General features: G+C 69.4%; 105 protein-coding genes, 1 tRNA gene, 1 pseudogene and 1 riboswitch (2 of these 108 only partly in view). Of the genes and pseudogenes, 54 read left to right on the top strand and 53 right to left on the bottom strand.

The annotated features are described in order from the left end of the window. Positions 1-541 carry the 3' portion of a c-type cytochrome gene (locus tag AC2EBS_RS11015; RefSeq protein ID WP_484728466.1) on the top strand. It extends 11 nt beyond the left edge of the window, so 541 of the gene's 552 nt are visible here — the last part of the coding sequence; the start codon falls outside the window, past its left edge; it ends in the stop codon at positions 539-541. A 19-nt stretch (positions 542-560) separates the two neighbouring features. Here AC2EBS_RS11015 and AC2EBS_RS11010 read toward each other — a convergent pair whose 3' ends face one another. From AC2EBS_RS11010 to AC2EBS_RS11000, 3 genes are all read right to left on the bottom strand, one after another. Next, complete coding sequence (locus AC2EBS_RS11010) at positions 561-1,142, bottom strand: TMEM165/GDT1 family protein (protein ID WP_484728465.1); 582 nt, start codon at positions 1,140-1,142, stop codon at positions 561-563. A gap of 18 nt (positions 1,143-1,160) precedes the next feature. After that, positions 1,161-1,354, bottom strand: a riboswitch (yybP-ykoY riboswitch). Between the two features lie 4 nt (positions 1,355-1,358). After that, a complete protein-coding gene (locus tag AC2EBS_RS11005; protein WP_484728464.1) occupies positions 1,359-2,831 on the bottom strand; it encodes a M16 family metallopeptidase in 1,473 nt (490 codons plus the stop codon). Continuing rightward, positions 2,828-4,276 carry a M16 family metallopeptidase gene (locus tag AC2EBS_RS11000; RefSeq protein ID WP_484728463.1) on the bottom strand — a complete coding sequence of 483 codons (1,449 nt, stop codon included), beginning with the start codon at positions 4,274-4,276 and terminating at the stop codon, positions 2,828-2,830. Before AC2EBS_RS11000 ends, AC2EBS_RS11005 begins: the two co-directional genes overlap by 4 nt. 161 nt (positions 4,277-4,437) lie before the next feature. Between AC2EBS_RS11000 and AC2EBS_RS10995 the strand changes: the two genes are divergently transcribed. From AC2EBS_RS10995 to AC2EBS_RS10985, 3 genes are all read left to right on the top strand, one after another. Then, positions 4,438-5,043, top strand: coding sequence for a DinB family protein (locus AC2EBS_RS10995; protein WP_484728462.1), 606 nt, complete (start codon positions 4,438-4,440; stop codon positions 5,041-5,043). Positions 5,044-5,059: 16 nt separating this feature from the next. Then, on the top strand, positions 5,060-5,449 hold the full coding sequence (locus tag AC2EBS_RS10990) for a VOC family protein (RefSeq protein WP_484728461.1): 390 nt from the start codon (positions 5,060-5,062) through the stop codon (positions 5,447-5,449). A gap of 144 nt (positions 5,450-5,593) precedes the next feature. After that, a complete protein-coding gene (locus AC2EBS_RS10985; protein WP_484728460.1) occupies positions 5,594-5,746 on the top strand; it encodes a DUF3149 domain-containing protein in 153 nt (50 codons plus the stop codon). 1 nt (position 5,747) lies between these two features. On the opposite strand, the gene AC2EBS_RS10980 is transcribed toward AC2EBS_RS10985, so the two are convergent. After that, the gene (locus AC2EBS_RS10980; RefSeq protein WP_484728459.1) at positions 5,748-6,308 is read right to left on the bottom strand and encodes a GNAT family N-acetyltransferase; all 561 of its coding nucleotides are present in this window, start codon (positions 6,306-6,308) and stop codon (positions 5,748-5,750) included. Positions 6,309-6,351: 43 nt separating this feature from the next. On the opposite strand from AC2EBS_RS10980, the gene AC2EBS_RS10975 reads away from it, so the two are divergent. From AC2EBS_RS10975 to AC2EBS_RS10965, 3 genes are all read left to right on the top strand, one after another. Continuing rightward, positions 6,352-7,077 (top strand): helix-turn-helix transcriptional regulator, encoded by a 726-nt coding sequence (locus tag AC2EBS_RS10975; protein ID WP_484728458.1) that lies wholly within the window; start codon positions 6,352-6,354, stop codon positions 7,075-7,077. A gap of 29 nt (positions 7,078-7,106) precedes the next feature. After that, a complete protein-coding gene (locus tag AC2EBS_RS10970) occupies positions 7,107-7,790 on the top strand; it encodes a Crp/Fnr family transcriptional regulator (RefSeq protein WP_484728457.1) in 684 nt (227 codons plus the stop codon). A 129-nt stretch (positions 7,791-7,919) separates the two neighbouring features. After that, positions 7,920-8,114 (top strand): YgaP family membrane protein, encoded by a 195-nt coding sequence (locus tag AC2EBS_RS10965; RefSeq protein ID WP_484728456.1) that lies wholly within the window; start codon positions 7,920-7,922, stop codon positions 8,112-8,114. Between the two features lie 25 nt (positions 8,115-8,139). Here AC2EBS_RS10965 and AC2EBS_RS10960 read toward each other — a convergent pair whose 3' ends face one another. Beyond that, a complete protein-coding gene (locus AC2EBS_RS10960) occupies positions 8,140-9,237 on the bottom strand; it encodes an acyltransferase family protein (protein ID WP_484728455.1) in 1,098 nt (365 codons plus the stop codon). Positions 9,238-9,426: 189 nt separating this feature from the next. Here AC2EBS_RS10960 and AC2EBS_RS10955 point away from each other — a divergent pair, with 189 nt between their 5' ends. Further along, complete coding sequence (locus AC2EBS_RS10955) at positions 9,427-10,176, top strand: SDR family oxidoreductase (protein ID WP_484728746.1); 750 nt, start codon at positions 9,427-9,429, stop codon at positions 10,174-10,176. Positions 10,177-10,320: 144 nt separating this feature from the next. On the opposite strand, the gene AC2EBS_RS10950 is transcribed toward AC2EBS_RS10955, so the two are convergent. The 6 genes from AC2EBS_RS10950 to AC2EBS_RS10925 all read right to left on the bottom strand — a co-directional run bounded on the left by AC2EBS_RS10950 (position 10,321) and on the right by AC2EBS_RS10925 (position 16,570). Further along, entirely contained in the window at positions 10,321-11,541 is a 1,221-nt protein-coding gene (locus AC2EBS_RS10950) for a vWA domain-containing protein (RefSeq protein WP_484728454.1), read from the bottom strand. Between the two features lie 7 nt (positions 11,542-11,548). Continuing rightward, a complete protein-coding gene (locus AC2EBS_RS10945; protein ID WP_484728453.1) occupies positions 11,549-12,481 on the bottom strand; it encodes an AAA family ATPase in 933 nt (310 codons plus the stop codon). 30 nt (positions 12,482-12,511) lie between these two features. Continuing rightward, positions 12,512-12,844 (bottom strand): hypothetical protein, encoded by a 333-nt coding sequence (locus AC2EBS_RS10940; RefSeq protein WP_484728452.1) that lies wholly within the window; start codon positions 12,842-12,844, stop codon positions 12,512-12,514. Positions 12,845-12,916: 72 nt separating this feature from the next. After that, the gene (locus AC2EBS_RS10935) at positions 12,917-13,714 is read right to left on the bottom strand and encodes an FAD binding domain-containing protein (protein ID WP_484728451.1); all 798 of its coding nucleotides are present in this window, start codon (positions 13,712-13,714) and stop codon (positions 12,917-12,919) included. A gap of 14 nt (positions 13,715-13,728) precedes the next feature. Then, positions 13,729-16,086, bottom strand: a complete 2,358-nt coding sequence (locus AC2EBS_RS10930; protein WP_484728450.1) for a xanthine dehydrogenase family protein molybdopterin-binding subunit — start codon at positions 16,084-16,086, stop codon at positions 13,729-13,731. Between the two features lie 13 nt (positions 16,087-16,099). Next, positions 16,100-16,570 carry a (2Fe-2S)-binding protein gene (locus tag AC2EBS_RS10925; RefSeq protein ID WP_484728449.1) on the bottom strand — a complete coding sequence of 157 codons (471 nt, stop codon included), beginning with the start codon at positions 16,568-16,570 and terminating at the stop codon, positions 16,100-16,102. 236 nt (positions 16,571-16,806) lie between these two features. Here AC2EBS_RS10925 and AC2EBS_RS10920 point away from each other — a divergent pair, with 236 nt between their 5' ends. From AC2EBS_RS10920 to AC2EBS_RS10910, 3 genes are all read left to right on the top strand, one after another. Next, a complete protein-coding gene (locus tag AC2EBS_RS10920; RefSeq protein ID WP_484728448.1) occupies positions 16,807-17,805 on the top strand; it encodes an XdhC family protein in 999 nt (332 codons plus the stop codon). 22 nt (positions 17,806-17,827) lie between these two features. Then, positions 17,828-18,475: a glutathione S-transferase family protein gene (locus tag AC2EBS_RS10915; protein ID WP_484728447.1), complete on the top strand. Its 648-nt coding sequence runs from the start codon at positions 17,828-17,830 to the stop codon at positions 18,473-18,475. Positions 18,476-18,573: 98 nt separating this feature from the next. Further along, complete coding sequence (locus AC2EBS_RS10910) at positions 18,574-19,203, top strand: histidine phosphatase family protein (protein ID WP_484728446.1); 630 nt, start codon at positions 18,574-18,576, stop codon at positions 19,201-19,203. A 234-nt stretch (positions 19,204-19,437) separates the two neighbouring features. Here the strand turns inward: AC2EBS_RS10910 and AC2EBS_RS10905 are convergent, their stop codons facing one another. Together AC2EBS_RS10905 and AC2EBS_RS10900 are read right to left on the bottom strand one after the other, a co-directional pair. Next, positions 19,438-20,913, bottom strand: a complete 1,476-nt coding sequence (locus tag AC2EBS_RS10905; RefSeq protein WP_484728445.1) for a ComEC/Rec2 family competence protein — start codon at positions 20,911-20,913, stop codon at positions 19,438-19,440. Positions 20,914-20,978: 65 nt separating this feature from the next. Beyond that, positions 20,979-23,366 (bottom strand): penicillin acylase family protein, encoded by a 2,388-nt coding sequence (locus AC2EBS_RS10900; RefSeq protein WP_484728444.1) that lies wholly within the window; start codon positions 23,364-23,366, stop codon positions 20,979-20,981. A 167-nt stretch (positions 23,367-23,533) separates the two neighbouring features. On the opposite strand from AC2EBS_RS10900, the gene AC2EBS_RS10895 reads away from it, so the two are divergent. Continuing rightward, the gene (locus AC2EBS_RS10895) at positions 23,534-23,908 is read left to right on the top strand and encodes a hypothetical protein (protein WP_484728443.1); all 375 of its coding nucleotides are present in this window, start codon (positions 23,534-23,536) and stop codon (positions 23,906-23,908) included. Between the two features lie 19 nt (positions 23,909-23,927). On the opposite strand, the gene AC2EBS_RS10890 is transcribed toward AC2EBS_RS10895, so the two are convergent. Beyond that, the gene (locus tag AC2EBS_RS10890; RefSeq protein WP_484728442.1) at positions 23,928-24,503 is read right to left on the bottom strand and encodes a response regulator; all 576 of its coding nucleotides are present in this window, start codon (positions 24,501-24,503) and stop codon (positions 23,928-23,930) included. 194 nt (positions 24,504-24,697) lie between these two features. Here AC2EBS_RS10890 and AC2EBS_RS10885 point away from each other — a divergent pair, with 194 nt between their 5' ends. Next, on the top strand, positions 24,698-25,513 hold the full coding sequence (locus AC2EBS_RS10885) for a TPR end-of-group domain-containing protein (RefSeq protein WP_484728441.1): 816 nt from the start codon (positions 24,698-24,700) through the stop codon (positions 25,511-25,513). A 19-nt stretch (positions 25,514-25,532) separates the two neighbouring features. On the opposite strand, the gene AC2EBS_RS10880 is transcribed toward AC2EBS_RS10885, so the two are convergent. Next, positions 25,533-26,984, bottom strand: coding sequence for an amidase (locus AC2EBS_RS10880; protein WP_484728440.1), 1,452 nt, complete (start codon positions 26,982-26,984; stop codon positions 25,533-25,535). A gap of 325 nt (positions 26,985-27,309) precedes the next feature. On the opposite strand from AC2EBS_RS10880, the gene AC2EBS_RS10875 reads away from it, so the two are divergent. Then, positions 27,310-28,017, top strand: coding sequence for a PEP-CTERM sorting domain-containing protein (locus tag AC2EBS_RS10875; RefSeq protein ID WP_484728439.1), 708 nt, complete (start codon positions 27,310-27,312; stop codon positions 28,015-28,017). A 179-nt stretch (positions 28,018-28,196) separates the two neighbouring features. On the opposite strand, the gene AC2EBS_RS10870 is transcribed toward AC2EBS_RS10875, so the two are convergent. The 3 genes from AC2EBS_RS10870 to AC2EBS_RS10860 form a co-directional block, all read right to left on the bottom strand. Further along, positions 28,197-30,311, bottom strand: a complete 2,115-nt coding sequence (locus AC2EBS_RS10870; RefSeq protein ID WP_484728438.1) for a S8 family serine peptidase — start codon at positions 30,309-30,311, stop codon at positions 28,197-28,199. Positions 30,312-30,579: 268 nt separating this feature from the next. After that, positions 30,580-31,311: a phosphatase PAP2 family protein gene (locus AC2EBS_RS10865; RefSeq protein ID WP_484728437.1), complete on the bottom strand. Its 732-nt coding sequence runs from the start codon at positions 31,309-31,311 to the stop codon at positions 30,580-30,582. Then, on the bottom strand, positions 31,293-32,969 hold the full coding sequence (locus AC2EBS_RS10860) for a phosphoethanolamine transferase (protein ID WP_484728436.1): 1,677 nt from the start codon (positions 32,967-32,969) through the stop codon (positions 31,293-31,295). Before AC2EBS_RS10860 ends, AC2EBS_RS10865 begins: the two co-directional genes overlap by 19 nt. Before the next feature lie 116 nt (positions 32,970-33,085). Here AC2EBS_RS10860 and AC2EBS_RS10855 point away from each other — a divergent pair, with 116 nt between their 5' ends. From AC2EBS_RS10855 to AC2EBS_RS10830, 6 genes are all read left to right on the top strand, one after another. Further along, the gene (locus AC2EBS_RS10855; RefSeq protein ID WP_484728435.1) at positions 33,086-34,396 is read left to right on the top strand and encodes a sensor histidine kinase; all 1,311 of its coding nucleotides are present in this window, start codon (positions 33,086-33,088) and stop codon (positions 34,394-34,396) included. A gap of 78 nt (positions 34,397-34,474) precedes the next feature. Continuing rightward, the gene (locus AC2EBS_RS10850) at positions 34,475-35,773 is read left to right on the top strand and encodes an AmpG family muropeptide MFS transporter (protein WP_484728434.1); all 1,299 of its coding nucleotides are present in this window, start codon (positions 34,475-34,477) and stop codon (positions 35,771-35,773) included. Continuing rightward, positions 35,770-37,323 carry a glycoside hydrolase family 10-like protein gene (locus tag AC2EBS_RS10845; RefSeq protein ID WP_484728433.1) on the top strand — a complete coding sequence of 518 codons (1,554 nt, stop codon included), beginning with the start codon at positions 35,770-35,772 and terminating at the stop codon, positions 37,321-37,323. Before AC2EBS_RS10850 ends, AC2EBS_RS10845 begins: the two co-directional genes overlap by 4 nt. A gap of 37 nt (positions 37,324-37,360) precedes the next feature. Continuing rightward, on the top strand, positions 37,361-38,224 hold the full coding sequence (locus AC2EBS_RS10840; RefSeq protein ID WP_484728432.1) for an N-acetylmuramoyl-L-alanine amidase: 864 nt from the start codon (positions 37,361-37,363) through the stop codon (positions 38,222-38,224). Between the two features lie 26 nt (positions 38,225-38,250). After that, on the top strand, positions 38,251-39,192 hold the full coding sequence (gene speB, locus AC2EBS_RS10835; protein ID WP_484728431.1) for an agmatinase: 942 nt from the start codon (positions 38,251-38,253) through the stop codon (positions 39,190-39,192). 83 nt (positions 39,193-39,275) lie between these two features. Further along, positions 39,276-40,043 (top strand): class II aldolase/adducin family protein, encoded by a 768-nt coding sequence (locus tag AC2EBS_RS10830; protein WP_484728430.1) that lies wholly within the window; start codon positions 39,276-39,278, stop codon positions 40,041-40,043. A gap of 27 nt (positions 40,044-40,070) precedes the next feature. On the opposite strand, the gene AC2EBS_RS10825 is transcribed toward AC2EBS_RS10830, so the two are convergent. The 6 genes from AC2EBS_RS10825 to AC2EBS_RS10800 form a co-directional block, all read right to left on the bottom strand. Next, a complete protein-coding gene (locus AC2EBS_RS10825; protein ID WP_484728429.1) occupies positions 40,071-40,880 on the bottom strand; it encodes a substrate-binding periplasmic protein in 810 nt (269 codons plus the stop codon). Between the two features lie 157 nt (positions 40,881-41,037). Further along, positions 41,038-42,231, bottom strand: a complete 1,194-nt coding sequence (locus tag AC2EBS_RS10820; RefSeq protein WP_484728428.1) for an amino acid aminotransferase — start codon at positions 42,229-42,231, stop codon at positions 41,038-41,040. Positions 42,232-42,301: 70 nt separating this feature from the next. Further along, positions 42,302-43,045 carry a substrate-binding periplasmic protein gene (locus tag AC2EBS_RS10815; RefSeq protein ID WP_484728427.1) on the bottom strand — a complete coding sequence of 248 codons (744 nt, stop codon included), beginning with the start codon at positions 43,043-43,045 and terminating at the stop codon, positions 42,302-42,304. Positions 43,046-43,153: 108 nt separating this feature from the next. Beyond that, positions 43,154-44,497, bottom strand: a complete 1,344-nt coding sequence (locus AC2EBS_RS10810; RefSeq protein ID WP_484728426.1) for a glutamate carboxypeptidase — start codon at positions 44,495-44,497, stop codon at positions 43,154-43,156. A 75-nt stretch (positions 44,498-44,572) separates the two neighbouring features. Then, positions 44,573-45,694 carry a DUF2332 domain-containing protein gene (locus tag AC2EBS_RS10805; RefSeq protein WP_484728425.1) on the bottom strand — a complete coding sequence of 374 codons (1,122 nt, stop codon included), beginning with the start codon at positions 45,692-45,694 and terminating at the stop codon, positions 44,573-44,575. Positions 45,695-45,704: 10 nt separating this feature from the next. Further along, on the bottom strand, positions 45,705-46,199 hold the full coding sequence (locus AC2EBS_RS10800) for a glutathione peroxidase (RefSeq protein ID WP_484728424.1): 495 nt from the start codon (positions 46,197-46,199) through the stop codon (positions 45,705-45,707). Positions 46,200-46,511: 312 nt separating this feature from the next. On the opposite strand from AC2EBS_RS10800, the gene AC2EBS_RS10795 reads away from it, so the two are divergent. After that, positions 46,512-47,402: a hypothetical protein gene (locus tag AC2EBS_RS10795; protein WP_484728423.1), complete on the top strand. Its 891-nt coding sequence runs from the start codon at positions 46,512-46,514 to the stop codon at positions 47,400-47,402. A gap of 102 nt (positions 47,403-47,504) precedes the next feature. On the opposite strand, the gene lplT is transcribed toward AC2EBS_RS10795, so the two are convergent. Further along, positions 47,505-48,785 carry a lysophospholipid transporter LplT gene (gene lplT / locus AC2EBS_RS10790; RefSeq protein ID WP_484728422.1) on the bottom strand — a complete coding sequence of 427 codons (1,281 nt, stop codon included), beginning with the start codon at positions 48,783-48,785 and terminating at the stop codon, positions 47,505-47,507. A gap of 199 nt (positions 48,786-48,984) precedes the next feature. Between lplT and alr the strand changes: the two genes are divergently transcribed. Together alr and arfB are read left to right on the top strand one after the other, a co-directional pair. Beyond that, the gene (gene alr, locus AC2EBS_RS10785) at positions 48,985-50,088 is read left to right on the top strand and encodes an alanine racemase (protein WP_484728421.1); all 1,104 of its coding nucleotides are present in this window, start codon (positions 48,985-48,987) and stop codon (positions 50,086-50,088) included. Between the two features lie 4 nt (positions 50,089-50,092). Beyond that, positions 50,093-50,500 carry an alternative ribosome rescue aminoacyl-tRNA hydrolase ArfB gene (gene arfB, locus AC2EBS_RS10780; RefSeq protein WP_484728745.1) on the top strand — a complete coding sequence of 136 codons (408 nt, stop codon included), beginning with the start codon at positions 50,093-50,095 and terminating at the stop codon, positions 50,498-50,500. On the opposite strand, the gene AC2EBS_RS10775 is transcribed toward arfB, so the two are convergent. Genes AC2EBS_RS10775 through rhtB form a run of 3 tightly spaced genes read right to left on the bottom strand, consistent with a single transcriptional unit; the run spans position 50,466 to position 52,682 of the window. Continuing rightward, complete coding sequence (locus AC2EBS_RS10775) at positions 50,466-51,452, bottom strand: DMT family transporter (RefSeq protein ID WP_484728420.1); 987 nt, start codon at positions 51,450-51,452, stop codon at positions 50,466-50,468. The genes arfB and AC2EBS_RS10775 overlap by 35 nt on opposite strands. Before the next feature lie 17 nt (positions 51,453-51,469). Next, positions 51,470-52,063, bottom strand: a complete 594-nt coding sequence (locus AC2EBS_RS10770; protein ID WP_484728419.1) for a nucleotidyltransferase family protein — start codon at positions 52,061-52,063, stop codon at positions 51,470-51,472. Continuing rightward, positions 52,053-52,682 carry a homoserine/homoserine lactone efflux protein gene (gene rhtB, locus AC2EBS_RS10765; protein WP_484728418.1) on the bottom strand — a complete coding sequence of 210 codons (630 nt, stop codon included), beginning with the start codon at positions 52,680-52,682 and terminating at the stop codon, positions 52,053-52,055. The genes AC2EBS_RS10770 and rhtB overlap by 11 nt, the downstream gene beginning before the upstream one ends. A gap of 193 nt (positions 52,683-52,875) precedes the next feature. Between rhtB and AC2EBS_RS10760 the strand changes: the two genes are divergently transcribed. Together AC2EBS_RS10760 and radA are read left to right on the top strand one after the other, a co-directional pair. Continuing rightward, positions 52,876-54,105 (top strand): GGDEF domain-containing protein, encoded by a 1,230-nt coding sequence (locus tag AC2EBS_RS10760; RefSeq protein WP_484728417.1) that lies wholly within the window; start codon positions 52,876-52,878, stop codon positions 54,103-54,105. A 32-nt stretch (positions 54,106-54,137) separates the two neighbouring features. After that, positions 54,138-55,499: a DNA repair protein RadA gene (gene radA / locus AC2EBS_RS10755; RefSeq protein ID WP_484728416.1), complete on the top strand. Its 1,362-nt coding sequence runs from the start codon at positions 54,138-54,140 to the stop codon at positions 55,497-55,499. On the opposite strand, the gene AC2EBS_RS10750 is transcribed toward radA, so the two are convergent. Both AC2EBS_RS10750 and AC2EBS_RS10745 read right to left on the bottom strand, forming a co-directional pair. Further along, the gene (locus AC2EBS_RS10750; protein ID WP_484728415.1) at positions 55,486-57,393 is read right to left on the bottom strand and encodes a sensor domain-containing diguanylate cyclase; all 1,908 of its coding nucleotides are present in this window, start codon (positions 57,391-57,393) and stop codon (positions 55,486-55,488) included. The genes radA and AC2EBS_RS10750 overlap by 14 nt on opposite strands. Positions 57,394-57,403: 10 nt before the next feature. After that, positions 57,404-58,216, bottom strand: coding sequence for a substrate-binding periplasmic protein (locus AC2EBS_RS10745; protein WP_484728414.1), 813 nt, complete (start codon positions 58,214-58,216; stop codon positions 57,404-57,406). A 105-nt stretch (positions 58,217-58,321) separates the two neighbouring features. Here AC2EBS_RS10745 and AC2EBS_RS10740 point away from each other — a divergent pair, with 105 nt between their 5' ends. Genes AC2EBS_RS10740 through AC2EBS_RS10710 form a run of 7 tightly spaced genes read left to right on the top strand, consistent with a single transcriptional unit; the run spans position 58,322 to position 62,345 of the window. Beyond that, positions 58,322-58,714 (top strand): antibiotic biosynthesis monooxygenase family protein, encoded by a 393-nt coding sequence (locus AC2EBS_RS10740; RefSeq protein WP_484728413.1) that lies wholly within the window; start codon positions 58,322-58,324, stop codon positions 58,712-58,714. Continuing rightward, a complete protein-coding gene (locus AC2EBS_RS10735) occupies positions 58,711-59,124 on the top strand; it encodes a hypothetical protein (RefSeq protein ID WP_484728412.1) in 414 nt (137 codons plus the stop codon). The genes AC2EBS_RS10740 and AC2EBS_RS10735 overlap by 4 nt, the downstream gene beginning before the upstream one ends. A gap of 39 nt (positions 59,125-59,163) precedes the next feature. Then, on the top strand, positions 59,164-60,087 hold the full coding sequence (locus AC2EBS_RS10730; RefSeq protein WP_484728411.1) for a branched-chain amino acid transaminase: 924 nt from the start codon (positions 59,164-59,166) through the stop codon (positions 60,085-60,087). A gap of 24 nt (positions 60,088-60,111) precedes the next feature. Then, a complete protein-coding gene (locus AC2EBS_RS10725; RefSeq protein ID WP_484728410.1) occupies positions 60,112-60,324 on the top strand; it encodes a zinc-finger domain-containing protein in 213 nt (70 codons plus the stop codon). Positions 60,325-60,336: 12 nt separating this feature from the next. Further along, entirely contained in the window at positions 60,337-60,795 is a 459-nt protein-coding gene (locus tag AC2EBS_RS10720) for a YybH family protein (protein WP_484728409.1), read from the top strand. Between the two features lie 13 nt (positions 60,796-60,808). Next, positions 60,809-61,801, top strand: a complete 993-nt coding sequence (locus AC2EBS_RS10715) for a YheT family hydrolase (RefSeq protein ID WP_484728408.1) — start codon at positions 60,809-60,811, stop codon at positions 61,799-61,801. A gap of 7 nt (positions 61,802-61,808) precedes the next feature. After that, positions 61,809-62,345 (top strand): DUF2946 family protein, encoded by a 537-nt coding sequence (locus tag AC2EBS_RS10710; RefSeq protein WP_484728407.1) that lies wholly within the window; start codon positions 61,809-61,811, stop codon positions 62,343-62,345. 74 nt (positions 62,346-62,419) lie between these two features. On the opposite strand, the gene AC2EBS_RS10705 is transcribed toward AC2EBS_RS10710, so the two are convergent. Then, a complete protein-coding gene (locus tag AC2EBS_RS10705) occupies positions 62,420-62,959 on the bottom strand; it encodes a c-type cytochrome (RefSeq protein WP_484728406.1) in 540 nt (179 codons plus the stop codon). 145 nt (positions 62,960-63,104) lie between these two features. On the opposite strand from AC2EBS_RS10705, the gene AC2EBS_RS10700 reads away from it, so the two are divergent. Then, positions 63,105-63,180 (top strand) — tRNA-Arg (locus AC2EBS_RS10700). Between the two features lie 63 nt (positions 63,181-63,243). On the opposite strand, the gene AC2EBS_RS10695 is transcribed toward AC2EBS_RS10700, so the two are convergent. The 4 genes from AC2EBS_RS10695 to AC2EBS_RS10680 form a co-directional block, all read right to left on the bottom strand. Next, positions 63,244-65,187 (bottom strand): M3 family oligoendopeptidase, encoded by a 1,944-nt coding sequence (locus AC2EBS_RS10695; protein WP_484728405.1) that lies wholly within the window; start codon positions 65,185-65,187, stop codon positions 63,244-63,246. 103 nt (positions 65,188-65,290) lie between these two features. Next, entirely contained in the window at positions 65,291-68,488 is a 3,198-nt protein-coding gene (locus AC2EBS_RS10690) for an EAL domain-containing protein (protein WP_484728404.1), read from the bottom strand. A gap of 135 nt (positions 68,489-68,623) precedes the next feature. Then, positions 68,624-69,499 (bottom strand): carboxylating nicotinate-nucleotide diphosphorylase, encoded by an 876-nt coding sequence (gene nadC / locus AC2EBS_RS10685; RefSeq protein WP_484728403.1) that lies wholly within the window; start codon positions 69,497-69,499, stop codon positions 68,624-68,626. Positions 69,500-69,536: 37 nt separating this feature from the next. Beyond that, positions 69,537-70,241 carry a fumarylacetoacetate hydrolase family protein gene (locus AC2EBS_RS10680; RefSeq protein WP_484728402.1) on the bottom strand — a complete coding sequence of 235 codons (705 nt, stop codon included), beginning with the start codon at positions 70,239-70,241 and terminating at the stop codon, positions 69,537-69,539. 146 nt (positions 70,242-70,387) lie between these two features. Between AC2EBS_RS10680 and AC2EBS_RS10675 the strand changes: the two genes are divergently transcribed. Both AC2EBS_RS10675 and AC2EBS_RS10670 read left to right on the top strand, forming a co-directional pair. Next, the gene (locus AC2EBS_RS10675; RefSeq protein WP_484728401.1) at positions 70,388-71,533 is read left to right on the top strand and encodes a septal ring lytic transglycosylase RlpA family protein; all 1,146 of its coding nucleotides are present in this window, start codon (positions 70,388-70,390) and stop codon (positions 71,531-71,533) included. Beyond that, positions 71,530-72,006 (top strand): GrpB family protein, encoded by a 477-nt coding sequence (locus AC2EBS_RS10670; protein ID WP_484728400.1) that lies wholly within the window; start codon positions 71,530-71,532, stop codon positions 72,004-72,006. The genes AC2EBS_RS10675 and AC2EBS_RS10670 overlap by 4 nt, the downstream gene beginning before the upstream one ends. 50 nt (positions 72,007-72,056) lie before the next feature. Here the strand turns inward: AC2EBS_RS10670 and AC2EBS_RS10665 are convergent, their stop codons facing one another. Then, the gene (locus tag AC2EBS_RS10665; RefSeq protein WP_484728744.1) at positions 72,057-73,226 is read right to left on the bottom strand and encodes a CaiB/BaiF CoA transferase family protein; all 1,170 of its coding nucleotides are present in this window, start codon (positions 73,224-73,226) and stop codon (positions 72,057-72,059) included. 14 nt (positions 73,227-73,240) lie between these two features. After that, positions 73,241-74,098: a 23S rRNA (adenine(2030)-N(6))-methyltransferase RlmJ gene (locus AC2EBS_RS10660; protein WP_484728399.1), complete on the bottom strand. Its 858-nt coding sequence runs from the start codon at positions 74,096-74,098 to the stop codon at positions 73,241-73,243. 113 nt (positions 74,099-74,211) lie between these two features. Here AC2EBS_RS10660 and AC2EBS_RS10655 point away from each other — a divergent pair, with 113 nt between their 5' ends. After that, complete coding sequence (locus tag AC2EBS_RS10655; RefSeq protein WP_484728398.1) at positions 74,212-75,285, top strand: alkene reductase; 1,074 nt, start codon at positions 74,212-74,214, stop codon at positions 75,283-75,285. Between the two features lie 23 nt (positions 75,286-75,308). On the opposite strand, the gene AC2EBS_RS10650 is transcribed toward AC2EBS_RS10655, so the two are convergent. Genes AC2EBS_RS10650 through AC2EBS_RS10625 form a run of 6 tightly spaced genes read right to left on the bottom strand, consistent with a single transcriptional unit; the run spans position 75,309 to position 82,628 of the window. Continuing rightward, the gene (locus AC2EBS_RS10650; RefSeq protein WP_484728397.1) at positions 75,309-76,466 is read right to left on the bottom strand and encodes a right-handed parallel beta-helix repeat-containing protein; all 1,158 of its coding nucleotides are present in this window, start codon (positions 76,464-76,466) and stop codon (positions 75,309-75,311) included. A 38-nt stretch (positions 76,467-76,504) separates the two neighbouring features. Continuing rightward, complete coding sequence (locus tag AC2EBS_RS10645) at positions 76,505-77,077, bottom strand: MOSC domain-containing protein (RefSeq protein ID WP_484728743.1); 573 nt, start codon at positions 77,075-77,077, stop codon at positions 76,505-76,507. A gap of 49 nt (positions 77,078-77,126) precedes the next feature. Beyond that, positions 77,127-78,725, bottom strand: a complete 1,599-nt coding sequence (locus tag AC2EBS_RS10640) for a Na/Pi cotransporter family protein (RefSeq protein WP_484728396.1) — start codon at positions 78,723-78,725, stop codon at positions 77,127-77,129. Then, positions 78,725-80,071, bottom strand: a complete 1,347-nt coding sequence (locus AC2EBS_RS10635) for an SLC13 family permease (protein WP_484728395.1) — start codon at positions 80,069-80,071, stop codon at positions 78,725-78,727. The genes AC2EBS_RS10640 and AC2EBS_RS10635 overlap by 1 nt, the downstream gene beginning before the upstream one ends. Beyond that, complete coding sequence (locus AC2EBS_RS10630) at positions 80,068-80,961, bottom strand: universal stress protein (protein ID WP_484728394.1); 894 nt, start codon at positions 80,959-80,961, stop codon at positions 80,068-80,070. The genes AC2EBS_RS10635 and AC2EBS_RS10630 overlap by 4 nt, the downstream gene beginning before the upstream one ends. Further along, on the bottom strand, positions 80,958-82,628 hold the full coding sequence (locus AC2EBS_RS10625) for a cation:proton antiporter (protein ID WP_484728393.1): 1,671 nt from the start codon (positions 82,626-82,628) through the stop codon (positions 80,958-80,960). The genes AC2EBS_RS10630 and AC2EBS_RS10625 overlap by 4 nt, the downstream gene beginning before the upstream one ends. 384 nt (positions 82,629-83,012) lie before the next feature. Here AC2EBS_RS10625 and AC2EBS_RS10620 point away from each other — a divergent pair, with 384 nt between their 5' ends. Then, positions 83,013-84,893, top strand: coding sequence for a phosphoenolpyruvate carboxykinase (GTP) (locus tag AC2EBS_RS10620; protein WP_484728392.1), 1,881 nt, complete (start codon positions 83,013-83,015; stop codon positions 84,891-84,893). A 142-nt stretch (positions 84,894-85,035) separates the two neighbouring features. Here AC2EBS_RS10620 and AC2EBS_RS10615 read toward each other — a convergent pair whose 3' ends face one another. After that, on the bottom strand, positions 85,036-85,278 hold the full coding sequence (locus AC2EBS_RS10615) for a hypothetical protein (RefSeq protein WP_484728391.1): 243 nt from the start codon (positions 85,276-85,278) through the stop codon (positions 85,036-85,038). 126 nt (positions 85,279-85,404) lie between these two features. Between AC2EBS_RS10615 and AC2EBS_RS10610 the strand changes: the two genes are divergently transcribed. From AC2EBS_RS10610 to AC2EBS_RS10595, 4 genes are all read left to right on the top strand, one after another. Further along, positions 85,405-86,367 (top strand): LysR family transcriptional regulator, encoded by a 963-nt coding sequence (locus tag AC2EBS_RS10610; protein ID WP_484728390.1) that lies wholly within the window; start codon positions 85,405-85,407, stop codon positions 86,365-86,367. Next, the gene (locus AC2EBS_RS10605) at positions 86,364-87,113 is read left to right on the top strand and encodes a UPF0149 family protein (protein WP_484728389.1); all 750 of its coding nucleotides are present in this window, start codon (positions 86,364-86,366) and stop codon (positions 87,111-87,113) included. The genes AC2EBS_RS10610 and AC2EBS_RS10605 overlap by 4 nt, the downstream gene beginning before the upstream one ends. A gap of 10 nt (positions 87,114-87,123) precedes the next feature. Next, positions 87,124-87,894 carry a metallophosphoesterase gene (locus AC2EBS_RS10600; RefSeq protein ID WP_484728388.1) on the top strand — a complete coding sequence of 257 codons (771 nt, stop codon included), beginning with the start codon at positions 87,124-87,126 and terminating at the stop codon, positions 87,892-87,894. 84 nt (positions 87,895-87,978) lie between these two features. Further along, positions 87,979-88,401, top strand: coding sequence for a universal stress protein (locus AC2EBS_RS10595; RefSeq protein WP_484728387.1), 423 nt, complete (start codon positions 87,979-87,981; stop codon positions 88,399-88,401). Between the two features lie 72 nt (positions 88,402-88,473). Here AC2EBS_RS10595 and AC2EBS_RS10590 read toward each other — a convergent pair whose 3' ends face one another. Together AC2EBS_RS10590 and AC2EBS_RS10585 are read right to left on the bottom strand one after the other, a co-directional pair. Further along, positions 88,474-88,695 (bottom strand): hypothetical protein, encoded by a 222-nt coding sequence (locus AC2EBS_RS10590; RefSeq protein ID WP_484728386.1) that lies wholly within the window; start codon positions 88,693-88,695, stop codon positions 88,474-88,476. 176 nt (positions 88,696-88,871) lie between these two features. Next, positions 88,872-89,810: a LysR family transcriptional regulator ArgP gene (locus AC2EBS_RS10585; RefSeq protein WP_484728385.1), complete on the bottom strand. Its 939-nt coding sequence runs from the start codon at positions 89,808-89,810 to the stop codon at positions 88,872-88,874. Positions 89,811-89,901: 91 nt separating this feature from the next. Here AC2EBS_RS10585 and AC2EBS_RS10580 point away from each other — a divergent pair, with 91 nt between their 5' ends. From AC2EBS_RS10580 to AC2EBS_RS10570, 3 genes are all read left to right on the top strand, one after another. Beyond that, the gene (locus tag AC2EBS_RS10580; RefSeq protein WP_484728384.1) at positions 89,902-90,543 is read left to right on the top strand and encodes a LysE/ArgO family amino acid transporter; all 642 of its coding nucleotides are present in this window, start codon (positions 89,902-89,904) and stop codon (positions 90,541-90,543) included. A 31-nt stretch (positions 90,544-90,574) separates the two neighbouring features. Beyond that, positions 90,575-91,906 (top strand): D-amino acid dehydrogenase, encoded by a 1,332-nt coding sequence (locus tag AC2EBS_RS10575; protein ID WP_484728383.1) that lies wholly within the window; start codon positions 90,575-90,577, stop codon positions 91,904-91,906. Between the two features lie 95 nt (positions 91,907-92,001). Beyond that, the gene (locus AC2EBS_RS10570; RefSeq protein ID WP_484728382.1) at positions 92,002-93,312 is read left to right on the top strand and encodes an Hsp70 family protein; all 1,311 of its coding nucleotides are present in this window, start codon (positions 92,002-92,004) and stop codon (positions 93,310-93,312) included. 12 nt (positions 93,313-93,324) lie between these two features. Here AC2EBS_RS10570 and AC2EBS_RS10565 read toward each other — a convergent pair whose 3' ends face one another. Both AC2EBS_RS10565 and AC2EBS_RS10560 read right to left on the bottom strand, forming a co-directional pair. After that, on the bottom strand, positions 93,325-93,990 hold the full coding sequence (locus AC2EBS_RS10565; protein WP_484728742.1) for a YecA/YgfB family protein: 666 nt from the start codon (positions 93,988-93,990) through the stop codon (positions 93,325-93,327). 389 nt (positions 93,991-94,379) lie between these two features. Further along, the gene (locus AC2EBS_RS10560; protein WP_484728381.1) at positions 94,380-95,333 is read right to left on the bottom strand and encodes a LysR substrate-binding domain-containing protein; all 954 of its coding nucleotides are present in this window, start codon (positions 95,331-95,333) and stop codon (positions 94,380-94,382) included. A 103-nt stretch (positions 95,334-95,436) separates the two neighbouring features. On the opposite strand from AC2EBS_RS10560, the gene AC2EBS_RS10555 reads away from it, so the two are divergent. The 6 genes and pseudogenes from AC2EBS_RS10555 to AC2EBS_RS10530 all read left to right on the top strand — a co-directional run bounded on the left by AC2EBS_RS10555 (position 95,437) and on the right by AC2EBS_RS10530 (position 102,364). After that, the gene (locus AC2EBS_RS10555) at positions 95,437-96,963 is read left to right on the top strand and encodes a CoA-acylating methylmalonate-semialdehyde dehydrogenase (RefSeq protein WP_484728380.1); all 1,527 of its coding nucleotides are present in this window, start codon (positions 95,437-95,439) and stop codon (positions 96,961-96,963) included. Between the two features lie 249 nt (positions 96,964-97,212). Then, positions 97,213-98,853 (top strand): GGDEF domain-containing protein, encoded by a 1,641-nt coding sequence (locus tag AC2EBS_RS10550; protein ID WP_484728379.1) that lies wholly within the window; start codon positions 97,213-97,215, stop codon positions 98,851-98,853. Beyond that, positions 98,850-99,602, top strand: coding sequence for an SDR family oxidoreductase (locus AC2EBS_RS10545; protein WP_484728378.1), 753 nt, complete (start codon positions 98,850-98,852; stop codon positions 99,600-99,602). Before AC2EBS_RS10550 ends, AC2EBS_RS10545 begins: the two co-directional genes overlap by 4 nt. Positions 99,603-99,611: 9 nt before the next feature. Next, the gene (locus AC2EBS_RS10540; protein ID WP_484728377.1) at positions 99,612-100,286 is read left to right on the top strand and encodes a CAAX prenyl protease-related protein; all 675 of its coding nucleotides are present in this window, start codon (positions 99,612-99,614) and stop codon (positions 100,284-100,286) included. A gap of 37 nt (positions 100,287-100,323) precedes the next feature. After that, positions 100,324-101,643: pseudogene (locus AC2EBS_RS10535) on the top strand (MFS transporter); the annotation flags it as partial. A gap of 127 nt (positions 101,644-101,770) precedes the next feature. Then, positions 101,771-102,364 (top strand): malonic semialdehyde reductase, encoded by a 594-nt coding sequence (locus tag AC2EBS_RS10530; RefSeq protein ID WP_484728376.1) that lies wholly within the window; start codon positions 101,771-101,773, stop codon positions 102,362-102,364. A 40-nt stretch (positions 102,365-102,404) separates the two neighbouring features. Here the strand turns inward: AC2EBS_RS10530 and tgt are convergent, their stop codons facing one another. Next, on the bottom strand, positions 102,405-103,532 hold the full coding sequence (tgt, locus tag AC2EBS_RS10525) for a tRNA guanosine(34) transglycosylase Tgt (RefSeq protein ID WP_484728375.1): 1,128 nt from the start codon (positions 103,530-103,532) through the stop codon (positions 102,405-102,407). 162 nt (positions 103,533-103,694) lie between these two features. Between tgt and AC2EBS_RS10520 the strand changes: the two genes are divergently transcribed. Next, positions 103,695-104,474, top strand: a complete 780-nt coding sequence (locus AC2EBS_RS10520; RefSeq protein ID WP_484728374.1) for a substrate-binding periplasmic protein — start codon at positions 103,695-103,697, stop codon at positions 104,472-104,474. A gap of 21 nt (positions 104,475-104,495) precedes the next feature. After that, positions 104,496-105,086, top strand: a complete 591-nt coding sequence (locus tag AC2EBS_RS10515; protein ID WP_484728373.1) for an IMPACT family protein — start codon at positions 104,496-104,498, stop codon at positions 105,084-105,086. A gap of 78 nt (positions 105,087-105,164) precedes the next feature. Here the strand turns inward: AC2EBS_RS10515 and AC2EBS_RS10510 are convergent, their stop codons facing one another. Together AC2EBS_RS10510 and queA are read right to left on the bottom strand one after the other, a co-directional pair. Continuing rightward, the gene (locus AC2EBS_RS10510) at positions 105,165-105,521 is read right to left on the bottom strand and encodes a DUF1304 domain-containing protein (RefSeq protein WP_484728741.1); all 357 of its coding nucleotides are present in this window, start codon (positions 105,519-105,521) and stop codon (positions 105,165-105,167) included. 43 nt (positions 105,522-105,564) lie between these two features. Continuing rightward, entirely contained in the window at positions 105,565-106,626 is a 1,062-nt protein-coding gene (gene queA, locus AC2EBS_RS10505) for a tRNA preQ1(34) S-adenosylmethionine ribosyltransferase-isomerase QueA (RefSeq protein ID WP_484728372.1), read from the bottom strand. 184 nt (positions 106,627-106,810) lie between these two features. Between queA and AC2EBS_RS10500 the strand changes: the two genes are divergently transcribed. Together AC2EBS_RS10500 and AC2EBS_RS10495 are read left to right on the top strand one after the other, a co-directional pair. Further along, positions 106,811-107,209, top strand: coding sequence for a TraR/DksA family transcriptional regulator (locus AC2EBS_RS10500; RefSeq protein ID WP_484728371.1), 399 nt, complete (start codon positions 106,811-106,813; stop codon positions 107,207-107,209). A gap of 79 nt (positions 107,210-107,288) precedes the next feature. Beyond that, positions 107,289-107,672 carry a hypothetical protein gene (locus tag AC2EBS_RS10495; protein ID WP_484728370.1) on the top strand — a complete coding sequence of 128 codons (384 nt, stop codon included), beginning with the start codon at positions 107,289-107,291 and terminating at the stop codon, positions 107,670-107,672. Between the two features lie 63 nt (positions 107,673-107,735). Here AC2EBS_RS10495 and AC2EBS_RS10490 read toward each other — a convergent pair whose 3' ends face one another. Together AC2EBS_RS10490 and AC2EBS_RS10485 are read right to left on the bottom strand one after the other, a co-directional pair. After that, positions 107,736-108,305 carry a DUF2799 domain-containing protein gene (locus AC2EBS_RS10490; protein WP_484728369.1) on the bottom strand — a complete coding sequence of 190 codons (570 nt, stop codon included), beginning with the start codon at positions 108,303-108,305 and terminating at the stop codon, positions 107,736-107,738. A gap of 151 nt (positions 108,306-108,456) precedes the next feature. Continuing rightward, positions 108,457-108,757, bottom strand: the end of a protein-coding gene (locus AC2EBS_RS10485; protein ID WP_484728368.1) for a transglutaminase family protein. Its footprint extends 662 nt past the window's final position; the window shows 301 of its 963 coding nt (coding positions 663-963); the start codon falls outside the window, past its right edge; its stop codon occupies positions 108,457-108,459.

The raw sequence follows: 108,757 nt of genomic DNA, 5'->3' as shown, positions 1-108,757 counted from the left end.
AGGTCTGACCCCGCTGCGCTGCCGTGCGATCCTGCCAGCCGTGCTCCTGCTGTTGCCCATGCTGGCGCCTGCCTCGCCCGCGGACCAGATCGCGCGTGGCGGCTATCTGGTGCGAGCCATGGGCTGCGCCGACTGCCACACACCGATGACGATGGGGCCGCAAGGGCCGGTGCCTGATTTCGCACGCGGCCTGTCCGGCCATCCACAAGGCATGGCGCTGCCGCCGGCGCCGGCAGCGCAAGGCCCTTGGGGCTGGGGTGGCGCACTCAGCAAGACCGCCTTCTGGGGACCCTGGGGCACCAGCTACGCCAGCAATCTGACGCCGCATGCAAGTGGGCTTGGCGGTTGGACCGAAGCCGAATTCATCGGCTCGATGCGCAACGGCAAGCACCGCGGCAGCGGGCGGCCGGTGGCGCCACCGATGCCCTGGCCCGCTTTCAGCCAGCTGAACGATGCGGATCTGAAGGCCATGTTCGCCTACCTGATGGCGCAGCCAGCCGTGAGCAACGAGGTGCCGCCTTACCAGCCGCCAGCGAAATAGCCGGGCAGCGCCCGGCAGGCTAGAAGCCCAGCGACTCGCCCGCGCCCAGCAACGTCGCCACCCCCAGCGCCGCAAAGATCGCCGCGGCGATGCCGTGCACCAGCCGCACCGGGATCTTGTGGGCGATGCGGTCACCGAGCAGCACAGCCGGCACATTGGCGACCATCATGCCCAGCGTGGTGCCTGCGACCACGGCCCAGAGCTCCTGGAAGCGCGCGGCCATCGCCACGGTGGCGATCTGGGTCTTGTCGCCCATCTCGGCCAGGAAGAACACGACGATGGTGGTGCCCAGCACGCCGAGCTTGCCGCTGCCGCCGCCTTCGACCTCGTCGTCGATCTTGTCCGGAATCAGCATCCACACCGCCATCGCGACAAAGCCCACACCCAGGATCCAGCGCAAGGCCTGCGGCGAGAGCAGCGTGGTCAGCCAGGCACCGACGGCGCCCGCCGCCGCGTGGTTGACCACCGTCGCGATGAGTATGCCCAGGCAGATTGGCAGCGGCTTGCGAAAGCGTGCCGCGAGCAGGAAGGCGAGCAACTGGGTCTTGTCGCCGATTTCGGCCAGCGCCACGAGGCCGGTGGAGACGAGGAAGGCTTCCATATGCAAGTTCACTCCACGGCCTGAACGCAAGATCCAGCATTGACCATGCGCCTCCGGCCGGACCGAGGTGCATGGTCAAAGGTCTTGCCAGGTGTGGACACTGCCCGCGCCATGCCGCGCAGGGGCTGCGCGACAAGTCTGTTGACACGGGCCGGCATGCGCGTCGTCTGATCTTTCGACGGCTGCCGCGGCTACTCCCCAATGACAGCAGGGATTCTAGCGGCTGCGCAAGCTGGGGCTGGCGGGGTCGAGCCGGTGATGCGGAATGATCCAGGCCGCCGTGTCGAGCTGGCGCAGCGCCGAGCCTGCTGCGGCGACATCCGCCACCACCACGCGCCGCAGCTCCTCGGCACGCCAGCGCTGCGCCTGCAGCCAGCTGTGCAGCTGCGAAGGCGTCACCTGCGCCAGCGCCTCGGGCAGGCGCTGCAGCTCGGCGAGCGGGCGGCCGGACAGCGCCTGCTCGACCAGCAGGCCGGCCAGCGTCGCGGTGGTCTCCAGATCGCGGCCATGGCTGCCCAGCAGCGCGGCGCGGCGCGCGTCGAGTTCGGCGGCGCCGATCTCTTCGTCGGCCAAACGCAGCCATTCCGCGCCCATCAGCGCCAGCGCCTCGGCAGCGAGTGCCGGCCGCGTCTGCGTGCTGGACAGCAGCAGGCCGGCACCGCCAGCGCTCTCGGCCTCGCAGCCCACGCCATAGGACAGGCCGCGGCGGATGCGCAGCTGCTGGTTCAGCCGCGACGAATAGCCCTGGCCCAGCACTGTCAGCGCCAGCCGGGCTTCGGCGCCCAGGGCCGCGGCCGCCGGGAAAGGCGCGGCCATCGCAATGACCGCCTGCGCCGCGCCAGGCCGATCGACGATCAGCGTGCGCGGCGGCAGCTCGCTGGGCTGCAGGCGCCGACGCTCGGGCAAGGGCTGCGTGCCCGGGCGCCAGTCGCCGAACTGCCGCAGGGCCAGGCTGCGCGCCTCGTCGAGATCGATGTCGCCGGCCAGCACCAGCACGCAGGCATCGGGCCGCACGCGGCGCTGCTGCTCGAGCAAATCACGTCGCGTCAGTCGCGCCAGGCCGGCAGCCCCCGGCAACAAGCCGGAAGCGCCGGCGCCCCAGTGCAGCCGCCGGGCCAGCAGCGGCGCCAACTGGGCCGCGTCGTCGAGCTGCTGACGGCGCGCGTCGAGCAGTTCCTCGCGGCCGCGTTCGATCTCCTCGGGCGCCAGCATGGGCTGCAGCAGCAGATCTCCCAGCAGGGCCAGCGCCTCGTCCAGCGCCGGCCGCGCCACCGTCAGTCCGAGGCTGCCGGCCTCGGCCAGGGTCTCCACCTCCAGCGTGGCGCCCAGGCTCTCGGCCGCAAAGGCGATGTCGTCGGAGCTATTGGGTTCGCCATCGCGCAGCACACCGCGGCTGGCCACCAGCAGGTGCAAGCGTGCCAGCCCCATCCTGGCTTCGTCATCGCCCAGGCTGCCGGCTGCGGTAAGCAGCAGCCGCACGCTGACCAGCGGCACGCCGCGGCGCGGCGCGACCAGCACGCGCAGGCCATTGGGCAGCACCGTCTCCCCGAGTTCAGGCTGCAGCAGCGGCAGCGCCGGCCCGGGCGCCGGCGGACGATCGAAGCCCTGTGCCCGCAGCGGCAGCGCGGCGCTGGCCAGCAGCGCGGCCAGCCAGCGGCGCCGGCTCGGCAGCAAGGCCGGGTTGCTCATGTGCTGGCTCCGGTCCTGCGCGGCTCGTAGAGCACGCCGACGCGCGGCGCCTGCAGCAGCCAGCGCTGCACCGCACGCTGGACCTCGGCCGCACCGATGCGCTGCGAGGCGGCGAGCTCGGCATCAGCGGCCAGCGCATCGCCGCGCAACAGCAGGGATTCGCCCAGCACCAGCGCACGGCCCTCAGCGGTCTCGCGCGCCGCGAGCGCCTGCACCAGCAGCTGTGCGCGCGCCTTGGCCAGCTCGCGTGGCGGCAGCGGCTCCTGCGCCAGGCGCTGGATCTCGCGGTACAGCGCGCCGGCCAGAGCCTCGGGGCTGCTGCGGGCGCCATCGGCGCCGATCGCATGCGCGACGATCAGGCCGGCCTCGGCATTGAGCATCAGCTCGAAACCGGTGCTTTGCGCCAGACGCTGGCGATAGCTCAGCCGGTCGGCCAGCCGCGCGGTCTCGCCCTGGCCCAGCAGCGCCGCCGCCATACGCAATGCCGCGCCGTCGGCATGTGCCGCCGGCGGCCCCTGCCAGAGCAGCGCGGCTGCGGGCTGGGCGCCGCGCGGTGCGCTGAGGCGATGCACGCTGTCGCGCTCGAGACGGGGTTCGCTGGCCGCTGCGGCCGGCAAGGCTTCGCTCCCCGCAGGAATGCTGCCGAAGTAATGGTCGACCCAGCGGTCCAGCTGCCCCGCATCGAACCGCCCCGCGACGACGAGCACTGCGTTGTCCGGCCGGTAGTGCCGCGCATGGAAGGCGCGCACCTCTGCCAGTGTGGCGGCTTCCAGGTCGACCAGCTCGCCGATCACCGGGCGCCGGTAGCCGTGCTGCTGGTAACCCAGCCCGGGCAGCGCATGGAACAGCGGGCCGTAGGGATCGCCCAGCACGCGCTGGCGCAGCTCCTCCTTGACCACCTCGCGCTCGCTGTCCAGGCTGGCCTGGCTGACATCCAGATTGGCCATGCGTTCGGCCTCGGCCCACAGCAGCGGCTCCAGCTGACTGGCCGGCACCTGGCTGTGGAACACCGTCATGTCCGCCGTCGTGAAGGCGTTGTTGCTGCCGCCGACGTCCTCAGTCAGGCGGTCGATCTGCTCGGCCGCCATATGGCGCGTGGCCTTGAACATCAGGTGCTCGAACAGATGCGCGAAACCGCTGCGCCCCTGCGGATCGTTCTTGCCACCGACGCGGTACCAGAGCTGCACCGCGACGGTGTTGCCCAGCGGCTCGGCATCGGCCAGCGTCAGCAGGCGCAGGCCGTTGGCCAGGCGGCGCTCGCGTGGCGCCAGCGCCGGCAGCAGTGGCAGCGCAAGAGGCGCCGCATGAGCCAGACCCAGGCTGCCAGCACCCGGCAGCATGCCAGCCAGCGCCACCGCCACGCCGGCCTGCAGCCAGCCGCGCCGCTGCGATGGCAGCACTGCCGGGGAATGCCTGTCGATGATGGCGCCGCGACCTCCTCTCATGGCCGCCAGCATAAGCGCCAGCACCATGCACCCGCGCCGCGCTGATGCGCGCTGTCGACACCGCTTGCCGGGACGGCGCCGCCGTGCATGCTGACAGGTGCTGTCAGCAGACGGCGAACAGACTGGCGGCATCGACATCGACGCCCCCCGAGGAGACCCCGATGACCGGCCACCCGACGCCGCAGCGCGATCCGCTGTCGCACCACCTGCTGACCATGGCCTACAACAATGCCTGGGCCAACGAGCGCCTGCTGCATGCCTGCGCCGCGCTGAGCTCCGAGGACTTCGTCGCCCGGCGCACGAGCTTCTTCCCGTCGCTGCGCGCGACCCTGAACCACAACCTCTGTGTCGACTGGTTCTACCTCGAGGCGCTGGAGCGCGAGCTGCGCGGCGATCCGCCCGATCCCGACTGTTACCGCTTCTTCGCCGAGCCTGAGCCCATGGCCGACTGCGCCACGCTGCATGCCGCCCAGCGCGCGGCCGACCAGCGCCTGATCGCCTACTGTGCCGCACAGCATGACGCCGAGCTGCAGCGCCCGGTGACGATAGACCGCCCCGGACGGCCCCAGCAGGACACGCGGCTGCGCCTGCTGGCCCATCTGTTCGAGCACCAGATCCACCACCGCGGCCAGGCCCATGCCATGCTCGCCGGCACCGCGGTGAAGCCGCCGCAGCTCGACGAATTCTTCTGCGCCGGCGAGGCGCATCTGCGCGCGCCGGAGTTCGCCCGCCTGGGCTGGACCGAAGAGGCGATCTGGAACACCTGAGCAACCGGGAGCCGCCATGCAATTCGCCTACACCATCGCCTACGTGGCCGACGTCGCCGCGTCGCTTGACTTCTTCGAACGCGCCTTCGGCCTGCAGCGCCGCTTCCTGCACGAGTCGGGCGGCTACGGCGAGCTGGAGACCGGCGCCACGGCACTGGCCTTCGCGCAGCACGAGGTCGCGCTCGGCAATCTGGGCCAGGCCTACGCGCCGCTGGATGCGGTCCGCCGCCCGCCCGGCATCGAGATCGGCCTGGCCTGCGCCGATGTGAACGCCGCCTACCAGCAGGCGCTCAGTGCCGGCGCCCAGGCGCTGCTGCCGCCGACGACCAAGCCCTGGGGCCAGACCGTCGCCTATGTGCGCTGCCCCGATGGCTGCCTGGTGGAGCTGTGCACGCCCATGGCGTGAGGACGCGGCCAGCCTGCCGGCCGCTTCTGAGCTGGATCAACGCTTTGCGTTTTCGATGCGGAGGCTTCCGGCAGCTTGCGCGAACGCAAGCGCGCGCGAGCCAGAAAGGCGCCGAATAGGCGCGTCGCAATGATGGAGCGAGAAATGCAAGCTCTCCAAGTCCTGTTCGGTTCCGATGTCGGTCTGATGAGTCTGGCGGTGATCGCCATCACCTTGGGCATGGGTGCCTTCTACCTGCGCTATTTCCTCAAGCACATGCATGAGGACGAAGCGCGCCAGAAGCAGTTGCAGCACTGAGTCAGAGTTCGCGCTCGAACAGCTTGTTCGCGTAGGCCGCGTCTTCAAAGTGGTAGACGCTGTCGCCGAGCAAGCGGTAATCGCAGCGCGGATAAAAGGCCAGCGCCCGCTGATTGCCGGCCCACGCGGTGAGCCATAGGCGCTGCGCGCCTAGCTGGCGCGCCTGCACCTCGGCAGCGCGCAACAGCGTGCGGCCCCAGCCGCGGCCGGTGTAGCGCTGCTGCAGATAGAGCCGCTCGAGTTCGCACGCGGTCAGGCCGTCTTGCGGCAGCAGCTCATGCGTGGCCCCATGCAGCAACTGGGCGAAGCCGATCAAGGCCTCGGGCCGCTCGCGCAGCGAGGCAAGCACGAAGCACCGTCGCGCGTCGGCGAAAGCCTTGCCGAAGACCGCCGGCGTCAGCAGGGTCTGCACCTCGCGCGCCATCGCTAGGTCGGCGCCCTCGGTGGCATAGGTTTCCAGAAACACCTGGGTCGCCAGCGCGGCAAGCGCCGGCACATCCTCGGCCTGCGCCGGACGGAGACGCAAGGCCTGTGGCGATTCATTGCTGGCGTGCTCGTGCATGGGCGGCGATGGTAAGGCCTCACCTGCCGCACAATGGCACCCCATGCGCCGTGCCGACCGCCTGTTCCAGCTCGTCCAGCTGATCCGTGGACGCCGTCTGTCGACGGCGGACTTTCTTGCCGAGCGGCTGGAGGTCTCGCCGCGCACCGTCTATCGCGATGTCGCCGCGCTGCAGCAGCAGGGCGTGCCGATCGAGGGCGAGGCCGGCGTCGGCTACCGCATGCGCGCCGGCTTCGACCTGCCGCCGCTGATGTTCACCAAGGCCGAGGCACAGGCGCTGGTCGCAGTGGTGCGGCTGGCGCGACTGCAGCTGGACCGCGGACTGGCCGAGCCAGCCGAGGCCGCGCTGTCCAAGATCATGGCGGTGCTGCCGCCGGCCGCGCGTGCCGCGGCCGAGAGTCTGGCCGTCTATGCGCCGACGTCGGGCATGGATGCGGCGATGAGCGAGCGCCTGGCCCAGCTGCGCGAAGCCACCGAGAACCGCAGCAAGCTGCGCCTGCACTACCTGGATCTGGCCGGCGCCACGAGCGAGCGCATCGTGCGGCCGCTGGGTTGTTTCTTCTGGGGCCCGGTATGGACGGTGTCGGCCTGGTGCGAGCTGCGCGAGGACTTCCGCAGCTTCCGCGTCGACCGCATCCAGCGCCTGGAGGTGCTGGCCGAACGCTTCCGCGACGAGCCGGGCAAGACCCTGGCCGACCTGCAGCGCCGCGAGGCCGAGGAGCATCAGCGGCAGCAACAGCAAGAACAGCTCGCCCGCGCCACGGCCTGACGCCGCTTCGTTCGCCCCGCCGCATCGCTATGAGCAAGGCCGCCGCACCCAGCCCGGACCAGATCCAGCGCCTGCTGGCCCAGTACCCCGCCGTCGCCGCGCTGCCCACGCCGCTGCGCGATACCGTGCTGGCCGAGCATGCGGTGGCGCTGCAAGTGCCGGCCGGTGCGCTGCTGTTCAGCGAGGGCCAGCGCTGCCAAGGCTTTCCGATGGTGCTGACGGGCGAGGTGCGCGTCGCGCGCGGCGCGCCCAACGGCCGTTCGCTGGAGCTCTACCGCGTGCAGCGCGGCGAGCTCTGCGTCGCGTCGACCTCCTGCCTGTTCGGCCAGGCGGTGCTGGCCGCGCACGGCGTCAGCACCGAGCCCTGCGAGCTGGTCATGCTCGACCCGCAGGGCTTCGCGCTGTGGACCGCCGACGAGGGCTTGCGCCGCTATGTGTTCGGCATCTTTGCCGAGCGCATCGCCGACCTGATGGCACTGGCCGAAGCGGTGGCCTTCCAGCGCCTGGACCAGCGCCTGGCCAGCGCGCTGCTCGGCCACGGCATGGTGCTGCAGACCACGCACCAGCAGCTGGCCGACGAGCTGGGCACGGTGCGCGAGATCGTCACCCGGCTGCTCAAGCGCTTCGAGCGCGAAGGCTGGCTGACGCTGGGCCGCGAGCGCATAGCGATCCGCGACGCCGCGGCGCTGCGCGCCCTGGCCAGTGGCGGCTGACCCGCACTGAGCGACTGGCGGCGGTCGGCGCCGCTGTGTGACTGCAGTTACAGACGCCGGTCGCACGCGCTGCGACAGTGCCTGCACGGGCTGGAGGCAGCCCCGCCCAATCACTTCAAGGAGAAGCACATGAAGAGCAATGTCGGCGGCATCGACCGCATCCTGCGCATCGTCGTCGGTCTGGCGCTGATCGTCGCCGCAGTGACCGGCGCGGTGGGCGTCTGGGGCTATATCGGCATCGTGCCGCTGCTCACCGGCCTGTTCCGCTTCTGCCCCGCCTATCCGCTGCTGGGCATGAACACCTGCCCGATGAAGCAGGAGTAGGAAGCAGCAGCGCGGCTGCGCCGGCTCAGATCCGGCGCAGCAGGGCCGGCAGCGCGACCTGCACGCGCGACGCCGGCTGCTCCACCCAGCGATAGAACAGCGCGGCGGCCAGATTGCTCAGCGCCCAGGCGGCCAGCATCGCCAGCGGGCCGAACCAGGGATGCTCGGGGTCCTTGTGCTCGAACAGGGCGTTGACCAGCAGCAGCACCGAGAAGTGCACCAGGAACAGCGCATAGGACTGGGTGCCCAGCTTGTCGAGCAGCTGGGCCAGCCGCTCACCAAATTGCAGTGGCGGCCGCGCGGACAGGCTCCAGGCCGCCAGCACGGCCACCGTGCCCAGCGCCAGCGCGACGCGCGCTCGCCAGTCCGCGGCCAGCGCGGCCAGCACCAGCAGCACCAGCAGACCCGCCAGCGGCAGGCGCCAGCGCCGTACCAGCGGGTGACGCTCGAGCAGATGCAGCAGCACGCCCAGGCCATAGGCGCCGAAGAAGTACGGTGCCCAGTTGTCCAGCGCGGCGTCGCGGTTGAAGACGAACAAGGAGCCCGCCACCAGCAGCAAGGTCAGCAGTGGCACGACCAGCGGGCGCAGCGGCGCCGGCGCGCGCCGCGCGAACCAGGCCAGCGCGAGCAGCAGCGCGAAGAGCTGCAGATCGATCGCCACGTACCAGGCGCCGACGGTCAGCGACTCGTAGCCCAGCACGCCGTGCAGCAGCAGCGCATGAGCCAGCAGTTGGTCTGCGGCGACCGGCTGCTGCGGCAGCAGCTCGGGCAGCCAGGGCGCGACCAGCCAGTAGCAGGCCAGCGTCAGCAGCACCGCAGCCATGAAAGGCAGGCCCAGGCGCAGGTGGCGGCTCCACAGCAGGGCAGCCGGCGCGGCACCGGCGCGCAGCGCCTGCCCGTCGGGCAGCAGGCCGCGCGCACTCAGGTAGCCGCCGACGACCAGGAAGACCTGCACCGCCATGCGCGCATGATCGTAGAGCCAGGCGATCAGCCCGGGAGCAAGCTCCTGCACCGCCTCGGCCACCGGCCCATAGGCAGCCAGATGGTGCAGCACGATGCACTGCGCGGCGACCGCCTTGAGCGCGTCGATGTGAGACAGGCGCGATGGTTTGCTTGCAGGCATGGACGGCGCCGCCTTGCGAGACGGTGCGAGAGACCGGTAGGTAGGCAGGGAGGGTGGCGAAGCGCCAGGCCGGAGCGCCCTCTTGGTCGATGCGGTGCCGGCGCGCCATTGTATGGGGGTGTCCGGCTACCATCGCCGCAGGCCTCCGCTGGGGGCCGCCAACAAGGAGGATGCACCGCCATGGACAAGATGCTGCAGGACAAGGTCGCGCTGGTCACCGGCGCTTCGTCGGGAATAGGACGTGCGATCGCGCTGGTGTGGGCCCGCGAAGGCGCCAAGGTCGTGGTCTCTGACCTCAACGTGGCCGGCGGAGAAGAGACTGCTGCGCTGGTGCGCGCCCAGGGCGGCGAGGCGATCTTCGTCGCCGCCGACGTGGCCCGGCCCGAGGATTGCGAGGCGCTGGTGGCGCGCACCGTGACGCAGTACGGCCGCCTCGACGTGGCCTGCAACAACGCCGGCATCGGCGGCCCTCAGGCCCTGGTGGCCGACTATCCGCTGGACGGCTGGGCCCAGGTGATAGCCATCAACCTGTCCGGCGTGTTCTACGGCATGAAGTACCAGATCGCCGCGATGCTCAAGAGCGGCGGCGGTTCCATCGTCAACGTCGCCTCCATCCTCGGCGCGGTGGCCTTCCCCACCGCCGCGGCCTACACCGCCGCCAAGCACGGCGTGCTGGGCCTGACGCAGGCGGCAGCGCTGGAGTACAGCGCGCAAGGCATACGCATCAATGCGGTCGGCCCGGGCTTCATCCACACGCCGATGATCAGCGCGCTGGAGGCCGACAAGGCGATCAACGAGATGCTGGTGGCCGCTCATCCGATAGGCCGGCTGGGCCGGCCCGAGGAAGTGGCCGAGCTGGTGGCCTGGCTGTCCTCGGCGCGCGCCTCCTTCGTCACCGGCAGCTACTACCCGGTGGACGGCGGCTACCTGGCGCGCTGATCCGCAGCGCTCATCGGCGCGGCGGCCTGAAGATAGCCCCCAGCCAGCCCAGGTACCAGGCGAGCAGGCGCTGCCACAGGCCGCGCGGCGGCTCGCCGGCTGCGGCAGGCCGGAGCGGAACAAGATCCTGCTCGTGCGTGGGTTTCATCGTGCGGGGCCGGCAGGGTGCCGGATCAAGTGTCGGGCCAGGTCTTCAAGACTGGCCAGATTGTGCGCCGGCAGGTGAAGGCTGACCTCGGGCAGCAAGGCGCGTATGCCGGCGGCCCTGGGTTCGAAGCCCTCGAAGCGCAGCAGCGGATTCAGCCAGACCAGGCGCCGGCAGGACAGGCGCAGGCGTCGTGCCTCGAAGGCCAGCGCCGCAGCGCCGGCCTCGCCTTGCTCCAGCCCGTCGCTGATCAGCAGCACGGTGGCATCGCTGGCCAGCACGCGGCGCGCCCAGTCGCGGTTGAACTGGTGCAGGCAGTCGCTGATGCGCGTGCCGCCCGACCAGTCGGCCACGCGGCCGGCGACGCTGGCCACCGCAAGGTCGGGGTCGCGCTGGCGCAGCAGCCGCGTGATGCGCGTCAGCCGCGTGCCGAAGACGAAGCTCTCCACCCGCGGCGCATGGCGCCGCTCGGCCGGATTGGCCAGGCCATGGGCCAGGTGCAGCAGCATGCGCGAATAGCGCGTCATCGAGCCGGAGATGTCAGCCAGCACCACCAGCGGCGCGACGCGCTCGCGCGGCCGCTCGCGACGCGGCTGCAGCAGTTCGCTGCGACCGGCCACACGCAGCGTGGCGCGCCACGCGATGCGACCCTGCGTGGCGGCGGCGTGGCGGCGCGTGCGGCGCGTCTCGAAGAAGGGCTGCAGCTGTGCGACGAGCTGGCGCGCCTGCGCCCATTCCTCGCGCGTCATCGTCTCGAAGTCCTTCTGGCGCAGCACTTCCTTGTCGCTCCAGGACAGCTGCGCGTCGATCTCGATCTGCTGCTCAGGCGGCCGTGCGCTGTCGGGCGGCGGCGGCGCGTGCGGAAACAGCGCGTCGGCCAGACGGCGGTTCTCGGGCGGCGGCGGCAGGCCGGCTTTTGCATCGGTGCGCGGCAGCAGCATCGCCATCACGCGGCCGAGCAGGTCGGGGTCGCGCCAGAAGATGTGAAAGGCCTGCTCGAACAGCGCGCGATGCTCGGCGCGGTCGATCAGGCAGGCCGCCAGCGTGGCCCTGAAGTCGCCGCGCGATTCGAGCCCGGCCACCTGCAGCGCGTCGAGCGCCAGCAGCACGCGGTCCGTGCCCACCGGCATGCCGGCTTCGCGCAGCACGCGCGCGAAGTGCATGACGTTCTCGGCAAGGTGGTGATGCGTCGCCTGGCCGGCGACAGCCCGCCCGCTCATGCTTGCCTCAATTGCCGACGCCCTCAGCCTTGAGCTGGGCGAGCAGCCGCGCCGCCTCCGAGCCCTGCACCTTGGCGATGTCGTCCTGGTACTTCAGCAGCACGCCCAGCGTGGAGTTCACCGTCACCGGGTCCAGTGCCAGCGCGTCGAGCTCGAGCAGCGCGCGCGACCATTCCAGCGTCTCGGCCAGGCCGGGCAGCTTGTACAGGTCCATGCGGCGCAGGCCCTGCACGAAGGCGACGATCTGCTGCGCGAGCAGCTCGGCTATGCCCGGCTGGCGCAGGCGCAGGATCTCCAGCTCGCGCGCCGCCACGGGGAAATCCACCCAGTGGTAGAGGCAACGGCGCTTCACCGCGTCGTGGATCTCGCGCGTGCGGTTGCTGGTCAGCACGACGATGGGTGGCGTCAGCGCCTTGATCACGCCGAGCTCGGGAATGCTCAGCTGGAAGTCCGACAGCAGTTCGAGCAGAAAGGCCTCGAAAGGCTCGTCGGCGCGGTCCAGCTCGTCGATCAGCAGCACCGGCGGTCCGGACTGCGCCAACGCATGGGCCGGGTCGATGGCCTGCAGCAGCGGGCGCGCGATCAGAAAACGCCGGCTGAACAGCTCGGCGGCCAAGGCCTCGCGGCTGGCACCACCATCGCTGGCCGCCTCGATCAGGCGGATCTCCAGCATCTGGCGCGCGTAGTTCCATTCATAGGCTGCCGCCGCGATGTCCAGACCCTCGTAGCACTGCAGGCGGATCAAGGGCCGGCCCAGCATGGCCGCCAGCGCCTTGGCCACCTCGGTCTTGCCGGTGCCCGGCTCGCCTTCGAGGAACAGCGGCCGCTGCAGCCGCAGCGACAGAAACGCCACCGTGGCCAGCTCCCGCGAGGCCACATAGCCCTGCGCACGCAGCAGCGCGATGGTGGCGTCGATGCTGGCGGGCAGCGCCGTGCTCATGGCCACCCCGGCAAGGAGTTGCAGCGCGCCTCAGCTCCGCTCGGCTTCGGCCTGTCGAAGCAGCTCCTGCAGCGCGTTGACGCGTGCGCGCAAGTCGCGAACCTGACCGTAGGCCGTCGCAGACATGAATGCGCCGAAAGCAGCCACCCAAGCGAGCGCGAACTGACCCTCGCTCTGCATAGAAAGGGCATAGGCGACGACACCTGAACCAAAGAACACAAGCAGCACTGAGAGCAGGGATAGCGTCGGGCTCTCCGCAGAGAGCGTCTCGATGGCGCGGGCGCGACGCAAGGAGCGATCGAGCAGCTGCTCAGCTTCAGCTTCCGTCGGCGGAATCGTGTCGAATGATGGGCGTGCGGGCATCGGATGTCCTCCCTGACATCTTGTGTGATCGATCTGATCGCCGGCATGCTAACTCTATGACGGCCCGTCAACTCATCCCGCCGCGGCAACAGCCCGCCCGGCCAGCACCGGAATCAGCGCCGCGCGATAAACCGCCGAAGCGTGCAGGTCGGAATTCAGCCCTTCCTCGCTGACGCTGACCGCCTGCGCGGCCGCCGGGCTCCAGCTCTTCGCCAGTGCTTCCTCGATGGCCTGGACGCGGAACACGCCGGGGCCAGCGCCGGTCACCGCGACGCGCACGCCGCCGCCGGTCTTGGCGACGAACACGCCGACCAGCGAGAAGCGCGAGGCCGGCTGCTTGAACTTCTGCCAGGCGGCCTTCTCCGGCACCGGGAAGCTCACCGCGGTGATGATCTCGCCGGGCTGCAGCGCCGTCGTGTACAGACCCTGGAAGTAGTCGTCCGCGGCGATGACGCGCTTGTCGGTGTGGATGCTGGCGCCCAGGCCCAGCACGCCGGCCGGATAGCAGGCGGCCGGGTCGTTGTTGGCCAGGCTGCCGCCGATGGTGCCGACATTGCGCACCTGGCGGTCGCCGATATTGCCGGCCAGGTCCGCAAGAGCGGGAATCGCCTGCTGGACCTCCTTGGACGCGGCGACCTGCGCATGTGTCGTCATCGCGCCAATCACGAGGCGGCCGTTGTCCATGCAAACGCCGCGCAGCTCGGCAATGTCGCCCAGATCGACCAGCGCGTCGGGCGCGGCCAGGCCCAGCTTGACGGCGCCGAGCAGGGTCTGCCCGCCGGCGAGCAGACGCACGTCTTCGGCGGTGGCGCGCGCCAAGGCGCGCGAGGCATCGGCCAGCGAGGCCGCACGGGTGTAGGTGAAGCTCATGGCTGTCTCTCCCTTCAGCGATTGGCCTGGATCGCCTGCCACACGGTATGCGGCGTGGCGGGCATCGGCACGTCCTTCAGTCCGAGGGCATCGCAGATCGCGTTGATCACCGCGGGCGGCGAGCCGATCGCGCCGGCCTCGCCGCAGCCCTTCACGCCCAGCGGGTTGTGCGAGCAGGGCGTGCCCTTGGCGGTCTTCACCGTGAAGCTGGGCATGTCGTCGGCGCGCGGCATCGCATAGTCCAGATAGCTGCCGGTCATCAGCTGGCCGCTGTGGATGTCGTAGATGCCGTGCTCGAGCAGCGCCTGGCCTATGCCCTGGCCCAGTCCGCCGTGCACCTGGCCTTCGACGATCATCGGATTGACGACATTGCCGAAGTCGTCCACCGCGGTGAAGCGGTCCACGCGCACCACGCCGGTCAGCGGATCGACCTCGACCTCGCAGACATAGCTGCCGGCCGGATAGGTGAAGTTGGTCGGGTCGTAGAAGGCGTTCTCGTTGAGGCCGGGCTCCAGCTTGTCCAGCGGGTAGTTGTGCGGCACATAGGCAGTCAGCGCCACCGAGGCGAAGGGCACGGCCTTGTCGGTGCCGGCCACCTTGAACTGCCCGCCCTCGAACTCGATGTCGGTATCCGCGGCTTCGAGCAGATGCGCGGCGATCTTCTTGCCCTTGGCGATCACCTTGTCCACCGCCTTCACGATCGCGGTGCCGCCCACCGCCAGCGAGCGGCTGCCGTAGGTGCCCATGCCGAAGAGGATCTTGCCGGTGTCGCCATGCTGGATGTCCACATCGTCCAGCGGGATGCCCAGCTTGTCGGCCACCACCTGCGCGAAGGTGGTCTCGTGGCCCTGGCCATGCGAATGGCTGCCGGTGAAGATGGTCACCTTGCCGGTGGGATGCACGCGCACCTCGCCGGCCTCGAACAGGCCGGCGCGAGCGCCGAGCGCGCCAGCGATGTTCGACGGCGCCAGGCCGCAGGCCTCGATATAGGTCGAGTAGCCCAGGCCGCGCTTCAGGCCCTTGGCTTCGCTGGCCGCCTTGCGTGCGGCGAAGCCGGCCACATCGGCCAGCTCGATGGCCTGCGTCAGCGTGGCGTCGTAGTCGCCCACGTCATAGGTCAGGCCCACCGGCGTCGCATAGGGGAAGGTTCTGATGAAGTTGCGCCGGCGCAGCTCGGCCGGGTCTATCTTCAGCTCCTTGGCCGCGGTCTCGACCAGGCGCTCGACCACATAGGTGGCCTCGGGCCGGCCGGCGCCGCGGTAGGCATCGACCGGCGAGGTGTTGGTGAACACGCCGGTGACCTCGGCATAGATCTTCGGCGTCGTGTACTGGCCGGCCAAGAGCGTCGCATAGAGGATGGTCGGCACGCTGGACGCGAAGGTGGACAGGTAGGCGCCCAGATTGGCCGTGGTCTGCACGCGCATGCCGACGAACTTGCCGTTGGCGTCCAGGCCCAGCTCGGCCACCGTCACATGGTCGCGGCCATGCGCATCGGTGAGGAAGCTCTCGCTGCGCTCGGCCGTCCACTTGATCGGCCGGCCGACCTGCTTGCTGGCCCAGGTCAGCGCGGTCTCCTCGGCATAGAGAAAGATCTTCGAACCGAAGCCGCCGCCCACATCGGGCGCGACCACGCGCACCTTGTGCTCGGGAATGCCCAGCACGAAAGCGCACATCAGCAGGCGCTCCACATGCGGGTTCTGGTTGGCCACGTAGAGCGTCCAGCTGTCGTCGCCGGCGTTGTAGGACGCGTTCGCGGCACGCGGCTCGATCGCATTGGGGATCAGCCGGTTATTGCGGTACTCCAGCCGCGTGATGTGCGCGGCGCCGGCCATCGCCACATCGGTGCCGGCCTTGTCGCCGCAGCCCCAGGTGTAGCAGACGTTGTTGGGCGCCTCGTCGTGCACGCTGCTCGGCAGCTCGGCGGCCTCGGCCGGGTCTATCACCGGCGCCAGTTCCTCGTAGTCCACCTCGATCAGCATCGCCGCGGCCTTGGCCTGCGCATACGTCTCGGCCACCACCAGCGCCACCTGCTCGCCGACATGGCGCACCTTGCCGTCGGCCAGGATCGGGTGCTTGGGCTCCTTCATCGGGCTGCCGTCCAGGCTGTTGATCAGCCAGCCGCAGGGCAGGCCGCCCACTTCGCGGAAATGCGCGCCGGTGAAGATGGCCAGCACGCCCTCGGCCTGCTCGGCCGCCGCGGTGCTGACGCTCTTGATGCGCGCATGCGCGTACGGCGAGCGCAGGAAGTAGGCATAGGTCTGCCGCGGCAGCACGATGTCGTCGGTGTACTGGCCGCGGCCGGTGAGGAAGCGTCCGTCCTCGCGGCGCTTGACGCTCTGGCCGATCAGGCCCTTCTCGGTGGGTGCATTCATCGCCTGGCCCTCCTCACTTCATGCCCTGCGCGCCGGTCTGCACCGCACGCACGATGTTGTGATAACCGGTGCAGCGGCACAGATTGCCTTCCAGCCCGGCGCGGATCTCGGCCTCCGTGCCGCACTTGTGGTGCTGCACCAGGTCCACCGCGCTCATCACCATGCCCGGCGTGCAGAAGCCGCACTGCAGGCCGTGGCATTCCTTGAATGCGGCCTGCATCGGATGCAACTCGCCATTGGCGGCGGCCAGGCCCTCGATGGTGGTGATCTCGGCACCCTGCGCCTGCAGCGCGAGCATGGTGCAGGCCTTCACCGCGCGGCCGTTGAGGTGCACGGTGCAGGCGCCGCACTGGCCGGTGTCGCAGCCCACATGGGTGCCGGTGAGGGCAAGGTCCTCGCGGAGGAACTGCACCAGCAAGCGGTCGGTCGCGACTTCGCGCGTGACCGTCTTGCCGTTGACCTTGAGCGTTACTTTGTGGCTCATGCGCTGTCTCCTTTGCGCTTATCGGTTTTGAGTGGGATCAACCAGCGAGGCCGATGTTCGGCCCTGCCCTTGCGAGGCGCCATCCACCGTTTACCCGCATGTATGCCTATACAGCGACACGGCCGGCACCGGGTCTGCTGCCGGGTTTCGCCGACCGACGCGCGGGGTCGTGCGGCTGCGGGTATCGTTGGCGACCCCGTTGCACTGCTGAGCATGCCGGGCCATTGGGAGGAAACATGGACAACGTCGACCTGCAGGTGATGCGGCAGATCTCGGGCTGGCTGGCAGAAGGGCGCAGCGTGGTGATGGGCACCATCGTGCGGACCTGGGGCAGCGCGCCGCGGCCGGTGGGCGCAGTCGTCGCGATCCGCGACGACGGGTTGATCGCTGGCTCGGTGTCGGGCGGCTGCATCGAGGACGATCTGGTCGCCAAGCTGCGCGAAGGCGCGCTCAAGCTCAGCAAACCTGAACTGATCCGCTACGGCGTCGGCGCCGAGGCGGCGCAGCGCTTCGGCCTGCCCTGCGGCGGCACGCTGGAGCTGGTGCTGGAACCCTTGCACAAGGATTCGCAGCTCGACGAGCTGCTGGCGCGCCTGTCGCGTGGCGAGCGCGTGCAGCGCCGCCTGGAGATGAGCAGCGGCACGGTGACGCTCTCCGCCCCGCAGGCCGGTGCCGACGTGGTGCAGCTCTCCGACGCGGCGCTGGTCACGCACCACGGCCCGCAGTGGCGGCTGCTGATCATCGGCGCCGGCCAGCTGACCCAGTACCTGGCGAACATGGCGCTGGCGCTGGACTACCAGGTGCTGGTCTGCGACCCGCGCGACGAGTACCAGCCCGAGATTCCCGGCGCCACGCTGACGCGCGAGATGCCCGACGACGTGGTGCACGCCTTCGCGCCCGACGGCCACAGCGCGGTCGTCGCGCTGACCCACGATCCCAAGCTCGACGATCTGGCACTGATGGAGGCGCTGCAGTCGCCGGCCTTCTACGTCGGCGCGATCGGCTCGCGCGTCAACCAGGCCAAGCGCAAGGCGCGGCTGGCCGAGCACTTCGGCCTGACCGAGGCGCAGCTCGCGCGTCTGCATGGCCCGGTGGGCCTGCACATCGGCGCGCGCACGCCGCCGGAGATCGCGCTGTCCATCCTGGCGCACATGACGGCCGAGCGCTACGGCGTGGCGGTCAGCAGCCAGGACTGGGGCCGCGAGGCCGGCGCCCAGGCCGGCTGCAGCATCTGAGGACGAACACCGGAGCATCGCGATGATCCAGCTGCACCATTACCCCAGCACCGCCAGCATGGCGCCGCACATCGTGCTGCGCGAGCTGGGCATCCCTTTCGAGCTGGTGACGGTGGACCGGCCCAACAATGCCCACAAGTCGCCCAACTACCTGAAGCTCAACCCCAACGGCCTGATCCCGGTGCTGGTCGATGGCGAGCTGGTGCTCTACGAGACCGCGGCCATCCTGCTGCACCTGGCCGACACCCATCCGGCCGCCCGCCTGATGCCGCCGCTGGGCACGGCCGAGCGCGCCCAGGCCTACAAGTGGCTGATCTGGCTCAGCAACACGCTGCAGACCACGCTGATCGTCTACTTCTACCCCGAGCGCTGGGTGGCGGCGGGCAATGCCGCCGGCGCCGCCGAGGTGAAGGCGCAGGCCGAGGCGCGCATCGCCGGCCTGCTCGACCAGCTCGACGCCCAGCTCGCCACCAGCGGCGGGCCCTGGCTGCTCGGCGCCGACTACGGCATCGCCGATGCGCTGGCCTTCACGCTGTGCCGCTGGACGCGCCACTTCGCGCGGCCGGCACGCAGCCTGCCGCATATTGCCCCCTGGCAGCAGCGCATGCTGGCCCGGCCGGCGGTGCAGCAGGTCTTCGCGACAGAGGCGCTGCCGCAGCCCTGGATCTGAAGGGGAGTGTGGCTGGCGAAGGCCGGCCGGCGATACAAGCCGAAGGCCCGGTCGCCTGCCAGCGAGCGGGCTGAACCCGCGCAGCGGACAATGACGGCATGACTACCGAGCTGCTGTTGATCCGCCATGGCGAAACCGACTGGAACCGCCGCCAGTGCTTCCAAGGCCAGATCGATGTGCCGCTCAACGAGACGGGCCTGGAGCAGGCGCGGCGTCTTGGCCAGCGGCTGGCGGGCGAACGCATCGATGCGCTGCTCGTCAGCGACCTGACGCGCGCCCGGCAGACCGCCGCACCGCTGGCGCAGCGTCTCGGCCTGGCCGAGCAGCTGATGCCGGCCTTGCGCGAACAGGCTTTCGGCATCCTCGAAGGCATGAGCTTCGACGAGATCCGCCAGCGCCATCCCGAGGAGTTCGCGCTGTGGGTGAAGCAGGACCCCGACTACGCGCTGCCCGGCGGTGCCGAGAGCCGGCGCGACTTCCATCGCCGCGTGATCACTGCGCTGCAGCAGGCCGGCCGCGCGCATGCCGGCCGGCGCCTTGCCGTCGTCACGCATGGCGGCGTGCTCGACATGGTCTGGCGCAGCGCCAAGGGCCTGCCGCTGCACGGCCCGCGCGAATGCCTGATTCCCAACACCGGCATCAACCGCGTGCTGCTGCGCGTCGACGCCACGTTGGAACTCATCGACTGGGCCGACGACGCGCATCTGCGCGATAGCGCCGCCGGCTGAGCCTCGTCCTGCGCTCCCGATCGGGCAAAAAAAGCGCCCGAGGTCGCGGAGCGGCCCCGGGCGAGAACCACGTTTGCGGAACGTGGAGGAGACAACCAAGAAACTGATGCCTGTTAGTTAGCAGGCTTCGTGCCAGGTCCTGGACACGGCGCGGACGGGTTTGAATGCCGCGTTTTGGTGCGCGCAGGTACCGCTGCAGTGCAGCAACGGCCATTTGTGGGGAGCTGACCCGGCTCAGAAGCGTGAGCGGAACTTGCGCACCTGCCAGCTGTGGTCCTTCTCGTTGAGCGTGGCGCAGAGGATGGTTTCGCCGTCGCTGCGGATGTTCACCAAGCCGTAGACCAGGCCGGCCACGACCAGCGTGCTGCCCATGCGCCGCTCCACCGTCGTCGGACGCAGATCGCCGGGCTTGGTGACCGCGGCGCTGACGCGCAGCTGCTTCAGCTCGTCACCCTCGTGCACATGGCCGTCGGCGGCGGTGAACTTCAGCGGCTTGCCCAGCTGGATGCTGCGTGCGATCTCGGTGGAGTAGACCAGCGGCGTCACCAGCTGGTCGCGTTCCACCTGCAGATGGCCGGTGGTGGCGCTGGCCGCGACGATGGCCGGGCGCGGATGGTCGTGCCCCTCGCTGTCGCCCGAGGAGATCACCGTCACCGCCGGGCGCATCGCGGCGAGGAATTCGTAGCTCACGTCCTCGCTGCCATGGTGGCAGGCCTTGGCGACATCGCACTGGAACTCGATGCGCGCGCCGGCATAGTCGTCCAGCAGCGCCCGCTGCGCATCGGCATTGAGGTCGCCGGTCAGCAGGATGCGCGCGCGGCCATAGTCCAGGCGCAGCAGCACGCTGTTGCCATTGGTGTTCTTGCTCGCGGTGCTGCCGAAGTTGTGCAGCGCCGGCTTGGTGCCGACCTTGCCTTCCACCGGCGCGAGCACGCGCACCGCCACGCCGCCGCCAGCGCCGTCGAAGCCAGGCAGCAGCTTGTCCTTGTGACTGAGCCGACGCAGCGGTGTGGCCTTGCCGGCGCTGCTGCGCGAGCGCGTGGCCAGCTGCATGAAGTCGGCCCATTCGCCCTGCAGCCGGTTCGCGGCATCGGGCTTCAGTGCGGCAAGGATCTCGTTGCGACTGCCCATCAGCTGGGTCAGCCATTGCTTGTCGGCCGAGGTCGCACCCAGCCAGCGCTGCTTGGTGGCCGGGTTCACCCACCAGCCGACACCGGCGTGATAGAAGGCCTCGACCTGCACGGTCTTGGCGTCGAGCTCGGCGATCTGCGCCACGTCGAGCAGATCGGCCAGGCCGCCGTAATGGTCGGCATCGCAGTGCGAGGCGATCATCGCGTCGAGCTTGATCGTCTCCAGCCCGTAGTCCTTGGCGAACTTCCAGTCGACGAAGTCGGCCGCGTTCTTGCCGCTGGGCTGCGAGGCGCGCTTGTAGCCGCCGTCGATCATGATGTGGCGGCCGTCGGGCGTGCGCACCAGGATACCGTCGCCCTGGCCCACGTCGATGATGTAGACCTCCAGCAGCGACTGGTCGCCGAGCTGCTTGTTGTCCACCCAGCCGGTCTTGCCGCGCGCGCGGACCTTGCTGCGCGGCTCACCGGCCTCGAGCAGCTGCGCCTGGTCGCCCCAGAGCAGCTCGAGTTTGGTCTTGCTGCCGCTCGCCTCGGCGTAGAGCGGCGCGGTATCGCTGGCGATGTACTTGACGGTGGCCATGGTGCTTTGTCTCCCTGTCAGCCCTGGCCCCGACGATAGGCGGCTGCGCCGCCCGCGACCAGCCCCTAGGGCTTGAGCACCAGGGTGCCGCGGGTATGGGCCGCGACATCCGGCTCGGCCAGGTACTGCCTGCGATAGCGGCCCTGGGCATGGGCCTCGGCCTGATCGGCATAGTGCGCATCGCCCCAGACGCCGCTCTGCCCGACCGGGTTGCTGCCCAGCGATTGCGCCGGGTCGGCGAAATCGATCACGCGTCGGGTCGAGGGCCCCATAGGCACCGACCAAGGCGCGGGCGCCAGCCGCGTCGCCATGAAGTTGGGCGTCTCGTGACCGCCCGGCACCGGCAGCGGGCCGACATTGAAGAGCTTGTCCAGCGGCGGCTGCTTGCCCAGCGGATGCTCATGGGTCAGGGTGTGCGCGCGGCCCCAGGTCCAGCCCTGGCTGTCGGCGCCGAAGCGCTGGCGCAGCTGGGCCAGTGTCGCGCTCCAGGCGGCCTGGACGATGTGCTCGCGCGTCTCGCGCTGCTGCGCGGTGCGGCGGTCGTCCCACCAGGGCGAGTTCGCATCGCCAAACAGATTGCCGAGTGCCTCGTCCACCACGCGCGTGCGGCGCAAGTTGTCGAACTGCGCCTCGCCCAGCTCGTCGGCAAACGCGGCGCGGGCCAGCTCGTAGCGCAGCTGGCTGAACACTGTTGCGGCCACCGACTCCAGCGGGTAGTCGCCGCGCCAGGCGGCGAGCTGCTCGACCAGGCGTGTCTGCTCGGCATCGCTGCCCGCCGCAGCGCGCAGCGCCGGGATCAGCGGCGCGAGCAGTCGCGGCCCATAGCCGGTCTGCACATCGAGCTGAAGCGCCTGGTTGGCCACCATGTCCCAGCGCTTGCCGCCCTGGCGCAGCTGCTCGTCCAGACGCTGCGCGCGGTCGCGCAGGTTGTAGTAGCCGGGCACCGCCTCGCCGGCGGCCGGCTGGTGGTTGGCCGAGACGATGTAGCCGCGTGCCGGGTTCTCTTCCTGCGGGTTGGCGCTGAAGGGATGGAAGCCGGGTTTCTCGCCCTCGCCCTTGGCGCCGTCGAGCAGGAAGGCCGGGTTCACGCCGGCCGGGCGTTGCGGCAGCTTGGCGGCAGCCCACCAGCCGATGTCGCCCGCGGCATTGGCCCAGACCACGTTCAGGCCCGGCGCGTGGATCTTGCTCGCCGCGGCGCGCGCCTTGTCCAGCGTGTCGGCACGGTTCAGTTCGTGGAAGGCCTCGAGGATGGGGTTCTCGGTCTCCAGGAAGGCCCACCACATCGCGATCGGCGTCTTGCCCACGGTTTCGGCGCCAAACACGCGGTTGACGATGGGGCCGTGCGGCGAGCGCTGCAGCTTCAGCACCACGTCCGGCTTGCCCTTGACGCGGATGACCTCGTCGCGCGTCTGCAGCTTGACCCACTGGCCGCGGTGCATCACTTCCTCCGGGTTGGCCGGGTTGACGGTCTCGGCGACGAGATCGAGGTCGTCGTTCTGGAACATCGTCAGGCTCCAGCCGAAGCGGCTGTTGTGGCCGAGCAGCGCGGTCGGGTTCAGCGCCTGGTAGTGGCCGTAGAGCTCGAAGCCCGGCGCCTTCAGATGCGCCTCCCACCACACCGCCGGCGCCGAGAAGGCGATATGCGGATCGCCGGCCAGCAAGGGCTTGCCCGAGGCACTGCGCGCTCCCGAGATCGCCCAGGCATTGCTGCCCTCGAAGGCCGGCACGCCGGCGGCGGCCAGCGCCTCGTCGCTCAAACGCGCCAGCCGGGTCAGGTCTTGCCAGTCGCCCGGGCTCAGGCGGGACGCGCTGCGCACCGCACCCTCGGGGCGCCAGCCGAGGTCGAAGACCTTCAGATGGTCCGGCCCGAGCTGGTCGCGGATCTGCGTCAGCGCCGGCTCGGTGCGGAATGCGGCGGCAAAGGTATAGGCCAGGTAGCCGGCGACGCTGACCGTGTCGGCCGGCGTGAAGGGCCGCTTGGGGATGCCGAGGATCTCGAACTCCAGCGGTGCCGGTCGCGTGGCCTGGTACTGGTTGATGCCGTCCAGATAGGCGAGCAGCGCCTTCTTGGCCGGCGTGTCGATGGTGGCGAACTCGCGCGCCGCATAGGCATCGGCATGGGCGCGTATGCCCAGCGTGCGAAACAGGCTGTCTGTCTCGACCAGCTTCTCGCCCAGCACCTCGGCGAGCTCGCCGCGCGACAGGCGCCGCACCATCTCCATCTGGAACAGCCGGTCCTGCGCATGCGCGTAGCCCAGCGCACGGTAGAGGTCGTCTTCGTTGGCGGCCTCGATATGCGGCACGCCGAACTCGTCGTAGCGCAGCGTCACCGGCGCCTTCAGACCGGCCAGTTGCAGCTCGCCGCTGCGCTGCGGCAGCTTGGCGCGCAGATGCCAGGTGAGACCGGCGGCAGCGAGCAGCAGCAGGGCCAGCAAAGCCAGCAGCAACTTCATCAGGATGCGGCCAGCTGGCCGCGGGGATCGGAGTTGAAGGGTTCGCGTCGTCATGGCCGCGATTGCAGCACAGCAGCACTGCATGGTCATCCCGATCTGCCCTGCCCCGCACCAGCACACAGCGCACAATGGGCTCCTCGCAAGACGAAGCTGGAGACCGCTGAGCCATGTCCTGGATGAGCGCGCTGAAACTGATCCCCTGGGTGGATGTGATCGAGGCCACGCCGGCGCTGGTCAAGGGCGCGCGCCGCCTGCTCAAGCGCAGCCGCGACGAGGCCGCCGAGGTCGGCGCCACCAGCACGCAGGCGCCGCCGCAGACCCTGCCCGAAGCACTGACACGGGTGCAGCAGCTGGAAGCCGAGCTGGCTCAACTCAGCCAGGCGCAGGCCGAGAGTGCTGCGCTGCTGGAATCGATGGCCGAGCAGCAGGCACGGCTGGTGGAGACGGTACAGGCGCTGCGCTCTCGGCAACGTCTGCTGACGCTGGCGCTGCTGCTGGCCCTGGGCATGGCCGCAGCGGCACTCTGGCTGCTGCCGCGCTGAGCGCGGTCGCGCCCCGCGATCAGGCCTTGGCGGTGGCCTGGTGCAGGGTCACCAGCGCCTCCACGCGCTTGAGCAGCTCGCGGTCGTTCCAGGGCTTCTTGAACAGCCCGTAGAGCCCCTGGATCTCGTGCACGCGGGCGTGCAGCTCGTCATGCCCGGTGATCGCGATGATGGGCAGGTCTTCGGTCTCCAGATTGCCCTGCACCGCGGCGATCAGCTCGAAGCCGTCCTTGTTGGGCATCTCCAGGTCGGTGATCAGCACGTCGAAGCGCTGCTGGCCGAGCCGCTCCAGCGCCTCCACACCGTCCTGCGCCAGCGTCACCTGATAGCCCGCAGCGGCGAAGAGCTTGCCCAGGCGCGCACGCGCCACCGCCGAGTCGTCCACCAGCAGCAAGGCCGGCGGGCCAGCAGGCACCCGGGCCGGCGCCGGCGGCTGCACCGCCTCGGGCCCGAAGCTGGAATGCCGCACCAGCGGCGGCTCGCCATCCGCGCCGTTGTCGCGCCGGCTGATGATGAACACCACGATGGCCAGCGGCACTGCGATCAGCAGCGGCAGCAGGTAGTGGCTGAGCATCTCGGGCAGTTCGAACGGCATGGTCTTGGTGTCCTGGGTATCCGGCCGGGTGCAGCCAATCTACCACCGCCAGCCGCGGCGCCGCCCCGGCAATGACCCGAGCAGAGGGGGCACGGGCGCTGGCCACCGCGGGCAAGCAGGGCTTGCCGGACGGCCGCCGGCGCAGCACACTCGCCGACAAACAAGGCCCGCAAGGGTCGCCCAGGGAGACGCGCATGGACACCGACAGCACCGTCGCCACGCTGAAGAGCGCCTGGCACATCCTCTTCGCGCTGATGTTCGCCGGTGGCCTGGGCGGCATCGTCCGCGCCATCGTCGAGAACGCGCGCACGGAGAACGTCATCACGCTGCCGATCTCGCGGCGCACGCTGGCGCTGGGCTGGGTCGGCGATGCGCTGATCGGCGGCTGCGCCGCCATCGTGGCCTACAACTTCTTCAATGTGCTCACCGCCAGCCAGGCCAACGCGACCGCGCCCGAGGCGGTGCGGCTGGTCGGCTTCGGCATTGCTGCCGGCTATGCAGGCGCGCGCATCCTGAATGCGATGCTGGACAAGTTCCCGCAGCAAAGGCTGGACCGTCTGGCCGCCGAGCAGGAGGCGCTGCGCCTGCACGGCAGCGGCAAGTACGCGATGGCGGCGCGCAAGTTCCGCGAGCTGCTGGCCGCCGACCCCAGCGACCAGACCACGCGCGCCAATCTGGCGCTGTCGCTGAGCTACACCGGCGAGGACGGTCTGAAGGAAGCCATCGCGCTGCTCGACGAGGTGATCAAGGCCGACCCCAAGCGCGACGAGGCCTGGTACAACCTGGCCTGCCTGCGCGCCGTCGCCACGCATCGCAGCTTCAGCGACGAAGAGGTCTTCGAGCCGCTGCGCAAGGCCCTGCAGCTCAATGCCGACTGGAAGAGCTACATCGCCAAGGACGTGGACTTCGACCGCTTCCGCTGCTCGCCGCCGCATGCCGAGTACCAGGCATTGACGGGCGACACCGCCACCGCGAAGTTGTCCAGTACAGCAGCGGTCACGCGCAGCTGAGCAACATCGCGCCGCGGTCTCAGCCCTGACCAGGCTGCGGCCAGGGCCGCTGCGTACCGCGCAGCAGCTCGAAGGCGCGACTAGCGCGCAGCACGCCGATGTCGTCGAAACGCCGCCCGGCGATCTGCAGGCCGATGGGCAAGCCCTGCGCGTCGTAGCCGCAGTTCACCGAGGCCGCCGGCTGCTCGCTCATGTTGTAGGGCAGCGTGAAGGCGATGTGCTCCAGCGGCGCGGCCGGGTCGTTGGTCGGTCCGGCCCAATCGGCCGCGAAGGTGCCCACCGGGCTGACCGGCGAGAGCACGAAGTCATAAGGCTGGCAGGCCGCCACCGCCGCCTCGCGCAGCGCCGCCATCTGGCTGTAGCCCTGGTACAGCGCCGCCGCATCGACACCCGCCGCGCCCGCCGCCCAGGCGCGGATATAGGGCAGCACCTTCTGCTGCCGCTCGGGCGGCAGCGCCGAGATGTCCAGCCAGGAGCGCAGGCGCCAGAAGCAGTCCATGCCGTCGATCATCGCCCGGGTGGAAAACGGCTTCATCGGCTCGACCACGGCGCCGGCCTGCTCGAACAGACGCGCTGCCCCCTGCACCGCCGCGGCGATTTCGGGCTCGACGGCCAGGCCCCAGCCCGCGTCCATCAGCAGGCCGATGCGCCTGCCGCGCAACAGGGCCTGAGGCTCGAGCGCATCGAGCCCTTCCCGCCAGGGCAGCTCCTGGTGCGGCAGGCTCATCGTGTCGCGCCAGTCCGGGCGCGCGAGCGCCGCCATCAGCAGCGCGGCATCGGCCACGCTGCGCGTCATCGGCCCGGCGACGCGTCCGGCGAACGGCGGCTTGATCGGGATGCGCCCCAGGCTGGGCTTGAAGCCGAACACACCGCACCAGCTGGCGGGCAGACGGATCGAGCCGCCAATGTCGGTACCGACATGCAGCGGCCCGTAGCCGGCCGCCGCCGCCGCGCCGGCGCCGGCGCTGGAACCGCCGGGGTTCTTACCCAGGTCCCAGGGATTGCACGTCAGCGGGTGAAAGCTCGACAGCCCCGAGCTGAGCATGCCGTAGTCCGGCATCGTGGTCTTGGCCAGCAACAGCGCGCCGAGCTCGCGCAGGCGCGCGGCGGGTGGCGCATCTTCGGCGGCGGGCAGCAGCTCGGTGGCTGCCGTACCGAGCGGCACCGGCGTGCCGCGCGAGGCGATGTTGTCCTTCAGCGTGGCCGGCACGCCATCCAGCGTCAGCCCAGCCACGCTCAAGGGCTCGCCCTTGAGCCAGCGCGCCTCGCTGGCCCGGGCCTGGGCGAGCACCGCCTCGGGCTCGAAGGCATAGAGCGCATGCAGCTGCGGCTCGCAGCGCAGCACATGCTCGAGCAGGCTCTTGGCCACCTCCAGCGGCGAGAAGTCATGGTGGCGGTAGCCGTCCAGCAAGGCCTGTGCAGGCAGCTCGTGCAGCGCGAGCCGATTGAATGGGGTCGGGTGGGTACTCATCTCGCGGCCTCCTGATCCAGCGGGCGCCGGTGCCGCCGGATGATGGCACGAGCCCGGGCCGCACCGGCGCCGCGCGAGCTGATTGAGCCGCGCGTCCCAGCCCTGTCTGCTATTTCAGCGAGCGTCGGCGAAATTGACATCTTCAAGCCCAGACTTCAACAAATGTGGTGATTGATATTGCGGGATAAGGACTTGCCAAATCTGGCATAAATGCTGCTTCAGAGCGATCGGCAGGCTGATTCGCCGAGTCTGCCCTGAGCCAGGGCATCCTGGACAGCTGCGACAGAAATGCGTCGCGGCCCATCGGGCGAGTGGAGTAGTAAGCATGAAGAAGTTGGCCCGAGTTCTGTTGTCCAGCACCCTTTCCCTGGCTGCAGCGGCGGCTGTGGCCGGGCCGGAATACTGCAGTCAGGTTGATGCGACACCCGGTCAGACACTGGACGGACAGGCCCTGTCCAACGTCAAGTTCCGGTCCGCCAACTCGAATGACTGCTATGGCCTTGGTACCGCCAAGTTGAACGGTGACGCCAACGAGCTCGCTGCCGTCAACGGCACCAAGTGGGCAACCGATCCGAATCCGGATCAGCTGTTCAGCCTGCTACAGAAGTCCGACAACAACGATCAGACCGGGGACGTCTGGAAGTTGACAGCCAGCGCCGCATCGTCCGGCACTTGGAATCTCACTTACACCGGTAGCGTGAGTCCGCTGTATATGGACTTCGTCGTGCTGCTGAAGGCCGCCCAGTCGGAGTCCGGCTGGGCGCTGTACTTCTTCGACAACATCAAGTTCACCAGCGCTGACAATTCGGGTTCTGGCAGCTACCAGATTACCTGGACCAATAACGGTGGAAACACACCGGGTCTGTCGCACCTCAGCCTGTTCGGCCGTGCAGGCGAAGACGGCGGCGGTGGAGGCGACTGCGTGCCTGGCGACCCGTCCTGCGGCAACAACGTGCCCGAGCCGCATGCGCTGGCGCTGGTCGGCCTCGGCCTGCTGGGTGTCGTGGCCGCGCGCCGTCGTCGCGTGAGCTGATCCAGCGAGAGCCAAGCGGGCGAGAGCAAACGCCGCAGCCTGCTGGTCGACAGCGCAAGGAAAACAAAGAGCCGTACCGGTTGCCCGGTACGGCTCTTTCACTTCTGCCTAGGGCCGGCCAGCCCCTCGCCAGGCAGCCACTCACACCCGGGCCGAGGCAGCCCGGGCCACCATCATCATTACTTCTTGGAAACGCTGGCCGTCGCCGAACTGCTGTTGCCGGCGGCGTCTGTCGACACCGCCTTGATCGTATGCGCGCCGCTGGCAGCCTTGCGCGTGTTCCAGCTGTAGCTGAGGCTGCCGCCTGTGCCGCTGGCCACCAACGAGCCGTTGATGTAGAGGCTCTGCTTCAGTCCGGCCGCACCCGCGTTGTCCGTGGCAGAGACGGTGATGCTCACCGTGCCGGAGACGACAGCGCCGTTCGCGGGATTCTTCAGGCTGACCACCGGCGGCACGGTGTCGGCGGCAACCGCATTGGCGATGCTCACCGTCACAGCCGATGAGGTGCCCACATTGCCCGCCGCATCGGTGCCCCTGACCGTCAGGGTGGCGTTACCGTTCGCCAGGCTGGCGCTATCCCAGCTGAATGCAAACGGGGCCGTGGTATCGGTGGCGACGACAGTGCCGTTGACCAGCAGGTCGGCCTTCACCACGCCGACGTTGTCGCTAGAGTTCACGGTGACGGAGACCAGGCCATTGACGCCCGCGCCGCTGGCCGGGCTGGTGATGGCCATGCTGGGCGCCTGTGTGTCGACAGCCACCGTGGCCTTGGCGAGCTGCACCGCAGCAGCTGCATCGATGCGACCGAAGCCGTAGTACTTGTCGCGCCCCAGGTCACCGAGGTCCTTGGCACTGGAGAAGAGGGCATTCTCCACCTGGGCCACGCCGAGATCCGGCCGCGCCGACATCACCAGCGCCGCCACGCCAGCCGCCATCGGTGCCGCGAACGAGGTCCCCGATGGGGCGTTGTAGCTGCCGCCGCGCTCGGTGGTCCAGATGCCCTCGCCCGGCGCTGCCAGCTTGACCAGGCTGCCCCAGTTCGACCACGAGGTGCGGGTGTCGCCGCTGTTGGTAGCCGACACCACCGTGATCGAGGCGCTGGTCGTGCTGGTGACCTCCGTGCCGGCGTTGCCGGCGCTGATGAAGACCATGCCGCCTTTGGCGCGCATATAGTCCGCCGCCGCCTGCACTGAGGAACTGGTCGCGGCGCCGCTGTAGCTGATGTTGGCCACCTTCGCGCCGTTGTCGGCTGCCCAGTACAGGCCCGTCGCCACATTGCTCCAGTAGGCATAGGCATTCGCGTCGGCGATGCGCACTGGCATCAGCCTGGCTGCGCCGGCCGTGCCGGCCACGCCGGCGCCGTTGTTCAAGCTCGCGACTGCCGTGCCCGCGACCATCGTGCCATGGCCATTGACGTCCGAAGTGTCGCTGTTGCCGTCGATGACGTTCCAACCCGGCACGATGCGCGAGGCCAGGTCGGGATGCGCGCCGTTGACGCCCGAGTCGAGGATGGCCACCGTCACGCCCGAGCCCTGGGCAGTGTCCCAGGCCGTCGACGCATTGATCTTGCCGAGGTGCCACTGGCTGCCCACGTAGGGATCATTCGCGGCGAACGAGGCCGGCACCTTGTAGTCCAGCTCGACGAAGCGGAAATGCGGATTGCGACCGAGCACCGCGAGCATCGCACGCTCGTTGCCGGCGCCAGGCAGATCGACGATGAACAGATTGCCCTTGCCGATGCGCCGCGCCTTGGCCGCGCCCAGGCCGCGCGCTTGCGCATCGACCTCGGTGTCCTTGAGTCCCGCCTTGGCACCGACGAGCAGACGGCCCGGGGCGAACTGCGGCTCGGCGCCCGCCGCCGACGGTTGCAGCCTGAGCAGTTCCTCGATGTCGGCATCGGAGAGGATGCGCTCGGCGCGCAGCACATGGCGACCTTCGACGGTCACCAGCAGGCATTGCGTGCCTTCGCAATAGCTGAGCGCGGTGACTTTGGCATCGCGACGCCAATCGCTGCGGCTCAGCGTCTCGCAATACTGCTTGCCGTACTGCAGACCGCCGAGCTCAGGCCGGTAGCTGTGCTGGCCTTCGATGCCCTCGCGCGAGATCTCGACCACCTCGTCGAAGCGGAATTTGTCCATGCGCTCGCGCAGGCGCTGTTTGGCCTCGGCCGGCAGATCGCCGAAGCGAAGCGCAGCCTCGGCCACGCTGCCCTCAAAGGCCGGCAGTTGCCCCAGATCCGGATTGCAGCCACTGGCGGCCAGACTGGCGGCCAGGGCGATTGCGGTCAGTGCCATTCCCAACTCCTACTACTGCTAAAAACGTCGATGGCAGGAACACCGCTCCCTCTGGGCGCCTGGAGCTTGCCGCCGGTCCGCTGAATTTCCCCGCTGGACAGGTTCATTCACGCATGGACGACAGCTTAGAAAAGACCCCGCTACGCGGTCTGTAAGACATTGTTGCCCGGCGTGCTGCGTCAACCCATTTCCGGCATTAATGCGCAATTCGGCAAATGCCGCAAGGGCTCCCGACCGTCCAGGCAGGGGGTGGGAGCGTCGGCAAGCCTCAGGCCTGGTCGCGCAGGGCTGGTGCGGCCGCCCGACGCGGACGCCCGAGGCGCGGCGCGGCCTGAAAGACCAGCATCACCGCCACCCAGCACAGCCAAGCCGACCAGAGGCTGTGGCTCGGATAGTGGGCGCCGCGCGCCAGCTGTGCCCAGGCGAACAAGGTGCCGAAGGCGAGCACGCCCAGCAGCATTGCCCGCGCCAGCGCGGGCTGGTGGCGGCGCCAGAGGAAATACAGGCTGAAGAAGGCGAAGGCCGCCGCCGCATGACCGGACGGAAAACAGTGGCCCGGCCCGCCGTCGAACAGGCTGAGCTGCCAGTGCGGCACGTACTGCGCCACGCCGCCGAACTCGCTCAGGTCCCAGGGACAGCTGGTGTGCGACAGGCGTTTGAAGCTGGGCACGACCAGCAGCGCGGCCAAGGTTGCTGCGACGGCGGTGATCCGCTCGGCGCGGCTCGGGCCGGCCAGCAGCGGGCGCCAGATGCCGAGCAGCATCGCCGCGAAAGCGGCCCAGGCTAGGCCGCGCCCGCCTTCATGCAGCAGCCGGCTGGTCAGCCAGGCCTCGCGCCAGGCGAAACCGTGGCCATCGCCCCAGACCCGGACGCTGCTCAGGTCCAGCCCGCTGGCCTCCCAGGCCAGCAGCAGCAGCAGGGCCCCAAGGGTCCAGGCCAGGTCGCGGCGCCAGAAGCCGCTGCCAGCAGCGGTCGAGGTGCTCAGCGGCTCTTGCGGCATGTACGGCTCAGGTCGTAATCCGGCGCGTAGACGGCGCTGCGCACATCCAGCAGGCCCATCAGGCTGTGGAACAGGTGATCGTGCGCGGCCGGCTCGGCGGCGCGCTGGCGCAGGCAGGCCTCGTCCAGGCCGCTGCTCTCGCGCCAGCCGCCGGAGAACCACATCAGCATCGGCACCTGGGTCTGCACGGCCGGCGCGATGGCATACGGCATGCCGTGCAGGAAGAGATTCGACTCGCCCAGCGACTCGCCATGGTCGGAGACATAGACCACCGCACTGTCGACCTTGTCGGCGCCGGCCTGCAGCTTGGCGATCAGGCGGGCGAGCACATGGTCGGTATAGAGCAGCGCGTTGTCGTAGGCGTTGACGATCTCCTCGCGGCTGCACTTGCGCAGGTCGTCGCTCTGGCAGGCCGGCTGGAAGCGCGCGAACGCCTCCGGATAGCGGCGGAAGTACGAAGGCCCATGGTTGCCCAGCTGGTGCAGCACCAGCAGCTGCACACCCTTGGTCTGGGTCAGACGCTGGTCCAGGTCGAACAGCAGGCCTTCGTCGAGGCAACGACCGTCCTTGCACAGGCCGGGCGGATTCAGCTCGACGACCAGATCCTGGGGCAGGCCTTCGCAGACACCCTTGCAGCCGCTCTGGTTGTCGCGCCAATGCACGTCCACGCCGGCGCGCGCCAGCAGGTGCAGCAGCGACTCGCTGCCGCGGATGCGGGCCTCGTCGTAGTCGCGGCGTCCGATCGGCGCGAACATGCAGGGCAGCGAGGTCTCGGTATTGGTGCCGCAGCTCGTCACCTTGGCGAAGTTGATCACGTCGCTGCGCGCCGCCAGCTCGGGCGTGGTCTGGCGCGCATAGCCGCTCAGTCCCCAGTTGGCCGCACGGGCGGTCTCGCCGACCACCAGCACCAGCAGCCGCGGCTTGCCCTGCTGCGCCCAGCTCGGGCCCGGCTGGGCATCCAGGCCCAGCGGCTGGCGCGGCGCCGCGGCGCCCCTGGCCTCGGCCATGCCCACCGCCGCCGCCGACCACAGGTAGTTGGACGGCGTGATCAGGTAGCGCACTTCCTTGTGGTTGCGCATCAGCGAGGCAAAGGGCTGGAACACCGACAGCAGCGCGCCCACGGCCGCCACCGCCGCCAGCGCCAGCGCGGCCACGCGCCACAGCAGCGCCTTGGCGAAAGGCCGGTTCCTGATGCGCACCCGGCTCAGCAGCAGCAGCGGCAGGCCGGCGTAGAGCAGCAGGTGCAGCACCAGCGGCCAGGAGATCAGCTCGCGCGCCTCGGCCACATCGCTCTTGAGCACATTGCGCACCATGGTCGGGTCCAGATAGACGCCGAAGGACTGCATGTAGAAGCTGGCCAGCGCGGTGACGACGATGAGCACCGCCAGCAGCGGCTTGACGCTCCAGCGGTTGGCCACCATGCCGAGCAGCAGGAAGTGGATCGCCAGCACCAGCACCGCCAGCGCGGCGGCAAAGCCCCAGGTGGCCGGCTCGGCCAGCGTGCGCTCGCGCAGCGCCGACGCGAAGAACAGCCGGTTGGCGGCGAGCAGCCAGAACAGGCTGGCGACGAAGAGCAGCTGCTCGACGGTGGCGTGGATCGTGAACAGCCGCGCCTCGCCGGCGCCCGCATCGTCACGACGGATGAAGAGGCTTCGCATCGGCGCCACTGTGCGCCCCGCAGCTGAAGGCCGGCTTAAGCCCATCGTGCCGCGGGGCGCGGCGGCGCGGGCGCGGCCATGCGCTAAGGTTGCGGCTCCACCGCCCGTGCCTGCCCATGACCGCGCCACTGCCCTCGATCCGACGCCGCCTGACGCAGGCCCTGCTCGCCTGGGCGCTGTTCTTCAGCGTCGCGATCTCGCTGGCCGTCTGGCTGGCTGCGCGCGAGGAGACCAACGAGCTGCTCGACGACAGCCTCGAGGCCGCTGCCGAGGTGCTGGTACGCCTGCTCGACCCGCTGGCCGACCAGGCGGTGCCGACGCTGGTCGAGACGCCCGCGCTGCTCGCCGTCGACGGCCAGCCCATCCCGCGGCGTTTCGCCTGGCAGCTGGTCGGCGCCGACGCGCGCGTGCTGCTGCGCTCGCCGGGCGCACCCGAGACGCCCTGGCAGATCGACAGCGAGCATGGCTTTGCCGATCTGCCGGGCTGGCGCGTGCATTCCGCGCCGGTGGGCGCGCAGGGCCGCATGCTCTACGTGGCGCAGAGCCGCGAGGAGCGCTTCGAAGCGGTGGGCGAGCTGACGCTGCACACCGTGCTTGCCGCGCTGGCGGTGGCGCTGCTCGGTCACCTCTGGTTGCGCGCCCAGCTCGACCATGAGCTGGCGCCGCTGCAGCGCCTGAGCCGGCGCCTGGCCGCGCATGATCCGGTCTCGCCAGGCGCCAGCCTGGGCCCGGCCGAGCGCACCGAGCTGCAACCGGTGCACGAGGCCATCGACGCGCTGGCGCAGCGCCTGGCCTTGCGCCTGAGCAGCGAGCGCGCCTTCTCGGCCCATGCCGCGCATGCGCTGCGTACGCCGCTGGCCGGCATCGATGTGCAGCTGGCCGTCGCCCTGCGCGAGGCGCCGCCGTCCCTGCAGCCGCGCCTGCAGCGCGTGCGCGATGCCGCGGCACGGCTGCAGCGCGTCGTCGTCGCGCTGCTGACGCTGTTCCGCAGCGGCGAGCAGGCGCGGCCCCAGCCGGTGGAACTCGCAGCGCTGTTCGCGCGGCTGCCGGTCGAGGGTCTGCAGGTCGAGGTCGCGCCCGCTGCAGTGCTGCAGGCCGATGCCGATCTGCTCTCGGCCGCACTGCTCAATCTGCTCGACAACGCGCAGCGCCACGGCGCCCGTCATGTGCGCGTCAGCCTGCCGGCGCCGCAGACGCTGCGCCTGCACGACGACGGCAGCGGCATCGATGTCGCGCGCCGCGAAGCCCTGCTGCGCGCGATGCAGGCACAGCGCGAAGGACGTTCCGGCGATGACGGCAGCGACGGCGGCCCCAGCGGTTTGGGCCTGCTGCTGGCCGAGCTGGTGGCGCGGGCACACGGCGGGATGCTGGTGTTGCCCGCGGTCGAGCACGGCTTTGCGGTGGAGCTCAAGCTCGGCGCCGGCTGAGCCCGCGCGAACGCAGGCGAGAATGCGCTCGCCCGCCGCCGACCGCCCGGGCCTTGTTGCCACGCCAGCCCAACTCACATGACCGTCGCCCGCGCCCGCAATCCCTGGTCCTGGATTCCCAGCCTCTATTTCGCCCAGGGCCTGCCCTATGTGGTGGTGATGACGCTGTCGGTGGTGATGTACAAGAACCTGGAGGTGTCCAACACCGAGATCGCGCTCTACACCAGCTGGCTCTACCTGCCCTGGGTGATCAAGCCGCTGTGGTCGCCGCTGGTCGAGCTGCTCGGCCGCAAGCGCGGCTGGGTGGCGGCGATGCAGTTCGGCGTCGGTGCGGCGCTGGCGCTGGTGGCGCTGTCCGTTCCCGCGCCCAAGTTCTTCCAGCTCACGCTGGCGCTGTTCTGGCTGATGGCCTTTGCCTCGGCCTCGCACGACATCGCCGCCGACGGCTTCTACATGCTGGCCCTGCCCCAGCATCAGCAAGCTGCCTTCGTCGGCGTGCGCTCGACCTTCTATCGCCTGGCCAATATCGGCGGCCAGGGTGGCCTGGTCTACCTGGCCGGCGAGCTGCACGAACGCACCGGCAGCATGGTCAGCGCCTGGAGCGGGGTGTTCGGCGCATTGGCGGTGCTGTTCGGCGTGCTGGCGCTGTACCACCTGCTGCGCCTGCCGCAGCCGGCAGCCGACAAGCCGGCCCCGGCCGAATTGCGCCAGCACCTGGGCCGCGAGTTCGTCGCGGTGTTCGTCGCCTTCTTCCGCAAGCCCGGCATCTGGGTGATCCTGGGCTTTCTGCTGCTCTACCGCTTCGCCGAATCGCAGCTGCTGAAGCTGGCCGTGCCCTTTCTGCTCGACAAGCCCGAACTCGGCGGCCTGGGCCTGAGCAACAAGGACGTGGGCATCGCCTATGGCACCGTCGGCCTGACCGCGCTGACCGTGGGCGGCCTGCTGGGCGGCTGGATCATCTCGCGCGTGGGCCTGAAGCGTGCGCTGTGGCCGCTGGTGATGGCGATGAACCTGCCCAATATCGCCTATGTCGGGCTGGCGCTGGCACAGCCGACCCAGCTCTGGCTGGTCAGCGCCGCGCTGGCGGTGGAGCAGTTCGGCTACGGCCTGGGCTTCACCGCCTATCTGATGTACATGATCCTGGTCGCCGATGGTCCGCACAAGACCGCGCACTACGCGCTGTGCACCGGCTTCATGGCCCTGGGCATGATGCTGCCCGGCATGTGGAGCGGCTGGCTGCAAGAGCAGCTGGGCTATCTGAACTTCTTCGTCTGGGTGCTGCTGGCCACCATTCCCTCCTTCGCCGTGGCGGCGCTGATCAAGGTGCCGGCAGACTTCGGCATGAAGAAGGACGCCGACGAGGCGGCGCAAGCATGAGCAGCCCGGGTCTGCGCCGCCGCGAACTCCTTGCCGCCGGCAGTGCCGCCGCCGCACTGGCCGCCTGCAGCAATCTGGCCCCCGAAGCGCAGGCACCGAATCTGCTGCCGGCGCCCGAGCTGCTGGACGACCTGCCCGCAGCGCCGCGCGAGTTCCGTGCCGCCTGGGTGGCGACAGTGGCCAATATCGACTGGCCCAGCAAGCCGGGCCTCAGTGCCGAGCAGCAGCAGGCCGAACTGCGCGCCCTGCTCGACCACGCCCAGGCGCTGAAGCTCAACGCCATCGTGCTGCAGGTACGGCCCTGCGCCGACGCGCTGTACGAATCCGCGCTGGAGCCGTGGAGCGAGTACCTGACCGGCGTGCAGGGCCAGCATCCCGGCTACGACCCGCTGGCGCTGTGGATACGCGAGGCGCATGCGCGCGGCCTGGAGCTGCATGCCTGGATCAACCCCTTCCGCGCCCGCCACGGCGGCAGCGCACGCTCGGCACCGGCCGCCAGCCATGTCAGCCAGGCGCGGCCGCAATGGGTGAAGCGCTATGGCGAGCTGCTGTGGATGGATCCCGGCGAGCCCGACGCCGCCGCGCACACGCTGGCCGTGGCGGCCGAGCTGATCGAGCGCTACGACCTCGACGGCCTGCACCTCGACGACTACTTCTATCCCTACCCGCAAGCGGACGGCAAGGGCGGCGAGCTGGACTTCCCCGACGAGCCCAGCTGGCAGCGCTACCTGCAGGGCGGCGGCACGCTGGCGCGCGCCGACTGGCGGCGCCGCAATGTCGACGAGCTGGTGCAGCGCCTCTATGCGCTAGTTGCAAAGGTACGCGTCCAGTCGCGCAAGCCCTGGCTGCGCCTGGGCATCAGCCCCTTCGGCCTGCCCAAGCCGGGTCTGCGCCCACCGGGCATCCAGGGCTTCAGCCAGTACGACAAGCTCTATGCCGACGTCGAGCGCTGGCTGGCCGAGGGCTGGCTGGACTATCTGGCACCGCAGCTCTACTGGCCGCGCGCGCAGGCGGCGCAGGCCTTCGTGCCGCTGCTGCAGGCCTGGCGCGGGCTGAACCCCAAGGGCCGCCACATCTGGCCGGGGCTGTTCACCAGCCGCATCACGGACAAGAGCGACAGCTGGCCCGCTGACGAGATCGAGGGCCAGATCGCCGCGCTGCGCGAGCTGGCACCCGGCAGCGGCCATCTGCACTTCAGCATGGTCGCGCTGGCGCAGAACCGCCGCGGCATCGCCGATCTGCTGAAGGCGCGCAGCTATGCCGAGCCGGCCCTGGTGCCGGCCACGCCCTGGCTGGCCGCAGCGCCGCCGGCCGCGCCGCAGCCGGACGTCGCGATCGAGGGTCAGGTCTTGCGGCTGCGGCTGCGCGAGCGAACGGCCGGCACACGCCATGCGGTGTGGCTGCGCCGCAGCGGGCGCTGGGACTTCGCCGGCGCCCTGCCCGACGAGCTGCAGACCGAGCGCGCCGGCCTCGAGGCCATCGCCGTGGCCGTGCTGGACCGCGCCGGCAACGAAGGCCCGCGGACCGCCTGGCGGCTGCCGCTCGCGTAGAGTTGCAGCCCAAACCCGACCCATCCCGACGCCGACGATGAAGCTCCGTCTCCCGCTCGCCCTGTCCTTCGCCCTGCTGCTCGGCGCCTGCGCCACCGGCCCCGAGGCGCTGCGCATCGACACCCGCTACAAGTCCGAGAACGAGGACAGCCGCGTGCAGTTCCTGGTGCTGCACTACACGGTCAGCGACTTCCCGGCCTCGCTGCGCGCGCTGACCACCGGCGGCCAGGTCAGCGCCCACTACCTGGTGCGCGACAACCCGGTGGAGATCTACCGCCTGGTCGACGAGAACCGCCGCGCCTGGCATGCCGGCGCCAGCTTCTGGGGCGGTCACACCTCGCTGAACGCGGCCTCGATAGGCATAGAGATCGTCAACCCCGGCTATACCGACACGCCACAAGGACGTGTCTACGCACCCTACTCGCAGGCGCAGATCGATGCGGTGATCAAGCTCTCGCGCGACATCGTCGCGCGCCACCAGATCAAGCCCGAGCGCATCGTCGGCCATGCCGATGTGGCGCCGGGACGCAAGCAGGACCCCGGCCCGATGTTCCCCTGGCGCCAGTTCCATGACGCCGGCCTGATCGCCTGGCCGGATGCGGAACTGGTGGCGCAGCGTCGTGCCGCGCTGGAGGCCGGCGCGGCGCTGCCGGACATCGCCTGGTTCCAGGCCCGGCTGTCCCAGCTGGGCTACAACGTGCCGCGCCACGGCGAGCTGGACACGCTGACGCAGGAAACGATCAGCACCTTCCAGATGAAATACCGCCAGGCCGACTACGCCGGCCAGCCAGACCTGGAAACCGCCGCGCTGCTGGATGTGGCCACCACGCCCGGCGGCATGGTGATGAGCAAGAACGCCGCGTCACTGCCGCCGGTGCGGCCCTATACCTCGCGCTGGTAAAGCGCCGCAGCCCGGAGAGCCCGCTCATGTCCAACCACGGCTTTGCCTTCCTCAGCAACAGCAGCTTCATGAAGGTGCCGGCCGCCGATCCGGCTGATGCGCGGCCCTTCGGTGTGGCAGGCATCGCCTGGGACGGCTGCGTCACCAACCGGCCCGGCGCGCGCTTCGGCCCGCGCGCGATCCGCGAAGCCAGCCACATGCTGTGCGACGGTACGCATCCGCTGTTCGACTGCACGCCCGAGGGGCAGCTGTCCGATCACGGCGACCTGCCGCTGCCCAACACCAGCCTCGCGGACATGCGCGCCGCGATGGCGCCGCTGATCGGCCCGCTGATCGCCCGCCAGCACATGGCCTGGCTGGGCGGCGACCACTCGATCACGCTGCCGCTGCTGCGCGCCTACAAGGCGCACTTCGGCCAGCCGCTGGCGGTGATCCACTTCGACGCGCATTGCGACACCTGGGTGGACCACTTCGGCGAGCAAAGCGGCCACGGCACCTGGGTCTATGAAGCGATCCAGGAAGGCCTGGTCGTCAAGGAATGCTTTGTGCAGCTGGGCATACGCTCGGCCGGCGAGCGCGCCGCGCGCGACTATGTGCGCGAGCAGGGCGGACTGATCTTCGACGCCCGCAGCCTGCGCGGCATGGAAAGCGCCACGCAGCTGGCGCCGGTGCTGGACGCGATTCGCGCGCGCATGGCCGCACACGGCCACCCGCCGCTGTACCTGAGCCTGGACATCGACTGTCTGGACCCCGCCTTCGCGCCCGGCACCGGCACGCCCGAGCCCGGCGGCATGAGCACGAACCAGGTGCTCAGCATCCTGGAGGAGCTGACGCCGGCGCTGAACTTCGTCGGCATGGACTGCGTGGAGGTCTCGCCGCCCTACGACCATGCCGAACTGAGCAGCTATGCCGCCGCGCAGTTCGTCTGGACCTATCTGTGCGGCCGGCTGGCCGCAGCGGGCACCTAGGCTGTCGCCGAGGCAACAGCCAGCGCAGCGGCGCGCACCTACAGTCGCGGCCATCCGATCCCACCCGGCCGAGGAGACCCGCGATGAGCCAGCAGCCCGCCCCGTCAATGAAGGACCAGGTCTCGCCCGCGGAATGGCAGCTGCGCGTGGACCTGGCCGCCGCCTACCGCCTGGTGGCGCTGTATGGCTGGAGCGACCTGATCTTCACGCACATCAGCGCACGCATCCCCGGCCCCGAGCATCAGTTCCTGATCAACCCCTACGGGCTGATGTTCGACGAGATCACCGCGTCCAGCCTGATCCGCGTGGACCAGCAGTGCAACAAGCTGCACGACAGCCCCTACCCGGTGAACCCGGCCGGCTTCGTGATCCACTCCGCCATCCACGAGGTACGCGAGGACGCCGGCTGCGTGCTGCACACCCACACCCGCGCCGGCGTCGCGGTGGCGGCGCAGCGCGGCGGCGTGCTGCCGATCTCGCAGCAGAGCACCTTCGTGCTCGCCTCGCTGGCCTATCACGACTACCAGGGCGTGGCCTTCCGGCCCGAGGAGAAGCCCAGCCTGCAGGCCGACCTCGGCGACAAGAACTACCTGTGCCTGCGCAACCACGGCCTGCTGACCGTGGGCCGCACGATCGCCGACGCCTTCCTGGCTATGTATGTGTTCGAGACGGCCTGTGCGATCCAGGTGGCGGCGCAGGCTGGCGGGGCCGAGCTGATCGAGGTGAACCCGGCCATCGTGGCCGGCACCGCACAGGCGATGAAGGTGCAGACCGGCGGCATGGGCGGCGCCTTCGCCTGGCCGGCGTTGCTGCGCAAGCTCGATCGCGTGGACCCCAGCTATCGCGACTGAGGCCGTCGCGCGCTCCGGGGCCGGATGTCAGGGCCGCTGGCAGGGTGAGGCCGGCAGCTCGAAGGGCTTGACCAGCTCGGCGGTACGGCCGCTGCGGCAGAGCTTGTACAGAGCCTGGTCGAAGGCGCGGGCCTGTGCGGCGTCGATGCGCTTGCGGCTCAGGCCAAACGAATAGGCGAACTGTTTCACCGCAGCGACGGCCTGCAGGCCGGCCAGGTTCTCGCTGCGCATCAGGTGCAGGGCCACGGCCTCGTTCATCAGACCCAGCCCGTCGGGCCCGTAGCGACCGGCGGCCAGCTTGCGCAGCACGGTGACATTGTCCGTCTCCAGCTCGGTGCGCACATCGGGCAGGCCGTAGACCAGCTCGTCCAGGGCCACCGAGGTCGCCGACGGCCCGTAGGCCGCCAGGATGCGGCCCTGCAGGCCGCGCCGATCGGCGCCCAGCCGGAAGGACTCCTCCCCCGAACGGGCAAACAGCGTGTAGCGGGCGTTCAGCACCGGCCGGCTGACGTGGAAATGCACGCGCCGCTCCGGCAGGTCGACGACGGTGAAGATCCCGTCGGCCTCGCCCCGCTGAGCCAGATCGAGCGCGCGGCGCCAGGGCATGACCTCGATGCGGCAGCTGCGCCCGAGCTCGGCACACACCGCCTGCAGGACCGCCACCATCGGGCCCGCGGCCTTGCCCTGCTCGGCATAGGTGAACGGAGGAAATGGCTCGGTGACGAAGTGCAGCTCGCGCTGGGGCGCGGCCTGGGCCACAGCGGACAGCAGCAGCGCGCAGAGCCCGAGCAGGCCGCGCTGCAGCCGGGCGATGAATCGGTCTGGCGCTGAACTCATGCGAACAGGCACGCGAGCACCGTGCGAGAAGCCACGATGCGACACAGCATAGCGCCCCTCCGCAGCGGGCCGCGCCTCAGCCTTGCGTCGCCCCCCTTCGGCCCGGTCATCCCGCAACGGCCGGCCGCGCGCGGCGGCATGCGCCGCAGCCGCGGCTTCAGGCCAGCACTGCCGCGATCGCGCGCGCCGTGGCTTCGACATTGCCGGTGTTCAGACCGGCCACGCAGATGCGACCCGAGCGCACCAGATAGACGCCGAACTCATCCTTGAGCCGGTCGACCTGCGCGGCACTCAGGCCGGTGTAGCTGAACATGCCGCGCTGGGTGAGGAAGTAGCGGAAGTCGCGGCCGGGCAGCATCGCCGACAGCGTGTCGTGCAGCGCGTTGCGCATCGCCAGGATGCGCTCGCGCATCTCCTCGACCTCGCCTTCCCACAAGGTGCGCAGCTGGGGATCGCTGAGCACACGGGCGACGATCTGGCCGCCGTGCGCCGGCGGGTTGGAATAGTTGCGACGGATGGTGAACTTCAGCTGGCCCAGCACATTGGCAGCCTCGTTGGCGTCGGCGCAAACCACCGACAGCGCGCCGCAGCGCTCGCCATAGAGGCCCATGTTCTTCGAGAAGCTGTTGGCCACCATGAAGGGCACGCCCGCGTCGGCCAGCGCGCGGATCGCGAAGGCGTCCTCGGCCAGACCGTCGCCATAGCCCTGATAGGCCAGGTCCAGGAAGGGCAGCAGCTCGCGCGCCTTCAGCACCGGGATCAGCTCGTCCCACTGCAGCGGCGTCAGATCCACGCCGGTGGGGTTGTGGCAGCAGGCGTGCAGCAGCACCACGCTGCGCGCCGGCAGCGCGTCCAGCGCCGCCAGCATCTCGGCAAAGCGCAGGCCGCCGGTCTTGGCGTCGTAGTAGGGGTAGGTCTTGACCTCCAGGCCCGCGCCTTCGAAGACGGCGCGGTGGTTGTCCCAGGTCGGGTCGCTGACGAAGACTGCCGTGTTCGGGAAGTAGCGCTTGATGAAGTCGGCGCCGACCTTGAGGCCGCCGCTGGAGCCCACGCCCTGGATGGTGGCGACACGCCCTTCCTTCAACACGGCAGCGTCCGCGCCGAACAGCAGCTCGGCGACGGCCTTGCGGAAGTTGGCCGCACCTTCCATCGGCAGATAGGGCCGCGCACCGGCCTCGGCCACCACCTGCAGCTCGGCCTGGCGCACCGAATCCAGCATCGGGATGCGACCGTCGTTGTCGAAATAGATGCCGATGGAGAGATTGATCTTGCCGGCGCGCGGATCCTTCTGGAAGGCCTCGTTGAGGCTCAGGATGGGGTCGCCAGGATAGGCTTCGACATGCTCGAACATGGGGGACTCGCTCTCTCGGTTCGGGTGAGGAAGGGGACGCGACGATTATCGGTCCGACGCCAGCCTTGGCTCAGTAGCGCTGCACGATGCGCCGCCAGCTGCCGTCCTCGTGCATGGCCTGGAAGGTGCGGTCCAGCATCGCCTGCCGCTCCAGCCAGGGCGAACGCCGCGAGAACACCACATGGGGCGGCTCACCGGGCAGCGTCAGCGGCTGCTTCAGCAGCGCCAGGCCCAGCATGCGCAGCAGCAGATCGCCCTGGCGTTCGGGCAGCACCGCCACATCGAGCCGCTGGCGCGCCACCATCTCCAGCGCGATGCGGTACTCGTTGACCTCGGTGCGCTGCAGGCGCGGGTCCTCGTCGAAGCCTCCGCCATAGCGCTTGCCGCGGTGCACCGCGATGCGCCGCCCGACCAGATCGTCCAGGCTGCGGATCGGCGGCGCGCCGGGACGCGTGTAGAAAGCCTTGTCCTCGGCGGGCAGCACGGTGCGGCTGTAACTGAGGTAGCGCTCGCGTTCGGCATTGCGAAGCGGACCCAGCATCAGATCGGCCTCGCCGGCCTCCATCATGCGCAGCGCCCGGGCCGACGGCACTTCGCGGTAGACCACGGTCCAGCCCAGCCGCCGTGCGGCCTCGTTCATCAGCTCGAAATACATGCCGCCCGCACCTTCGGGGCCGAAGCTGCGGAACGGCGGATCGGCGCTGCCCACCACCTGCAGCGGCGCCGGCGGCGCGGCGCCGGGGCCCGCGGACCGGGCCGATGGCAGCCCGGCCAGCAGCAGGCTGGCAGCAAGGAAGCGGCGACGTGTCGTCATGACATGCGGTCAAAGGCCCGGCTCAATCGGGGCGCTGCGCTGGCAGCGGGCGATGCGCCAGCATAGCGGCGCGGAGGCCAGCCCATGTGACGCGCAAGGCGACCTGCCTCAGCGCATCGCGCGGCCCTGCGCGATGTCGGCGATCAGACGCAGCGTCAGGCTCATCTTGGGAACGAAGGAGTCGAGCTGCACGAACTCGGCATTGGTCGTGTGCGCGCCGAAGCCGCGCAGGCCCATGCCCTCGATCACCGCTGCCTGCGTGGCCAGCGCGGCGAATGCAGCGTCGGTGCCGCCGCCGGTCGGCACGTCGCGCACCAGCAGCGGCGTGCCCTGCTCCCTGGCCAGCTCGACGGCATGGGCCGCCAGGCGCCGGCTGGCTTCGCTGGCCTGCAGCGGCGGACGGCGGCGCTCGAAGTTCAGGCTGATCTCGGATTCGGGCAGCAGCTTGTTCTTGATGCGCTCGCGCAGCGTGGCCTCGATGCCGTCGAAATCGCTCACGCGATCGACGCGGATGTCCGCCGAGGCTTCGGCGGCGGGCGGGATCATGTTGCGCACGATGCCGGCGCGCGCCAGCGTCCAGTGCACCTGGCGACCCACCGAACGATCGGACAGGTCGCGCGCATTGAGCAGCTGGTGCGCCAGTTCATAGAGCGCGTTCACGCCTCGCTCGGGCGCAGCGCCAGCATGGGAGGCGCGGCCCTTGACGAGCAGATTCGCCGCCGCGATGCCGCTGGTGGCCAGGCGCAGCGTGTCCTGCCCGTCGGGCGCGCCACCCCCCTCGTAGGACAGCACCACATCGTGCGCCGCACCCTCGCGCGTCAGCGTGGCGCGCGAACCCGGCGAGCTGATCTCCTCGTCCGAGTTGATCAGCACCGTCAGCTGGCCCCAGTCCTGGCTCAGACCCAGCTGCGCGAGCAGCTTGACCGCATGCAGCACCATCGCCACGCCCTGCTTGTCGTCCGCGATGCCCAGGCCGAAAGCCCTGCTGCCCTCGATGCGGAAAGGCTGCTGTGCCAGCATGCCGCGCGGATAGACCGTGTCCATATGGGCGATCAGCAGGATCTTCCGGCTGCCCTTGCCCTTGAAGGCTGCCTTGACCATGGGGCCGATGCGCTCGGGCGTGTCGAACATCTTGTAGGTGTCGGCCACGGGCGGTTCGATGATCTCGACCTGGCCCCCGGCGGCGCGCAGGCGCTCGGCGACGAAGGCCGCGATGCGCTCCAGGCCCTCGCGGTCCGAGCTGCCGGACTCGATCTCCACCAGGCTCTTGAGCGTCTCCACGAACGCCGCCTGCTCCTTGACGACCAGCTCCTGCACCGCGGGCACGCTGGGCCGCGTCTGCGCCAAGCCCGGCAAGGGCAGCGCCATCAAGCCGCTGGCCAGCACGGCGCAGCTCAGCGACTTCAGCAGCAGGGTTCGACGCCGGGACGGGAGATGTCGGAGGGCTTGCATGAGGCGTGGTCTCGGCTTCAGTAAGGGGGCGGCGGATCCATCGTAGCCGCCGCCTGCGCGCCGACACACCGAGACTTACGCCAACCAGTGCACCCAGCGCCCATGCGGATGCGACCAGGCCAGCGCCTGTGTGCGCAGCCCGCCAGCGCCATCGGCCGTCTGCAGCGTCCACAGGCTGGTCGAACCGGCCTGGTAGTCGGCGGGCAAGGGCGGCAGCTGCTCCAGCTCGGGCGGATGCAGCGCGGCAGCTTCGGCGCTCAGCCAGGCCAGACCGCGCCGGCGCACCTGCTCGCCGACGCGGCGGCGATGGCGCTGCAGCGAAGGTTCGTCGAAATAGGCCAGCACCCAGGAGTTCAGCAGCACCGGCTGCACGCCGGCCGGCAGGCTGTCCAGCCAGCCCTCCAGCAGCGCCAGTCCGTCGGCCGCCTGATGCAGCGGATACCGCTCGGCCCGAGCCAGCGCCAGGGCCTGTTCGAGGCGACGCCCGCGCTCCAGGTCATGCGGCCAGAGGCAGGCACGCAGCCAGCGTGTCGCCGCCTCGTCCTGCACATTCACCGGCGCCAGGTCCGTGCCGAGGCGCGCAACCAGCCGCCAGCCAGAGTCGGGTGGCAGCGCCGCATCGCCACGCCAGCTGCACGAGATGCTGGGCGTGCCTGGTTCGGCCGGCGCGCCGCGCTGACCGGCGGGCCCGTAGTCGTAGCGATAGCGGTCCACGCCCAGGTTCAGCCCGGCACTGCAGCCGAAGTCGAACAGCGCCAGTTCACTGCGGCCGGTCTGCCGCGCCAGCTGCGCCAGCGCCGGCCAGAGCACCGCGCAGCGGCCGATCTCGTTGGTCTGCGTGGCACGGGTGCGCAGATGCTCGGTCAGCGCCGGCTGCTCGCACCGCACGAAGTCAAGCAGCTGCGCCGCCAGCTCGGCGTCGGGCACGCGGCTGCCGCCGCAGCTGGGGTAATAGGCTGCCAGCGGATGGGGCACGCCGGCCAGCAGGCGTTCATGGATGGCCGCGAGCAGCAGATTGGGCCGCGCCTGCTGGCCCGGCGCATGGCGCATCAGCGCGAGCAGCTCGGGTGAGGCGGCGACGATCCGGCAGATCGCCACATAAAGCGGATCGTCGGTGGCCTCGACCTCGGCAAAGCGGCGGTACTGCTCGGACCAGGCCTGCAGCTGCGCGGCGTCCGGCGCCCGGCCCAGGTCCATCGCAGCGCCCTCAGGCCTTGAGCGCCGCCTCGATGTCGGCGCGTAGCTTCTCCGGGGTGTCGGTCGGCGCGTAGCGTTCGCGCACCTGACCATCGCGCCCGACGAGGAACTTGCTGAAGTTCCACTTGATCGCCTGGGTGCCGAGGAAGCCGGACTTCTCGGACTTCAGCCACTGCCACAGCGGGTGCGCCTCGACGCCGTTGACCTTGACCTTGGCCATCATCGGGAAGGACACGCCGTAGTTCATCTCGCAGAAGGAGGCGATCTCATCGTTGCTGCCCGGGTCCTGGCCGCCGAATTCGTTGCTGGGGAAGCCGACCACCACCAGGCCCTGCTCGCGGTAGTCGCGCCAGAGCTGCTCCAGCCCCTTGAACTGCGGCGTGAAGCCGCAGGCGCTGGCGGTGTTGACGATCAGCAGCACCTTGCCGCGATAGTCGGCCAGCTCGACGGGCTTGCCAGTGATGGACACGGCGGAGAAGTCGTAGACGGTCTTGGTGTCAGCCATGCCTGCTCCCTGGCGGTGTGAAGGTGAAAACCGGCCGGATGCTAGCGCAGCGCGGCCACCAGGGTTGGCCGGCCGCCACAACCAGGTGCGGCAAAGGCCTATTTCCGGCCCGATTCGGCCGGCGGCGCTGCCGAGGGTTTGTAGCATGGCGAGATTGCTGGAAATGGCAGTCCAATCGGCCTGCCGCGCGCGGCCCGGCTGCGGCCGTGCGCCAGGCATCTGCTGGAACTAATCGCATCGACAGGGGGCGCACACTTGGATCATTTGGTCTGCTACACGCCGAAGGAACTGCAGTCGGGCTCGGCGTCACAGATGAGTTCGGCCCGCTGGCGCCTGCTCGCTCAGGGCGACACCTGGTTCTCCACCGCAGCCGCCAAGCTCGATGCCCATGCCAACCTGCTGCAAGAGCTGGTCTTCAGCCAGCCGGCGGTGGCGATCAACTGCGCCGGGGCCAGCGACAAGCTGGCCCATCTGGTGGACCTGGAAGCGGCACCCGACTTCGTGCGCCTGCTCACCGATGCTGGCGCACCGGTCTGGGACGGCATCCTGATCTCCGCCGGCGGCAACGACGTGATCGAGGCGGCGCGCGTGCCTGCCCATCCCAGCCCCGGCGAGCTGGACACGCTCACCCCGCTGGAGTTGCGCCTGCTGCGCCACCAGACCGAGTGGGGTCCGCCTTCGGCGGGTGCCGGCCGCTATTTCTCCGAGCCGGGCTGGCTGACCTTTGCCGACTATCTGCGCACCAATATCCGCCACCTGCTGAGCCTGCGCGACCAGGGGCCTTCGGCGGGCAAGCCGGTGCTGATGCACTGCTATGCCGCGCCTATGCCGCGGCCGGCCGGCGCCGCCGATGCCGGGCCCTGGCTGTACCCGGCCTTCCGCGCCTATGCGATCCCGCCAGCGGACTGGATGGCGGTCAGCCGGCTGCTGGTGGTGCGTCTGGTGCAACTGCTGAAGAGCCTGGCCGCCGACACCGAGAACTTCCCGGCCCTGCATGTATTCGACTCGACCAGCGTGCCGCTGGCCCTGCCGGCACCGGGCAGCACCGGCATCAGCGGCGACTGGCACAACGAGATCCACCTCAACCACAGCGGCTGCTTCAAGATCGGCCGTGCCTGGAGCGAGCACATCGAGGCGGTGCTGTCGGGCAAGAGCGACGCCGCAGGCAGCGCCGGCGGCAAGGGCATGGGGCGGAGGAAGTAAGAGGAGACCCCTTCCGGGTCTTGTGCGCGGGCCTGCCGCCCGGCTTGTATCGCCGTCTGGCCTTCGCCAGCCACAAGACCCTTCCGGGTCTTGTGTGCGGGCTCAGTGGCTCGGGTCGGAGCGGGCGATGGCGAGGAGGCGGGCCATCTCTTCCGGGTGATTGCGGCCGTTGGCAATGTGCCAGCGGCGGATCAGCCACATGGTGCCGGCGACGACGATGCCGAAGATGCTGATCGCACCGAAGGCCGACATGCCGAACTTGGTCAGCCCGGCATAGAGCGCGCCCAGGCCCAGGATGCAGGCCTGCTCGTTGAAGTTTTGCACCGCGATCGAGCGGCCGGCCCCCATCAGGTTGTGGCCGCGATGCTGCAGCAGCGCGTTCATCGGCACGACCAGGAAGCCGCCGATGCCGCCCAGCATGATCAGGAAGGGCGCGGCGACCCAGACATTGCTGATCACGTTCATCAGGATCACCAGCAGACCCATCGCGATGCCCAGCGGGATCACGCTGGTGGCCTTGTCCAGGCGCATGTACATCGACGCGACCACCGCACCGACCGCGGTGCCGATGGCGACCACGCCCACCAGACTGGACGCCTGCGTGGTGCTGTAGCCCAGCGCAGCCGCCGCCCAGGCCAGCACGATGTAGCGCAGATTGCCCGAGACGCCCCAGAACAGCGTGGTCGTGGCCAGCGAGATCTGGCCCAGCTTGTCGTTCCACAGCCGCGAGTTGCAGTCCATGAAGTCGCGCACCAGGCCGACGACGCCGCCGTCCATGGGCTGCAGCGCCGCGTCGGTGCGCGGGATGCGCAGATTGAACAGCGCGGCGATGACGTACAGCGACACCAGGCTGGCGATCGCCGCTTCCGGCGCCGTGTCGATGCCGGTGTCGATGTAGGGCAGGTCCAGCACCAGCAGATGCGGCGCCACATGCTGGCCGACCAGCTGGCCGCCGAGCAGCACGCCCAGGATGATGGAGGCGATCGTCAGACCCTCGATCCAGCCATTGGCCTTGACCAGCTGCGAGGGCGGCAGCAGCTCGGTGAGGATGCCGTACTTGGCCGGCGAATAGGCCGCAGCACCCAGGCCGACGATGGCATAGGCCAGCAGCGGGTGAAGGCCGGTCAGCATCATCAGGCAGCCGACCACCTTGATGCTGTTCGAGATGAACATCACCCGACCCTTGGGTATCGCGTCGGCGAAGGCGCCGACGAAGGGCGCCAGCAGCACATAGAACAGCGCGAACATCGGCACCAGCGCGGCGCGCTGCCATTCGGGCTCGCCCGAGGTGCGCAGCAGCTCGACTGCAGCCACGAACAGCGCGTTATCAGCCAGCGAGCTGAAAAACTGCGCCGACATGATGGTGTAGAAACCTTTTTTCATCGGCCCAACGGAATGCGTGAAACGGCGGCGGCTGAGGGACTGCGGTGAGGGCGAGGGCCCCTGCACCAGAGCTGGGCACGAGCTGCGGCGGGTTTATAGCATGCAGGGCTTGCAGCAGCGCCGCCGCCGGAGCCGCACGGCGGCCCGAACGTGCCGGCTGCCACGAAGCGGCCAAGATCGCGATGCCACAATCTCCACCATGCCGCGCCCGATCGAAGCCCTGATCCACCCGTCTGCCATTGCCCACAACCTCGCCCGCGCGCGGGCCTGCGCTCCGGACGCCAAGGTCTGGGCCGTGGTCAAGGCCGATGCCTACGGGCACGGCATCGCCCGCGTCTTCGACGCGCTGCGCGGCGCCGACGGCTTTGCGCTGCTGGATCTGGACGAGGCGCAGCGCCTGCGCGACCTGGGCTGGCGCGGCCCCATCCTGCTGCTCGAAGGCTGCTTCGAGCCGCGCGATCTGGAGCTGTGCTCGCGGCTGCGCCTGTGGCATGCGGTGCATTGCGAGCAGCAAATCGACTGGCTGGCCATGCACAAGACGCACGAGCCGCACCGCGTGTTCCTGAAGATGAACAGCGGCATGAACCGGCTGGGCTTCACGCCGCAGGCCTTCCGCGCCGCCTGGACCCGGCTCAATGCCCTGCCCCAGGTGGACGAGATCTCGCTGATGACGCACTTCTCCGACGCCGATGCGCGGCGTTTCGGCCAGGACGGCATCGCCCACCAGCTGGCGACCTTCGATGCCGTCACCGCCGACCTGCCGGGCGAACGCAGCCTGGCCAACAGCGCCGCCACGCTGCGCCATATGGGCCGCGTGCGCAGCGACTGGGTGCGGGCCGGCATCATGAGCTACGGCGGCGTGCCGGACTATCCGGAACACGACGAGGCGCACTGGGACCTGCGCCCGGCGATGACGCTGCGCTCGAGGATCATTGCCACGCAGCAGCTGCAGCCCGGCGACAGCGTGGGCTATGGCTCCAGCTACGTCGCGGACAAGCCGATGCGCATCGGCATCGTCGCCTGCGGCTATGCCGACGGCTATCCGCGCCACGCGCCCACCGGCACGCCGGTGCTGGTCGACGGCCAGGCAACGACGACCGTGGGCCGCGTCTCGATGGACATGCTGGCGGTGGACCTGAGCCCGCTTCCCGCAGCCGGCTTCGGCGCCGAGGTGACGCTGTGGGGCCGCGGCCCCCGGGGCCGCAATCTGCCCATCGATGCAGTGGCCCGCTCGGCCGGCACCATAGGCTACGAGCTGATGTGCGCGCTGGCGCGGCGTGTGCCGGTGCATGTGAGCGACTGAGATGATGCTGCTGCACTGGCGGCCGAGCGAGGCGGAGCTGGACTTCAGCTTCGTGCGCGCCCAGGGCGCCGGCGGGCAGAACGTCAACAAGGTATCGAGTGCGGCACACCTGCGCTTCGACATCCGCGCCTCCAGCCTGCCGGAGCTCATCAAGCAACGACTGCTGGCCCTGTCGGACCAGCGCGTCAGCAGCGAGGGCATTGTCGTCATCAAGGCCCAGCAGCACCGCAGCCAGGAGAAGAACCGCGCCGAGGCCGTCGCCCGCCTGATCGCGCTGGTGCAGAGCGTCGCCCACACGCCCAAGCCCCGCAAGGCGACCCAGCCGAGCTACGGCTCGCAGCTCAGGCGCCTGGCCGGCAAGGCGCAGCGCTCCGGCATCAAGGCCGGGCGGGGGCGAGTGCGGGACGAGTAGCCACGTAGAGGCTGGCCAGGCTCAGGCCCATGCCGCCTATCGACAGCAGCGTAGGCTGCCAGCCCTCGAGCACGGCCGAGATCAGCAGCGCGATCACCGGGATCACCACGCCGGTGAGCGCCGCGCGCGCCGGACCCTGCGCCTGGGCCAGCTTGAAATAGAGCACGAAGGCCACCACCGAGCCAAACACCGACAGGTAAAGCAGCGAGAGCAGATAGCTCGGCCGCGCATCGAAGTGCAGGCCCTGGCCGCTGGCCAGCGAAGCCAGCGTCAGGAACAGCGCACCGTAGCCCATGCTCCAGGCCAGCACCGGCACCAGCGGCAGGCCGCGGCCTGTCATGGCGCCCCCGGCCGGCTGCCGCCGACCGCCCCCCGCGGGGGCTGGCAAGTCCGGCTTGGGGCGGCCCGGCGCCGGACTTGTGAGCGTCAGCGTCAGCACATTGCCGATGCAGGCTGCCGCCACGGCGAGCAGCCCCAGCCCCAGGCCCAGCGCCGCATGGGGCCGCGCGCCGGTGGCGGCGATCTCGGGCCAGAAGATCATCGCCACGCCGCAGACGGCGCCCACCGAGGCGAGCAGGAACTTCTTCGTCACCGACTGGCCGAAGAACAGGCGCCCGGACAGCGCGTTGCCGAACACCATCAGCGAGAACAGCACGGCCACCAGGCCGGTGGGAATGTGCCGCTCGGCCTCGTAGACCGACCAGTAGTTGCCGCTGTACTGCACGATGCCGGTGGCCAGCGCCAGCCAGTGCGCCGAGGCCGGCAGCGCCAGGTTCTCGCCGCGCCAGCGCGCCAGCAGCACCAGCAGCAGCGCCGCCAGCGCGAAGCGCCAGGCCACCGAGTTCAGCACCGGCACCGCGCTGTCGAGCTGGTAGAGGATGACGTGCCAGGTGCTGGCCCAGATCAGCGTGGGTGCCCAGAAGAGCAGACGAAGACGTGCCGTGGAGGGCATGGGTACAACTCTCGAATTCAACAGGGCACGACCCTGACCCGGGGCCAGCGCTGTGCATAGGCCTTGGTCTGGACGCGGCGACGGTACTCGGCGACGCTGACCCGCGCCGGATTGCGGCGCACCACCATGGCGAACAAATCGTCCAGGCCGTGCGGTGCGATGACAGTGAGGCGATCGTCGCCGTCGAGACTGAGGCCGACCGCGGTCGCGTACTCGGGCCAGCTGGCCACCGCAGCCTGCAGCGAAGGCAGCGCCTCGACCGCATGGCCGAAGCAGGACTCGAACCACAGATGCACGCCGGCCTGGTTGGTCACCTCCCAGGGCACGCCGGGCAGGGCCTGCTCGAGTTCGCGCTGCAGCTCGGCATCTCGCTGGCCATCGAGGCATCGGGCGTCGAAGTAGGCCAGGTCGATGTCCGACAGCGCGCTGGGACGGGCATGGCCATGCAGCTCATCCCAGACCATATTGCGCACCGCGCCAGCGCCTATGCACCAGGAGTCCAGGCCCAGGCCGCGCGCCGCGCGCAGGGCCTGCATCATCCAGCCGGTGCGGCGCGTGATCGCCAGCAGCGCCTGATGCTGCCCGCTTGCGTGCTCGCGCTCAAGCGGCACGCTTGAAGCCGGCCAGCAGGGCGCCGGCAACGACGAAGAGCGAGCCGAAGCTGCGGTTGAGCAGGCGCACCTGGCGCTCGGAGCGCAGCGCGCTGAGCACGCGTGCGGCCAGCGCGGTGTAGCCGGCCATCACCACCAGATCGGTGAAGCACAGCGTCGCGCCGATCACCGCATACTGCAGCGTCAGACTGCGGCCGAGATCGAGGAACTGCGGCACCACCGCGAGCAGGAACACCGTGCCCTTGGGATTGAGCGCGTTGACGATCCAGCCGCGCAGCACCAGCTGGCGGCGCGAGACCAGTGCTGCGTCGGTGTTGGAAGCCACCATCGGCTTGGCCGGCGCGCGCCATTGCTGCACGCCGAGCCAGACCAGATAGGCCACGCCGGCCCACTTCACCAGCGTGAAGGCCAGCGCCGAGGAGGCAATCAGCGCGCCCAGACCGGCACCGACCAGCACCAGCTGCGTCAGGATGCCCAGCACCAGGCCGAAGGTGGTGAAGTAGCCGCGGCGAAAGCCATGATTCAGACCCGAACTCATCGCGGCGACGGCGCCGGCGCCGGGCGACAGGCTGATAGCCCAGGATGCGGCGAAGAAGGCCAGCCAGACCGAGAACTCCATGAACGACTCCAGAAGGCGCACCGCACTCGGGCGGTGCAGGCTGGGGTTTGTAGCACGGCCGCTACCAGCTGCCGGCGACGTCGGTGCGAAGGGCGATAATTCTGCTCAGGCGGCAGGCGTCCTGCCTGCTCCGGTGCGAGCGACAGCTTGGCGCGCGCCCTCCCCTACTCTAGGCCCGAGCCGGAATGCCGTGATGACGACAACGTTGCCGACGCTGGATCCGCGGACCCTGCTGTTCTCTGTGTCGCTGGCGGCCTTGCTGATGTCTGCCATCTGTGCGGCACTGGCGCGCTCGCTGCCGAACCAGCGCGTCGCCCTGAACGCCTGGAGTCGGGCCATGGCCGTCGGCTGTGCGGCTTTCCTGCTCTATTTCCTGCGTGGGCATGTGCACTTCCTGCTCAGCTTCGTGGTGGGCAACCTGCTGATCCTGTTGCTGGCCGCGCTGTGCCTGCGCGCCTATGCCGGGCTGGCCGGCGAACAGCCGCCCTGGCGCGCGATGGTCGCGCTGCTGCTGCTGGGCATGAGCGGCGTGCTGCTGCGCAGCTTCGCGGACATGCCGCTGGTCGTGGTCACCGTCTCGCTGGCGATCGCGGGCATGCTGGTGCTGATGGTGCGCGTCATCGGTCGCATGCAGGGCCAGCGGCCGCTGCCGCTGGCGCGCAGCGCTCGGATCGTCTATGGCGTACTGGCCGCCGCCCTGCTGCTGCGCGCGCTGCTCGCCTTCGTCGGCGACGGCTCCACCGTGGCCCTGAATTCGGCCGCGGCGCCGCAGGTCTTCGTGCTGCTGGCCGGCGGCGTGTTCTTCGCGGCAGGCACCCTGAGCTTCGTCAGCATGGCCCAGGAACTGCAGCGCCGCGAAGTGGAGGAAAGCGCCCGGCGCGACCCGCTGACGGGCATCTACAACCGCAGCGCGCTGTTCGAGATCGTCGCCGAGCTCAAGCGCCAGCCGGGCTCGCCGGCCTGTGCGGTGGTGATGTTCGACATCGACCATTTCAAGGCCATCAACGACAGCCACGGCCACGGCGCCGGCGATCTGGCGATCGCCTATGCCGCGCGCATCATCGCCTCGTCGGCGCGCATCTCGGATGTCGTGGCGCGCTACGGCGGCGATGAGTTCTGCGTCATCCTGCGCAACAGTGGCGCGGCCGAGGCGGCCCAGTTTGCACGCCGGACCGTCGAAGAGGCGCGCAAGCAGGCGCTGCGCATCGACGAGCAGCAATCGATCAAGCTCACGCTCTCGGCCGGCTATGCGGCACGAACGGCGGGAGCGGCAGGCGCCGTGGATGTGGAAGCGCTGATCGAGCAGGCCGATCGGGCGCTCTACGCCGCCAAGCAGGGCGGCCGTGACCGTGCGCATTCGATCGAGGCACTGGCCGGCCTGGTCGCGGCGGCGGCGCTGACGCAAGCCGCGACCAGCGCCTGAGCATCGCCCCGCGCCGCGGCGACAATGCGCCGATGGCCAAGGACAAGACGATCTTCACCTGCAGCGAGTGCGGCGGCACCAGCGCCAAGTGGCTGGGCAAGTGCCCCAGCTGCGGCGCCTGGAACACGTTGATCGAAGGCCCGGCCGAGACGCCGGCTTCGGGCAAAAACCGCTACCAGGCGCTGGCCAAGAGCCAGCCGGTGGCGACGCTCTCCGAGATCGAGGCGCGCGACTTCGAACGCACACCCACCGGACTGGAGGAGCTGGACCGCGTGCTCGGCGGCGGCATCGTCGCCGGTGGCGTGGTGCTGATCGGCGGCGACCCGGGCATAGGCAAGTCGACGCTGCTGCTGCAGGCGGTGGACTCGCTGTCGCAGGGCATGAAGGCGCTCTACGTCACCGGCGAGGAAAGCGGTGCCCAGGTGGCGATGCGCGCACGGCGCCTGGGCCTGGCCGGCGACAAGGTGCGCGTGCTGGCCGAGATCAACCTGGAGAAGATCCTCGCCACCATCGAGGCCGAGGCGCCGGACTTCTGCGTGATCGACTCGATCCAGACCGTCTACTCGGAGCAGCTGAGCTCGGCGCCCGGCTCGGTGGCCCAGGTGCGCGAATGCGCGGCACAGCTGACGCGCACCGCCAAGGCCACGGGTTGCGCGATGGTGCTGGTCGGCCATGTGACCAAGGAAGGCGCGATCGCCGGCCCGCGCGTGCTGGAGCACATCGTCGACACGGTGCTGTATTTCGAGGGCGACACGCACAGCAGCTTCCGCCTGGTGCGCGCGATCAAGAACCGCTTCGGCGCGGTCAACGAGATCGGCGTGTTCGCGATGACCGACAAGGGGCTGAAGGGCGTGGCCAACCCCAGCGCGATCTTCCTCTCCACCCATGGCGAGCCGGTGCCGGGCAGCTGCGTGCTGGTCACGCTGGAAGGCACGCGGCCGCTGCTGGTGGAGCTGCAGGCCCTGGTGGACGCCGGCGGGCCCAGCCCGCGGCGGCTGTCGGTGGGCCTGGAGCGCGACCGCCTGGCGATGCTGCTGGCGGTGCTGCACCGCCATGCCGGCGTGCAGACCAATGACCAGGACGTGTTCGTCAATGCGGTGGGCGGCGTGCGCATCAGCGAGCCCGCGGCCGACCTGGCGGTGATGCTGGCGATCCAGGGATCCTTGCGCGGCCGCGCCCTGCCCAAGGGCTTCATCGCCTTTGGCGAGGTGGGCCTGGCCGGCGAGGTGCGGCCCGCGCCACGCGGCCAGGAGCGGCTGAAGGAAGCGGCCAAGCTGGGCTTCAGCGTCGCCGTCGTCCCTAAGGCCAATGCGCCGAAGAAGGCGATCGAGGGCCTGACCGTGCATGCGGTCGAGCGCATCGAGGAGGCGATGGCGCTGGTCAGGGGCTTGTGAGGTCGCCGGGCAGCGTCGGCGGATTGTTGCTGCTGCCGCGCGCGTCGGCGAGCGCGGCGCGGCCGGCGCGCTTGTTGCGGTACATCGCGTCGTCGGCCGCCTTGGTCAGGCTCAGCTCGTCCTGGCCATCGTCGGGATAGAGCGCCAGGCCCAGCGAGCAGGTGATCTCCAGCCGCAGGCCGCCCAGCTCCAGCGGCGCGGCGACCTGGTTGAAGATCTTGTCGGCCACCATCTGCGCCGTCTCGCGCGTCACCGGGCCGGTGAGCAGCACGACGAACTCGTCACCACCGATGCGGCCCACGGTGTCGGTCTCGCGCACCGAGCTCTTGATGCGCCGCGCCACCGCCTGCAGCAGCTGGTCGCCGACCGCATGGCCGTACTGGTCGTTGATCGGCTTGAAGCGGTCGAGGTCGAGCAGGATCAGGCCGATGCTCTCCTGGTAGCGGCGCGCGTTGGCCAGCGCGAAATGCAGGCGCTCGTCGAAGTGCGCGCGGTTGGCCAGCTCGGTGAGCGGGTCCTGCAGCGCCATGAAGCGCACCTTCTCCTCCGACTCGCGCCGCGCGGTGACGTCGGACAGCGTGCCTATCATGCGCAGCGGCTTGCCCTGCTCGTCACGCTCGACCACGGTGCCGCGCGTCAGCACCCAGCGCCAGCCGGCTGGGCCGTCCGCGACGCGGTATTCGCAGACCAGGCTCTCGGCACCGCCCTCGATGCAGTGGCGCATCTCCGCACGCAGCCGCGGCAGATCCTCGACATGGGTGCGGGCCAGCAGCTCGTCGATGCTCGGCTCGGCCGGCTGCGGCGGCAGTCCCATCAGCTCGCGACAGCGTGCCGTGGTCTTGACCCGTCCGCTGCCGAGCTCCCAGTCCCACACGCCATCACCCGCGCCCTCCAACGCCAGCGCCCAGCGCTGCTCGCTTTCGCGCAGCGCCCGCGTCATCCGCGCGGCCAGGGCCTGCGCGCGCTCGCGCGCACTGCCCAGCAGCCAGGCCAGCAGGGCCAGCAGCACCGCGAAACCGGCGCCGGTGGCCAGCACCGCATTGGCACCGGTGGCGCCGCTGCTGGCGGCGAAACTGGGGCCGGCGCGCAGGCTCATGGTCCAGGTCTGGCCGCCCATCACCAGGTATTCGCGCGCTTCGATCAGGGTCTGCCGCGGACCGTCATCGTGGTAGAGCAGCGTCGCCTCGTCCAGGATCTGCCCGTCGTGCAACGCCAGGCCCAGGCCCAGCGGCAACTCGCCGTAGAGGCTGGACATCAGCGCCTGCATGCGCACCGGCGCCGCCACCCAGCCGCGCAGGCGCTCGCGGCGCTGCGGCACACTGTCGGGCACAGTCTCGTCGTCAAATAACGGCAGCACGATCAGCACACCGGTGCCGGGCGACAGGCCCAGCGTGGCCAGCTCGAGGCGCGCCGACAGTGCCATACGGCCGGAGTCGCGTGCCCGCTCCAGCGCCAGCCGCGTGCGTGCATCGCTCAGCAAGTCCAGGCCCAGCAGCGCCTTGTTGGCGGGCAACGCCGGCTCCACCTGCAGCACCGGCGCCATTGCCACGGGCTGGGGCCGGTGCTCGATGCGCAACAGGCCCTGCACGCCGGCGAACTCCGCGCCCAGCGGCAGCGCATCCACATAGCGCGACAGCACCGGCGCCGAGGCTTGCGGCGTGGCCTGCACGAAGCCCTGCACGCCTTGCAGCAGATGCTCGTGCGCAGCCATGCGCTGCTCGATGCGCAGGCTCGCTTCGCGCAGCGCGGCGTCGAAGGAGGACTGCAGGTGGTGGCGATCGAGCGCGCGCTCGTGCTGCCAGTAGGCCAGCGTCAGGCCCAGCGCCACGACCAGCACGACGAAGGGCATGGCGCGCGACTGCAGCCAGCGAGTGAACAGGCCGTCGCGCTCCATGGCTGCGGATTCAGAACTGCACCATGGCGCGCGCCAGGTCGGGGCTGAAATACTTGGAGAAGATCCGCAGCATCGTGCCGTCACGGCGCATCTCGTCGATCAGTGCGCGCCACTGCGCCTGCTCGGCAGCAGGCAGACTGGCCCTGGACATGATCAGCCCGTGCGGCACGGGCGCATCGCCGAACTCGATGATCTGCGTGAGCTCGCGGATGCGGCCCGACTCCAGGGTCGGGTAGTCGAAAGGCTCGATGATCATCGCGTCGATCTGCCCGGCCACCAGCGCCGTGAACAGCGCCGGCAATCCGTTGGACAGCGTCAGGCGCTGCTCGCCGGCCAGCGCATCGACGAGCCGGTTGGCTGTCTCGCTGTAGCGGAAGCTGCGGATCACGCCCAGGCGCAGCTTCCTGTTGCGCTCGAAGTCCTCGATGCGCGCCACCTTGGCATCGCGCCGCACCAGCAGGTAGTACTTATTGGAGAAGTACCAGGCGAAGGCGGCAAAGGTCTCGCGCTTGTCGTTGCTGATGCCCGACAGGCTGAAGTCCAGCGCGCCGGACTCGATCAGCTGCCAGATGCGCGCGCGCGGCATCAAGCTGACATGGATGCGGCAGCCGCTGCGGCGGATCAGCTCGTCGGTGACGTCCTTGTCGATGCCGGTGGAGGTCTCGGCCGAGTAAAGCAGGCCGTGCTCGTGCAGCCCCAGCGTCAGCGGCCGCGAGCAATCGGGCCGGCCCTGCGCCCAGGCGCCGAGCGCCAGCCACATCAGCGACAGGGCGCCCAGCCGCAGCGCGACACGCAGCCAGGCAGGAGACAATCGAGCCTTCATCGTCCAGTCGTCCCTTGGGCGCCGAAAGGCACCCTTACTCCCCGATCGGCCCGACGGCATGCGAGATGCACCACCGGCCCGGACCCGCAAGAATAAGCCAAGCGCATGTACGAGACACCGAATCCCCCTGGCTTCGCCGGGCGCCCCGAGCCGCCCTACTACGCAGTGATCTTCACCAGCCAGCGCACCCAGGGTGACGCCGGCTATGGCGAGACGGCCGAACGGATCGCCGCATTGGCCTCCGCCCAGCCCGGCTATCTGGGCGCGGAAAGCGCTCGGGGCACGGATGGCCTGGGCATCACCGTGTCCTATTGGCGCAGTCTGGACGACATTGCCGCCTGGCGGCGCGATGTCGAGCATGCCGCCGTGCGCGAGCAGGGCCGCGCGCAGTGGTACAGCCATTACGAGCTGCGCGTGGCCAAGGTCGAGCGCGCGTATGGCTGGGACCGCGCCGACGAGCGCGGCGACCCGGGATTGCCGCAGGAGACCGCGCGATGAACCCCTGGATCGGCGGCGCACTGGCGCTGGCCGCCCTGGTGCTGGGCGGCGTGTTCTTCGGCTGGCAGGGCGTGATCCTCGCGCTCTCGGGCATCGTGTTCTGGCTGCTGATGCAGTTCACCCGGCTGATGCGTGTGATGCGCATCGCGCAAAGCTCACCGGTGGGCCATGTGGACAGCGCCGTGATGCTCAATGCCAAGCTGCGCGAGGGCATGCGCCTGGTGGACCTGATCCCGCTGACGCGCAGCCTGGGCAAGAAGCTCTCGGCCACGCCGGAGACCTGGGGCTGGACCGACCCCGGCGGCGTGCGCGTCGAGCTGGTGATGGAAAACGGCCGGCTCAAGAGCTGGCAGCTGCTGCGCCCGGCCGGCGAGGACGCGCCGGCTGGCCAAGCCCCGGCGAGTCCATAAAATCGACGTTTCTACCCAAGACAACCCAGGAGTGCTCCCATGTCCATGGCCGACCGCGACGGCAAGATCTGGATGGACGGCCACATGGTCGACTGGCGCGATGCCAAGATCCATGTGCTGACCCATACGCTGCACTACGGCTGCGGCGCCTTCGAGGGCGTGCGCGCCTACAAGACGGACAAGGGCACGGCCATCTTCCGCCTGCGCGAGCACACCGAGCGCCTGTTCAACAGCGCCAAGATCCTGCGCATGAAGATCCCCTTCTCGATCGAGCAGGTCGAGGAAGCACAAAAGGCCGTGGTGCGCGAGAACAAGCTGGAGAGCTGCTACCTGCGCCCGCTGACCTGGATCGGCTCCGAGAAGCTGGGCGTCAGCCCCAAGGGCAACCAGATCCACCTGATGGTCGCGGCCTGGGCCTGGGGCGCCTACCTGGGCGAAGAGGGCATGAAGCGCGGCATCCGCGTGAAGACCAGCAGCTACACCCGCCACCACGTCAACATCACGATGACGCAGGCCAAGACGGTGAGCAACTACACCAACTCGATCCTGGCCAATATGGAAGCCACCGACGACGGCTACGACGAGGCGCTGCTGCTGGACCCGTCGGGCTTCGTCTCCGAGGGTGCGGGCGAGAACCTCTTCGTGATCAAGAACGGCGTGGTCTACACGCCGGATCTGTCGGCCGGTGCGCTCAACGGCATCACCCGCAACACCATCTTCCACATCTGCCAGGACCTGGGCCTGAAGCTGGTGGAAAAGCGCATCACCCGCGACGAGGTCTACATCTGCGACGAGGCCTTCTTCACCGGCACCGCCGCCGAAGTGACGCCGATCCGCGAGCTCGACCGCATCGAGCTGGGCAGCGGCAGCCGCGGCCCGATCACCGAGAAGATCCAGTCGGCCTTCTTCGACATCGTCAATGGTCGCAACCCCAAATACGCCAGCTGGCTCAGCCTGGTCTGAACCCCTGCATCGAGGACATCCGTCATGAGTAGCGAAGCCAACAAGTCGGTGGTCGAGGTGACCGCCAAGGACGTGCAGGGCCCCGGCGTGGTCGCCTGCCCCAACCCCAAGATGCCGCTGTGGAGCAACCACCCGCGCGTGTTCGTCGATGTGACGCACGAAGGCGGCGGCAAGTGCCCGTATTGCGGCACCGTCTACCAGCTCAAGGCTGGCGAAGTGCTGCACGCGCACCACTGAGCCGCCGCACCGATGCCGCAGATCAAAGCCCAGACCGCCGCGCTGATGGCCTCGCCCGAGGACACCGAGGCGCAGTTCTACGAGGCGCTGCAGAGCGCCGACCTCGACCGGCTGATGGCCGTCTGGGCCGACGAGGACGAGATCTCCTGCGTCCATCCCGGCGGACCGCGCGTGGTCGGCTACGGCGCGATCCGCGCCGCCTTTGAAGCGGTGTTCACGCAAGGTGCCGTGCAGGCGCACCCGGAGCGCGTGCGGCGCCTGCACAGCGGCGACACCGCCATCCATCTGGTACTGGAGCGCGTGCAGGTGGCCGGCCCGCAGGGACAGGCGCAGAGCGCCTGGGTGATCGCGACCAACGTCTATCTGAAGACCGCCTTCGGCTGGCGCATGGTGCTGCACCATGCCAGCCCCGGCTCGGCTCATGAGATCCAGGAAGTGGTGGACGAACCGGCCGCCACGACACTGCACTGACGGGGCCCCGGCCATGCGCTACCGCGCACCGCTGTGGCTGCCTGGGGGCCACGCCCAGACCATCTGGCCGGCGCTTTACGCGCGGCGCCATCACCGCGAAAGCCAGCCGCCAGGCTTCCGGCGCGAGCGCTGGACCACGCCGGACAGCGACTTCATCGATGTGGACTGGCTCGCCGACAGCGCCGCGCCGGCCCGTGCGGCGCGGCCGCTGCTGGTGCTGTTCCATGGCCTGGAAGGCAGCACGCAGAGCCAGTACGTGCAGGCCTTCGCCCATGTCGCGCAGCAGCGCGGCTGGGCCTTCGCGCTGCCGCACTTCCGCGGCTGCTCGGGCGAGCTGAATCTGGCGCCGCGCGCCTACCACTCGGGCGACTATGAGGAGATCGGCTGGATGCTGGCGCGCTTCAAGGCGCTGCATGCCGGCCCGATCGTCGCCGCCGGCGTCTCGCTGGGCGGCAATGCGCTGCTGCGCTGGGCCGAGGAAGCGGGCGACAGCGCCGCGGCGACGGCGCGTGCGGTGGCCGCGGTCTGCTCGCCGGTCGATCTGGCGGCGTCCGGGCACGCGATCGGCCGCGGCTTCAACCGCCTGGTCTACACGCGCATGTTCCTCGCCACCATGGTGCCCAAGGCGCTGCAAAAGCTGCAGCAGCACCCGGGCCTGTTCGATGGCGAACGGCTGGCGCGGGCGCGCGACCTCTACGAGTTCGACAACCTGTTCACCGCGCCGCTGCACGGCTTCCGCGATACCGAGGACTACTGGGCGCGCGCTTCGGCCAAGCCGCATCTGCACCGCATCCGTATCCCGGCGCTGGTGCTCAATGCGCGCAACGATCCCTTCGTGCCGGAAGACAGCCTGCCGCAGCCGCAGGAGCTGCGCGGCAATGATCGAGTCGAGCTCTGGCAACCGGCGCACGGCGGGCATGTGGGCTTTGCCAGCGGGCGGCCGCCGGGCCTGGTGCTGACCATGCCCGAGCAGGTGAGCAACTGGCTCGCCCGCGCACTAGACTGAGGACACCATGGATCCCATCGTCCAGGCCGCGCTGAAGAAGTGGCCCAATGTCCCGCACTGCTACGGCTGGCTCGCGCTCGATGCGCGCGGCGACTGGTACATGCGCGACGATCGCATTCAGGCGGCCGGCCCCTTCCCTCAGGTCAAAGGCAGCCGCATCCAGCACGAGAAGCTGCTCGAGTTCATCGGGCGCAACTACGAGCATGACGCGAGCGGCGCCTGGTTCTTCCAGAACGGTCCGCAGCGTGTCTACCTGCAGCTGGAAGCTGCGCCATGGATCTGGCGCCTCAGCGGCACGCCGCAGGCGCTGCGCATCCACAGCCACACCGGACGGGCGGCCGAAAAGGTCTTGTCCGTCTGGCTGGACGAGCACGACCGGCTCTACCTCGCCACCGAGCTCGGCCTGGGACTGGTGCACAGCCTGGACATGGAGCTGGCTGCCGACATGGTCGAGGCCGGCCACTGGGACCCGCAACCCTGCCGCCATGCGGAGCTGTTGCAGCACTTCGGCGTCATCAGCCAGCCCCAGCCGAACGCCGCCTGAAGGCGCACCGGCGAAAAAAAACCGACCCCGCAGGGTCGGTTCTTGCCAAGCCTGAACAGGCTGGACTGGCCGGCTTACTTCGCTGCCGAAGCGGCGGCGGCCGGTGCCTTGGGCTCGTCGAACTTGGCGCCGCTCTGGTTGGCCATGTAGACGACAGCGCGCGCGATCTCGTAATCGCTGTGATCGCCACCGCCTTGCGGGCCCATCGCGCCCTTGCCCTTCAGCGCCGAAGTCAGCAGCGCTTCGAAACCGGTCTTCACACGGGGGCCCCAGGCCGCAGCGTCAGCCAGCTTGGGTGCACCCGCCGCACCAGAGGTGTGGCAGGCCGCGCACTGGGCCTGGTACACCTGCTCGCCCGTCTTCATCGCGGCAGGATTGGAGGCGTCCTTCAGCTCGATGGTGCCGACCGGCTGGATGCGCGCCGCCACGGCCTCGGCCTGCTGCACATCGCTGCCGGCGCCCGGCTTCGGTGCGGAGCTGACGTAGTTGGCCAGCATGATGATGATGATCACCGGCACCACGAAGGCCAGTACCACGACCCAGATCAGCTGCTTGGGCGACTTGATCGGCCCTTCGTGGCCTTCTGCGTGATCGTGCTCGTGAGTTCCGCTCATGAAATCCTCGTTGGCGTCGGCGATGGGACAAATTGAAAGCAATCCGAGCGCCGCGCGGCCATCGACCACCCAGCGCAGAACCGCCGGATTATAGCCAGCCGCCCCAGGGCGCGACCTGTTGCGCTGCTAGAATGCCGCCGGCGTGGCGCCCGTAGCTCAATGGATAGAGTACTGCCCTCCGAAGGCAGGGGTTGCTGGTTCGATCCCAGCCGGGCGCGCCAAGAGATTCAAAGACTTACGCCACCCTCGGGTGGCGTCTGCGTTTCTGCTGCGCCAGAGGTGGCTCAGCCCTTTTGCGCCAGCAGGCGCTCGATCTCATCGAGCAGCTTGTCCATGTGACGGATCAGGGCCTGGTGCGGCGCGGGCGAGTCCATGTCCAGGCCTGCGGCGCGCAGGCGAGGCACCGGGTGCACGCTGCCGCCCGAGCGCAACACCTCCAGATAGGTCTCCGGCATGCCGGGCTTGCGCTGGGCGATCTGCTCGGTGAAGAAGGCCGCGGCCGCCATCGAGGTGGCGTACTGGTAGACGTAGAAGGGCCGGTGGAAGTGCGGGATCAGCGCCCATTCGCTGCACACGACGGGGTCGATCTTCATCACGCCCTGCTCTGCGCCGTGGTACTTGCGCAGCAGGCCGCAGTACATCTGCGTCATGCGCTTGCCGGTGAGCGCCTCGCCGCGCTGGACGGCATCGTGCGTCATCAGCTCGAACTCGGCGAACATGGTCTGCCGGAAGTAAGCGCCGCGCAGGCGCTCCACCGACTCGGTCAGCAGATACAGGCGCTCTTCCACCGTCTTGGCCTGCTCCAGCATGTGGCGCTGCAGCAGCAGCTCGTTGCTGAAGGACGCGATCTCCGCCAGAAACAGCGGATAGCCCGCGGTCTCGTAAGGCTGGGTGGCGTTGGCCAGGATGGTGTGCATGCCATGGCCCCATTCGTGCGCGAAGGTGCTCAGGCTGTCGAAGGTACCCTGGTGGTTCAGGAAAATCAGCGGGGTCAGGCCGTACACGCCGCTCTGATAGGCGCCCGAGCTCTTGCCCGGCGCCGGGAACACATGCATGGTGCGCGCGCCCAGCGCCTGCTTCAGGCGCCGCTGGTAGTCGGCCCCCAGCGGCGCGGTAGCCGCCAGCGCGAGCTCGCCCGACTCTTCCGGGCTGAAGCGCCGATCGCTCTTGACCAGGTCCGGGTAGATGTCGTGGTAGCCCAGGTCCGGCAGGCCCAGCATGCGCTGGCGCAGCTTGAAGTAGCGATGCAGGGTCGGCAGGCCCTTGTTGACCTCGGTGACCAGGTTGCGATAGACCGACTCCGGGATCGCGTTGGACGCCAGGCTGGCCGACACGGCCGAGGCATGCTGGCGCAGCCGGGCGTTGGTCACCCCGGTCTCGACCCGCTGGGCCAGCAGGCTGCCCAGGGTGTTCTCCAGCCTGCCGTAGGCGCCGAAGAATCGCTCGAACACCTGCTGCCGCACGGCACGGTCCGGATGGGCACGCAGGCGCTGGTAGCCGATGTCGTTCAAGGTCTCCGTCTTGCCGTCGACCTCAAGGGTCGGCCAGCTCGCATCGACGGTGGTGAGGAAGGTGCGCGCTTGCGTCGCGCTGCCCAGCAGCGGGCCATAGGCCGCCAGGGCCGCCTCGGTCTCGGGGCTCAGCTGGTGGGCGGCCAGGCGCAGCACGTCGCGCAGGCGCTTCTCATGCTTCTTCAGCGCAGGCTCGGCCGCCAGCCAGGCATCCAGGCGGGCCGCGCCGATCTGGCGGATCTCGCTGTCCATCCAGCTCAGGCTGCTGGCGAACTGCCCGCTGAGATTGCGCATCAGCGACTGGCGCTCCTGGTTGCGCGCATCGCGGTTGTCGGTGCTGGCCATCGCGCTGGCGTACACGGCCACGCGGCTGAAGCGCTGCGTCCAGGCCGAGGCCGTATCCAGCGCACGCGCCAGGCTGCGGGCGTCGGCACCGACACCGCCGCGCAAGGCGCGCAGCTCGGGCAGCGCGGCCAGGATGGCCTGACGCTCGGCATCCCAGGCCGCATCGCTGGCGAACAGCGGACTGAGGTCCCAGACATAGCGCGGGTCGGCGGTGGCCGCCTGGCCGGCGGCCTGGCCCGCGGTCTGGGCCAGGCTCTGGTCGGCCATATCGTCGAGCTCGTGCTCCTGCAGCGGGTCGAAGGCATGGGAAGGTGCGACAGGCGCCCACAGCAGGGCGGCAACGACGGTGGCAAGCAGGGTCGGACGGAACATGGGGCTCACAGGCAGAGGGTTGGCCAGCCGCGCAGCCTAACGGCAGCGGCAAGACCCTGGGTTGCGGTCGACATCGAGCGCTGCCCGAGCGGCCTGGTCCGCCTCAGGCGGGCACAGCGCTTCGCGCCGCGATCCAGTCCACCAGAGTCGCGGCCGGCAGTGCCGCAGTGAACAGGAAGCCCTGCAGCTCGTCGCAACCGGCAGAGCGCAGGGTCTGCGCCTCGCGCTCGGTCTCCACGCCTTCGGCCACCACGCGCAGCCCCAGCGTATGACCCAGGCCGATGATGGCGCGGGTGATCGCCAGGTCGGTCGGGTCCTCGAACATGTCGCGCACGAAGCTGCGGTCGATCTTCAGCCGGTCGATCGGGAAGCGGTTCAGGTAGTTCAGGCTGGAGTAGCCGGTGCCGAAATCGTCGATGGCCAGCGCGACGCCCAGACGTCGGATCGCATGCAGGCGGGCGAGTGTCTGCTCGGCGCGATCCATCAGCATGGACTCGGTCAGCTCGAGCTCGATCGCGCCCGGCGGCAGCGCATGGCGCTCCAGCGCGGCGCGCAGCGTATCCACCAGCGCGTCGTCGCCGAGCTGCAGCGCCGAGACGTTGATCGCCACCTGCGGCACGTCCACGCCGGCAGCCTGCCAGGCGGCCAGCTGGCGGCAGGCCTCATCGATCACCCAGGCGCCGATCGGCACGATCAGGCGCGTATCTTCAGCGATAGGAATGAACTGCGCCGGCGACACCGGGCCCAGCTCGGCGCTGTGCCAGCGCAGCAGCGCCTCCACGCCCTCAACACGCCCCCCGCGCGCGGCCACGCGCGGCTGGTAGTGCAGCGCCAGCTCGCCGCGCTCCAGCGCATGGCGCAGGTTCGATTCGAGCTTGATGCGCTGCTGCGCGCGCTCGTTGAGCTCGGGCGTGAAGAAATGCGCCATGTCGCGGCCCTGGGCCTTGGCCTGGTACATCGCCACGTCGGCATGGCGCATCAGCACGTCGATGTCCTGCGCGTCGTCCGGATAGATGGCCACGCCCACGCTACAGGAGACATGCAGCTCGGCGCCGTCGATCTGGTGCTGCTGACGTACCAGCGGCACCAGGCGTTCGTCCACCACGCTGCTCACTTCGGCCAGCTCGCGCACGCCAGCCAGCACGATGACGAACTCGTCGCCGCCGAGGCGGCACACCGTGTCGCCGGCGCGCACCGCCGTGGTCAGGCGCCGCGCCACCGAGCGCAGCAGGCCGTCGCCGATGTGGTGGCCCAACGAGTCGTTGATGTTCTTGAAGCGGTCCAGGTCGATGAACAGCACCGCCACCTTCTCGCCGCGGCGCTCGGCCTGCTGCATGGCCATGCGCAGCCGCTCCACGCACAGCGAGCGGTTGGGCAGCTCGGTCAGCACGTCGTGCTGCGCGAGGAAGCGGATGCGCTCCTCCTTGAGCTTGCGGTCGCTGATGTCGATGCTGGTGGCGATGTAGTGGGAGATCTCGCCCTCGTGGCCGCTGCGCATCACGCTGAGCATCAGCCAGGCGGGGAACACCGTGCCGTCGCGGCGCTGCATCGTCACCTCGCCCTGCCAGTTGCTGCGTTGCGCCAGCAGCGGCGCCAGCGGCGCCAGATGCTCCACCGGCCCGTCGGCGCGCACCGGCTCGCCGACCAGCTCGTGCAGCTCGAAGCCGGTGACGCGGCAGTAGGCCCGGTTGGCGGTGAGGATGCGGTGTTCGGCGTCGATGATCAGGATGCCCTCGCCCGAGGCCTCGAAGACCTTGGCCCACAGCTCCAGGCGGCGCTCCATGAACTTGATGTGATTGATCGGCGTGAACGCGGTGACCACCGCCTGCTGGCCCTGGAACTCCAGGCAGCGCGCCGACAGCACCGCCCAGCTCGGCTCGGGGCCGAGCTGCCAGCGCACCTCGAACTCGTCCACCGCCTCGCGGTCGGCCAGCTGCTGGAAGAAGCGCGAGCGCACCTGCGGCTCCAGGCCCTGGCGCCAGGGGTCCTGCTGGCATTCGCCCAGCCAGGCCTGGGCCGGCGCATTGGCATGCAGCACCTGGTGGCCGGGGATCGCGGTGACCATCATCGGAATGGGCATCGCGGCCATCAGCTGCTGCTGCGCCTGCGCGGCGCGCGCCCGGGCAGCCAGCTCCTGCTGCGCCAGCCGCTGCTCGTCGAGCTGGGCCAGCATCTCGTTGAAGCCGCGCACCAGGCGGCCGATCTCGTCGGCGCTGTTCCAGTTGGCGCGCAGCGTCTGGTCGCCGCTCTCGCGCACGCGGTCGGCCACGCGCGCCAGGCGCTGCAGCGGCACGCGGATCTGGCTGGCGACGAAATACACGGCCGAGAGGATCAGCACCAGCAGCGCCACCGCCGTGCCCAGATGCAGCCACATGCGCGAGAAGAAGCCATGGATGCGCGCCGAGAGCAGGCGCTCCATCTGCACCGTGGCTTCCTGCCAGCTCTGCGCCAGCGCCGCGACGGCGGCGCGGTGTGCATCGGCCAGCGCCTCGCGCTGCAGGGGGATCGCTGCCGTGCCCACCGCACTGGCTGCGGCGCTGCGGTAGGCCGTCAGCGTCTCACGCAGCTGGGCCAGGCCCGGCAGCAGCGGTCCGGCCAGCGCCGGGCCGCCAGCCGCAAAGGCCTCGCTGTAGTCCGATTCCAGCGCCTGCCAGGCGCTGTCGAGACGCCCTTCGAGCAGCAGGTAGCGGGTCTGGTGGGCGCTGTCGAAGCTGCCTGGCACCGGCTCGCGGCGCGCATGGGCGCTGAGGTCGGCCATCGCCTCCAGCAGCTCGGGCACGCGCAGCACGATGACCGACATCGTGTAGTAGCTGTCCAGGTCCGGGTCGAGGATCAGGTTGGACTGGTTGCCCACCCGCGTCAGCAAGGCGCGGCCGCGGGTCAGGCCGGTGCGGTAGTCGCCTGCATTGCCGGCCTTGGCCAGCGTGTCGGCGAACTCCTCGGCCAGCTGGGTGCTGCCCATATCGGCACCATGCTGCCGCTCGGCACGGTGCACCAAGTCGGCCATGCCCTGCATCGGTGCATGACCCAGCGCGGCCGCGTTGGCGCTGGCCAGCACCGCCGGCTGCAGCTCGGCAATGTAGGCATTGCCGGCCTGCTCCTTGCGGGCAAAGTCGATCGACAGGTACTTCTCGTTGACGAGGATGCCGCTGATGTAGATCACCGCGCTCATGTCGAGCAAGAAGATCAGCAGCAGCTTGCGGCCGACGCTGAGCCGGCCGAGCAGGCGGCCCAGCCAGCGCTTGCTGAGACGCTCGCGCGTGGCCGGCTCCGCTGGCGAGATGAAATCGGAGGACTGCATGCCCGCCAGGCATGCAAGTCGCGCGCCAATCAGGCCCGATTTCAGGGCGCAGGCACCAAGCTTTCAGCCGCAGGCGTGCGAAATGCACGCCGATGCAGCGCAGCCCCCTATTGCAGAACTGACGCCAAGCCGGCCTCAGTTGGCGATGGGCCCGAGCACGCGCATCGAGTAGTCCACCGCCTTGAGGTCCTTGGTCAGGCGACCGATGGAGATGCGGTCCACGCCGGTGGCGGCGATCCAGCGCAGCTGCTCCAGCGCGACGCCGCCGGAGACTTCCAGCAGCGCGCGGCCCGCATTGAGCGCCACCGCCTCCTTCATCATCGCCTCGCTGAAGTTGTCCAGCAGCACGCTCTCAGCGCCGGCGTCCAGCGCCTCGCGCAACTCGGCGATGCTTTCGACCTCGATCTGGATACCGACCTTGGCATTGAGCGCCTGCGCCGCCTTCAGCGCCGCGGCCACGCCGCCGGCTGCGGCGATGTGGTTCTCCTTGATCAGGATGCCGTCGTATAGCGCCAGGCGCTGGTTGGCGCCGCCGCCCACGCGCACCGCGTACTTCTGCGCCAGGCGCAGCCCCGGGATGGTCTTGCGCGTGTCCAGCACCGCGCAGCCCTTGGGGTTGGGGCTGGCGCCTGCGATCGCGTCGGCATGCGCGCGGGTGATCGTCGCGGTGGCCGAGAGCAGCTGCAGGAAGTTCAGCGCCGGACGCTCGGCCGAGAGCAGCGCGCGGCCGTCGGCCTGGATGTCGCAGACCACGGTGTCCGCCGCCATGCGCGCGCCTTCGGCGTAGTGCCAGACGATGCGGCTGCTGGCGTCCAGCGCGGCGAACACGCCCTCGAACCAGTCGCGGCCACAGAGCACCGCGCCCTCGTCGCGCACGCGCACCTGGGCCTGCACGCGGCGACCGGCCGGCACCAGCTGGGCCGTCCAGTCGCACAGGCCGATGTCCTCGAACAGGGCTTCGCGGATGTTGCGGGCGCGGGCTTCGTCGAGGGTCTCGTTGTGGTCGAACATAGCTGACAGGGGCAGGCCCCGCCTTGGGGGCCGTGAGTTACTCCGGAGCCCCGATTGTCAGGCTCAAATCGGCCAGGCCCTCGATATGGCCGGTGATCTTGTCGCCGGGCACCACCGGGCCCACGCCCTCGGGCGTGCCGGTGTAGATCAGGTCGCCGGGCTTTAGGTGGTAGTACTGCGAGAGATTGGCCACCACCTCGGCCACGCTCCAGATCAGGTCCGACAGATCGCCGCGCTGCCTTTCCACGCCGTTGACGGCCAGCGTGATCGCGCCCTTGTCCAGCGGACCGCATTCGCTGGCGCGCACCAGCTCGGTGATCACCGCGGCGTTCTCAAAACCCTTGCCGGTATCCCAGGGGCGGCCCATCTTCTTGGCCTCGTTCTGCAGATCGCGGCGCGTCATGTCCAGGCCCGCGGCATAGCCCCACACGGCGGCACGGGCGGCCTCGGGCGTGACCTTGAACACCGGGGCGCCGATCGCCACCACCAGCTCCATCTCGTAGTGGTAGTTGCTGGTGCCGGGCGGATAGGGAATGGTCGAGCCCGAGGGCACCAGCGCATTGGCCGGCTTGGTGAAGTAGAACGGCGGCTCGCGATCCGGGTCACCGCCCATCTCGCGCGCATGCGCGGCGTAGTTGCGGCCCACGCAGAAGATGCGCGACACCGCGTAGCGCTGGCTGCTGCCGCGCACCGGCACGCTGGGTTGCGGTTCGGGAGGGAAGACGTAGTCGGCGGTGCTCATGGGCTAGGGTCTCGCTCAGTGGAGTTGTGAAACAACGCGGAGTTGTGAAACAACGCGGAGTTGGCTGGCCGAGCATAAGCGCAGGCAGGCGCCGCGATGCTGTGGCGATTACCGAGCTTGTGCGCTGCGCGGCTACCATCGCGCCGATGAGCACCAAGGGCAGCCAAGCAGACAAGACGGCGCGGCCGGCTGCGCGCAGCACGGCAGCTGCCGCCGCGGCAACGCTGGCCGCGCTGCTGGCCGGCTGCTCGACGACCAGCACCACGCCGACCCGCGCCCCCGCGCCTGCTCCGGCGCCCTTCCCCTACGACCGCGACGGCCCCGGCACCAACCCGCCGCCCGAATTGCACCGCGTGCCCGACGCCACGCCGCGCATCGAGCCGCAGCGCAAGGGCGGGCCCAACAAGCCCTACGAAGTGATGGGCAAGCGTTACGAGCCGCTGACCGGCGACGTGCCGCTGGTGGAGCGCGGCCTGGCCTCCTGGTACGGCCGCAAGTTCCACGGCCGGCCCACCTCCAGCGGCGAGGTCTACAACATGTATGCGATGACCGCCGCGCACCCGACCATGCCCATCCCCAGCTATGCGCGGGTGCGCAACCCGGCCAATGAGCGCGAAGTCATCGTGCGCATCAACGACCGCGGCCCCTTCCACAGCGGCCGCATCATCGACCTGAGCTACACCGCCGCGCTGAAGCTGGACCTGCTGCGCGGCGTGGCGCCGGTGGAGGTGGAACGCATCACCTTCGAGGACATCCGCACCGGCGCCTGGCTGCGCGGGCGCGAGGCGCCGCCGGGGCTGGGCAGCGAACCGCAGGAGCCGCCGCCGGTGTTCGTCGCCAGCAGCGCCAATGGCGCGCCGGAGCGCAGCACCACGCAGACCATGCGGGGCGGTAGCGGCGAGGCGGCGGCAGCAGCGGTAGCAAGACCTGACCCCGCGGCGCTGCTCAATGGCGCCGCGCCGGATATGCAGAGGCCGGCCCCGAGCGCAGCAGCGGCCGCCACCGACGCGGGCGCCGCGGCGGCGCCGGTGCCGCAGACCCAGGCCAAGATCGCCCCCGGCTTCTGGGTGCAGCTCGGCGCATTCAGCAGACTCGACGGTGCCGAGAAGCTGCGCGAGCAGGTGGTGCAGCGGGCCGAAGCTTTTAGCCCGCTGCTCACCGTCGTACGCGAGCAGGCGCTGCATCGGCTGCAGGCCGGGCCCTATGCCAGCCGCGAGCAGGCGAGCGCAGCGGCGGAGCAGCTCAGGAGCGCACTAGGGCCGTTGCGGCCCTTGGTGGTGGAGCGACGGTGAAGATCCTCCAGGCCTCCGAGTACCAGCCCCAGGCACATGAGATCTTCGCCGAGGTGGCCGGCCAAGTCCGCTGCTTGCTGCCGCTGGCGCGCATCGAACACATTGGCGCGTCATCCATCCCCGGTGCCGTCTCGAAGGGCGATCTGGACATCTGCGTCGTGGTCGCTCCGGAGGATCACTCATCCGCCGTGCAGGTGCTGCAGACCGTGGGCTATGCGATCAAGAATGGCACGCTGCGCACCGCCGAACTCTGCATGCTGGTGTCACCTCGCAGCGACCTCGACACGGCGCTGCAGGTCGTGGCGGCCGGCTCACGCTTCGAGTTCTTCATGCAGTTCCGCGACGCGCTTCGCGCCGATCCTGCATTGGTCGAGCGCTACAACCAGCTCAAGACCGATTTCGCCCCGGCGGGCGAGGATCGCTACCGCGAGGAGAAGGCAAGGTTCATCGAGGCGGTGCTCAAGGCTGTCTGAGCCTGCCTAGCGGCGCGCCGCACATCGCGCGCCGCCGCTACGTCAGGAGCTTAGGCGTCGCCTCGGCGAGCCAGGCGCCCCAGCACTTCCCCATTGCTCTCCCCCAAGCGCGGCGCCAGCGTCCTGATCGCCCCCGGCGTCTCGCTGAGCTTGGGCACGATGCCCGGCACGTCGAGTTCCAGCCCCGACGCGGTGACGATGTGCTCGATCATGCCTCTCGCGCGGTAGTGCGGGTCTTCGGCGATGTCCTTGGCGGTATAGATGCGGCCCACTGGCACACGCGCGGCCTGCAGCGTGGCGACCACCTCGGCCACCGGGCGCTGCACGGTCCAGGCGGTGATGGCGGCGTCGAGCTCGTCGACGCGCGCGGCGCGGCCGGCGTTGCCGGAAAGTAGCGGGTCTTGCCCCAGGTCGTCGCGGCCGATGGCGCTCATCAGGCGCTTGAAGATCGAGTCGCCGTTGCCGCCGATCACCACCTGGCCGTCGGCGCAGCGATACGCGTTGCTGGGCGCGATGCCAGGCAGCGCCGAGCCGGCGGGCTCGCGCACCGCGCCGAAGGCGCTGAACTCCGGCAGTAGCGATTCCATGCAGTTGAAGACCGATTCGTACAGCGCCACGTCCACCACCTGGCCGCGGCCGGTGCGCTGGCGCGCCTGCAGCGCCAGCAGCACGCCGATCACGCCATGCAGCGCGGCCAGCGTGTCGCCCAGGCTGACGCCAGCGCGCACCGGCGGCCGGCCGGGCTCGCCCATCAGGTGGCGCAAGCCGCCCATGGCCTCGGCCACCACGGCGAAGCCGGGCAGGTCGCGATACGGGCCGGTCTGCCCGAAGCCGCTGATGCGCAGCATGATCAGGCGCGGGTTGGCGGCGGCGAGCGTCTCGTAGCCCATGCCCCAGTCTTCCATCAGGCCGGGGCGGAAGTTCTCGATCAGCACGTCGGCCTCGGCGGCCAGCTGGCGCGCGATGGCGCGGTCGGCCTCCTCGCGCAGGTCCAGCGTGACGCTCTTCTTGTTGCGACTCTGCACCTGCCACCAGACGCTCTCGCCCTGGTGCAGCAGGCGCCACTGGCGCAGCGGGTCGCCGCTGCCCGGCGGCTCGACCTTGATGACCTCGGCGCCGAAGTCGCCCAGCGTCTTGCCAGCGAAGGGGCCGGCGATCAGCTGGCCCAGCTCCAGCACCTTCAGCCCTGCAAGCGGCCCTGCGTTCTCTGGCGTGCTCATCATCATCGTCGTCGTCAGGCCGCGCGTTGCTCCAGCACGAAGTTCGCGCCGTCGTACTGGCCGAGCTGCTCGACCAGATAGGGCAGACACTGCTGCAGTTCCTCGTGCAGCGTGAACGGCGGGTTGACGACGAACATGCCGCTGCCCAGCATGCCGAAGCCACGCTCGTCAGCCTGTGCGACGGTCAGACGCACATGCAGCCAGCCCTTCTTGGCGCCGGCATCGGCGGCGGCTTTGAGCCGGCCGGCGAGCTGGCTGGATTCCAGCAGCGCGAGCTGCGGGTACCAGATCAGGTACACACCCTCGGCGAAGCGCTGCAGGCCTTCGCGCAGCGCGGCGACGACTTTCGCGTAGTCGGTCTTGATCTCGTAGGGCGGGTCCATCAGCACCACCGCGCGGCGCGAGCCCGGCGGCGGCAGCTCGGCCTTCAGCGAGCTGAAGCCGTCCTTGTCGCTGACCTGGGTGTTGGCGCGGGTCGAGAGATAGGACTCGAGGATGCGGTAATCGGTGGGGTGCAGCTCGTAGCAGCGCAGGCGATCGGGCTCGCGCATCAGCAGATTGGCGATGGCCGGCGAGCCGGGGTACTGGCGCAGCTGGCCGTCGGTATTGAACTGGCGCACCAGGTCCACATAGTCGGCCAGCGGCGCGGGCAGGTCCTTGCGGTCGTACAGGCGTGCGATGCCGCTGGCGTATTCGCCCTTCTTCTGCGCATAGCGGCCCTCGATGGAATAGCCGCCGGCGCCGGCATGCGTGTCCACCAGCGTGTAGGGCTTGTCCTTCTCGGCCATGTAGCGAAGCACCCGGGCGAGCACCAGGTGCTTGAGGACATCGGCGTGGTTGCCGGCATGGAAGGCGTGGCGATAGGCAAGCATGGTGCGCACTGTAGCGTGCGCTGTCGCGTGCCGGACGGCGGCCGCATGCCACGCTCGCTATGCTGGCGGCCCGGCCCCAGGGCCGGCCTTGTCCTCACTCTCGCGTTCCTGCCATGCCCTCCCTCTTCGATCCCGTCCAGTTCGGCGATGTCGCACTCGCCAATCGCATCGTCATGGCCCCGCTGACGCGCAGCCGCTCGCGCGGCCTGCTGCCCGGCGAGCTGGCCGTCGAGTACTACCGCCAGCGCGCCAGCGCCGGCCTGATCGTCAGCGAGGGCGCGCAAGTCTGCGCCGAGGGCCAGGGCTATCTGGACACCCCCGGCATCCACACGCCCGAGCAGGTGCAGGCCTGGCGCCGCGTGACCGACGCGGTGCATGCCGCGGGCGGCAAGATCGCGGTGCAGCTCTGGCATGTGGGCCGCATCTCGCACAGCGATTTCCAGCCAGGCGGCGCGGCGCCGGTGTCGTCGACCGCCAGGCCGGCCAACACCAAGACTTTCAATGCCCAGGGCTTCATCCCCGTCTCGGCGCCGCGCGCGCTGCGCACCGACGAGCTGCCGGGGCTGGTGGCCGCCTATGTGCACGCCGCGCGCTGCGCGATGGAGGCCGGCTTCGACGCGGTGGAGGTGCACGCCGCCAATGGCTATCTGCTCGACCAGTTCCAGCGCGACAGCGTCAATGACCGCAGCGATGCCTACGGCGGCTCGATCGCGAACCGCTGCCGCCTCACCGTCGAGGTGATGACGGCGATCGCCCAGGCCATCGGCGCCGGCCGCACCGGCATCCGCATCAGCCCGGTGACGCCGGTCAACGACATCGGCCAGGACAGCGATCCGCAGGCGCTGTTCAATCATCTGGCCGAGCAGCTGGCCCCATTGAAGCTGGCCTTCGTGCATGTGATCGAGGGCCAGACCGGCGGGCCGCGCGATGTGGCGCCCTTCGACTACGCCGCGCTGCGCGCCCGGCTGAACGCACCCTATATCGCCAACAACGGCTACAGCCGCGAGATGGCGCTGGCGGCGGTGGCCGAGGGCCGCGCCGACGCGGTGTCCTTCGGCCGCGACTTCATCGGCAACCCGGACCTGGTGCGCCGCCTGCGGCTCAATGCGGCGCTGAACGCGCCGGAGCGCGCCACCTTCTACGGTGGCGATGCCCACGGCTACACCGACTATCCGGCGCTGGCCTGAAGCCGGCCGCCGGCCATGCCGGCTCAGGGCTGCTGGATCGCGCCCGGATGCCGGGGCAGGCCGCTCAGCGCCAGCAGGCCGCGCGGATGCTGGTATTGGTGGGTCGGCCGCAGCGACAGTCCGTCCGGACCCGGCCCCGGCTCGATGGCCCGGCCGCGCAGCGGCGAGTCGGGCTTGAGCGTGTAGTCCTGGCGCGAGGCCCGCACCAGCGCATCCCAGTCGGCCGCCGGGTTGTTGCGCACGTCCCAGTTGGCATCGGTGCTGAAGCGCCCGCCGCCAACCAGCAGGTTGTTGATCGCGCGCACCCGCGCGGCCCCGGCGCCCACGCGCAGGTAGCTGCCGCCGCTGGGCCGGTCGTCCACCAGGGTGTTGTGCACCAGCCAGAGCTCGTTGCGGGCGTGCTTGTAGCCCTCGGCGCCGAAGGCCACCATGAAGGGGTTCTCGGTCTGCGAGCCCTGCTGGATCAGGTTGCCTATCGCCACCGCAACGCCACCGTCGGGAAACTCCAGCTCGTAGCTTGCGGTGCCGCCGATCTCGTCGGTGAGCCGGTTGTAGAGGATCAGGCTGCGCGCCGCCCGGCTCTTGATCAGATGGCCCGTCATCGCATGGTGGAAGTAGCTGCCGCGCACCGTGGCGCGCGCGATGCTGCCGACATAGAGCAGGTGCGCGGGCTTGCCGGTGGGGCGACGGCTGTGCGAGAACTCGCAGTTCTCCACCGTCAGCTCCACCGTCGGGTCGTTGCTGGTCTGCAGGCCCATCTCGCAGCGGCTGAAGCTGCAGTCGCGCACCGTCAGGCTGCCGCGCTCCAGGCGGATGCCGGCGCCGTCGGTGTCGGGCACCTTGGCATCGAGGAAGTCGAAGCCTTCGATGGTGATGCGCCGGCCGGTGGTGACGAAGATGCCTTTGCCCTCGGCATGCGCGCCCGCCGCAGGCAGGCGCACGCGCCCGCCGACCGCACGCAGCGTGATCTCGTCCTGGCGCCACACCGCGACATCGCCCACATAGTCGCCCGCCTGCACCTCGATCAGCGCGCCGGGCCTGGCCGCGCGCGCCGCGGCTGCCAGCGTGCGCAGCGGCTCGCCCGGGCCGACACGCAGCACCTGGCTGGGCGTGGCCGGCACGGCAGTGGCCCTTGCCAGACAGGGCGCCAGCAGGCCGGCCGGTGCGAGCTTCAACAGCAAGCGGCGGCGATCAAGCGTTGTCGGCAAGCCCATCGCAATCAACCCTCTTTGCGCATGCGCGCCCTGAACAGTTCGGTAATGCCCACCTCGCGCGGCCCCGGCAGCAGTTCGAAGCCCTGGCCCGCCGCCAGGCTGCCCGGCTTGCGCACGGCCAGATAAAAGCCGCACCAGGCGTTCTGTCCCATCAGCTTGGCCGCCTGCTTGAAGCCCATCACGGCGTTGAACTTGAAGCAGGGAAAGCGCGGCTCGCTGACCACCAGCTCGCAGTCCGGAAAGCGCAGCACATCGCCGACCCAGACCTGCGATTCGAGCAGCCCGGCGAGCGTGAGGTTCTCGCCCATGCTGCCAGGCGGCAGGGCCTCGCCCCACACGGCAGCCTTGGCCTGCGCCCGCACGGTCTGCCAGAAGGGATAGTGCTCGCCCGGATAGGCATAGATGGCCTTGCTGAGACCGCCGTGCACGGTGAGATCCGCCTGCTCGTCGCCCTCCAGGCCCAGTGGGGCGACAGCGACCTGGCCCGCCGTGGCGGTCTTGCGGATGCCGCTGTGCACCATGCGGCCGTCGATCAGCAAGGCGGCTGCCTTGGCGGTGTTGACACTGTCCAGTTTCATCATCATGGCGACAGCCTAGCAAGAGATGGCCCGACTGACGGGAAGGAGCTCATGCCCGACCTGCAGCCGGCAGGCGCCGCCGCGATTTGTGCAGCTGCTGACAAGCGCGCCGCAGTGCGCTGTAGCGGCGCAGCATGCGTTCCATTGCATCCAGCGCCAGACGGCCCTCGGCGCCCGCGGCCAGCAGCGCGGACTTGAGCAGTTCGTAGCCGGCTTCCATGCGCGCCAGCGCGGCGTCCAGGTCCGCGGCGTCCACCGACGCGGCCACCCGGGCAGGACCGCAGGCCTGCGCCAGCGCATCGGCCGCGGCGACGAAGCCCCCCTCGGCCTCCACCAGTCCGGCATCGCCCCCGAGCAGCGGCGCCAGCGCGGCACCTGCCAGAGCCTGTTCGGCACTGCTCTCGTGGTAGCGCAGGATGCGCAGCAGCGCGGCCAGCTGCGCGCTGGCAGCTCGCGTCATCGAGGCGCTGCGCAGGCGTTCGACGAAGCGCTCGATCGCTGTGTCCAGACTCGCCAGCACCGCGGCATCGGTCTTCAGCGCTGCAGCATCGGCACCGGCCAGTGCGCTGCGCGTCATGCGCTGAGCCAGCTGCCCGGTGCGCGCCAGCTCGCGCGCCAGCGCATCGAGCGCCAGCGCCGGCACCGCCAACACGTTGTCGTCGAGGAACTGCGGCTGAGCCTCGTCCTCCTCACGGGCGCGAAAGCGCTGCTGCAGCCAGTGCGTCAGCCGCTGCGCCAGCGGCCACATCAGCAGCACGCCGAGCAGATTGAAGGTGGTGTGGAACAACGCCAGCTTGGCCGCAGGGTCGGGCGGCAGGCCCAGCGCCACGCGCGCCAGCCCCAGGGCACCGATGAGCCAGGGCAGCAGCAGCAGCGCCACCGCGCCGGTGAGCAGGTTGAACAGCACGTGCGCCGAGGCCGCGCGGCGGGCGTTCGGCGTCGCGCCTATGGTCGCCAGCAGCGCCGTCACCGTGGTGCCGATATTGGCGCCAATGACCACCGCCGCGGCGCCCTGCGCGCCGATCAGCCCGCCTTGCGCCGCGGTGAGGGTGATGGCCATGGAGGCGCTGGAGGACTGCATCAGCACCGTCATCACCACACCTATGCCCAGCTGCGCCAGCACCGCAAGCGGCCCGTCGCCCTGCGGCAGGCTGATCTGCCCGGCCAGCCCTGCAAAAGCCTGCTGCAGCAGCGCGATGCCCATGAACAGCAGGCCGAAACCGGCCAGCGCAGTGCCGATGGCGCCGCTGCGCCGCCCCTCGCCCGTGAGTCGCAGCAGCGCACCAAGCCCCACCAGGGGCATCGCCAACGCCTCGACCTTGAACTTGAGCCCGACCAGGGCCACGATCCAGCCGGTCATCGTGGTGCCGACATTGGCCCCGAACAGCACCCACAGCGCCGGGCCCAGTGCCAGCAGACCGGCGTTGACGAAACCGATCGCCGCCACAGTGACGGCGCTAGACGACTGCACCAGTGCTGTCACCAGCACACCGGAGCCCAGCGCATGGGCCCGCGTGCGAGTAGCGCCGGCCAGGATGCGGTGCAGGCCGGCGCCGGCGGCCAGCTTCAGGCCATCGGTCATCAGGCCCATGCCGAGCAGGAACAGGCCCAGACCACCGGCCATGGTACCGAGCGTGTGCAGGTCCATTACTTGAACACCAGGGTCACCGCGGCCGTGATCACCGCGATGCAGACCAGATTCAACACCAGCCCGCAGCGCATCATCGTCGCCTGCGGCACCTGCTCGGTGGCGTAGACGATCGCATTGGGCGGCGTCGCCACAGGCAGCATGAAAGCGCAGGAGGCCGACACCGCGATCGCCGCCGCGAAGAGCTGTGGCGGCAGGTCCAGCGACGCGGCCACACCCAGGAAGACCGGCACCAGCAGCGCCGCCGCCGCGGTGTTGCTGACCAACTCAGTCAGGAAGACGACGAAGACAACCACGCCCAGCAGCAGCACTAGCGTCGGCGCGCCCTGCAGGGTGGCGGTGAGCTGGCCGGCCAGGAAGCCGCTGGCACCGCTGCTGGCCATCACCGCGCTCAGCGCCAGCCCGCCGCCGAACAGCAGCAGCACGCCCCATTGCGTGCGCGCCTCAATGTCGGGCCAGCCGATCGCGCCGCTGGCCACCAGCACGACGATGGCGGCGATCGCGACGGCACTGTCCAGATCGGCCGCGATGCCCAGCGCCCTGCCCAGCGGCGCGGCACCTATCCAGCCCGCGGCGCTCAGGCAGAACACGAGCAGGGTGATGCGCTGCTCACGGGTCCAGCCCGGCGCAGCCCCTGCGGGCGGCGGCGCACTCACGCGGCCGCCGAGCCGCGGCCGCAAGACCAGGAACAGCACACCGGCCATCAGCGGCAGCAGCAGCAGCACCAGCGGCATGCCGATGCGCATCCACTCGGCAAAACCGATGCCTGCCTGTGCAGCAGCGATCGCGTTGGGTGGGCTGCCCACCAAGGTGCCGATGCCGCCAATGCTGGCGCTGTAGGCCACGCCCAGCAGCACGAAGGCCCGCTCGGCCGGTCCATCGTCTTCGTGCAGCAGGCCCAGCGCCAGCGGCAGCATCATCGCAGCGGTGGCAGTATTGCTGATCCACATCGACAGCAGAGCCGTCAGTGCGAACAGCAGCGCCACCGCGGCGTCACGGCGCCCCGCGGCCAGGCGCAGCACTGCCAGGGCCAAGCTGCGGTCCAGCCCTTGACGCTGCAGTGCGGCAGCCAGCGCAAATCCGCCCAGGAAGAGGAAGATGACCGGATGAGCGAACGGCGCCAGCGCCTCACGCAGGTCCATCAGACCCGCCAGCACCGCGAGCAGCGGCACCAGCAACGCGGTCACGCTCAGGTGCAGGGCCTGGGTCATCCACAGACCGCCGATCAGCACGAACAGCGTCAGGCCGGTGCGCAGCGCGGCGGGCTCCGGCGCGCCCGCATAGACCAGGCCGGCCAGCGCAAGGCAGGCGAGTAGGCGCAACAGGGCTGCAGGCGAACTCGTCATCCCTCGCGCGCCGTCGAGACCAGCACGTCAACGCCGCCCTCGGCGAGCACATGCTTGCTGACGCTACCCAGCAGCAGTTCCTCGGTGACAGACTGGCCGTGCTTGCCGAGCACGACCAGATCGCAGTCCCGCTCCTGCTCCATCTCGACGATGCGCTGCGACGCATCACCTTCGACGATGCAGGGCTCCCAGCTGCCCGGCTTCAGTCCGTTGGCGGCGGCCAGCGCATGCACACGCTGCGTCGCATCGGCGCGGGCGTGTCGCCGGTAGTGCTCGATGGTGGCAGCGTCGACGCCGGCGAAATGCAGCTTCTCCTCGAACGGCACCTGATAGGCGTTGAAGAGCAGCAGTTGCGCATGCGGCGCCACCCGGCGGGCCAGCTCGATGGCACGGGCAGACCAGGGCGAGAAGTCCAGCGCCACCAGCACGCGCCGATAGGGCTCATGCGCAGTCTGGCGCACCACCAGCAGCGGACGGGCGGTGCGGCGCAGCAGGCGCTCCGAAGTCGAACCCAGCACCAGGCGGCGCATGAAGCCTGCACCGCGCGCACCCAGCACCAGCAAGGTGGCATCCAGCGCATCCGCCTCGCGCAGCACCTCGTCAAGCACCGCACCGCTGGCATTGACCGCCCTGACGCTGACATGCCGGCTCGCCTGCAGCTCGTCGGCCAGTGCCGCTAGCTGACGCTGCGCCTCGTCGCGCAGATGCGCCTCCATCGCATGCCCCGCGCCCAGCCACTGGCGCAGCGACAGCAGCGCGTCGCCGGGCAACACATGCAGCAACGTCAGCGCGGCACCGGTCTCACGCGCCAGTCGGGCGGCACGGTCTGCCGCATGTCGAGCTGGCGCCGAGAAGTCGGTAGCGGCGAGGATGGGGCCGAGGTGGCTCATGTCGGTGTCTCCTCTGTGCGGATGTCACGCGCCAGGCGTGCCGCTGCATGGTCGGCAGCATCGTCGAAGGGGTTGAGTACCAGCGCGACCCCGGCCTCGGACAGCGCTCGACCGTGGGCGGCGTCGCGCACCGCACCCACGACATGCCCCGAGTATCTGGTCACCTGCAGCGCATGCAACAGCGCGCGGTTGGACTCCCACTGCGGAAAGGTGGTGATCACCCAGCGCACCTGTCGCAGCGGCAGCGTCTCGAGGAACTCCGGGTCTTCGCCGTCGCCGAACAGCACCGGCAGGCCGCGCGCCTTCAGCGCCCTTATCGCCTCGGGGTCGAAATCGACGCCGATCGCCGCCACGCCGTCGGCGCGCAGCTGTTCGAACAGCCGGCTGCCGTAGCGACCAAGGCCGAAGACGATGACCTGGGCGCTGCGCTCATTGTCCTGCTGAGACTGGGCCACGATCTCGCGGAAGGGATGCTTGCGCTCAAAGGGCTTCAGCCAGGGCGCGAGGCGCTCGTAGAGCGGCTGTGCGTAGAGGATCATGTAGGTCGACACAGTGATCGTCACCAGCCCGACCAGGGTGGTCAGCCCCAACGCCTGAACGCCCACATGACCCAGCGTGATGCCCATGGCCACGAAAACGATGGAGAACTCGCTGATCTGCGCCACGGTCAGTCCTGCCATGAAGCCTGTGCGCCTTCGGTAGCCCATGAAGCCCATGATGGCCATCACGATCAGCGGGTTGCCGATCAGCACAAACAGCGACAACACCACCGCCGGCACGAGCTCGGCACCCAAGGTCGAGAAGTCGAGCTTGGCGCCGAGATCGATGAAGAAGAACAGCAGCAGGAAGTCGCGCAGGCCCGTCAGCCGCGCATTCATTGCCTCACGGTAAGGTGTCGAGGCCAGCGAGAAGCCGGCCAGGAAGGCGCCCGCCTCCTTGCTGAAGCCGGCCCACTCGCCCAGCGCAGCCAGCGCCACGCCCCAGGCGACGGCAAACACCAGCAGCAGCTCCTGCGAACGCGCCATCGCCGCCACCAGCAATGGCAGTACCCAGCGCATCAGCACGAAGAGCAGCACCGCCGCCGCCGCGACCCGCCAGGACAGCGACAGCAGCACGGCCAGCCAGCCGGAGGATTCGCCCCCGGCATCCGCGCTGCTGCGCAGGGCGCTCATCGCCATCATCGCAATCACCACCGCCAGGTCCTGCACGATCAGGAACCCGACCGCGATGCGGCCATGCAGGCTGTCGAGCTCTCGCTTGTCGGAGAGCAGCTTGACGATGATGATGGTGCTCGAGAAAGTCAGCGCCACCGCCACGTACAAGGCCTCCATGAGGTCCTTGCCCAGCGCCAGGATCAGCGCAAAGCCGATCACGATGGTGAAGGCCAGCTGACCGAGCCCGGTGGCCAGCGCGACCGGGCCAATGTGGCGGACATGATTGAGGTCCAGCTTCAGGCCGACCGCGAACAGCAGCACCGCCACGCCCACCTGGGCGAGCAGGTCGATCTGGTCGTGCGCAGTCACCAGACCCAGACCGGCCGGCCCCACCGCGATGCCGACAACGATGTACGCGATCAGAACCGGCTGACGCAGCCTAACGAAAACTGCACCGGCGAGTGCGCAGATGAGCAACAGGGTCGCGAACTGACTGAAGGACGACTCATGCATATGACAGGAGTCCGAAGCCGCGCGGCCGGACACAGCTTGGAGTGCGAGCTTTAGACGGCTGACAGCATAGCGGCTGGCCTTGGGCGACCCGACCCAGAATTGCCACCCAGACGGCGGGACGTGTGCCGCACAAACCCCTCGCAAGTGCGCATAAGTTCATGAGAGTTTTGCATATCCCCCCGGCTCGAGGCAGTTACCGCCGGATTACATTGGCGTGACAATGCCCATCCCGCTCCATCGAGCGACCCCGGCGTGGACCGTGCCAGACCCCGGCGCGGCAAGGGCCAGCATCGGCTCACCACGGCAAAGGGGAATCGGGTCAGGCCCGGCAGCAGCGAGCCCGAGCCTGACCCGATTCCACTTTTTGAAACTTCTGGGAACGCCATGAACCAACCCGTGATGGAAGGCCTGCGCCTGAATGTGCCGGCTTACGTGAAGCACCAGCGTCTGATCGCCTGGGTCGCCGAGATCGCCGCGCTGACCGAAGCCCGCGACGTCTACTGGTGCGACGGCAGCCAGGCCGAGTACGACCGCCTGTGCGACCAGCTCGTCGCGGCAGGCACCTTCAAGCGCCTGAACCCGGTCAAGCGTCCCAACAGCTTCCTGGCCTGCTCGGATCCGAGCGATGTGGCCCGCGTGGAAGACCGCACCTTCATCTGCTCGCAGAAGAAGGAAGACGCCGGCCCGACCAACAACTGGATGGACCCGGCCGAGATGCGCGCGCTGCTGCAGACCGGTCAGAAAGACGGCACGCCGGCGCTGTTCAAGGGCAGCATGAAGGGCCGCACGCTGTACGTCGTGCCCTTCAGCATGGGCCCGATCGGCTCGCCGATCGCCCACATCGGCGTGGAGCTGTCTGACAGCCCCTATGTGGCCGTGAACATGCGCATCATGACCCGCATGGGCAAGGCCGTGCTGGACGTGCTGGGTGCCGATGGCAACTTCGTGCCCTGCGTGCACACCGTCGGCGCGCCGCTGGAGCCGGGGCAGGCCGACGTCAAGTGGCCCTGCAACAAGACCAAGTACATCGTCCACTACCCCGAGACGCGCGAGATCTGGTCCTACGGTTCTGGCTACGGCGGCAATGCGCTGCTGGGCAAGAAGTGCTTCGCGCTGCGTATCGCCTCGACCATGGGCCGCGACCAGGGCTGGCTGGCCGAGCACATGCTGATCCTGGGTGTGACCTCGCCCGAGGGCAAGAAGTACCACTTCGCCGCCGCCTTCCCCAGCGCCTGCGGCAAGACCAACTTCTCGATGCTGATCCCGCCCAAGGCCTTCAACGGCTGGAAGGTCACGACCATCGGTGACGACATCGCCTGGATCAAGCCGCATGCCGACGGCCGTCTCTACGCGATCAACCCGGAAGCCGGCTACTTCGGTGTCGCTCCGGGCACCAACACGCTGACCAACTACAACTGCATGGCCAGCCTGAACAAGGACGTGATCTTCACCAACGTCGCGCTGACCGACGATGGCGACGTCTGGTGGGAGTCGATGACCGACACGCCGCCGGCACACCTGATCGACTGGCAGGGCAATGACTGGACGCCCGAGATCGCCAAGCAGACCGGCGCCAAGGCCGCCCACCCGAACGCCCGCTTCACCGTCTCGGCGGTGAACAACCCGGCGCTGGACGTGGACTGGGACAACCCCGCCGGCGTGCCGATCGACGCCTTCATCTTCGGCGGCCGTCGCTCGACGACCGTGCCGCTGGTGACCGAGGCACGCGACTGGGTGGAAGGCGTCTACATGGCCGCCACCATGGGCTCCGAGACCACCGCCGCGGCCGCCGGCCAGCAGGGCGTGGTGCGCCGCGATCCGTTCGCCATGCTGCCCTTCATGGGCTACAACATGAGCGACTACTTCCAGCACTGGCTGGACCTGGGCAAGAAGATGGAGGCCGCTGGCCACACGCTGCCCAAGATCTTCTGCGTCAACTGGTTCCGCAAGGGCGCCGACGGCAAGTTCGTCTGGCCCGGCTACAGCGAGAACATGCGCGTGCTGAAGTGGATGCTGGACCGTCTGCAAGGCAAGGGCCACGGCGAGGAGCATGTGTTCGGCGTCACGCCGAACTACGAGGACATCAACTGGGATGGCCTGGACTTCACGCGCGAGCAGTTCGCCACCGCCACCGCGATCGACAAGGCCGCCTGGGCGACCGAACTGGGCCTGCACAAGGAGCTGTTCGAGCAGCTGGCCTACCACCTGCCGGCCGAGCTGCCGCAGACGATGAAGAAGATCGAGGAGCGGCTCGCCGCCGAGTAAGCCTCGCCGGGTGGGCACGTGAGTCGCCCACTCCTCGGTCGCCGGCACAGCGGCGACCGACCCAAGACAAAAAGCCCGCCAATGGCGGGCTTTGTCGTTTAGGGTCGGCGCTTCATCAGCCGCCGCAGGGTCAGACGCTCGCTCAGTCGCGGCGCGCGTTGGCAGCGCGCAGTTCGGCGGCGAAGGAGGGCATGCTGCTCTCGTAGCGGCTGGCCAGCGCCAGCATCTCGCGTTCGGCACGACGCTCGGCGGATTGAGCCATGCGCGCCTTCAGCTGGGTCATCAGATGCAGCCAGATACGGGCGCCGATGGACGTGAAGGAACCGCCATGACGAATGTTGCGGCGCAGCGGCAGACCGAAGGTGTGGGACGTCAGGGTACTCATGGTGCTTTTCCTCTCAGCAACGACTCTCGTGGAGTCGATGGCGCGAAGTATGGGGTTAGCCCTAATGCGCCCGCTAATGAAATCTCTGCATTCAAGATATAAACATGGTTCATAGCTGACCCGACCATGAACTTCCGCACACTCGACCTGAACCTGCTGAGGGTGTTCGACGCCGTCATGGCGGAGCGCAGCATGACCCGTGCGGCGCAGCGCCTGGCGATGACGCAGCCAGCCGTCAGCCACGCGCTGAAGCGGTTGCGCGAAGCCACCGGCGAGGAACTGTTCATCCGCGAGGCCTTCGGCATGCGGCCGACGTCCAGGGCCGAAGCCCTCTGGCCGGACGTGCGAGCAGCACTGGACCGGCTGCGCAACGCGCTGGAACCCGGCGAGTTCGAGCCCGGGCGCGAGGCCTTTTCCTGCCGCATTGCGATGGCCGATGCCACCGCCGCGCTGCTGCTACCGCCGCTGGTGGCCAGGCTGGAGCGCGAGGCTGCCCTGGCCAACGTGCATGTGCTGCCGCTCACCACGCGCGACCCGCGCAGTCTGCTGGAGCAGGGCGAGGCCGACATGGCGGTGGGCTACTTCCCGGGAGCAGTGGCGGCGCTGAAGGCTCAGGGCGACACTGCGCTGATCCGCCAGCACCGGCTCTACGAGAGCGATTACGTCTGCGTGATGCGTCAGGGCCATCCGCTGGCGGACGCGACCATGGATCTGGACACCTACTGCGCGGCGCGCCACATGCTGGTCAGCTTCTCCGGTCGGCCGCAGGGCTTCGTCGACGAGGCGCTGGCGGCGCTGGGGCGCTCGCGACGCATCGTGCTCACCGTCAACCAATTCTTCACCGCGGGCCGCGTGGTCACGCAATCGGACCTGCTCACCGTGCTGCCCACCTCCTTCGTCGAAGCCACAGGCTACAAGGGGCAGATCGTCGAGCGGCCCTTGCCGATGCCGCTGTCGCGCGTGCATGTAGACATGCTCTGGCACCTGCGCAACGACGATCGCAGCGCGCAGCGCTGGATGCGTGATCGGGTCGTCGAGGCCGCCCACCAAGCCATGCCAGCGACGAACGAGGCGACAATCGCGCCATGAGTACCGCTGCTGCCGACCTGACCGATGCCGAGTTCGCCGAACTCGACGAACTGCTTGCCACCACGCCCGCGCCGCTGCAGGCGCTGGACGCCTCGATGCTGGACGGCTATCTGTGCGGCGTGATCGTGCAGCCGCGTCTGATCGACATCGACGAGTGGCTGCCCAACATCTTCGACTACGACGGCGGCGTGTTGCCGGACGACACCGACCCCAAATGGCTGGCACGGGTGCGCGAGCTGGTCGAACGCCGCCACAAGGCGCTGAACCGCGCGCTGGTCGAGGACGGCTGGTTCGATCCGGTGGTGCTGGACCTCGAGGCCGAAACCGACGAAGACGAAAGCGCCGAGTCCGAGCAGGACCCCAACTACGCCGCACTGAACCCGATCTCGCGCGGCCTGCTGCCCTGGGTCGCTGGCTTCCAGCATGCGTGCCTGTGTTTCCCGGAGCTCAGCGAGTTGCCGGACGATGCGGTGATGGCCGCGCTGGCGCGCCTGTATCGGCATCTGCCCGCCGAGACGCCGGAAGAGAAGGAGGTCGTCGCCACACTGGACCGCGAGCATCCGCTCAAGGACATGGACGACGCTATTGAAGAGTTGGTGATGACGGTGGCCGACCTGGCCGATCTCACCGAGGAGCACCGCTACAAGGTCGAGACCCTGCGCCGCGAAGGCCCCAAGGTCGGCCGCAACGACCCCTGCCCTTGCGGTTCGGGCCGCAAGTACAAGCAGTGCCACGGCGCGAACTGACTTCCTTCTGATGCGACTGCAGCTGCTGTCGGATCTACATCTGGAAACCGAGGCCTACAGCCCTTCGCCCGCTGCCGAGGCCGAGCTGCTGGTGCTGGCCGGCGACGTGGACAGCGGCTGGCGGGGGCTGGATCTGTTCCGCGACTGGCCGGTACCGGTGCTGTTCGTACCCGGCAATCACGAATACGACGGCCGCGACATCGACCGGGCCCGCATCGAGCTGCGCGCGCATGCGCAGCAGCTGGGCTTCATCGTCCTCGACGATGCCGAGCAGGTGCTGAGTGACAGCCAGGGCCGGCGCGTGCGCTTCGTCGGCAGCACACGCTGGAGCGACTTCGACGTCTTCGGTGCCACGGAGCGCGAGCGTGCGATGCGGGCGGCCGGCTACTTTCAGCGCGTGATGGGAGCGACCCGCCTTGGTCGCCCCTTCGATGCTGCCGCCGTGCGCGCCCTGGGTCTGGAATGCCGCCACTTCCTGGAACGCGCGCTGGCGCGCGGTGAGCAGAGTGCGGATTGGGACGCCACGGTGGTCATCACGCACTTCGCGCCCAGCCTGAAGAGCGCCGACCCGCGCTATGGCCGCCAGCCCGGCACGGCCAGCTTCTGCAACGACGACGAAGCACTGATGCACGGCGCACGGCTGTGGCTGCACGGCCATCTGCATTGCCGACACGATTACCTGCTGCATGGCTGTCGCGTCGTCTGCAATGCACGCGGGCATGAGCGCAAAGGTGAGGCCCAGGGCCATGCCGGACAGCGCTTGATCGAGGTGTTCGATTGACGCCCGTCAAGCATGGGCTCTCTCGCCATGTGACACTACGATGCGACACTGCAACGATTTGCGATTAGCTACGGAGGACGACTCATGAAGATCCTGGTTCCGGTGGATGGCAGCAGCTACACCAAGCGCATGCTGGCCTACCTGGCCGCCCACGATGAATGGCTGGGTGGCACGCATCAGTACACGGTGTTGCACGCCGTGCCCGCGGTGCCGCCGCGCGCTGCTGCGGTGCTCGACAAGGACGTGCTGAAGAGCTATTACGACGACGAAGCCGAGAAGGTGCTCAAGACCGTGCGCACCTTCTTCGGCAAGCAGAAGATCCAGGCTGAGTTCGTGGCCAAGGTGGGCCCCGCCGCCGACGCCGTGATCGGCATGGCCAAGAAGGGCAAGTACGACCTCATCATCATGGGCTCGCATGGCCATAGCTCGCTGGGCAATCTGGTGATGGGCTCGGTCGCGACCAAGGTGATGGCTCACTGCGACACCCCCGTGCTGCTGGTGCGCTGAGACGACACCGACACCAAGCAAGCCAAATGGAAACGGGCGCCGCGGCGCCCGTTGTCATTGCAGTGCCCGGCCTCAGCTGCGCCTGCTCAGCCAGGCCAGCGGCGACTCCGCTTCGCCGGCGCTGGCGCGCTGCTTGGACTCAAGCTCATAGCCTCCCGGCTGGCTGGGGCGAAAGTCAGCACCCTCTTCCAGGCTGGCTTCCATGCCGAAGGCCGTACCCATATCAGCTGGATCGTGCTCGACAGCGGTCACGGGGCTCTTGCGGAAGAAGCGCAGGGCAGGAGCGAATCGCATGTTGGACCTCGCGTCGGGCTGGGGTTTGATGCCAAAGGGTTCGCTTCAAGTGTGCGCGCAGCCTCGTCGGAGTGAACCCCCGAACTGCGTGTAAATCGCTGTGTAGTTGGGAAAAACTCACGCCAGCGCAGGGCGAACAATTCGATACAGCTTTTTGCCGCCGACTTGCGGCTGCATCAGCGCGACGGCGCCGCCAGCGCCTGACGCCCGCCTTCAGCCAGGGCCAGGCCGATGCGATCGAGCAGCGCCACGCGACCCGGCGCCGGCGCGTGTTCAGACTGCAGCTTCCACTGGTGCCAGTACAGGCTCACGTCGATGCTGATCTCGGGCCGTATCGCCACCAGCTCGCCCGACTCGAGCAGCGGACGCAGCTGCAGCTCTGGCGCGACGCCCGCGCCCCAGCCGGCCAGCACCGCGCGCACATAGGCCTCGCTCGACGGTACGTAGCGCTCCAGCAGGCGCGGGGCACGTACGCCGAAGGCCTTGGCCACCCATTGCACCTGGGTGTCGTCCTTGCGGTTGAACACCAGAAAGGGCGTGTGCGCGAAGTTTCCGGGGTTCAGGCCCTCGGGTAGATGCTCGCGCAGGAAGGCTGGACTGGCCACCGCCACATAGCGCATCTGGCCCAGCGGCCGCACCAGGCAGCCGCGCAGCGCCTGCTTCACCGTACTCACGCAGCCCAGCACCTCGCCCTGGCGCAGCCAGTCGTGGGTGAAGTCCTGATCGTCGACGACCAGTTCCAGCCCGAAGCCCTCACGCAGACCCTGCTGCACCACCGGGTCCAGTGCCGGCAGCACCCAGGTGGCCAGGCTGTCGGCATTCACCGCGATGGCGATGCGCTCGTTGGCGCTGGCGCTGACCTCGAGCTCGCGCGCCACGTCGGCGCGCAGTGCCTGCAGCTGGCGCGCAAAGCGCAACAGCACCTTGCCCGGCTCGGTCAAGCGCAGCGGCCGCGAGCGCACCACCAGCAGCTGGCCCACCTGCGCCTCCAGGCTGCGCAGGCGCTGCGACACCGCGCTCTGTGTGATCGACAGCCGCTGCGCCGCGCGCTCGAAGCTGCGCTCGTCGGCCAGGGCCGAGAGGCAATCGAGTCCGGCTGCGTCCAGGTCTTTCATAAGCAGCACTAATGTAGCGCGACAAATATGAATGCGAATTCATGTTTGCCCGGGCCGCTGCCGACAATCCGCGGACAAGAACGCCCCCATCATGGACCTGCCCAGCACCCACGCCCTCAGTCAGGGCTGGCTCACCGGAGCCAGCCTGATCATGGCCATCGGCGCGCAGAACGCGCTGGTGCTGCGCCAGGGCCTGCTGCGCCAGCATGTCGGGCCGGTGGTGGCCTTGTGCAGCGTCTCGGACGCGCTGCTGATCGCGCTGGGCGTGTTCGGGCTGGGCGCACTGATCGCCGGCAGCCCGCTGCTGCTCGAGCTGTTCCGCTGGGGCGGCGCGGCCTTCCTGCTGCTCTATGCACTGCGCGCCGGCCAGCGCGCCTGGCGCGGTGAGTCAATGCTGAGCGCCGCAGCCGGCGCGGCAGGGCTCGGCGCCGTGCTGAGCAGCACGCTGGCGATGACCTACCTGAACCCGCATGTCTACCTGGACACGGTGGTGCTGCTCGGCACGGTGAGCCTGCAACAGCCCGAAGCGCTGCGCCCGCTGTTCGCCGCCGGCGCCGCGCTGGCCTCGCTGATGTGGTTCAGCGCGCTGGGCTTCGGTGCCGCCGCGCTGGCACCGCTGCTGAAGCGCCAGGCCGCCTGGCGCGCCATCGATGCCGGCATCGCTGTGCTGATGGCCGGCCTCGCGCTGCAACTGATGCTGACACCCCTCGCGGGGCCGTCTTCCTCGTCCTGATCTCTCTGCCTCGATCCTTCAAGGAGCTGTGATGCGTGTCGTTGTCCTGGGTGCCGGAATCATCGGCGTGAGCACCGCCTGGTATCTGCTCGAGCAGGGCCATGAAGTCACCGTCGTCGACCGTCAGGACGACGCGGCGCTGGAGACCAGCTTCGCCAACGGCGCGCAGATCTCGGTGAGCTTCTGCGAGCCCTGGGCCAATGCCGGAGCGCCCTTCAAGGTCGCCAAATGGCTGCTGCGCGACGACTCGCCGCTGCTGTTCCGCCCGCGCCTCGATCCGGCGCAATGGCGCTGGGGCCTGTCCTTCCTCGGCCAGTGCAGCGATGCTGCCTTCGAGCGCAATGTCGCGCAGCTGGTCGCGCTGGGCGCCTACAGCCATGCCTCGCTGAAGAGCCTGGTCGCGCAGACCGGCATCGAGTACCAGCGCCTGGAGCGCGGCATCCTGCACTTCTTCTCCAGCGCGGCCGACTTCGAGGCCGGCGCCGCTGGCGCCGAGATCATGCGCCGCCATGGCGTGGACCGGCGAATCCTTAGCCGCGACGAGGTGCTCAAGGTCGAGCCAGCGCTGGCCGCCTTCGGCCCCAATATCCATGGCGGCACCTTCACGCCCAGCGACGAATCCGGTGATGCGCGTGTCTTCACACAGAAGCTGGCGCGCCTGTGCGCCGAGCGCGGCGCCACCTTCCTCTACGGCCATGACGTGCTGGAGCTGCAGGCCAGCAATGGCCGCATCGACGGCGTCACCGTTGCGCCGCAGGACCCTGCAGTCAACGGCGGCCGCCGCTACACGCTGCAGGCCGATGCCTATGTCGCCGCGATGGCTTCGTACACGCCGGCACTGCTGCGCCCGCTGGGCGAGTGCCTGAACATCTATCCGGCCAAGGGCTACTCGGCCACGCTGCGCCTGAAGAAGCCCGAGGCCGCCAGCGTCGTGAGCCTGCTCGACGACACGCGCAAGATCGCCATCTCGCGCCTGGGCGACCACATCCGCATCGCCGGCACCGCCGAGCTCAGCGGCCTGGATACGCGCCTGGACACGCCCACCGCCAAGCTGCGCTGCGCAGCGCTGGTGCGCCGCTACGAGGCGCTCTTCCCCGGCGTGGCCGACACCAGCGAACCCAACTACTGGACCGGCCTGCGCCCCAGCACGCCGACCAACATCCCCTACATCGGCCGCAGCACCAAGGCGGCGAACCTGTGGGTCAACGCCGGCCACGGCACGCTGGGCTGGACGCATGGCGCCGGCTCCGGCCGCGCGCTGGCCGAGCTGATCGCCGGCCGCGTACCGGAACTGCAGGGCGGCTTCCGCTTCTATGGCGACGCACTGCCGGCCAAGCGCATCCAGCAGCTGGTACCGGCCTGAGCGACGTGGTCTGACGATCTGACGGCGGCCGGCAGCGCCGGCAAGGGCAGCTCCTACAATCCGCGCCCGCTCTTTCCACGCCGCCAGCGCCCGCCATGCCCGCCCCGTCCTTCTGCGCCATCGACTTCGGCACCTCCAACTCGGCCATCGCCATCCCTGCCGGCGATGGCACAGCCGGCATGCGCCTGGTCGAGCTCGAGCCCGGGCAGCTGACCATGCCCACCGCGGTGTTCTATTTCGCCGAAGGCGCGCATGACGCCGACGGCCCGCCGCGCGCCTTCGGCCGCGCCGCGATCGCCGCCTATGTGGACGGCATCGACGGGCGCCTGATGCGCTCGATGAAGAGCATCCTCGGCTCTGGCCTGATCGAGCAGACCACCGATGTCGGCGGCGGCCATGGCGTGAAGTACTTCGACATCCTCGCCGGCTATGTGAAGCGGCTGCGCAACCAGGCCCTCGCCGCCGGTGCCGCGGCACCGCTGGACCATGTGGTGATGGGTCGGCCGGTGTTCTTCGTCGACGACGACCCGGCGCGCGACGCCGCCGCGCAGGCCTCGCTGGAAGCTGCCGCCCGGGCCGTGGGCTTCCGCCATGTCGAATTCCAGTTCGAGCCCATCGCCGCGGCTTTCGACTACGAGAGTGGCATTTCAGAGGAACGCCTGGTGCTGGTGGCCGACATCGGCGGCGGCACCTCGGACTTCTCGGTGGTGCGCGTCGGCCCGCAGCGCATGCAGCGCCTGGACCGCCGCGAGGACATCCTCGCCAACCACGGCGTGCACATCGCCGGTACCGATTTCGACCGCCACATCGAGCTGGCCACCATCCTGCGCGAGTTCGGCTACCGCAGCTACGGCCCGCCGCGCAACGACGGCCTGCCGCCGCGCGAGGTGCCCAGCGGCGTCTACTTCGATCTCGCCACCTGGCACCTGATCAACACCGTCTACAACCCGGCGCGCGTCGCCGAGCTGCGCGCGATGCGCGGCTTCTACGGCGAGCCGCGCCACCACCAGCGGCTGATGACGGTGGTCGAGGAACGCTTCGGCCACGAGCTGATCGGGCTGGCCGAGACCGCGAAGATCGAGGCCTCGGGCGGTGGCGACGCGCTGATCGACCTGGGCCTGATCGAGTCGGCATTGGCCGTCACGCTGACCGAGACGCAGGCCGTCGAGGCGCTGGATGGCGACGTGCAGCGCATCGCGCAGGCCGGCCGCGAGACGGTGGCGCAGGCCGGGCTCAAGCCCGAGCAGATCGACGCGCTCTACTTCACCGGCGGTTCCACAGGCCTGCGCCTGCTGGCCGAACGCATCGCGGCCGACTACCCGGCGGCCGAGCTGGTGCGCGGCGACCGTTTTGCCTCGGTGGCCACCGGCCTGGGCCTGCACGCGCAGCGGCTCTTCGCCGCCTGAGGCCAGCGTCGGCTAACGCCGCGGCGGCGCACCCCGGCGCGGCCCCGGCGGACCGCGGCGCTGCGGCGGCGCTGCCTTGGCGGCCGGCTGCGGCCGCGTCACATCGGCCAGCATCAGACAGGCCGCGACCAGGCTCTCCACCGCCTCTTCCAGATCGGCCGGCGGCTCCAGCGTCTCGATCTCCTCGAGCAGCTCGTCGGCATCCTCCAGGTCGTCCGGGTCCAGATGGCGGTAGATCGCCGCCAGCGGCTCCAGCAGGTCTGCCGCCTTCTGGTCCATCAGGCCGGCAAAACTGTCGGCCGCCAGCGCGAAGCCGGCCACCCAGGGCAGCAGGGTCTCCGACGGATCGGCCTCGCCCTCTTCATCGTCCTCGTCGGCCAGCTCGAACACCCAGGGGTCGAACCACTGGCGCTCGGCGATCGCGCGATTGAGCTCCTGGTAGCGGCGCTTGACCAGCGCCTGCAGTTCATCGGTGGCGAAGCGCTCGGGCGGCTTGCGTCCGGCCTCGGCATCGAGCACCAGCGGCCACCACAGATGCGTGGGCACAGCCTTGGGCTGCAGCAGCACGCCGACCAGATAGCCGTCGAGCATCGCCAGGTCCAGCGGCTCCAGCGGCGCAGGCACCGCATCGAGCAGGGCCTCGAGGCGCTGCATCTCGGCTTCGCTCAAGGGTTGCACCGGCGGCTTGGGCGGCTGCGCGGCGGGCTGTGCTGCCACTCGTGCCGCGGACTCGGACGAAGGCGCACGGGACGTCCTGGCAGACGCCTTGCCGGCGGGGTGGCCCTGTGGCCTGGGAGGTCGGGACTTCATGCCGCTATTGTCGGCCCTCGAACAAGCCCTGACGCATCCCGGATGCGACCCACCGCCGCCTAGCAGATTTCCCCCAATTGGTGGGATAGCCGCGCTGCGAGCGCCCCACCTACAGTGCCCGCAAGGCCGCGCCGATTGACTCATTGACGAATTCGCGCGGTACGCCGTCCCAACGACGTCCTCGTTCCCTCGAGGACTTTCACCGCCCGACCGGTTCGCCGGCCGGGCGTCTTTTTTTCACGAGCTCAGCCACGGGCTCAGAAGCCGCCAGCCAGCGCCGCCTTGATGTGCTCGGTGAACAGGCGCACCGGGCGTGGCGTGGTGGAACTCCAGGGGTGCAGCGCCCAGACCGCGTCGCCGAAGAAGCCCACCGGCCGCCAATCCGGCAGCAGCTCCTTCAAGCGCCCGGCGCGCAAGGCCGGCCCGGCCGAGAAGTCCGGCAGCAGCGCGATGCCCAGCCCGGCCAGCGCGGCCTCGCGCAGCACCTCGCTGTTGGCGGCGCGCAGCGGCCCCTGCACCGGCACCTTGACGCGCTCTGCCGCCGCGCCGCGCGCTGCCCTGAGCTGCTCGAAGTGCCAGACCGGGGTGCCAGGGCGCAGATACGGCAGGCAGGCATGCTCGGCCAGCTCGGCCGGATGGCCGGGAACGCCGTGCTTCTTCAGGTAGGCGCTGCTGGCCAGCAGCAGCGTGCGCGAGTCGCAAAGCTTCACCGCCACATGCGTGTCCGGCGGATTGCTGGTGTGGCGGATCGCCAGGTCGAAGCCTTCCTGCGCCAGCGGCACCAGGCGGTCCGACAGGTCCAGCTCGATGCGGATCTCCGGATAGCGACGCAGGAAGGCGTCCAGCTGCGGCGCCACATGCTGGCGACCCAGCGCCACCGGCGCGGTGATGCGCATCAGGCCGCGCGGCTGCCCTGCCGAGTCGCGCAGCTCGGCCACGCTGCGCGCGATCTGGGCGAAAGCGCCTTCGGTGTCGTCCACCAGGCGCTGGCCAGCCTCGGTCAGGCGCACCGAGCGCGTGGTGCGCGCAACCAGCTGCGTGCCCATCGCCCGCTCCAGCTCGGCGATGCGCTGGCTGACCGCCGCCTTGGACAGCGACAGACGCTGTGCCGCCTTGGTGTAGCTGCCCAGCTGGGCCAGCACCGACAGCGCCTGCAGCTGGCCCCAGAGCAGGTCCTGGCGGAGTTCGGGCGTGCGGCTTGTCGTCACCATGATTGTTCAGATTATCGAACAATCAAATCGCCGCCGATGCCTAGGCGCGCAGCCGGCACCTACCTAGACTGCGCTGATCGACAAGCTCTGACCGGAGACCGCCATGGCCCTCGCCTCCACGCCCGCCTACGCCGCGACGCAGGACATCACCCACTACATCGGCGGCGCCGCGGTGCCGGCAACCGGCGGCCGCACGCAGGCGGTCTACAACCCGGCGACCGGCGCGGTGGCACGCCAGCTGCAGCTGGGCAGCGCCGAGGACGTGGCCAAGGCGGTGGCCAATGCGCAGGCCGCCTTCCCGGCCTGGGCCGACGCGCCGCCGCTGCGCCGCGCGCGGGTGATGTTCAAGTTCCTCGAGCTGCTCAACAAGCATCGCGACGACATCGCCGCGATGATCACCGCCGAGCACGGCAAGGTCTTCACCGATGCGCAGGGCGAAGTCACGCGCGGCATCGACATCGTCGAGTTCGCCTGCGGCGTGCCGCAGCTGCTCAAGGGCGACTACACCGAGCAGGTCTCCACCGGCATCGACAACTGGACGGTGCGCCAGCCGCTGGGCGTGGTGGCCGGCATCACGCCCTTCAACTTCCCCTTCATGGTGCCGATGTGGATGGCGCCGCTGGCCATCGCCACCGGCAACGCCTTCATCCTCAAGCCCAGCGAGCGCGATCCCTCGCCCAGCCTGTTCATCGCCGAGCTGTTCAAGCAGGCCGGCCTGCCCGACGGCATCTTCAACGTGCTGCAGGGCGACAAGGTCGTCGTCGATGCGCTGCTGGACCACCCGGACGTGAAGGCGATTTCCTTCGTCGGCTCGACGCCGATCGCGCAATACATCTACGAGACCGGCGCGCGCAACGGCAAGCGCGTGCAGGCGCTGGGCGGCGCGAAGAACCATATGGTGGTGATGCCCGACGCCGACATCGAGCAGTCGGTGGACGCGCTGATTGGCGCCGCCTACGGCTCGGCCGGCGAGCGCTGCATGGCGATCTCGGTGGCGGTGCTGGTCGGCGACGTGGCCGACAAGATCATCCCGAAGCTGGCCGAGCGCACCCGCACGCTGAAGGTGATGAACGGCATGGACCTGGACGCCGAGATGGGCCCCATCGTTACCGCGCAGGCACGCGACCGCATCGAAGGCTATGTGGCGCTGGGCGTCGAGGAAGGCGCCAAGCTGGTCGTCGACGGCCGCGGTCACAAGGTCGCCGGCCATGAAGGCGGCTTCTTCACCGGCGGCACGCTGTTCGACCAGGTGACGCCGGCGATGCGCATCTACAAGGAAGAGATCTTCGGCCCGGTGCTGGCCTGCGTGCGCGTGAAGGACTTCGCCGAGGCGGTGAAGCTAGTCAACGACCATGAGTACGGCAACGGCGTGGCCTGCTTCACCAGCGACGGCAATATCGCCCGCGAGTTCGCGCGCCGCATCCAGGTGGGCATGGTCGGCATCAACGTACCCATCCCGGTGCCCATGGCCTGGCAGGGCTTCGGCGGCTGGAAGAAGAGCCTGTTCGGCGACATGCATGCCTACGGCGAGGAAGGCGTGCGCTTCTACACCAAGCAGAAGAGCATCATGCAGCGCTGGCCGGCCAGCATTGCCAAGGGCGCCGAATTCGTGATGCCGACGAGTCGCTGAGCCAAGACCGAGGTCAAGCCCTGCGGCTTGACCGACGCTTGGCGAAGAGCCAGGCATGTCCCGCATGCCTGACGCGGCCTGCAAGGCTGAGCCAAGACCGAGGTCAAGCGCACTGCGGCTCCCGCACAACGCCACCCGCGCCCGCAGCCGTCCTGCGCACCGCTCTTGCCGGCCCCGGGGCTCTGCCGACGCTCGAATCGGCTACGCTTCCCACTTCTGGACAAGAAGAAGCAGAAGCAGCAGCCTCAAATGCAAGAAGTACTCAGCAGCGAGGTCTCCGGGGACGCCCTGGCCGATGCACTGTCGGCGGCTCGCCGCGCCCAGGTGGAGTCCCAGCTCGATGAAGGCCTGACCCACGCCCAGCGGGCCTGGGAGCTCGCCCAGGCCCTGGGCTATACCGCCGAGCAGGTCGAAGCCGGACGGCTGCGCGCCTTCTTCCTCTACCGCCGCGGCGCGCTGCCGGCGATGATCCGCGCCGGCGAAGCGGTGCTGCCGCTGCTGCGCAACCAGGGCCCCAGCGAGCAGCTCTGCGAACTGCTGCGCTGGATGACGCTGGGCGGCTTCGAGACCGGCGACTTCGAGACGGCGATCCGCTGCGCCAACGAGGGCTGCGCGATGGCCCAGGAGCTCGGCGAGGTGCGCCAGCTCGCGCTGTCGCTCAACGCGCTGGGCGCCACGTTCGAGCGCATGGGCGACCCCTGGCAGGCCGAGCGGCTGATGAGCGAGGCCGCAGTGCTGGTACGCGACCAGGCCACGCACTTCGAGCAGCTGGTCACGCTGAACAATCTCTGCGGCGTCGCGCTGGGCGCCTTCTACCTGCTGCGCGACAGCGGCAACGATGTCGAATGCGCCGCCGCGCTGGAGCGCGCGCTGCGCTATGCCCGCGAGGCGCGGCCGCATGCGCAGGCCTACGGCGACCCCTTTCCGCGCGTGATGACCGAGGGCAATCTCGGCGAGGCCCTGCTGCACTCCGGCGCTCTGGAAGAGGCCGAGGCGCTGCTGATGCACGCGCTCGACGACGCGCGCAACCGCGGCTACCAGGCGCAGAGCTGGCGGCTGCGCTGCTCGCTGGCCGAGCTGGCACTGCTGCGCGAGCAGCCGCAGGAGGCCTACGACGATCTGGCCACGCTGCTGCAGGAAACCAGCGGCAATGCGCCGGCAGCCACCGCGCTGCGCCTGCACCATGCGCTGTATCGCGCCGCCAAGCTGCTCGGCCGCCACGAAGAGGCGCTGCGCCAGCATGAGGCCTTCGAAGCGATCGAGCGCCGTCGTTCGATCGCGCAGCTGATGGCGCAGTCGCGCTTCTTCGTCACCCGGCTGGAAGCCGAGCAGGCGCGCGCCCAGGCCGCCCATGCGCGTGCCGAAGCCGACGAGGCACGCGAGAAGGCCGAGGCGCTACTCGACCATGTCGAGCGCGACCCGCTCACTGGTCTGGGCAACCGCCGCCTGCTCGAGTCGCGCATGCCGGTGCTGGCGCGCGAAGCCGAGCGCCGCGGCCAGCCGCTGACGCTGGCGCTGATCGACGCCGACCGCTTCAAGTCCATCAACGACCGCTTCGGCCATGCGGTGGGCGATCGCGTGCTGCAGATCCTCGCCGGCATGCTCAAGGAAAACACCCGCGGCAGCGACCTGCTGCTGCGCTACGGCGGCGAAGAGTTCCTCGTGCTCTTCCCCGACACCGACCCGGACCGCGCCTTCGAAGTCTGCGAGCGCCTGCGCGAGCGCGTCGAGGCCTATGCCTGGCAAGACCTGGCACCGGATCTGGAGGTCACCTTGAGCATAGGCCTGGCCAGCACACCGCCCTTCGCCGGTGATCTGCTGATCAGTCAGGCCGACGCGGCCATGTACCGCGCCAAGCACCTGGGCCGCAACCGCGTCGCCTTGGCATGAGGGTCCCGATCACGCTGATCACCGGCGCCAGCCGCGGCATCGGCGCGGCGACGGCACGCCTGCTGGCGGCGCAGGGCCATGAGCTGGCGCTGAACTATGCGCGCGATGCCGCCGCTGCCGAGGCGCTGGCCACCGAGCTGCGCGAACGTCATGGCACGCGCGTGATCAGCGTGCAGGCCGATGTGGCCGATGAGGCGCAGGTGCTGGCGATGTTCGCGCGCGTCGACGCCGAACTCGGAGCGCTGACCGGGCTGGTCAACAACGCCGGCGTCGTGGCACCAGCCGCGCGCGTCGAAGCGATGGACATGGCGCGCTGGCAGCGGCTGTTCGCCGTCAATGTGTTCGGCACCCTGCTGTGCTGCCGCGAAGCGGTGAAGCGCATGAGCACGCGCCATGGCGGCCGCGGCGGTGCCATCGTCAACCTATCGTCGCGCGCCGCGCAGCTGGGCTCGCCCGGCGTCTATGTGGACTATGCAGCTAGCAAGGGCGCGATCGACAGCTTCACTGTGGGCCTCGCGCGCGAGGTGGTGACCGACGGCATACGCGTCAACGGCGTGCGCCCCGGCATCATCGATACCGAGATCCACGGCAGCGACGGCATGGGCGGCCGGCTCGCCGCTGCGGTGGCCAGCATCCCGGCGCAGCGCATGGGCCGCGCTGACGAGATTGCCGAGGCCATCGCCTGGCTGCTGTCGGACGCCGCCAGCTACACCGTCGGCGCGATGCTCGACGTCAGCGGCGGGCGTTGAGGGCTGACCATGCAGCTCAGCCCGGCCGCCGTCGCCCGCTGCGTACCGTTCGCGATCTTCATGGCCCTGCTGGGCCTGCGCGGCCTGCTCGGCGACATCGCGGACATCAACTTCGATGCGCGCTGGATCTACGGCCTGAGCGTGGTGGCGGTCGGCGGCGCGCTGCTGTGGTGGCGCAGCGAATACGGCGAGCTGGCGCGGCAGAACTGGCCCGATGCGCGCGAGCTGCGCCTGGCCGTGATCGTGGGCCTGCTGGTCTTCGTGCTATGGATACAGCTCGATGCGCCGTGGATGCAGCTCGCGCCGCCGACCGCCAGCTTCGTGCCTGTGGATGCGTCCGGCCAGCTCATCTGGCCGCTGGTGGCGTTGCGCCTGATCGGCGCGGCGCTGGTCGTTCCCCTCATGGAAGAGCTGTTCTGGCGCAGCTTCCTGATGCGCTGGATCGACAACCCGCGCTTCGAGACCGTGGACCCTGGCCGCGTCAGCCTGCGTGCGCTGATCGTCTCGACCTTCATCTTCACGCTGGCCCACACGCTCTGGCTCGCCGCGGCGATCGCCGGCCTGGCCTATGCCTGGCTCTACATCCGCACCGGCCGCTTGTGGACCGCCGTGATCGCGCACGCGGTGACCAACGGCGCACTGGGCATCTGGGTGATCGCCACAGGGCGCTGGGAGTTCTGGTGAGCAGCCCGCTGGCAGAATCCGCCGGCGGGAGGACCCCATGAGTCAGCAAGACCACCCCGGCCAGTTCGCGCTGCTGGGCCAGCGCCGTTTCGCGCCCTTCTTCTGGACGCAGTTCCTCGGCGCGGCCAACGACAACCTGTTCAAGTTCGCCTTCACCGTGATGGTGACCTACCAGCTGCAGCTCGGCTGGTTGCCGCCGACACAGGCCGGGCTGGTAATCGGTGCACTGTTCATCCTGCCCTTCGTGCTCTTCTCGGCGACCAGCGGCCAGCTCGCCGACAAGCATGAGAAGGCGCGGCTGATGCGACTGACCAAGGACCTGGAGATCGCCATCATGGCGCTGGCCGCCTGGGCCTTCTACGCGGTGCAGGTGCCAGTGCTGCTGGCCTGCGTGTTCCTGATGGGGCTGCAGTCCACGCTGTTCGGGCCGGTGAAGTACGCCTACCTGCCGCAGCAGCTCAATGAACGCGAGCTCACCGGCGGCAACGGCATGGTGGAGATGGGCACCTTCGTGGCCATCCTGCTGGGCAGCGTGGCTGGCGGCCTGCTGATCGCCACTCCCGAGGTGGGGCGCGAGCATGTGGCACTGGCCTGCCTGGCCGTGGCGGTGCTGGGCCGCCTCACGGCGCAGCCCATTCCGCCCTGCCCGGCCACCGACCCGCAGCTGCGCATCAACTGGAACCCGGTCAGCGAGACCTGGCGCAATCTGCAGCTCGCGCACCAGCATCCGGTGGTGTTCCGCTCGCTGCTAGGCATCTCGTGGATGTGGTTCTTCGGCGCGGTATTCCTGGCCAACTTCCCCGTCTTCGCCAAACAGGTGCTGCAGGGCAACGAGCAGGTCGCGTCGCTGCTGCTGGTGGTGTTCTCGGTGGGCATAGGCATAGGCTCTCTGCTGTGCGAGAAGCTCTCCAGGCGTCATGTCGAGATCGGCCTGGTGCCACTGGGCGCGATCGGCATGAGCGTGTTCGCGGTGGACCTCTACTTCGCGTCGCGCGGCCTGCCTGCAGCAGCCGCGCCGCTGGCGCTGGGCGAGTTCCTCGCGCAGCCGGCGCACTGGCGGGTGCTCGCCGACCTCGGGCTGCTGGCGCTGTTCGCCGGTCTGTACAGCGTGCCGATGTATGCGCTGATCCAACTGCGCTCGCAGCCCTCGCACCGCGCCCGCATCATCGCCGCGAACAACATCCTCAACGCGCTGTTCATGGTGGCCAGCTCGCTGCTGGCCGGCGCGCTGCTCGGCGCGGGCCTGAGCGTCCCAGAGCTCTTTCTCGTGCTGGGCTTGGCCAATGCGGTGGTGGCGGGCGTCCTGTTCATCGCCGTGCCCGAGTTCCTGCAACGCTTCGTCGCCTGGGCACGCTCATCGCACCGGGGCTGAGCGCCGCAGCATCGTTCGCCCGGCTTGAACCGTGGCTTCAAGCCATCGCAAGCGCCGGTCCGCCGCTCTCGCTTAGAGTGAACGCCATGCCAGCCTTCCGCTACCAAGCACAATGAACCACACTGCCGACGCCGCCGTCCTCGACCTCGCCTTCCGCCAGGCCCGCACCTTCAACAAGTTCCGGCCCGATCCGGTCAGCGACGCGACGCTGCGCGAGATCGTGCAGCTGGCGCAGTGGGGCCCGACGGCGATGAACAGCCAGCCGGCGCGCTATGTCTTCGTGAAGAGCGAGGCGGCCAAGCAGCGGCTGGCGCCGACCCTGTCGCCGGGCAATCTGGCCAAGACCCTGGCCGCGCCGGTGACGGTGATCGTCGCCGCCGACAGCCAGTTCTACGAGCACCTGCCCACGCAGTTCCCGTCCTTTCCCGGCGGCCGCGACATGTTCGCCGCCGATGCCGCCAAGGCCACCGGCACAGCGACGCTGAGCGCGCATCTGCAGGGCGCCTACTTCATCATCGCCGCGCGCCTGCTCGGCCTGGACTGCGGCCCGATGGCCGGCTTCGACGCGGCCAAGCTCAATGCCGAGTTCTTCGCCGACGGCCGCTACCAGGCGCAGTTTCTGATCAACCTGGGCTACGGCGACGCCAGCGGCAACCATCCGCGCGGCCCGCGGCTGGCTTTCGAACAGATGGCTCAGGTCCTCTGATCAAGGCTGGCGCCCGACTCGGCAGTACCGGCGCGCCGCGTCACACGCCGCGCGAGCGGTCCGCCGCGAAGCGCTGCTGGAAACCGGCGAAGTCGCCGGCATCCAGCGCCTCGCGAACTTCCTTCATCAGGTTCAGGTAGTAGTGCAGGTTGTGCACGCTGGTCAGCATCGGGCCCAGCATCTCGCCGCAGCGGTCCAGGTGGTGCAGATAGGCACGGCTGAAGTTGGTGCAGCAGTAGCAGCTGCAGGTCTCGTCCACCGGCCGCTCGTCGGTCTTGTAGCGGCTGTTGCGCAGGCGCAGATCGCCATAGCGGGTGAAGAGGTGGCCGTTGCGCGCATTGCGCGTGGGCATCACGCAGTCGAACATGTCGACGCCCTGGCTGACGCCTTCGACCAGATCCTCCGGCGTACCCACGCCCATCAGATAGCGCGGCTTGTTGGCCGGCAGCTGGTGCGCGATGTGCGCGAGGATGCGCTGCATGTCGGCCTTGGGCTCGCCCACCGAGAGGCCGCCGATCGCATAGCCAGGCAGGTCGAGCGCGGCCAGACCGGCCAGCGAATGGTCGCGCAGGTTCTCGAACATGCCGCCCTGCACGATGCCGAACAGCGCATTGGGGTTCTCCAGCCGCGCGAACTCGTCCTGGCAGCGCTTGGCCCAGCGCAGGCTCATCTCCATCGACAGCCGCGCTTCCTTCTCGGTGGTGATGTGCCCCTTGGTCTCGTAAGGCGTGCACTCGTCGAACTGCATGACGATGTCCGAGTTCAGGATGGTCTGGATCTGCATCGAGATCTCGGGCGTCAGGAACAGCTTGTCGCCGTTGACCGGCGAAGCGAACTTGACGCCCTCTTCCGAGATCTTGCGCATCTCGCCCAGACTCCAGACCTGGAAGCCGCCGCTGTCGGTGAGGATGGGCTTGTTCCAGCTCTCAAACTTATGCAGGCCGCCGAACTGCCGCATGATGTCCAGGCCCGGACGCATCCACAGGTGAAAGGTGTTGCCCAGGATGATCTGCGCGCCCATCTCCTCCAGCGAGCGAGGCATCACGCCCTTGACCGTGCCGTAGGTGCCCACCGGCATGAAGATCGGCGTCTGCACGACGCCGTGGTTCAGGGTGAGCGTGCCGCGTCGCGCGCGGCCTTCGGTCTTGTGCAGTTCGAACTTCAGCATGGTGGTCCGGATTGTCGCAGCCCCCGCCCAGGACCTAGACTGCGCGGAAGAACTCGTTGGGCCGGCTTGTCGCAGGTGAGCACCACCGCTGCGGCCGGGCGTGGATGAAATAGGCACGAAATGCAGCTTGCACGAGGATTTCTGTTCGGCGCCCTTGCCCTGATGCTGTCTGCCTTCGACGCGCAGGCAGACGCGGGCGGCACGGCCTGCGGGCCCTACCGTGTCGCCTTCTATGAATTCGGCCGCTTCTACTTCCGCGACGAGCAGGGGCAGGCCGGTGGCATAGACCCGGACCTGGTCGCCGAGCTGGCGCGGCGCAGTGGCTGCAGGCTGGAGTCCGAGCTGAACTCCCGCGCACGCATCTGGGAACAGCTTGCGCGAGGCCAGCTGGACATCACGGTGTCGGGCATCGCCACGCCCGAGCGCGAGCAGCTGGCCGAGTTCTGGCCCTATCTGCGCAGCCGCAACCATGCGCTGATGCGCAAGAGCCTGGCCGCCCAGCTGCCGACGCCGGCAGCCTTCCTGGCCGACCCGCAGCGGCGCGTCGTGGTGGTGAAGAGCTTTCGCCATGGCCCGGTGCTCGATGCCTGGCTGGATCAGCTGCGCGCACAGGGCCGTGTGCATGAAGCCGCAGACTTCGACACTGCCCTGCGCGTCTACCGCGCCGGCCGGGTCGATCTGATGCTTGCGCATCCGATCAACCTGCTGCTTTCCGAGCGTGAGCTTCAGCAGCACAGCCTGCTGGACTGGGCGCCCGGCGACGATGTGCTGGCCTCGCTGGTCGTGTCACGGCAGCGCGTCAACGCCGCCGATCGCCAGCGGCTGCATGCGGCGCTCAATGCCATGCTGGCGGACGGCAGCGTCGATGCCATCCTGCAGCGCCACCTGGGCGAGCGGCTGGCGCGCGGCGCCAGGTTGCAGCAAGCCGGCAGCGCCCGCTGATCGGGCAGGGACAATGCGGCCATGCCGCAGAGTCTTGCCACGGCCGTCGCCAGCGAACTGATCATCAAGAAGAGCCGCTTCATCGGCTGCGTGGAGCCCTGCGCCGACCGCGCGCTGGCGCTGCAACGGGTGGCCGAACTGCGCGAGCAGCACCCGGGTGCTGCGCACGTCTGTTGGGCCCTGCTCGCCGGCGGGCAGAGTGCGGCCAACGATGATGGCGAGCCCGGCGGCACCGCCGGCCGGCCCATGCTGGAAGTGCTGCGTCACCAGGACCTGGAAGGCGTGCTCGCCACCGTGGTGCGCTACTTCGGCGGGGTCAAGCTCGGCGCCGGCGGCTTGGTGCGGGCCTACACCGACACGGTCGCCCAGGCGCTGCTGAAGGCCGACAAGGTGCCGCTGGTGAGCCGCCGGCAGCTGCGCTGCACGCTGCCCTATGCGCTGGAAGGCCTGCTGCGCCGCGAACTCGAGCAGCAGCCCGGCGCGCAGCTGCTGGACGTGCAGCACGGCGCCCAGGTCGAGGCGACGCTGAGCCTGCCGGAGACCGTTGCTGACGCTTTCGTGGCGCGTCTCAACGAAAGCGGCCAGGGCCGCATGGGCTGGCTGAAGGTCTGAGCCCGCGCACAGGGTCCGGAAGGAGCCTGTGGCTGGCGAAGGCCAAGCGGCGATACCAGCCGATTGGCTGAGCAGCGCTCAGCCCAGCGCGAGCAGCCCCAGGCCGATCGCCGCCGGCACCGCCTGGATGAAGAGGATGCGCCGGCTCGCGGTGGCCGCGCCATAGACGCCAGCCACCAGCACGCAGAGCAAGAAGAAGGTCTTCACGCCCGCACCGGCCGCGCCCAGCCACAGGCCCCAGAACAGGCCCGCAGCGAGAAAGCCGTTGTACAGGCCCTGGTTGGCCGCCAGCACCTTGGTCTGCGCGGCGAACTCCGGCGTCAGCCCGAAGGCCTTCATGCCCTTGGGCTTATCCCAGAGGAACATCTCCAGCACCAGGATGTAGACGTGCAACAGCGCGATCAAGAGAACCGCCAGGTCGGCGAGACGAGCGATCACTTCGGGAACTCCTTGTCGATGGAGGCAGACGGAGCCTAGCTCAGCCCGCCCGGTTCAGCAGCATCGCATCCCCATAGCTGAAGAAGCGGTAGCGCTGCTCGATCGCATGGCGGTACAGCGCCATGATGTGCTCGTAGCCGGCGAAGGCGCTGACCAGCATCATCAGCGTGCTCTTGGGCAGGTGGAAGTTCGTGATCAGCGTGTCCACCACGCGGAACTGAAAACCCGGCGTGATGAAGATGTCGGTCTCGCGGGCACCGGCCTGCAGGGTGCCGGAGAGGGCCGCAGACTCCAGCGCGCGCATCGTGGTCGTGCCCACGGCGACGACGCGGCCGCCACGCGCCTTCGCCTGCGCGATGGCGGCGACGGTGGCGTCGCTGACCTGGAACCACTCGCTGTGCATGGCGTGCTCCTCCAGTCGCTCCACGCGCACCGGTTGGAAGGTGCCGGCACCCACATGCAGCGTCACATGGGCGGTGGCGATGCCGCGCGCCGCCAGAGCGGCCAGCACGCCTTCGTCGAAATGCAGCGCCGCGGTCGGTGCGGCCACCGCGCCTGGCTCGCGCGCGAACACGGTCTGGTAGCGGCTCTCGTCGTCGGGCTCGTCGGCGTGCTCGATGTAGGGCGGCAGCGGCACATGGCCGTGCGCTTCGAGCAGCGCGAAAGGATCGGACGGGAAGCGCAGATGGAACAGTCCGTTGTCCGGCCCGCAGCGGCCCAGCACCTCGGCCTCGAAAGCACCATCGGCGAACAGCACCACCGCGCCGGGCTTGGGGCTCTTGCTGGCACGCAGATGCGCCCAGACTTCCAGCGTGCCGGGCAGCACGCGCTCGACCAGCGCCTCCACCGCACCGCCGCTGCTCTTGTGACCGTACAGGCGCGCCTTGATCACCTTGGTGTCGTTGAAGACCAGCAGGTCGGCCGAATCGAGCAGCTGCGGCAGCTCGCGGAACACCCGATCGACGGGCGTGCTGCCGCGGCCGTCGAGCAGGCGCGAGGCGCTGCGTTCGGGCGCGGGATGCTGGGCAATGAGCTCAGGCGGCAGCGCGAAGTCGAAATCGCTGACCGTGAATTGGCGTGTCGAAGGGGATGCAGCAGTCATGGTGTTGAGGGCCGTACAGACCCGTGCCAAACAGGGGGAATCGGGGAGATGAGAACGCCCCGGCGGCAGGCGCCGGGGCCGCACGAATTGTCCCACGGGCACGCCGCAGCACCGAGCGCCAGTTGATTCATCTCAAGACGAGCTTCGCGCCACAGTGCGAGCATGAATGCAAGGAGATCAAGCAATGAGTCAGACCCTCAACCCCTCGCAGCGCAGCCTGCTGGAAGCCACGCTGGTCGAGAAGCAGCAACGTCTGGAGCAGGCCCTGCAGGCCCAGCTGGGCGGTCAGGACCGTGTCACCCACGCCCGCGAGCAGCTGCTGCAGGATGCCGACGATGCGCGCGAGCATGACGCCGACCGCGAAGTGGACCTCGCTCGCAGCGACCTGAGCCTGGAGGCGCTACGCGCGGTCAATGAAGCACTGCAGCGACTGCGCGGCAGTGCCGACTACGGCTTCTGCAGCGACTGCGGCAAGGCCATCAGCTTTGAGCGCCTGCAGCTCAACCCCGAGGTGCTGCGCTGCATCGCCTGCCAGAACGCGCTGGAGAAGGTCGGCGGCGGCGCCAGCCATCCACGCCTCTGAGTTTCCCGGCCTGGCGCATGCGTCCAGCATTCGCCGCCGCGTCCCCATCACCATCCATCAGCAAAGAGGAGAACCCTTCATGACCATGTTCCACGCCGTCGTCTGGCTCGACCACCACAACGCCAACATCCTGCAGTTCGACGCCGAACACGTGCAGGCCGAGAAGGTCAAGGCGAGCAGCCGCCACACCCGCCAGCATGGCAGCGGCGTGCGCACCGAGCACGAGTTCTTCGCCGACGTCTGCGAGGCGCTGCAGGGCATCGGCGAGATCCTCGTCACCGGCTCCAAGACTGCGCAGGCCGACTTCAAGCACTACCTGGAGAAGCACCGCCCCAACCAGGTGAAGAGCGTGGTTGGCTACGAGACCGTCGACCACCCCAGCGACAAGCAGCTCGTCGCGCTGGCACGCCAGTACTTCCTCAAGTACGACCGCATGAACGGCACGACGCCGCAGGTGCTGTAAGCGTCTCGCTTCGCGCCATCCTGGCGCGCCCTGCTGATCTCGGCATCAGACCCCACGCCCCGCTCAGGGGCGTGGTGCCATCAGCAGCTGCATCTGCTGTCGCATGCGCAGGCGCTGCTGCTCCAGATCCAGCTCACGCAGCAGGCCCCGCAGGCGCTTGCGCTCCTCATCGGTCTTGGCCTCGGCCAGTGCCCGCTCCAGGCGCTGCATCTCGCGGTAGTTGCGGTCGATCTGCTGACCGAGTTCGTGGATGAGCTTGGCTTGCGTGTAGTTGCGCTCGAAGAGATCGCCGTCACGCTGTCCGCCGCAGCTGCCACGGTAATACTCGCCCGCCAGGCCCAGGCGCCAGCCGTTCTCGGGCCGGCAATACACGCGGATGCCCTCAGACCACCCCTCCTGCCAGAGGGCTTGGTCGGGCACGATGCCCAGCTTGCCGCAGGCCTTGGCATGGTCCTGCAGACGCTCGCGTTCAGCGCCCGCACGCCCATCCTCCAGGCCCTGTTCAAACCAGTTGGCACTCAGGCATTCCTTCTCGCTCATGCTGGCGCAGCCGCTCAGCACGAGCAGGACCGCGCCCAGCAGGGCAAGAGTCCGGATCTGGCCGAGCCGTAGATCGCTTCTGGGGTCGCTCATCAAGGCTCCGTCTGTGCTGGCGGCACAGTATGCAATGGAGCTGACAACGCGCCGGCACGCGCCCGGTTGACCGGCGATCGACGGACACCCGCATCTGCGGCCTTGAAGCCGTGATGCGTGGCGCTCGCGTCGGATCGCCTGCGCTCGCGGCTCAGAACCCGCGGGCGCGTGCTTCTTCGAGTGGCTCGACGGTCACCGCCACCTGCGGGTGGGCCTGGCCGCCGCGGATCACGCCGCGCAGCGGCGCCACGTCGGCATAGTCGCGGCCCCAGCCCAGCGTCACATGGTCCAGGCCCGCGGCCACCTTGTTGGTCGGGTCCAGCGCCAGCCAGCCCTGCACCGGGCACCACACCGCCACCCAGGCATGCGAAGCATCGGCGCCGACCAGGCGCAGCTTGCCCGGTGCCACATGCGTGAGCAGATAGCCCGACACATAGCGCGCCGCCAGGCCC

It is taken from the genome of Roseateles sp. T103 (genome assembly GCF_057219915.1).
This window is presented reverse-complemented; position numbering and strand designations above follow the sequence as displayed.

What these genes read in the sequence shown, in the direction of transcription:
- AC2EBS_RS10710 (WP_484728407.1), top strand. Translation starts at nt 61,809, where the DNA reads ATGGATCCCATCGTCCAGGCCGCGCTGAAGAAGTGGCCCAATGTCCCG.
- AC2EBS_RS10870 (WP_484728438.1), bottom strand. Translation starts at nt 30,311, where the DNA reads ATGGCACTGACCGCAATCGCCCTGGCCGCCAGTCTGGCCGCCAGTGGC.
- AC2EBS_RS10555 (WP_484728380.1), top strand. Translation starts at nt 95,437, where the DNA reads ATGGCCCTCGCCTCCACGCCCGCCTACGCCGCGACGCAGGACATCACC.
- AC2EBS_RS10800 (WP_484728424.1), bottom strand. Translation starts at nt 46,199, where the DNA reads ATGGCTGACACCAAGACCGTCTACGACTTCTCCGCCGTGTCCATCACT.
- AC2EBS_RS10665 (WP_484728744.1), bottom strand. Translation starts at nt 73,226, where the DNA reads ATGAGCACGCCAGAGAACGCAGGGCCGCTTGCAGGGCTGAAGGTGCTG.
- AC2EBS_RS10855 (WP_484728435.1), top strand. Translation starts at nt 33,086, where the DNA reads ATGACCGCGCCACTGCCCTCGATCCGACGCCGCCTGACGCAGGCCCTG.
- AC2EBS_RS10975 (WP_484728458.1), top strand. Translation starts at nt 6,352, where the DNA reads ATGCGCCGTGCCGACCGCCTGTTCCAGCTCGTCCAGCTGATCCGTGGA.
- AC2EBS_RS10660 (WP_484728399.1), bottom strand. Translation starts at nt 74,098, where the DNA reads ATGCTTGCCTATCGCCACGCCTTCCATGCCGGCAACCACGCCGATGTC.
- AC2EBS_RS10495 (WP_484728370.1), top strand. Translation starts at nt 107,289, where the DNA reads ATGACCATGTTCCACGCCGTCGTCTGGCTCGACCACCACAACGCCAAC.
- AC2EBS_RS10815 (WP_484728427.1), bottom strand. Translation starts at nt 43,045, where the DNA reads ATGACGACACGTCGCCGCTTCCTTGCTGCCAGCCTGCTGCTGGCCGGG.
- rhtB (WP_484728418.1), bottom strand. Translation starts at nt 52,682, where the DNA reads ATGGAGTTCTCGGTCTGGCTGGCCTTCTTCGCCGCATCCTGGGCTATC.
- AC2EBS_RS10585 (WP_484728385.1), bottom strand. Translation starts at nt 89,810, where the DNA reads ATGAAAGACCTGGACGCAGCCGGACTCGATTGCCTCTCGGCCCTGGCC.
- AC2EBS_RS10580 (WP_484728384.1), top strand. Translation starts at nt 89,902, where the DNA reads ATGGACCTGCCCAGCACCCACGCCCTCAGTCAGGGCTGGCTCACCGGA.
- AC2EBS_RS10550 (WP_484728379.1), top strand. Translation starts at nt 97,213, where the DNA reads ATGCAAGAAGTACTCAGCAGCGAGGTCTCCGGGGACGCCCTGGCCGAT.
- AC2EBS_RS10600 (WP_484728388.1), top strand. Translation starts at nt 87,124, where the DNA reads ATGCGACTGCAGCTGCTGTCGGATCTACATCTGGAAACCGAGGCCTAC.
- AC2EBS_RS10950 (WP_484728454.1), bottom strand. Translation starts at nt 11,541, where the DNA reads ATGAGCGGGCGGGCTGTCGCCGGCCAGGCGACGCATCACCACCTTGCC.
- AC2EBS_RS11000 (WP_484728463.1), bottom strand. Translation starts at nt 4,276, where the DNA reads ATGAGAGGAGGTCGCGGCGCCATCATCGACAGGCATTCCCCGGCAGTG.
- AC2EBS_RS10990 (WP_484728461.1), top strand. Translation starts at nt 5,060, where the DNA reads ATGCAATTCGCCTACACCATCGCCTACGTGGCCGACGTCGCCGCGTCG.
- radA (WP_484728416.1), top strand. Translation starts at nt 54,138, where the DNA reads ATGGCCAAGGACAAGACGATCTTCACCTGCAGCGAGTGCGGCGGCACC.
- AC2EBS_RS10540 (WP_484728377.1), top strand. Translation starts at nt 99,612, where the DNA reads ATGCAGCTCAGCCCGGCCGCCGTCGCCCGCTGCGTACCGTTCGCGATC.
- AC2EBS_RS10805 (WP_484728425.1), bottom strand. Translation starts at nt 45,694, where the DNA reads ATGGACCTGGGCCGGGCGCCGGACGCCGCGCAGCTGCAGGCCTGGTCC.
- AC2EBS_RS10840 (WP_484728432.1), top strand. Translation starts at nt 37,361, where the DNA reads ATGAAGCTCCGTCTCCCGCTCGCCCTGTCCTTCGCCCTGCTGCTCGGC.
- AC2EBS_RS10905 (WP_484728445.1), bottom strand. Translation starts at nt 20,913, where the DNA reads ATGGCCACCGTCAAGTACATCGCCAGCGATACCGCGCCGCTCTACGCC.
- AC2EBS_RS10825 (WP_484728429.1), bottom strand. Translation starts at nt 40,880, where the DNA reads ATGAGTTCAGCGCCAGACCGATTCATCGCCCGGCTGCAGCGCGGCCTG.
- AC2EBS_RS10985 (WP_484728460.1), top strand. Translation starts at nt 5,594, where the DNA reads ATGCAAGCTCTCCAAGTCCTGTTCGGTTCCGATGTCGGTCTGATGAGT.
- AC2EBS_RS11005 (WP_484728464.1), bottom strand. Translation starts at nt 2,831, where the DNA reads ATGAGCAACCCGGCCTTGCTGCCGAGCCGGCGCCGCTGGCTGGCCGCG.
- AC2EBS_RS10500 (WP_484728371.1), top strand. Translation starts at nt 106,811, where the DNA reads ATGAGTCAGACCCTCAACCCCTCGCAGCGCAGCCTGCTGGAAGCCACG.
- AC2EBS_RS10775 (WP_484728420.1), bottom strand. Translation starts at nt 51,452, where the DNA reads ATGCCCTCCACGGCACGTCTTCGTCTGCTCTTCTGGGCACCCACGCTG.
- AC2EBS_RS10545 (WP_484728378.1), top strand. Translation starts at nt 98,850, where the DNA reads ATGAGGGTCCCGATCACGCTGATCACCGGCGCCAGCCGCGGCATCGGC.
- tgt (WP_484728375.1), bottom strand. Translation starts at nt 103,532, where the DNA reads ATGCTGAAGTTCGAACTGCACAAGACCGAAGGCCGCGCGCGACGCGGC.
- AC2EBS_RS10910 (WP_484728446.1), top strand. Translation starts at nt 18,574, where the DNA reads ATGACTACCGAGCTGCTGTTGATCCGCCATGGCGAAACCGACTGGAAC.
- AC2EBS_RS10560 (WP_484728381.1), bottom strand. Translation starts at nt 95,333, where the DNA reads ATGGTGACGACAAGCCGCACGCCCGAACTCCGCCAGGACCTGCTCTGG.
- alr (WP_484728421.1), top strand. Translation starts at nt 48,985, where the DNA reads ATGCCGCGCCCGATCGAAGCCCTGATCCACCCGTCTGCCATTGCCCAC.
- AC2EBS_RS10970 (WP_484728457.1), top strand. Translation starts at nt 7,107, where the DNA reads ATGAGCAAGGCCGCCGCACCCAGCCCGGACCAGATCCAGCGCCTGCTG.
- nadC (WP_484728403.1), bottom strand. Translation starts at nt 69,499, where the DNA reads ATGTTCGACCACAACGAGACCCTCGACGAAGCCCGCGCCCGCAACATC.
- AC2EBS_RS10695 (WP_484728405.1), bottom strand. Translation starts at nt 65,187, where the DNA reads ATGTTCCGTCCGACCCTGCTTGCCACCGTCGTTGCCGCCCTGCTGTGG.
- AC2EBS_RS10880 (WP_484728440.1), bottom strand. Translation starts at nt 26,984, where the DNA reads ATGAGTACCCACCCGACCCCATTCAATCGGCTCGCGCTGCACGAGCTG.
- AC2EBS_RS10865 (WP_484728437.1), bottom strand. Translation starts at nt 31,311, where the DNA reads ATGCCGCAAGAGCCGCTGAGCACCTCGACCGCTGCTGGCAGCGGCTTC.
- AC2EBS_RS10810 (WP_484728426.1), bottom strand. Translation starts at nt 44,497, where the DNA reads ATGCAAGCCCTCCGACATCTCCCGTCCCGGCGTCGAACCCTGCTGCTG.
- AC2EBS_RS10490 (WP_484728369.1), bottom strand. Translation starts at nt 108,305, where the DNA reads ATGAGCGACCCCAGAAGCGATCTACGGCTCGGCCAGATCCGGACTCTT.
- AC2EBS_RS10640 (WP_484728396.1), bottom strand. Translation starts at nt 78,725, where the DNA reads ATGGACCTGCACACGCTCGGTACCATGGCCGGTGGTCTGGGCCTGTTC.
- AC2EBS_RS10830 (WP_484728430.1), top strand. Translation starts at nt 39,276, where the DNA reads ATGAGCCAGCAGCCCGCCCCGTCAATGAAGGACCAGGTCTCGCCCGCG.
- AC2EBS_RS10595 (WP_484728387.1), top strand. Translation starts at nt 87,979, where the DNA reads ATGAAGATCCTGGTTCCGGTGGATGGCAGCAGCTACACCAAGCGCATG.
- AC2EBS_RS10890 (WP_484728442.1), bottom strand. Translation starts at nt 24,503, where the DNA reads ATGCCGTTCGAACTGCCCGAGATGCTCAGCCACTACCTGCTGCCGCTG.
- AC2EBS_RS10885 (WP_484728441.1), top strand. Translation starts at nt 24,698, where the DNA reads ATGGACACCGACAGCACCGTCGCCACGCTGAAGAGCGCCTGGCACATC.
- AC2EBS_RS10875 (WP_484728439.1), top strand. Translation starts at nt 27,310, where the DNA reads ATGAAGAAGTTGGCCCGAGTTCTGTTGTCCAGCACCCTTTCCCTGGCT.
- AC2EBS_RS10675 (WP_484728401.1), top strand. Translation starts at nt 70,388, where the DNA reads ATGAGCACCAAGGGCAGCCAAGCAGACAAGACGGCGCGGCCGGCTGCG.
- AC2EBS_RS10940 (WP_484728452.1), bottom strand. Translation starts at nt 12,844, where the DNA reads ATGCCCGCACGCCCATCATTCGACACGATTCCGCCGACGGAAGCTGAA.
- AC2EBS_RS10750 (WP_484728415.1), bottom strand. Translation starts at nt 57,393, where the DNA reads ATGGAGCGCGACGGCCTGTTCACTCGCTGGCTGCAGTCGCGCGCCATG.
- AC2EBS_RS10570 (WP_484728382.1), top strand. Translation starts at nt 92,002, where the DNA reads ATGCCCGCCCCGTCCTTCTGCGCCATCGACTTCGGCACCTCCAACTCG.
- AC2EBS_RS10615 (WP_484728391.1), bottom strand. Translation starts at nt 85,278, where the DNA reads ATGAGTACCCTGACGTCCCACACCTTCGGTCTGCCGCTGCGCCGCAAC.
- arfB (WP_484728745.1), top strand. Translation starts at nt 50,093, where the DNA reads ATGCTGCTGCACTGGCGGCCGAGCGAGGCGGAGCTGGACTTCAGCTTC.
- AC2EBS_RS10625 (WP_484728393.1), bottom strand. Translation starts at nt 82,628, where the DNA reads ATGCATGAGTCGTCCTTCAGTCAGTTCGCGACCCTGTTGCTCATCTGC.
- AC2EBS_RS10590 (WP_484728386.1), bottom strand. Translation starts at nt 88,695, where the DNA reads ATGCGATTCGCTCCTGCCCTGCGCTTCTTCCGCAAGAGCCCCGTGACC.
- AC2EBS_RS10575 (WP_484728383.1), top strand. Translation starts at nt 90,575, where the DNA reads ATGCGTGTCGTTGTCCTGGGTGCCGGAATCATCGGCGTGAGCACCGCC.
- AC2EBS_RS10680 (WP_484728402.1), bottom strand. Translation starts at nt 70,241, where the DNA reads ATGAGCACCGCCGACTACGTCTTCCCTCCCGAACCGCAACCCAGCGTG.
- AC2EBS_RS10860 (WP_484728436.1), bottom strand. Translation starts at nt 32,969, where the DNA reads ATGCGAAGCCTCTTCATCCGTCGTGACGATGCGGGCGCCGGCGAGGCG.
- AC2EBS_RS10520 (WP_484728374.1), top strand. Translation starts at nt 103,695, where the DNA reads ATGCTGTCTGCCTTCGACGCGCAGGCAGACGCGGGCGGCACGGCCTGC.
- AC2EBS_RS10820 (WP_484728428.1), bottom strand. Translation starts at nt 42,231, where the DNA reads ATGTTCGAGCATGTCGAAGCCTATCCTGGCGACCCCATCCTGAGCCTC.
- AC2EBS_RS10745 (WP_484728414.1), bottom strand. Translation starts at nt 58,216, where the DNA reads ATGAAGGCTCGATTGTCTCCTGCCTGGCTGCGTGTCGCGCTGCGGCTG.
- AC2EBS_RS10960 (WP_484728455.1), bottom strand. Translation starts at nt 9,237, where the DNA reads ATGCCTGCAAGCAAACCATCGCGCCTGTCTCACATCGACGCGCTCAAG.
- AC2EBS_RS10900 (WP_484728444.1), bottom strand. Translation starts at nt 23,366, where the DNA reads ATGAAGTTGCTGCTGGCTTTGCTGGCCCTGCTGCTGCTCGCTGCCGCC.
- AC2EBS_RS10995 (WP_484728462.1), top strand. Translation starts at nt 4,438, where the DNA reads ATGACCGGCCACCCGACGCCGCAGCGCGATCCGCTGTCGCACCACCTG.
- AC2EBS_RS10730 (WP_484728411.1), top strand. Translation starts at nt 59,164, where the DNA reads ATGTCCATGGCCGACCGCGACGGCAAGATCTGGATGGACGGCCACATG.
- queA (WP_484728372.1), bottom strand. Translation starts at nt 106,626, where the DNA reads ATGACTGCTGCATCCCCTTCGACACGCCAATTCACGGTCAGCGATTTC.
- AC2EBS_RS10735 (WP_484728412.1), top strand. Translation starts at nt 58,711, where the DNA reads ATGAACCCCTGGATCGGCGGCGCACTGGCGCTGGCCGCCCTGGTGCTG.
- speB (WP_484728431.1), top strand. Translation starts at nt 38,251, where the DNA reads ATGTCCAACCACGGCTTTGCCTTCCTCAGCAACAGCAGCTTCATGAAG.
- AC2EBS_RS10915 (WP_484728447.1), top strand. Translation starts at nt 17,828, where the DNA reads ATGATCCAGCTGCACCATTACCCCAGCACCGCCAGCATGGCGCCGCAC.
- AC2EBS_RS10795 (WP_484728423.1), top strand. Translation starts at nt 46,512, where the DNA reads ATGAGTTCGGCCCGCTGGCGCCTGCTCGCTCAGGGCGACACCTGGTTC.
- AC2EBS_RS10645 (WP_484728743.1), bottom strand. Translation starts at nt 77,077, where the DNA reads ATGAAACTGGACAGTGTCAACACCGCCAAGGCAGCCGCCTTGCTGATC.
- AC2EBS_RS10980 (WP_484728459.1), bottom strand. Translation starts at nt 6,308, where the DNA reads ATGCACGAGCACGCCAGCAATGAATCGCCACAGGCCTTGCGTCTCCGT.
- AC2EBS_RS10725 (WP_484728410.1), top strand. Translation starts at nt 60,112, where the DNA reads ATGAGTAGCGAAGCCAACAAGTCGGTGGTCGAGGTGACCGCCAAGGAC.
- AC2EBS_RS10605 (WP_484728389.1), top strand. Translation starts at nt 86,364, where the DNA reads ATGAGTACCGCTGCTGCCGACCTGACCGATGCCGAGTTCGCCGAACTC.
- AC2EBS_RS10630 (WP_484728394.1), bottom strand. Translation starts at nt 80,961, where the DNA reads ATGAGCCACCTCGGCCCCATCCTCGCCGCTACCGACTTCTCGGCGCCA.
- AC2EBS_RS10760 (WP_484728417.1), top strand. Translation starts at nt 52,876, where the DNA reads ATGACGACAACGTTGCCGACGCTGGATCCGCGGACCCTGCTGTTCTCT.
- AC2EBS_RS10965 (WP_484728456.1), top strand. Translation starts at nt 7,920, where the DNA reads ATGAAGAGCAATGTCGGCGGCATCGACCGCATCCTGCGCATCGTCGTC.
- AC2EBS_RS10930 (WP_484728450.1), bottom strand. Translation starts at nt 16,086, where the DNA reads ATGAATGCACCCACCGAGAAGGGCCTGATCGGCCAGAGCGTCAAGCGC.
- AC2EBS_RS10705 (WP_484728406.1), bottom strand. Translation starts at nt 62,959, where the DNA reads ATGAGCGGAACTCACGAGCACGATCACGCAGAAGGCCACGAAGGGCCG.
- AC2EBS_RS10945 (WP_484728453.1), bottom strand. Translation starts at nt 12,481, where the DNA reads ATGAGCACGGCGCTGCCCGCCAGCATCGACGCCACCATCGCGCTGCTG.
- AC2EBS_RS10925 (WP_484728449.1), bottom strand. Translation starts at nt 16,570, where the DNA reads ATGAGCCACAAAGTAACGCTCAAGGTCAACGGCAAGACGGTCACGCGC.
- AC2EBS_RS10610 (WP_484728390.1), top strand. Translation starts at nt 85,405, where the DNA reads ATGAACTTCCGCACACTCGACCTGAACCTGCTGAGGGTGTTCGACGCC.
- AC2EBS_RS10635 (WP_484728395.1), bottom strand. Translation starts at nt 80,071, where the DNA reads ATGACGAGTTCGCCTGCAGCCCTGTTGCGCCTACTCGCCTGCCTTGCG.
- lplT (WP_484728422.1), bottom strand. Translation starts at nt 48,785, where the DNA reads ATGAAAAAAGGTTTCTACACCATCATGTCGGCGCAGTTTTTCAGCTCG.
- AC2EBS_RS10530 (WP_484728376.1), top strand. Translation starts at nt 101,771, where the DNA reads ATGAACCACACTGCCGACGCCGCCGTCCTCGACCTCGCCTTCCGCCAG.
- AC2EBS_RS10515 (WP_484728373.1), top strand. Translation starts at nt 104,496, where the DNA reads ATGCCGCAGAGTCTTGCCACGGCCGTCGCCAGCGAACTGATCATCAAG.
- AC2EBS_RS10740 (WP_484728413.1), top strand. Translation starts at nt 58,322, where the DNA reads ATGTACGAGACACCGAATCCCCCTGGCTTCGCCGGGCGCCCCGAGCCG.
- AC2EBS_RS10620 (WP_484728392.1), top strand. Translation starts at nt 83,013, where the DNA reads ATGAACCAACCCGTGATGGAAGGCCTGCGCCTGAATGTGCCGGCTTAC.
- AC2EBS_RS11010 (WP_484728465.1), bottom strand. Translation starts at nt 1,142, where the DNA reads ATGGAAGCCTTCCTCGTCTCCACCGGCCTCGTGGCGCTGGCCGAAATC.
- AC2EBS_RS10895 (WP_484728443.1), top strand. Translation starts at nt 23,534, where the DNA reads ATGTCCTGGATGAGCGCGCTGAAACTGATCCCCTGGGTGGATGTGATC.
- AC2EBS_RS10845 (WP_484728433.1), top strand. Translation starts at nt 35,770, where the DNA reads ATGAGCAGCCCGGGTCTGCGCCGCCGCGAACTCCTTGCCGCCGGCAGT.
- AC2EBS_RS10720 (WP_484728409.1), top strand. Translation starts at nt 60,337, where the DNA reads ATGCCGCAGATCAAAGCCCAGACCGCCGCGCTGATGGCCTCGCCCGAG.
- AC2EBS_RS10690 (WP_484728404.1), bottom strand. Translation starts at nt 68,488, where the DNA reads ATGCAGTCCTCCGATTTCATCTCGCCAGCGGAGCCGGCCACGCGCGAG.
- AC2EBS_RS10850 (WP_484728434.1), top strand. Translation starts at nt 34,475, where the DNA reads ATGACCGTCGCCCGCGCCCGCAATCCCTGGTCCTGGATTCCCAGCCTC.
- AC2EBS_RS10920 (WP_484728448.1), top strand. Translation starts at nt 16,807, where the DNA reads ATGGACAACGTCGACCTGCAGGTGATGCGGCAGATCTCGGGCTGGCTG.
- AC2EBS_RS10935 (WP_484728451.1), bottom strand. Translation starts at nt 13,714, where the DNA reads ATGAGCTTCACCTACACCCGTGCGGCCTCGCTGGCCGATGCCTCGCGC.
- AC2EBS_RS10715 (WP_484728408.1), top strand. Translation starts at nt 60,809, where the DNA reads ATGCGCTACCGCGCACCGCTGTGGCTGCCTGGGGGCCACGCCCAGACC.
- AC2EBS_RS10955 (WP_484728746.1), top strand. Translation starts at nt 9,427, where the DNA reads ATGCTGCAGGACAAGGTCGCGCTGGTCACCGGCGCTTCGTCGGGAATA.
- AC2EBS_RS10655 (WP_484728398.1), top strand. Translation starts at nt 74,212, where the DNA reads ATGCCCTCCCTCTTCGATCCCGTCCAGTTCGGCGATGTCGCACTCGCC.